The following is a 112,051-nucleotide window of genomic DNA, read 5'->3' as shown; positions in this document are numbered from 1 at the left end:
CCCGAAAATATCCCGTATGGATGGCCGCGCGTGCAGCACCGGCCAGGCAAACAGCATGGCCCAGATCGGCATGGTGTAGGCGAGCAGCCCCCTCGCTCACGGTCACATATTTCATCGCGACCGTGCCGAGACCCATCCAGGCAAAGACGTTGGTGAACGTCGCAAACAGCAGCCGCGGGACCGCCTCGCGCGGAACGGCGAACGACTCTTTTCGGGTCAGCACCAGGATGCCGAGAATGAGCGAAGCGCAGACCCCGGCAAGGCCCCGTGCGAACAGAGGCGGCCATTGCTGCAGCAACAGCTTCATCAGCGGCCAGTTCAACGCCCAGCCGAACGCCGTCACGCAGAGGCAGAGAGAGCCGATCGTCCTGTCGCGCCGCGCCGAATCCATGGATAGCGCTTAGCAGGCGGACGTTGGCCGCTCCACCTCGGCTGACGCATGCGGGGCCATCGCGCAGCACGGAACCGGACCGCCTGGCGCTCGTTCAAATGGGAGCACACGCGTCGACGCGTGGCGCAGCGCAACCGAGGGAGGCCATCATGCCCGCAGCCGAGCACGATCACGTCTACAAGATCCTGGACCTGGTCGGATCGTCCGAGACCTCGATCGAGGACGCGATCAAGAACGCCATCAGCCGCGCGTCGAAGACCGTTCGCGAGATGCGGTGGTTCGAGGTGGTGCAGACTCGTGGCCACATCGAGAACGGCGCGGTTCGCCATTATCAAGTAACATTGCGCGTAGGCTTCACGCTCGAAGAGTGACTGCGGTCCCACGTTGGACGCCATCCGCAAACCTCGCGAACGGCGCCCTCGGAGGACTGGGTCGAGGCGCGGCGCCGTTCCATGCAGGCCGATCGCGCGATGCTGGAGATTGCCGACAGCTTACGCAAAAGCGTCGACATTGCCGTCCTGACCAACAATACCACTCTGGTCGCGGACCACATCGACACACTGCTGCCGGACCTGCGTCCGCTGTTCGGCGCCCGAATCTACACCTCGGCCCAGTTCAAGACTGCAAAGCCTGACCCGCGCTGCTATCGCCTCTGCCTATCGGAGCTCAATGTGAGGCCGGAGACCGTCCTTTTCGTCGACGATCTCGCGGCCAACGTCGCCGGCGCGCGAAAGGCGGGCCTGTTCGCGCATCATCACACGTCGGTGGAGGCCTTCAGGCTGGCCCTCTCGGAGCGCGGCTTGCCTCACGGCTGAATTGCATCGCGCACGTCAGGCGAGGTGGCACGCCACGAAGTGACCGCCAGCCTCCTCCTTCAGCGCCGGCGCGCTCTCCGCGCAGCGCGGCTGGGCGATCGGGCAGCGGGTGTGGAAGTGACAGCCCGACGGCGGCTTCATTGGGCTCGGCACGTCGCCCTTCAGGCGGATGCGCTCGCGCTTGAGCTTTGGATCCGGCACCGGAACCGCCGACAGCAGCGCCCTGGTGTAGGGATGCTGCGGATTGCGGTAGAGATCGCTGGCTTTCGCGAGCTCGACGATGCGGCCGAGATACATCACCGCGACGCGGTCGGAGATGTGCTCGACGACCGAGAGGTCGTGGGCGACGAAGAGATAGGTGAGATTCAGCTCGGCCTGGAGATCTTCCAGGAGGTTGATGACCTGGGCCTGGATCGACACGTCGAGCGCCGACACCGGCTCGTCGCAGACGATCAGTTTCGGCTCGACCGCAAGCGCCCGCGCGATCACGATGCGCTGGCGCTGGCCGCCGGAGAATTCGTGCGGATAGCGCCGCATGTGCTCGGCCTTGAGGCCGACCTTGACCAGCAGGCCCGCGACGCGCTCCTCGCGCTCCTTGGCGGAGGCCGCGAGATTGTGGATGGTGAAGGCTTCGCCGAGGATGGCGCCGACCGTCATGCGCGGATTGAGCGAGGCGAACGGATCCTGGAACACCAGCTGCATGTTCCGCCGCATCGCGCGCAGATCGTTGCCGCCGAGCTTGCGTACGTCCTGGCCGTCGAAAGTGACCTCGCCGTCGGTCGGCTCGATCAGGCGCAGCACGCAGCGGCCCGTCGTCGACTTGCCGCAGCCGGATTCGCCGACGAGGCCGAGCGTCTCGCCGCGATTGACCGAGAACGACACGCCGTCGACCGCGTAGACGGTGCCGACCTGGCGCGACAGCAGGCCGCCGAGCACGGGGAAATGCTTCTTTAGGCCGCTGACGCGGAGCAAGGGTTCGCTCATGACGCGGCTCCCAGACTGGTGTCTCCCAAGTGACAAGCCATGCGATGGCCGGGCGAGACCTCGCGCAGCAGCGGCTCCTTCTCGGTGCAGACGCTCATGGCGAACTTGCAGCGCGGTGCGAAGCGGCAGCCGACCGGTGGATTGATCAGGATCGGCACCGAGCCGCCGATCGCCTCCAGCCGCGTCTTGTGCTCGCTGTCGAGGTCGATACGCGGGATCGAGCGGATCAGGCCTTGCGTATAGGGGTGACGAGGATCGCCGAAGAGGTCATCAACGGGTGCCTCCTCCACCACCTTGCCGGCGTACATCACGACGACGCGCTGCGCCGTCTCGGCGACCACGCCCATGGCATGGGTGATCAACATCACCGCCATGCCGAAGCGCTCCTTCATGTCCTGCAGGAGGTCGAGGATCTGCGCCTGGATGGTGACGTCGAGCGCGGTGGTCGGCTCGTCGGCGATGATCAGCTTCGGCTTGCAGGCGAGCGCCATCGCGATCATCACGCGCTGGCGCATGCCGCCGGAGAACTGGTGCGGATAATTGTGCACGCGGCCCTCGGCGTTGGGGATCTGCACCAGCTTCAGCATCTCGATGGTGCGCTCGAGCGCTTGCTTCTTGGTCACCGCTTCATGCCGGCGCAGGCTCTCGGCGATCTGCTCGCCGATCGTGAGCACTGGATTGAGCGAGGTCATCGGCTCCTGGAAGATGAAGCCGATCTCCTTGGCCCGGATTTCGTCGAGCTGATTGCTCGTCAGCGGCACGAGATCGCGGCCCTCGAAGATGATCTGGCCGGCCGCGATGCGGCCCGGCGGCATCGCGATCAGCTTCAGGATCGACATCGCGGTGACGGTCTTGCCGCAGCCGGACTCGCCGACCACGCAGAGCGTCTCGCCCCTGTTGATGGAGATGTCGACGCCGTCGACGGCCTGGAGGATGCCGTCGTCGGTGGAAAAGTGGGTTTTCAGGCCCTTGATCTCGAGCAGCGGCGCCATCAGATCACCCGTCGCGCATCGAGCGCGTCACGCAGGCCGTCGCCGATGAAGTTGATGGCGACCACCGCGATGAAGATCGCGCCGCCCGGAAACAGTGCCCAGTGCGGGCCGATGTCGAGAAAATCCTTGGCGTCATACAGTAGCCGGCCCCACGTCGGGGTGTCCGGCGGGAAGCCGAGGCCGAGGAAGGACAGCGTCGACTCTGCGATAATCGCGGCGGCGACGTCGATGGTGCCGGCGATGATCACCGGGCCGACCGCATTGGGCAGGATGTGCCGCACCACCTGCCGCACCGGGCTGGCACCGAGCGCGCGCGCGGCTTCGACGAACTCCTTTTCACGGATCGAAAGGAACTGGGCACGCACCAGGCGCGCCACCGGCATCCAACGCAGGCCTCCGATCACCAGCACGATCAGGATGAAGATGCCGCCCTCGGGGCCGAACACCTGCTTGAGCCCGTCGCGGAAGAGATAGATCAACAGCAATAGCAGCGGCAGCTGCGGCAGTGACAGGAACAGGTCGGTGAGCCACATCAATCCATGCCCGAGCGCACCGCGCGACATGCCGGCGAGCGCGCCGATCAGCGTGCCGATGAAGACCGAGACCAGCATCGCGGCGAGGCCGACCGCGAGCGAGATGCGGCCGCCATAGATCATGCGGGCGAGGATGTCCTGGCCGAGATCGTCGGTGCCGAAGGGATGCGCGAGTGATGGCCCTTGCAGGCCGGCGACGATGTCGATCTCGTTGATCTTGATGCGCCAGATGAACGGGCCGACTACGACGGCCAGCACCAGGATCAGGAGCAGGAAGGCGCTGATCACGGCGAGCCGGTGGCGGCTGTAACGCCGCCACGTCTCGCGCCAGGGCGAGTAGACACCCCGCTCAGCGGAGGGAGATGCGAGGGTCAAGCCAGCCATACAGGACGTCCGCGATGAGGTTGAACAGCACCACGAGGCACGCGAAGACGAAGGTGACGGCCATCACCACCGGCGTGTCGTTGGAAAGGATGGAGGAGATCAGCAGCGAGCCGATGCCGGGAATGCGGAAGATCTGCTCGGTGACGATGGCGCCGCCGAACACCGCGGGCATCTGCAACGCAATGAGCGTCACGACCGGGATCATGGCGTTGCGCATCACGTGCTTGACGATGACCTTGGCCTGGCCAAGGCCCTTGGCGCGCGCCGTGGTGACGTAGTCGAGCCTGATGACGTCGAGCATTGCCGAGCGCACGAAGCGCGTCATCGATGCCGCCTGGAACAGGCCGAGCACCGCCACCGGCATGATCGCCTGACGGATCATCTCCAGCACCCAATGGATGCCGGTTGCCTTGATGTCGGTGGTATAGACGAACGGCAGCCAATCCAGCGTGACCGAGAAGATCAGGATGAACAGGATGCCGGTGAAGAAAGTCGGCAGCGAGAAGCCGACAAAGGCGAGCGTGTTGGCGATCTGGTCGAACAGCGAATAGGGCTTGGTCGCGGCATAGACGCCAACCGGGATCGCAATCAGCAGCGCCAGGATCTGCGCCGAGCCGATCACGTAAAGCGTGGCCGGCAGGCGCTGCAGGATCAGCGTGTCGACGTTCATCCGGCTGACGAAGGAGAAGCCCCAGTCGCCGTGCAGCATGGCGTTGAGCCAGTGCAGGTAACGAAGGTAGATCGGATCATCGAGGCCGAACTTGGCCCGAAGCGCGGCCTGCACTTCGGGCGGTACGTTCGGGTTTGTCGCCAGTTCAGAGAACGGATCGCCGGGGGCGAGCGCAAGCACGACGAACAGCACGACCGAGATTCCGAGCAGACTCGGAATCGCGATCAGCAGGCGACGCAGGACGTATTGACTCATGAGGGAAGGCCCCGTCTAGAGCTGGGGGATCATTCCTCGCGGTACCAATCGTGCAGATTGTCGGTTTCGTTAGCCCAGCCGCTGATGATCGGGCGCAAATTGTTTGCCGCCGCTTCCACCTTGAGCCGATGCTGCACCGGGATGAACACGGTGTCCTGATACATGAGGTCGTTGGCCTTGATGTAGTGCGCGGCGCGCTTGAGCGGATCCATCTCGCTTTCGGCGGCTTCGATCGCCGCATCGTAGTCCTTGTTGACCCAACGCGGGAAGTTCGTGCCCTGCCACTTGTTCTCCTTGGTGGCGACGTTGGTCGACAGGAAGCGGCGCATGTGCTGCGACGGATCGGGTTGGCTCAGCGGGATCTGGAACATCTCGATGTCGGCATAGAATTTCGCGTAGGTGTCGGGATTGGCGACGTCCGACGAGAAGAACACCGAGGCCACGACCGACTTCAATTCGACGTCGATGCCGGCCTTCTGACAGGCCTGCTTGACGATCGCCTGCGTCTTCTGACGCGGGCCGTTGATCGAGGTCTGATACAAGAGCTTCAGCTTCTTGCCGTCCTTCTCGCGGATGCCATCCGCACCCGGCTTCCAGCCGGCATCGTCCAGGATCTTCGAAGCTTTCTCGATGCTGAATTCCCACGAGGTGTTCTTGGAGACGAACTTTTCCGGGCCGTTGAGGAAATTGGCCGTGGTGCGGCCGGCACGGCCGTAGATCGCCTTCTTCACCGACTCGCGATCGACCAGCAGCGACAGCGCCTTACGCACGGCAGGGTCGGAGAACAGGGGATGCTTGGTCTTGATCGACGACTTCTCGCCGTCGACCTCGGTGTTGGGATCGGTGAAGTTGAGCGCGATGAACTCGGTGTCGCCGCCGACGGCATAGATGGTCTTGCCCTTGCCGCCCTTCTCCAGGCGCAGGAGGACGTCATCCTCGACCTGGATGTTCCAGCCGAAATCGTACTCGCCGGTCTGGATCACGGCGCGCGCGGCCGACACGGCATCACCACCGCCCTTCATCTCGACCGTGTCGAAATAGGGCCGGTTCGGCATGTGGTAATCGGGATTGAGCTGGCCACGAACGAGATCACCGGGCTTGAATTCGACGAACTTGTACGGACCGGTTCCGACCGGCGATAGGTTGGCCGGCGCTTCCCGTGATTTGGATCCCTTGTAGTCGGCGAACAGATGCTTGGGGATGATGGTGTTGGGAGCGCCAACAAACGCGTCCGCCCAGAACGGCGTCGGCTTCTTGAAGGTGATGCGAACGGTCAGGTCGTCTACTTTCTCGACCGTGATGTCGCGGTAGGTTGCCACGGTAATGGCTGCCGTCGCGGGATCGATGATGTATTCCCAGGTAAAGACGACGTCGTCGGCGGTGAACGGCTTGCCGTCGTGCCATTTCACACCCGGCTTCAGCTTCCACGTCACCGACTTGCCGTCAGCGGCGAGCAGACCGTTCTGGATCGACGGGGTCTCCGCCGCCAGCACCAGCTTCATGTTGCCGTCTGGATCCCAGCAGGCGAGCGGTTCATAGAACAGGCGCGAGCCGTCCTGATCCTTGGTGCCGGTGGCGAAATGCGGGTTGAGCAAGGTCGGGCCCTGCCACCACAGCAGCTTCAGCGCACCGCCACCGCCGCGTTTGGTCGGCTTGTAGGTCGAGGCGCCCTCGGCCATGGCGACGCCGCCGAGCGCGAGGATCTGGTTGGCCAGCGGTGCAGTCAGACCAACGGCGGCCATGCGCTTGATGAAGGCGCGGCGATCCATCCGCCCGTCCTTCACCTGACCGATCATCGAACGCAGTTCTTTATCCAGCATGGTTGTCCCCCGTCTGGTTCCGATAGTGATGAAGGCGGGCCGTCAAGCGCGGCCGCCCATTTGGCTGGCAGTAGATGGCACACCGAATGGGGTGCACGTCAACTGGGACCGTGTGTATGCAAACGGTCTTCTGGCTGTCCGTTGGGCAAAATTGCGTTCCGCAGCCCATCCGTTCGGCAATCCAGCATCAAAACCTGCTGGATTTGCGCGCTGCACTGCGGAAAATTTGTTCGCGGGATCAGACGAAGTATCGAGGCGAAATTCTACGCCACGGACATGTCGAGCGGCGGCGCGACGTGATCCGGCAGCGGACAGACGTAAGGCGTCTTGGCCGTCCGCTTCTGAAGGTCCGCCTTGGCGGCCTTGATCAGCGCCGGTTCCATCAACGCCCTGATGCCGAGACCGGCCATCGCCTTGGCCGCCTGCACCATGGCCTTGTGGGCATGCGGGCTCTTGCCCTGCGCCACCACCTGCCAGGTGTGGAAGGGTGTGCCGATCGCAACCGTGGGTGCGTGCACCTGCACGGTCGGCACCACCCAGCTCACGTCGCCGACATCGGTCGAACCGACAAGCGGGTTGCGCTTGGCATCGAGCGGCACCAGGAAGTCGGCCAGCGGCCGATCGGTCGGCTCCATGCCGATCGCGTAATAGACCGACGCGATGTCCTTGTCGCTCAGGGTCGCACGGATCTGGCTGGCAAAGCTCTTGTCCGCATCGTCGAAATGCGGCGGCCCGAGTTCTTCCATCACCTGGTGAAGCGCCTGTTCCAACGGCGCGTTCGGTAGGATGTTGGAGACCGCGGAGATGATCTTCATCTCGACTTTGGTCTCGGTCATCAGCGCGGCGCCCTGCGCGATCTTGGAGACGCGCTCGACCAGCTCGTTCATGCCGGGAAGATCGCGGGCGCGGATCGAGTAGCGCACCCGCGCATGGGCCTGCACCACGTTGGGCGCGATGCCGCCGGTGTCGAGCAAGGCGTAGTGCACGCGCGCGTCGCTGGGCATGTGCTCGCGCATGTAGTTCACGCCGACATTCATCAACTCCACCGCGTCGAGCGCCGAGCGGCCGAGATGCGGCGAGGCTGCCGCATGCGAGGTGCGGCCGGTAAAGATGAAGTCGGCGCGCGTATTCGCGAGCGACGGCGTCACCGCGACTTCCCAGAAACTGTGCGGATGCCAGGTGATGGCGATGTCGGCGTCCTCGAACGCGCCGGAGCGCACCATGAAGGCCTTGGCCGCACCGCCCTCCTCAGCCGGGCAGCCATAATAGCGCACGCGGCCGGGCACCTTGTTCTCGGCCAGCCAGTCCTTCACCGCGGTCGCGGCGAGCAGCGCGGCGGAACCGAGCAGATTGTGACCGCAGCCATGGCCATGGCCGCCGGTCTCGATCGGGCGATGCTCGGCGACACCCGCCTGCTGGCTGAGGCCCGGCAGCGCGTCGTACTCACCCATGAAGGCGATGACCGGACCGCCGTCGCCCCACTCGCCCATCAGCGCAGTCGGGATGCCGGCGACGTTCTCGGTGATGCGGAAGCCCTGATGACGCAGCTCGGCGAGATGCTCGGCGGCCGACCGTGCCTCGGTGTAGCAGACCTCCGGCATGCCCCAGACCCTGTCGCTGAGGTCGATGAAACGTGCCTTGATGGTGTCGATGCCACGCCAGATGTCGCTGCGGTTGTCCATGTTGTCGTCCGTGATCCCAAGGTCAAACGAAGCGGCAATGGTTAGCAGCTTCGCTGTGCGGCGCCTAGCATCCCGCCGGACAGCAGCCATGCGGCCGGTACCGGATCGCACGGGCGTCCTCTGCACGAAGTGTTTCCGTCCCTTTCGAAGATTTCACGTGGCGTTCTCCGGAATAGTTGGGAACGAGGCTTTCAAGACGGCCTGCTCCGGCCTAAATTAAAACGTGCTTCGCGCGCCGTTCCGCCAGCCATGCCGGAGCGATGCTCTCAGCCAGGAGAACTCCATGAGCACTCTGACCGAATGGAGAGTGCCGCCGGCGAACCAGCCGCGGGCGAGCGACTACGGTTTCGATCTCGACCGCGCGCTCGGCTCCGTCGTCGGCCTGCACGCCCTCATCCCGCCGGATGCCTTCAGCGCCGAGACGTTGGGCACCGAACGAGCCGGCAACGGCGTCGTGATCGACGATGGGCTCGTACTGACGATAGGTTACCTCATCACCGAGGCAGAGACGCTCTGGCTGCACCGCGCCGACGGACGCGTGGTGGAGGGCCATGCGCTCGGCTTCGATTCCGAGACGGGGTTCGGGCTGGTGCAGGCGCTCGGGCGCCTCGACGTCCCGCCGCTGCCGCTGGGCTCGTCGGCGGCAACCCGGATCGGCGACCGAGTCGTGGTCGGCGGCGCCGGCGGGCGCACGCGCTCGGTTGCGAGTCAGATCGTGGCCAAGCAGGAATTCGCCGGCTACTGGGAGTATCTGCTGGACGAGGCCATATTCACCTGTCCCGCTCATCCGAACTGGGGCGGCACGGCGCTGCTCAACGAACGTGGCGAGTTGATCGGCATCGGCTCGCTCCAGCTCGAGCGTGAACGTGATGGCAAGGCCGAGCACGTCAATATGATCGTGCCGATCGACCTCTTGAAGCCGATCCTGGAGGACTTGCGCAAATTCGGCCGCGTCAACAAGCCGACACGGCCCTGGCTCGGGCTCTACTCGACCGAGATCGACAACCGCGTGGTGGTGATCGGGATCTCCGGCAACGGCCCGGCCGCCCGCGCCGAGCTCAAGACCGGCGACGTCATCCTCGCCGTGGACGGCGACAAGGTCGCGAGCCAGGTCGATTTCTACAAGAAGATGTGGGCGCTGGGCGCCGCCGGCGTCGACGTGCCGCTCACCGTGCATCATGAAGGCGTCACCTTCGACGTCACGGTGACGTCGACCGATCGCTTCAAGCTCCTCAAGGCGCCGAAGCTGCACTGATCCCAAGGCTTGAGGAAGCGGGCGATGACCGAGGCCGTGGTGGACGACATCGTGGCCGTGCTGCCGCCCCTGCTCAATGCACTGGAAGCGCTCGGCTTCTTCCAGCGGTATTTGCACCCGCCGGCATTCGCCTCCGTGATGAACGGAATCGGCACACCGGACGAGGCGCTGCAGGCCGCACACACCGCAATTGGAGCGTGGCCGGAGCAGTTCGCTGGCCTGCGCGAGCGGTTCGATCGCGCCTGCAACGAGACGCTTGCCGCCTTTGCCGGTATCCGTGAGGTCGAGCGGGGCAACGGCGATCTCGTCGCCGTCTTCCGGGCCCTGCGCCATGTCCCGCGCGCGCAGGAGGCGCTCTATGCGCTGGCGGTGCAGTTTCCCCCCGTGAGCAGCTTCTTTCTCAGCGCTGCCAATCGCCAGAATCACGATCTGCTGTCGCGACTGCAAGTCGGCGCGAGCGAGCACACCGGCATCTTCCACGATCACAATGAGCCCGGCAGCCGCGGCGGCTTCTCGGTCTATGTGCCCGAATACTACATGCCCGATCGGCCAATGCCGCTGGTGATGGCGCTGCATGGCGGCAGCGGCAATGGGCGCGGTTTTCTGTGGAGCTGGCTCCGCGACGCGCGCAGCCTTGGCGCGATCCTGGTAGCGCCGACCGCGACTGGACCGACCTGGGCGCTGATGGGCGATGACACCGACACGCCGAACCTCATGCGCATCCTCGAGACGGTGCGCAGCCGCTGGAGCATCGATGCCTCGCGCATGCTTCTGACCGGCATGAGCGACGGCGGCACCTTCTGCTACGTCACCGGGCTCGACCGCGCCTCGCCCTTCACCCACCTCGCACCGGTCTCCGCGACCTTCCATCCGCTGATGGCGGAAATGGCGGACGCAACGCGCCTGCGAGGCCTGCCGGTCTTCATGACTCACGGCAAGCTCGACTGGATGTTTCCGGTGCAGACCGCGCGGCAGACGCAGGCGGCGCTGTCCGCCGCCGGCGCTAAAGTCACCTATCGCGAGATCGACGACCTCAGCCACACCTATCCGCGCGAGATCAATGCCGAATTGCTGCAGTGGCTGAATGGAGCATGAACAACCTCTCCTTACACCCGCCGTAGTGCCGCGGAACCATCACTCCGGGCCGACGTTATCGCCCGTCACCGGAGGTTCGCCATGCAGACTTTTTTCGGAATGATCCTGGGCGCGCTGCTGCTCGCGGGCGGCGTCTATGTCTATGATTCCATGCAGACGTCGTCAGTCGCCAATGGCGAGGTCGCGATCACCAATCGCACCATCGTGAACTGGGACGTCGCCAAGGCCGATTGGGATGCGCTGCGCGATCGCGCGCACAAGGACTGGGTCCGGATCTCGTCGAAGTAACGACGCCTTATCATGAACGAGGCGCCGTCGCGAACTCCGCGGCGGCGCCTTTGTGCTGACCACAATCAACGATACGCGCGTCAGTTCATCTTGGCTTTGCGGGCGTCGGCGATGACCTGCTCGAACTCGGTCATGCTGAGCACGCCGGGTACACGATACTTGCCGACGATGAAAGATGGCGTGCCACGAAAACCGAAAGCTTCAGCCTGCTCGTTGTTGCGCTTGAGGATAGCGTCGATGTCCTTGGCGTGGCCGGTGAGATCGCGCTTCAACCGGTCCATGTCGACCCCGGCAGCCGCGAGCAGCTCGTTGATGCGCGGCTCGGTCAGGCGCGAGCTGACGCCCATCATGGCGTCATGGGCCTGGTGGTACTTGTCCTGGAATTTGGCCGCGAGCGCAGTCCGCGCCGCCGTGACCGAAATCGGCCCAAGGATCGGCCAGTCCTTCATCACCAGCCGCACCTTGCCGTCGTCCTGGACGACCTGGCGCAGCTCGGGCTCGAGCTTGCGGCAATAGGGGCAATTGTAGTCGGACCATTCGACGATGGTGATATTGCCGTCGGGATTGCCTGCGACGGGCGTGTCGGGATCGCGCAACACCTTGGCTTCGGTCAGCACCTCGTCATCGCCGGTCGCCGCGCGCGCCGAGGCGATCCCACCCATCGCGAGAGCACCCGCCCCGATCAGCGTCAGCGCCACGCGTCGCGTCGGCTCAAGGCCCTTATTCCTGAATCCAGCCATATCTCGTCCCATTTCGGTCCCATCTCCATCGATACGGATCGAGACCGGGCGTTGTTACTGCTCATATAGAGTGTCGCGGTTGCGATGTCACCGCGCCAGCAGTGTGATTGCCAGGGGGACCAGGAACGACGTCACCAAAGCGTTCAGGCTCATGGCGATGCCCGAGAAGACGCCGGCGATCTCGTCGACCTGGAACGCGCGGGCAGTGCCGATGCCATGTGCGGCGAGGCCGGCGGCAAAGCCGCGGGCCCGGTAATCGGTAATGCCAGTGCGGTTCATCAGCGGCGTCACGATGATGGCGCCCATGATGCCGGTGAGGATCACGGCTACCGCCGCCAGCGAAGGATCGGCGTGCAGGGATTCGGCGATGCCCATGGCGACGCCGGCGGTGACGGATTTCGGCGCCAGCGACAGCACGACATCGCGCGGCAGTCCCGCGAGCTCGGCCAGCAACACCACCGACACCACGGCCGTGACCGATCCCGCGAGCAGCGCCACCAGCATCGGCATGATCGAGGCGACCACGCGCTTGCGGTTCTCATAGAGCGGCACGGCGAGCGCGACGGTGGCGGGACCCAGAAGGAAGTGCACGAACTGGGCGCCGGCGAAATAGGTCGTATAGGAGGTGTCGGTCAGGAGCAGGAACGCGCCGATGATCCACATCGCGTGCAGCACGGGATTGGCCAGCGGATGGCGCCGCGTCGCCAGCGACACCGCGTCCGTGGTGGCATAGACCAGCAGCGTCACGGTCAGCCACAGCAGTGGCGATTGCGAAAGATAGACCCACAGCGAGAACGGATTGTCCTTCATCGCACGTCCTGTTGCTTCAACAGGCGGCTGACGAGGCGAAAGGTCAGCACGGTCGCGAGCAGCGTGACGACCACGGACAGCGCGAGCACGAGGATGATGGCGATACCGTGAGACGCGAGCAGATCGAGCTTCTGCACGACGCCGACGCCGGCCGGCACGAATAGCAGCGAGAGATGGGCCAGCAGGCCCTTGCTCGCCGTCTCGACACCGTCATTGCGCAGTGGCCCGCGCGCGAGCAGCACAAAGCGGTCGCGCATCATCAGCAGGATCAAGAGCAGCAGGAGGCCCAGCACTGGTCCCGGCAACGGCAGGCCGAGGCCGCGCACGACGGCTTCGCCGATCAATTGGCAGAGCAGGATGAGGCCGAGACTTGCAAGCATGACCATTGCATCAAGGGATGCGCTGGCATGCTTGTCAACCGCCGCTATGCGCGGGATGCGCGCGGTTCATGCGTCGTCGCAGGGCGAGGCAACATCGCCATCAAGGTCGCGGTCATCGTGGCGATCAGCGAGACCTTGCCGTCATGCTCGGCGTAGGCCTTTGCCTCGCAGAAGGTCAGTGTACGGCCGGGCTTGACCACCTCGGCCTTGAAGACGAAACGCTCGCCGCGGGCGGGCGCGAGCAGCGTCGTCTTGAACTCAACAGTGAGGATATCGGCCTCCGGCGGCATCAAGCTGAAGGCCGCGACGCCGCAGGCGTTGTCGAGCCCGGCCATGATGATGCCGGCATGGATGAAACCGTTCTGCTGTGTGAGGGCCGGCGCATGCAGCATCGCCAGTTCGACCTCGCCCGGTGCGAGACGGACGATCACGATGCCAAGCGTTCGCATTGCCGGCTGGCCATCGAACATGGCGATAGAAGCCGCGCGATAGCCGGGGTTTTTCGGCTCGAAAGCGGCCATGGTTCAGGCCTCGGCTGGTTCGGCGAGATGCCTCAAGGCAGCTTCGCGGATGGCGTCGGCGAACGGTGCGGACTTGCGGAGCTGACGGTCCATGTGCACGCCGGTGATCTCGCACGTCGCGGCGAGTTCGCCGGTCTCGGCGTTCGTCATGTCGTGCCGGAAGCGGATCGACTTGTCGCTGATCTCGAGCAGGTGGCTGCGGATCTCGACGATGTCCCCGGCCAGCAACTCGCGCCTGTAGGCAATGTTCTGCTGCACGGCGGCCATGCCGCGGCCTGAGCTGCGCAAGTAGCTCGGCGTCAGGCCGAGGCGGGCGAACAGATTCCAGTTGGCCTCGTCGAATTTGCCGACATACCACATGATGTTCATGTGCCCGACATGGTCGCATTGCCACGGATAGACCGTGCCGCGATAGGTCGCCTCCTGCTCCATCGCATTTCCTCCCGCATTTTTCGTCTTTGATCGTTGATACGGTAGCGTATCAAACCCGTGCCACGTTAGCAATACGGCACCGTATCAAGATCGGGTGAGGCTTCCTTCATGAGCGACGGCAAGGGCGATGTCTGGGTCGAGGCGGGATTCACCGAGCTCGCCCGCGCAGGGGTGGAGGGCGTGCGGGTCGAGGTGCTCGCCAAAAATCTCGGCGTCACCAAGGGCGGCTTCTACCGACGCTTCGCCGACCGCGCCGCGCTGCTCGATGCCATGCTGAAAGGCTGGCGCGAGGGACGCATCGCCGCGATCGCGCAGCAGACAAGTCTCGACGGACAAGAGCCCCGCGAGCGGCTGAGGGCGGTGATCCGGCTCTATTCCGAGCGACTCAATCCGGAAGGCATGGCGATCGAACTCGCGATCCGGCAATGGGCCCGCTCGGACGAGAACGCCGCGGCGGCGGTGGCGAGCGTCGATGCGGCGCGGCTCAAGCACGTCAGCGAACTCTATCGTGCAACCGGCCTTGCAGCCGAGGAGGCCGACGCGCAGGCTTTCCTGTTCTACTGCTTCATCTTCGGCCAGAGCCTGTTGTTCGTCGAGAGTGGTCCGCGCAAGCGGTCGCAGCTCGTGGCGAAATCGGCCGAGAAGCTGCTCGACTGAGCATGATCCGGACCCGAAGGGCCGCGTGAGCGCAAAGTGTGCAGCGGTTTTCCGGAAGATCATGCTCGAAAATTCAAGCGATGGCCGGAGCGTTGCTCCGGCCATCGTACCAATCCGAAGCTCAGGCGGCGCCCTTCAGCTTCTTGGTGCATTCGCTGTAGTAGCCGCCGCCCTTCTGGATCCACTTCAAGCCGCCATTGGCGTTGGTGGCCTTGTTGGCATTGTACTGGTCGACGCAGGTGTGCATCCGCGCCTTGCCGGGAGTCTCCTTGGCGTATTTCGGATCGATCGCGTTCGGATAGACCGCGGGTCCGGCCGGCAGGGCCGGCGCGGCGGCGGGGGCCGCCTCCTTCTTCGCCTGCTTCGGCTCGGCAGGAGCGGCGGGCGCAGCCGGCGCAGCCGCGGTGGGCGCAGCGGCGGGCGCTGCGTCGGCACCGCATTGGGCCTTGCGGAAATCATTCCACTTCATGGTCCCGAGCGAGCCGTCCTTCTTGGCGGCCTGATATTTCGCGCTGCACTCCTGCGCGGTCAGTGCCTGCGCCGGCGCGCTCGCCAGCAATGCCGCGACACCCGACGCTGCAATCGCACACAACAATTTTGTCTGAATGGTCATCCCTGGGTCTCCTTCTTGGTCTTCCTCGACGGAAGTGAAACGAGGATTGCTATCCTAGCGTGCCAGCCGCTTGCGACAAGGATGCGATGGGTTGCGCCGGCAAAATATAGTGATCCGGCCGCTCAACTCATTCATGTCGTGTTCAGCAACGCAGGCCGACGTTCCCAGGCCTTCACAATTCTCGCAAGCAGAGTGCACCACATGACCTTCACGTCCCGCCTCGCCGCCGTCGCCCTCGCCTCCCTGCTCGCCACCGGCACCGCCTTCGCGCAGACCGCCGCGCCGGCAGCCAAGACCGAGACGAAGACCGATGCCGCTGCCACCACCGACAAAAAGGCGCCGAAGGAGCGTTCGGCCGAGTCGCTCGAATGCTCCAAGCAGGCGGACGCCAAGGGATTGAAGGGCAAGGAGCGCAAGAAATTTCGCCGCGAGTGCATGAAGGAAGCGAAGGCCGGCACCGCCGCGCCCGCCGCAGACAAGAAATAAGTCCGTCACGATCCCCTGCGTGAGAGGCGGGCGCATTGCGGCATGACGAGCCTGCAATTGTGCGCCACCCGCCGATTTGCAATAAGGTGGCGTGAAGCAAATCACCGCCTCCCTGCCGTTCGAATGGCCGAGCCGTGCCAAAATCCTGAGCACGGTGGAGGCGCTTGTCATCGGCACCGCCGGCGGCCTCGTGTTTCTGCTCGCCGGCCTTCCCGGCGGGCTGATCTCGGGCTCGATGATCGCGGTCGGGATCGCCGCAATCGCCGGCCGCCAGCTGGCGCTGCCGCCGATCCTGACCCAGACCGTGCTGGTGCTGCTCGGCATTTCCCTGGGCTCGGTCGTCTCGCGCCATTTGCTCCAACAGGTCAGCGCCTATCCCCTCACCATCGGCCTGCTTGCGCTCGCCACCTTCTGCTCGACCTTCGGCTCCAGCTATTACCTCCAGCGCGTCCATGGCTGGGACCGCACCTCGGCTTTCCTGGCCGGCAGCCCCGGCGCGCTGTCGCAGATCACGATCCTGGCGGTCGAGCGCGGCGCCGACCTGCCGGGCATCGCGGTGGTGCAGACCATGCGCGTCATCATCCTGACCGCGGCGCTGCCGATGGTGCTGGCGCTGGCGGGCGTCGCGCCCTCAGCGGCGCCGTCGCTGACCACGACGATCGCCTCACCGCTCGACCTCCTCGAGCTGGCCGCGGCCTCGCTGGCCGCAGCGCTCGTTTTGCGGCTGATCAGGTTTCCGGCGAGCTGGATGTTCGGCGCGATGATCGCCTCCAGCGTGCTGCATGGTGCCGGATGGGTCGAGGGCGGCCTGCCGAACTGGGTGCGCGGCGTAGCGCTGGTCGGCATCGGTGCACTTATCGGCAGCCGTTTCGCGCGGATGCGAATCAAGACGCTCGCCGGCCACCTCGGCGCGGCGCTGGGCTCGTTTGCCGTGGCGATCGCCGTCTCAGCCATCTTCGTCGGCATCGTGGCGCTGACCACACAGGTGAAGTTTTCCGACGTGGTCGTCGCCTTCGCGCCGGGCGCGATGGACGCGATGCTGGCGCTGGCGCTGACCCTGCACATCGACCCGATCTTCGTCGGCGCCCATCACCTGTCACGCTTCGTCTTCGTGACGATCGCAACGCCGGGCATCGTGCATCTGTTCGGACGCACGCAGGACGATGTGGATGATTGACGGGGTGCAGCAGCGCTCGTCGCGAGCTCCGCTCTTGTAGGGTGGGCAAAGGCGCCCTTGCGCCGTGCCCACCATGCTTCAGCGATGTCACTAAAAATGGTGGGCACAGCGCACGAAGAGCGCGCCTTTGCCCACCCTACGGCAGCTTGCCTAGCGCTTCGCCGTCCGCACAAATCCCCATGCCGCGATCGCGGCCATCAGCAGCGAGATCAGCACGTTGTAGCCGGCAAGCGACAGGCCGAGGAAGCGCCACTGCACCTCGTCGCAACGCACCACCTTCACGGTGTCGAGCTTCGACAAGAGATCAGCGGCGCTGCCGAGATTGACGACGGGACCGGAGCAATCGGTCGGCCCTTTCCAGAACCCCCATTCGACGCCGGAATGGTAGGCACCGAGGCCGGCATTGGCGAGCGTCGCCAGCGCGAGGATCGCAAGGCCCGCCAGCAGCAGCGGCCGCGGCACGCCGCTTCGAGCCGCAATCGCCGTGAGCGCACCGAGCGGAATCACGAGATAATAGGCGTAGCGCTGCTCCAGGCACAACGGACAGGGCAGGATCTCCAGCACGAGCTGGAAGAACCAGGCGCCCGCGATCGTGGCTGCAGCAATCAGCGTGACGAGAGCCGAGGCGGCCAGCGCGGAGCCGCCGGCGGCCGGCTTGAACGCATGCATCGCATCACTCTGGGTGGTCACGGCAGCCTCTTTCGCATATCTGGCGCTCTAAGGCTCTAACCCCGGCCCATGCGGCTGTCGAGAACGGCCGGGATCACTTTGGCGCGGGTTGACCCCGCTTTGTCCATGGCTATAGTCCGCCCGCTTCGCGACGCCGCCTCAAGGCCGACCGAGGGCCCCTGTGGCGGAACTGGTAGACGCGCTCGACTCAAAATCGAGTTCCGCAAGGAGTGCTGGTTCGATTCCGGCCAGGGGCACCACGCTTCGCCTTTCGAGCTACGCGTGGCGCGGCCATGCGAGGCCCGGAGGGCGAAGCGTGTCCGGCGGAGCCACGCGAAACCCAAAGGCGAAGCGTGTCCGGCGAAGCCTCTTGGCGAAGACGGACTGGTTCAGCAACGCCCGCTCTCCTCCCTCCCCTAGCCATCTCCGCATCCTCCCTGTATAAACCGGTAGCTTCTTCCGTAACTCGAAGGAGCTCACATGAACGACCTGCACGCGTGGCTTTCGCAGCAACACCACGGCTTGCGGACCTTCCAGACCTTTCAGCAAAAGCTCGAGACGCTCGGCCGGGACGATCCCGCACAGCGCGGTCTTTGCCGCCTGCTCAGTGGTGTCGTCGGCAGCTATGTCAAGGCCTTTGACGAAGCTCCGCTGCCGGTCGAGGTCGCCGAAGGTGCCTATCGGCGTCTGCTGACCCTGCTCGCCAGCCTCGATCTGCACGGAAACGCCGAACGCCGCCTCGCCGATATCAACCGCGTGGCGACCTGCGACTTATGGCAGTGACCAGACGGGCACGCTGCAATCAAGCAGCAAGGCACGCCGGTACGGCCTCGCGACGCACGGCGCCCGAGTCTTGCGCTTCTCTTGACGCTCCTTCCTAAAGAAAGGGCGCAGGGAGGACCGCATAGGCGTTAAGGTAGCGCGAGCATCGATTGATACGGACGTTTTCGAGGAGGCTCGCGCAGGTGCCGCCCAAGCGCTCGCTTTCTGCGGCGGAAGCAACGGATGGTTGGTTGTGGAATGATCGCTTGTAGCAAGGATGCAACGAGTTGTTGCAAAACACGCCAAGCGCCAGGTGCCGTCAGGCGGCCTGCATCCAGCGGGGAGAGTCCTCGAAGTCGCGGGCAAGCGGCTCGAGCAGCAGGATGATCAAGAGGTGTGCCAGCAAGTAGGGCTTGGCGGAGCGCGGATCGGTTCCAGGTGGCGTCTTGAGACCAATCAGACTCTTCAGTCGCTTGAAGCCAAGTTCGATGCGCCATCGCAGTCGATAGAGCGCGAGTACATCCTTGGTGGAGAACTCGTCCCGTGCGAGCGACGTGACCAGAATGACCCAATCCGCGGCTTCCAGAGTTTCTTTGGAGATGACGCGGTTTTCGTCTTGTGCGTCGCGCCGGGCTTTACGACGCGAAGCCGCGACTGCACCGGCGGGCTTCTTGACTGCGACCAGACGCATAGCCAGAGGCGCACCGTCCTTGCGTTTGATCCAAATCCTCCGATCGATCAGTCCGTGCGCCTTCGCCGCACGCAATTGGGCCATCAGATCGAACGGAAGGCCTTTGGCATCAAGCCAACGTGCGTTCTTCCAGCCCGCTCGGATCAAAACGTCTGCCCCGGCGTCGCGGACAGCGGCGATGCGGTCAGGTTGCAGATAAGCGCGGTCAGCAATGCGGATCTCGTTCTTGACTACCGGTATCCGGTCAAACGTTTCGCCCTCTTGCTGATCTGTCAGCTCGAAGTGACCAAAGCGCTCATATGGCAGATCGAATGCACTATGAACGCGCCAAAGCTCACTGTTCCTGCGCGCAGCCGGTCCTGCCTGAGGCACTGTCGTCGCATCGATAATGCGGATCAGGCGGCCTCGGCTCGCCTTCGGGGCTGCCGCAGCGAGCAAGCCCTCCACCAGCACTGCAAACCAATCGCCACATTGACGCAGGCGATAGAACAACGCCACGCTGCTGAGGTCGGCAAGGCCAACAGCAGCGGCCCACGCGGCTGTCGATCTCAACCCTCTTTCACCCAGACAATAGGCCAGCATCAGCCGAAGTAACGCACCGCATCTGGAATTTGGCGCCGCCGCACGAAAGCCTTCGTCTGGCGCGCACTTATTTCAAGCTGCGCAGCCCCGCCGAGCTGCGCAACCACTCTCGTCCAGTCCTCGTTCAGAAGCGATTCGTCTGCCATCCCGCCTTGGAATCACGTGTGATTCCAACACTCAAGAATAAACTTAACGCCTATGGGGAAGACCGGGTGCCGGCTGGCACCCATCGACCGCCATGCCAAGAGCAGATTGCGTGCGCTTCAATGCATAGCGGGTAACAGGGCAACCGGAGACATCCCGGCCTTCCCTGCGCAGTGGTTTGACGGCTTATGGCGCGCTCTCCCCGGGGGACGATGCACTATTGCCCCCGTCGTCCTGCAGATGACTGATGTGCGCACCCGGTCGGGCCGCTTCACCACCGCAGGCCTTGACGCACAGACCCCGGGCGTCAGGACCACACGCTTTTGCCGTACGCGGAATCGCACCGGTCGTGTGCGCGCCGCTCAACCGCTCACGGGCCAAACCCGCCCTGCGATCGCATGCGCGCCGATGCACTCCACGTCCACCGCCACCCGGCCCACGTATCGTGACGATCGCGAAACGCCCCTTATCCTTGGGTCGGGATGGCAGTCGTACACGATATTTCCGAATTTCGGTCAATCGGAATTTTTAAAATCGAGTTCTTGCTCCCGGGTCGAGCAACAGCTGCCGCCTTCCTCCGTGCTCGGCGGCGCACCCCGACGGTGCGATTGAATGAGCCTCGGGCGGCCGCCGAGAGGCGTTCGACTTCCCCGCACCACTACCTATATCCTGTGGCAACCGATGTGATGCAGCGGACAGCTTCGATGGCCAGGAGACGCACGACCGACACGGATGCCGACGACCGTCCCCGCTATTTCGTCTGGGTCCGGGGCCTCGAAGGGCCCGAGCCGCAGAAATGGACGGCGATGGATTTCGGCGTCGGCGACTGGAAGCGGGCGCTCGTGCTGGCTTATCTGGAGCTGCCGGAAGACGAGCGGCATCTATCCTTGTCGGTGCTGGCCCGGCGCTATCCGCCTCCGCGGGATGATCTTTCGTGAACCGGGTGGGGATGTGTGGTCATAAACGTCGGCTCCGCAAGGCAAAGCGGAAGTCACCCGCTTAAGCGTGATCGGCGGCTTGTGACCCTGGCTGTGTGAAAACGCGAAGGATCGAAACGCGACTAGAATTTCATTCTTCAGTTTGTCGTCTAAGTTGAGAGCGCTTGCGAACTTGCGCGCTAGAGCGGTCTTGGATGAATAACTTCTTCCATCGTGTTCAAGCGTCTTGGCGTTTTCACACAACCAAGACCCGAAGCCGACCTTAGGCCGCCGCGCCGCGTCCAGAGCGGTTCTGCCTGCATCATCTGTACGGGTGGCTTAGGTTGAATATGCTAGGCTCCATTTGATGGTCCAGTAGTCGACGCGATGAAGTGGGATCGCTTCATTGGTGTCAACAACTTAGCTGAGGTCGTGCCATGCCGTTCGGTTTCAGGATAGTTGTCGCAGTCTTGCTCTTCGTGGGAGCTTCCGTATCGGGTGGCGAGTTGCAGGTAAATGGATTTCCCACCGATGCCAACTTCTTCCCGATTGGCGTTTGGTTGCAATCGCCGACTCGCGCTGCCTCTTACAAGGCAATCGGGATCAATACCTTTGTGGGATTGTACGAAGGACCCACTGAAGAGCAACTCGCCGCATTGGCGCGGCAGCACATGTTCGCCGTTGCCGGCCAAAACGACGTTGCGCTGAAATCGGTCAACCGGCACGTTATAAAAGCGTGGATGCAAGAAGACGAACCGGACAATGCCCAACCAATCGGGCCAGGACTGTACGGAACATGCATTCCTGCAATTGAAGTCGCTCGGCGTACGCAAGAGATGAAAGCCCGGGATCCAACGCGACCGATGATGATCAATTTCGGGCAGGGTGTGGCCAACGAATTCTGGCGCGGTCGTGGCCCCTGCAACGGTGATCAGGGATACTACGATATTGCGATCCAAGGTGCAGATATCTTGTCGTACGACATCTATCCGGTGGGATCCACTACGCCTCAAGTTAAAGGAAGGCTGGAATACGTTGCGCGTGGCGTCACCAATCTCGCGAAGAGGGCTACCGATGGGCAAAGCGTATGGATGGCGCTCGAGACGACGGCACTAGATCCAACTCGTCGACCGACTGCGGCGGAAGTTCGGGCGGAGATCTGGATGGCATTGATTCATGGCGCGACAGGAATTTTTTATTTCGTGCATGAGTTTAAACCAACCTTCCGGGAAGACGCCATCTTCCGTTACCCCGATATCGTGGAGGAGGTCACGAGAACGAACCGATTGATCTTGTCTCTCTCGCCAGCGTTGAAGAGCCCAAGCCTATCCGGGGCTATATCCGTAAGCTCGCAGGTCCCGATCGCAACCATGGTGAAGGTGTACAAAGACAACACGTATATCTTTGCCGTCGCGATGCAGAACTCTCCGTCCACAGCGCGGATCACGGTCAATAACGTTCACCAGACCAGTGCTCGGGTGATCGGCGAGGGGCGTAGCGTATCCCTCGCGCAAGGTTCTTTCGAAGACCAATTTGAAGGCTACGGGGTACATCTTTATCAAATACCCTAGCAGGCCATTCCGGAGCGAACGGGATTTCGCCGCCCAAGCTGCGACTTCCGAATCTGGCCCATCTGCGAAGTTGCGCCGGTCCGACGGAAGTCCGCTCATCCGGCAGAGCAGACCAGATTTGCTCAACCTGAGTTCTTCGCATTTTGACCCGAACCGGACCAATGTGACTCGCCACATCATCCCCGCGCGGGATAGAATGCATCCAATCCTCGGTGTGCGGGCTGCCAGACGCTGGTGTGTTCGGCACCCAACGCCTTCGCCCCGGAGTGCGTTTCAGCGTGATGCCTTGCGGCAGCAAAGCCACGTAGAGCGAGGACTTGATCATGTTAATTTGCCAGTGCAGCGCAATTCATCGACGCGATGTAGTCTGCGGCGGCGGTGCTGCCTTGTTCAGCGCGGTCGTGGCGACGCTAATCGGCAGCGGGAGGGCGGTACGCGCAGAAGCGGTCGCCGGTAAGGTTCCGGAGATCGATCGTGTGGCGGTGCGCGTTCTCGTCGACAGCTACCAATTCGCCGTCGCGCCGAGCCGGAAGCTTTCCGATTTCGAGATTGAACACTTCGGCTGGGGCATCGGCGGTGGCAAGCCACCCGGCAAAACGCTGATCAGTGAGTTTGGCCTGTCGATGCACATCGAGTCGCGGCGCGGCGCCGAAACAAGAAATATCCTGATGGATTTCGGCTTCACACCGGACGCGCTGGTCAACAACGCGAAGCTCGTAGGCATCGATCCAGCCGCGCTTGATGCCCTCGTATTGAGCCACGGTCACTACGATCATTTTGGCGGTCTTGCCGGATACCTGAAACAAAACAACGGCAAACTCAAAGCCAGGCTGCCGATTTACATCGGCGGTGAGGAGGCATTCTGCTCCCGCGAATGGACGGCTCCGCCGGTGCGCGGTGATTTCGGGGACTTGGATCGCAAAGCACTGGAAGATGCCAATGTTGCGGTGACCTATGTGGAAGAACCGGCACTGGTCGCCGATCACGGCTTCACCACAGGGCACATCGGGCAGACGAGCTTTGAGAAGCTGCTGTCCCCCAGCGCCATGAAGATCGGCGTGGACAGCGGCATTGGATGCTATGCCGAGAAGCTTCCGGAGGACGAACGGGCCAAGGCTGTCATCCCGGACCAGTTCCGGCACGAGATCGCCACCGCGTTCAATCTAAGAGGCCGCGGGTTGATCGTATTGACCTCCTGCAGTCATCGCGGGGTAATCAACGCAATCAAGCAGGCCCAAGCGGCTTCGGGCGTCAACAAGGTCCATGCCGTGATCGGCGGCTTCCACCTTGCGCCCTACAAGGAGGACTATGTGCGCAACACGATCGCAGCGCTCAAGAGCATCGACATCGACTACGTCATTCCTCTGCACTGCACCGGCGAGCCGTTCTACGAGATCGCCAGGGCCGAGATGCCGAATAAGCTCCTACGCTCCTACACGGGTACGCGCTTCATCTTCGCTGCCTAGAAGGACAGACGCCAGTTCGCGCTCACGGCCGCGAAACGGAGGTCATTGATGGCTGTAGCAGATGCTGAATGGTCTAAATTGCCTAACCATGCCGAACGAGTAGAGCGATGCCGACGGTGCCAATGGTGCTAACAAATGTCCGGATTTGGCCCATCAACGCGATGCCGCTGTGGGCCGCTTGTGACCCTAGGCTGCCTTTCGCTGCTGCAGGCGCTCGAAGGCGATAGCCCTCGTAAGAGGCAGTTAGCCTGACGTATTTTCTAGCGATGCTAGATTACCACTTTATCCCGGTTGCTTTGAAGCCGTCCTAGTAGTGCTTTTTGTACTGTGGAGGACATTTATGCGAAGCTCTCGCGCAATGCTTTATCTGCAACGACTTGGCGAGCTCGCGTCTCAGCTCTCAGAACTGGAAGACCTTCGAGGTCAGGTCGAAGATGCAGAGCGCGACGCCCGCGGTGCACCTGCATTGCGCCCTAGACGCCATGCTTCGCGCCGCCTCCCAGGTCGCGATCTCGGCGCCCTGTCTGTCCGCCTTCGCCGCTACACGCCAGCAAGCAGAAATGCAGGAGGTCTCAGGCCCCCTCAGAACGACAACCAAATCGATTGGACGTTGCTTGAGCCATTTCCCGACGGATGGTGGGCTTCCCCCTAAAGCTCTTCAACGGCTGCTAGTGAATCAAGTTTTCTCGTCTGCTTGTGGCCCACATCGACGAAAGCCAGCGCTTCTCTGCACGTCGGCAGTCAAGGTTAAATCGGAGATGGCCAAGACGCGACCAAATCGGCGCTGATGACCCCAACCGGAGATCTATTCGACGCCGTAAACCCGACGACCGTCCCATAACAACCTGCAAGGCGTCGTGAACTTAGTCAGCAATCTTGACCAACGCGAAGTTGCAAAAGCCTGCTAAGGTAGACGATCCGGGCGTTTGGCCCTGCGGGAGGCTATGGTGACGAACTCGGAAGTCTCCAACGACCAACCGGACAAACCGGCATCCGATAATGACCCACCGAACAAAACGGCAGCTGATAAGGAACCCCCAGACAAACCGGCGCCGAGACTCAACTTTAAGGCTCGCCTCCGCGCACGATTGCAGTTGCTCGGCGGTGCGATCGCGTCGATTGCCGCCGTCGGCGCGATCGCGGGTGGCCTCGTCGGCTACTGGACTGTATGGAAGACGGTCCGAACAGACGTCTTTCGGGACAAGCAAACGACGCAGAGGGAGGCTACGGCGCGGCCCGATATTGCTCCCCGCTTGTCATTCGTCGTCCTGCCGTTCGCAAATCTCAACAACGATCCGGAGCAGGACTATTTCGCCGATGGCATTACGACCGATCTGACAACCGACCTCGCGCAAATGCCCGGCGCGTTCGTCATCGGACGCGGAACGGCTTTTACATACAAGAACAAGCAGATCGACTTCAGGATGCTTGGCAAGGACCTTGGCATTCGCTGGGCCGTCCAGGGCGCGGTGCAGCGGGCCGGAAATCAGGTCCGTATGAATGTGTCGCTTGCCGACCTGTCAACTGGCCGCGACGTCTGGTCGGACCGTTTTGACGGTGATAGGACGAATCTTGCGGCCTTGCAGGAGCAGGTCACGGCGCGGCTCGCCCGCTCTCTCAATGTCCAACTCGTCCAGGCTGAAAGCCGGCGCAGCCAAATGGACCAGTCAAGGAATCCAGATGCTGTGGATTTCAGCATGCGCGGCTGGGCGAAGGTCTATGAGCCTGGGACCAAGGTAACGAACGCACAGGCAAAGGACTTGTTTGACAGCGCGCTGCGCCTCGATCCTGACAACACTGACGCAATGCTCGGGAAGGCGTGGTGCATAGCCAATGGCGTGAACAGCGGATGGTCGACGTCCGTGGTCGAGGACAAAAAGACGGCGACAAAACTAATTGATCAAGTTCTTGCAAAACACCCGGCGACTGCAAACGCGCACGTAGCCATGGGAAGCATTTTGAATTACGGAAATCCCGAGGGAGCCCTGTCTAAATTCGACGCAGCTTTGGAAATCGACCCTAATTCGCCGGTAGCGTACGCACCAAAAGGAATCGCACTTATCACCGCGGGACGTGCGCGCGAAGCGTTCTCCCCAGTTCAGATTGCTTTGCGCCTAAGCCCCAAAGATCCGGCCGCCGGCCTTTGGCACTTCTTTCTCTGTCATGCTCACGCGCATGTGCACCAATATAACGAAGCCATTGAGGCATGTAGGCGCTCGATCAATCTGAACAAATTAAACTGGTTGCCGTATGTGGATCTGATTTCAGCATATGGAGCCACGGGCCAATTGGAAATGGCCCAGCAAATGTTAGCCGAATTGAATGCAATCCGACCGGACTTTACCGTCCAGTGGTTCCATCAGATGGGCTACGCACGTTCGAGCAATCCGCAGTTTCTGCTTGAGTACGACGACATCGTCGACGGGCTAAGGAAGGCAGGCGTTCGGGAGCAATGAGGCGACAACCAGATAGCTGGACTTCATCGCTTGGTGACAAGGATAAAAAGAGACGAAGGTCTCCTTCTGGCCCGATGCTGCCTATCTCAAAGTGCGTCCAAGTGTCGGCTGTCGAGTGTAGACCGAAAGCGCCTTGCGGGGAGCTAGTCGGCCGATTTTGACCCTGAGCGGCACTCGTAACCGCCCCCACGTTGGGCGGCTGTCGGGCACCCATGTTCGGGCAGCGCGAGTTCCCGCCATTTCGTCTGCTGTGCCTATTGGGTGAGCGCGCCGCGCTGTTCCCATCGTCCCGGATTGAGAACCGCGCCATTGACCTTGCCACCAGCGTCGCGAGTAAAAGCAATCCGCGTGTGATCGCCCCCCTCGACGTAGAATTCATCTTTCGAAAGAGCCGCCACGGGCGTCGGTTGGCCCCTATCAAAATCAAGGATCGACCAGCCGCCCGTTGCTTCGACGATCAGCCTGCCATCTGCGACACGGATTTGAAGCTGGACGCTGTGCGAAGGGACTGCCTCACGAACAAACGTGAAAACGAGGGGATCGCTCTGCTTTGAGCGCACGATTTTAAGCTCGATTGCGGCGTTGGCCGGACCCGAAATCCGGTGAAGTGCCGCTTCGAGGGTGAGGCCCTTGATCGAAGCGCCCTTGACAGCGGTGATGAGGTCTCCGGCGAGGATGCCCGCCTTCGCGGCGGGGCCTGCGGCGGCCAATTTGATCACCCTAAGGCCACCTGTTTCGGCGACCACGGACTCAAGCCCGATCCAGCCGTTGCCGTCGGCGACCAAGATCTGTCTATCCAGGGAACTTGTAGAACCGCCGAAATCGTAGCGTCCGGCATATTCGGCGAGGTTTTCGGCATCTCCTCGGCGCGGCTCGACTGAAGCGGAGACTTCAGGAACCTTCAACGCGGTGTACGGTAGACGCCGGATAGCATTGAAATAGAAACCGTTCTCACTGTACTGGCTTCGCTGCATCATCATCACCAGAATCAGCTTCTGCACCGGATCAACCGAGAAAAATGTGCCCCAGCTTCCCTGCCAGTTGAAGCTGCCCACCGCACCGGGAATGAGGCTGAAATCCGGATCGGTGCGAACAGCGAAGCCGAGTCCCCATCCCGTTCCGAAAGCCGGGCCGACCTCGTGTCCTGCGATGTGCATGTCGGGCGGCAGCGAGTTCGTCGTCATCAGCCGGACGGTTTCAGGCTTCAGGATGCGAACGCCGTCAAGCTCGCCGCCGTTGAGCAGCATCTGGCAGAAGCGCAGAAAATCAGGAACCGTGGAGACGATGCCTCCGCCGCCCGAGAAGAACGTCTGCGGCTTGCCGACGCCGCCATCCGAAAGGGGCTGGGGCTGCGCGCCCGGCAAGGCGACGAGACGGGCAAGCTTGTTCTGCGGTACCGAGAAGCCGCTATCGACCATGCGCAACGGCGCAAAAAGGCGGCTTTGCAGGAACTGATCGAAGGCCTGGCCAGACACAACTTCAATGACGCGCCCCAGAACGTCATAACCTATCGAATATTCCCAGACTTCGCCCGGCTGGTGCAGAAGCGGGAGTGCGCTGAGGCTCGCCACGAATGAAGCAATCGGCTTGTCGCGCCGGAACGGTGCCCGCGCGCCGTAAAGCAGGTGTACCGCCGCATTGCCAAATCCGGGGTCGGCGTAATCCCCTACGCCATAAACCAGGCCGGAGGTATTGCGCAGAAGGTCACGGATGGTCATCGCGCGCTTTGCCGGTTCAAAAGCCTTTTGGACAAGATCCAGAAGGATCGGATCGCCGGTGGCCGGATCTTTCTTGACGACCTGCCTATCCTTTAGCTCTGGCAGATACTGCGCCACGGGAGCATCGAGGTCGAGCTTGCCTTCATCGACCAGGATCATGGTAGCGACGCTGGTGATCTGCTTGGACATCGATCCGATGCGAAAAATCGAATCCGGCCGCATCGGCATTTGCTTGTCGTGATCCTCGAAGCCGGTGGCCTGCAGATAGGCGAGCTTGCCGCCCCGGGCGATCCCCACGACAAAACCGGAGGGATCGCCTTTTTCGCTCTGTGCCTCGAACCAGGACGTCATGCGCGCCAGGCGCCGCGCCGAGAAGCCGAGACCCTCGGGATCGACGACGGTCTGCAAATCGTCGGCAAGCGCGGTACCCGCCAGACAGAGCGTGATTGCGGCCATGCACGATGCCTGGATAATTTTCATTGGGGAAACCCTTCAGACGATCCTAGACAGGATGATCGAAGCGAAGAGCTCGGATCCAGCTCACAACCAGAGGTATAGCCAAACGCTCATGTCACCGCAATGCCACTTCCGGATTTGGGCCCAACTCGGACATCTGGTGAGATGCGGTAACGGGCCGGTACCAGCGGCAGAGCGGACCTCATACGCGCCCTGAGTGCAGCGCGAGCGCGCTCTCGCCTAGGCGCCAACCCAAGAGCGCCTGTCCGCGCCTGGCGCGGGACCGTGTCATCCCGCCCCCATGATTATGGGTGTCACGGCCTCGGCGCTACGGCTAGACTTGTCTCGCGCCGCGGGGGACACGCGGGTCGCGGGACGATGATCATGACCGAACAGGGCGAGACGGGTGACGCCATCACCATCCTCCTCGTCGAGGACGATGCGCCGACCTGCTGGCGGCTGCAGGATGCGCTGGTCAAGGCCCGTTACGAGGTGCGCAGCGCCGCTACGCTGGCAGAGGCGCGGCAGGCCCTGAGCGTCGGCGCGCCGCGCGTGCTGCTGACCGACCTGCGGCTGCCCGACGGCCACGGGATCGAACTGATCCGCGAGATGAGGCAGCGCTTTCCGGACACCGAGATCATGGTGATCTCCGCGCTCGGCGACGAGGAGAGCGTGATCTCCGCGATCACGGTCGGCGCCACCGGCTATCTGCTCAAGGATGCCTTCCCCACCGACATCGCCACCACCGTGCGCGATCTCGTCGCCGGCCATTCGCCGATCTCGGCCTCGATCGCCCGTTTCATCGTGCGCAGAACACAAGGTGCCGCGCAGAATTCGGCGGAGCCGCCGCCCGGCCCCCCGCTCAACACCGCCAGGCTGACGCCGCGCGAGATCGACATCCTGTGGGGTATCGCAAAGGGCTTCAGCTATGCCGAGATCGCCAGCCATCTCGGACTGTCCAAGCAGACCGTGCCAGGGCATATCAAGAACATCTATCGCAAGCTCGAAGTGCACACGCGCAGCGAAGCGGTGTTCGAGGCGGTGCAGCAGGGCCTGATCAAGCTGTGAGCGAGTTCGCGGCGAAAGCACGGGCCAAACCCGCGCGGCGCCGGCTGCTGGCCTCGCGCCTGGTGCCCTATCTGCTGCTCCAGGCGCTGATCGTGATCGTCACCATCCTCGGGATTCGGCTGCTGCAGCCGAACGACCCTGATGACTTCGCGTTGAGCGATTTTTCGGCGCGGGAGGACGGCGTGGCGCGCCCCGTGACCCTGCCGCATTTCACGTCGTCGCGCTACTCGCTGGCCGACCCGCCGTTCTACACGGGCGCCTTCACATTCCGGAGCGCCGATGCGGCCTCGGGCTGGTCGGTGTACCTGCCGCGCTTCAGCAACGCGGTGGAGGTCGCCATCAACGGCATCGTCGTGCTCGACTCCCGACGCGATGCCAATGCCAACCGGCCCGACCGCAACACGCCTGAGATCGCAGCTATCCCCGCTTCGCTGCTGCGCGAAGGCGGCAACGAGATCACGGTGCGGCTGTTCGTATGGGGCCCGTTGAAGGGCTTTCTCGATACCGTCTCTGTCGGGCCGGATATCGCTTTGCGCCCTGCCTATGAGACACGCACGCTGCTGTTCGTCACGCTGCCGGTGGTGTTCTCGGCCTGGCAGGCGATCCTGGCCGTCATCCTCGCCACCATGTGGCTGATGCGGCGCCACGAACCGGTTTATGGCGTGCTGGCAACGGCGATGGTGCTCGGAGTGGTGCAGGCGTTCGCGCCGCCGCCGGTGCCGCCGGCCGCGGTATCCCGGCTCGCCGCGGTGCTGCTCGCGTCCGCACCGATCGAGAGCGCGCTGATCGTCGTGTTCGGCGTGCTGTTCTTCGGCTGGCGCTGGCCGCGCTACGGCACGCTGCTATTCGTGCCTGGCGTCCTCGTGTTCGTGGTCGGGCTGATCGGGGGCCCGCCGCTGCCGCGCATCCTGTTCCTGGTGCTCGGCATTCCCACTGTCGGGCTCTGCCTATTCCTGATGGCCTGCGTCACGGCAGCCGCGGTGGTGCGGCGGCAGGACGCGGCGAGCTTCACGATCGGCTGCGCGGTGACCATCGTGCTGGTCTGCTGGGTCCAGGACATGCTCACGGTGCTCGAGATCGTGAGCAACGACCGCATCTTCGTCTCGCGCCTGTCCTATTCGGCGATGCTGGTCGCCATCGGCGCCGGGCTGACCTGGCGCTTTGCCCGCGCGTTGAACCAGGTCGACAGCTTTGCCGGCCAGCTGGTGACGCGGGTACGCGAAGCCGAGGAACGGCTGAAGGCGAGCTTTGCCCGCGAGGAGGAGCGCGCCCGCGCCGCGGCGCTCGCCAACGAGCGCACGCGCCTGATGCGAGACCTGCATGACGGCCTCGGCGGCCAGCTCGTCAGCATCGTCGCGCTGTCCGAGCGCGGCCATGAGGGCGCGACCATTACCGATGCCGCCCGCGCGGCGCTGAAGGATCTGCGTCTCGTCATCGATTCCATGGACGACATCGGCGGCGACCTGATGCTCGCACTCGGCTCCTGGCGCGAGCGCGCCGCGGCCCAATTGCGGCCGCACGACATCGCGCTCGACTGGCGTGTGGCGACACCGCAGGGCCTGCCGCTGCATCCTGAACTCAGGCCATGGCACGTCATCCAGATCGTGCGCATCCTCGACGAGGCCGTGACCAATGCGGTCAAGCACGCGCAGGCCCGACGCATCGCAGTCACCATCGACACGTTCGACGCAGGCCAAGGGCCGTACGGCGTCATCAGCGTGACCGACGACGGCCACGGTTTTGCGCTGACCGGCCATTGCGAGGCCGCGGGCGCGAGCCAGACCGCGCGCGGCCTGCGCAACATGAAAAGCCGCGCCGCGCGCTGCGGCGCAGTGCTCAATCTGAGCTCGGATGCCTCAGGCACGCGCGTGCGGCTGCAATTGCCGCAGCGTTTTCCCGACAGCGACATGGCCGCGGGCTGAAAGGCCCCCTCCCCGAACGTGTGGGGCGCACGGAGAGAGGGGACGGGCCGGATCATTTGCCTGCGGAGGACGGGGGTGTTCGTCCGCAGGCTCCGTTGGCCCGAAGCGATGCAATCAATTCAATCGAATGGAATTATCAGCGCACGCCGACGCGATTGACCGGGCCGCCGCGATTCATCGGCGTGCCGGCCCGCACACCGACACCGGGCGCGCCGACGCCGGGCGTTGCGACCGCCGCCGCCGCGACCGGCGCTCCCGGCGCGACCACCACGGCGCCAATCGGCCGCACCACGCAGCCCTTGGGCACTCCGACGGTCTTGCAATAAACCACGGCCTGCGCCGGGCTCGTGCCCAGCGACACCATCGCCGCGCCGGCCAAGGCCATGATCGTCAGCCCGGCGCTCGGCGCTCCAGCTCTCTTCGACATCTTGCTCTCCTGCTTCCCGTCCGGCATCCCGGTGCAATCACCGGGTCTCGCAGCCGAGGTGCAGCCTGAATGGCAAAAGTCGGCGCGCGGATACATGCCATGAAGATGGGGGTGCGGCGGCCGAAAGGACTGGCCGGTGCCATGAACATGGGATGGACCCGCGCCGGGGCTGCGCGAGATGGTCGGCCCGCGTGATCCCGGTCGGGACCGACAATGATTCCAAAGAGGTGCTTTATGAAGATTTCGGTTGTTGCCGCGCTGCTGCTCGCCGCTACCGCCCTGCCCACTGCCGCACAGTCCGGCCCATCGCCGCAGGAGCAAATGGCCTGCCGCGGCGACGCCAGTAAATTCTGCGCCGAACATATCGGCAAGCCGCCGCAGATGAATGCCTGTCTGCGCGAGAACAAGTCGAAGCTCTCGGATTCCTGCCGCAAGGTTGTTGAATCGCGCGGAGGCTAGTCCTTCGTCGTGCTCCCTTGGGAGAAGGCAGAGGGCGACGCTCTGCCGCCGCCCTCGCAAGAAAGGCCGAAGCCGAGCTTCGGCCTTTTGGCTTTCAAATGAGGGCCGCTACTCCTGCATCATCTCGCCGCTGCCGCCGAACTCGGCCGGGAAATCCTTCAGCTTGGGCAAGCCGTCACGCATCGGCAGCACGGTCTCCGCATAGTTGACGTGGACACCGGGCGTGAACGCGAGTGTTGGGATGGTGGCGCTGAAAACGTCGATCAGACCGAGCGGGGGATGGTTGGTCATGAGATGGCCGCCGCATTTCCTGCAATATTTGCGCTGGCTGAGCGGCGTCTTGGCGAAGGTCTCGACATTCTGAGCGCCCTCGGTGATGCGCACGGCTTCCGGCTTCCACAGGGTGAAGGCGTTGACCGGACCGCCCGACCAGGAGCGGCAGGAGCGGCAATGGCAATAGCCCATCGCCTCCGGCGCGCCTGTGACCTCGACCGTGACCGCGCCACAGAAGCAGTTTCCGACATGTTTCATTTGGACGTCTCCGTTTTATGAAGGATCGTTATCGTGCGTCGGCGCCCCGCGCGTCCTCCTTTCGGGGAACGCGCGAGGCGAGGCCGAGACTACACTGGCCGGCGCCAGGGAATAAGCATCGACACCCGTTGTTTGTACTGCCGGTACTCGTCGCCGAAGAGACCGACGAGATCGCGTTCCTCCAGCGCGATACCGACGAAGATGTAGAGCGTGGTCACGGCTGCGAACAGCAGATGACCCGCAGTCATGGTCGGCGCCGCCCAGAACGCGACGATGAAACCAAGATAGATCGGATGACGGACGAACTTGTAGAGCAGCGGCGTCTTGAAACGCGGCGGCGCCGCTTCCCTGCCGACGAGATGATCGGTCACCTGCGACAATCCGAACAATTCGAAATGGTTGATGATGAAGGTCGAGGTGAACACCAGCACCCAGCCGGCGAAGGACAGCGTGACCACCGTCACGGCAAGATCCGGGTTCTCGACGTTCCATATGACCGCCGGCAGCGGACGCCACTGCCAGAACAGGAGGAGCAATGACAGGCTCGCGAACAGCACATACGTGCTTCGCTCGACCGGCTTGGGGACGAACTGCGTCCACCACGCCTTGAATTGCTGGCGCGCCATCACGCTGTGTTGAACCGCGAACAGCGACATCAGCAGCAGATTGATGATGACCGCTCGAACGACGGGCGCTTCGGCTCCGGTGTCGATGGTCTTGGGCACCATCACGCCCATGACGAAGCCGATCGCGTAGAGCACGGTGACAAAAAAGACGAGATATGCCGCAATTCCGTACAGAAAGGCGATGAACCTGAAAATGCGTGAGCCCGCAATATCCGGGCTGATGGAATGAACCTGGTGATCAAGTTGGGTCATAGAAAGCTCCGTTGTGCCGAGGCATCGACACGGTTTGGTCTTCGCACCATGCCGGATCGGACGTCCCGCGGCTTTCGCAGACGATTGATTTTCCCCTGAGACGACTTTGATTTTTGCTTGAGACGACGAAAACGTGCGATTTCGCTTTGAAAACAACGTGCTCGACAGCGATGTTCGGGAGCTCACGCGCGACGGGGCGGCCGTTCCGTTGCAGCCGCAAGTATTCGATCTCTTGCTTTATCTGGTCACGCAACGGGCGCGTGTGGTCAGCAAGAATGACCTGATCAGCCAGATCTGGAGCGACCGCGCCGTCTCGGATTCCGCCCTCAACAGCCGGATCAACGCCGCGCGCAAGGCGCTGGGCGACGACGGCGCAACACAACGGCTCATCAAGACCATTCCGCGCAAGGGCTTTCGTTTCGTCGGCGAGGTGCGGGAAGAAATGGCAGCACCCCCAGCGCCGACGGAAGCCAAGCCCACTCCCCCGCGCGTGGCCGACCGTCCTGCGATCGCGGTGCTCGCCTTCGAGAACATGAGCGGCGACCCCGCGCAGGACTACTTCGGCGACGGGATCAGCGAGGACATCCTCACCGCGCTATCGAAACAGCGCTGGTTCATGGTGATCGCGCGCAACTCCTCCTTCACCTACAGGGGGCGCGCTGTCGACATCAGGCAGATTGCCGACGAGCTCGGCGTCCGCTACATCGTCGAAGGCAGCGTGCGCAAGGCAGACAATAGGGTGCGCATCACCGCGCAGCTCAACGACGCCGCCTCAGGAAGACATATCTGGGCGGAGCGCTATGACCGCGAGCTCGTCGACGTCTTCGCCGTGCAGGATGAGATCACCAACGCGATCGCCGCGGCGATCGAGCCGCAGATCCACGCGGCGGAAAATTTTCGCAGCCATCGCAAGCCGCCTGCAAGCCTGGACGCCTGGGACCTCTCGATGCGCGCGCTGTCGCATTTTTGGCGCGTGACCCGGCAGGATCACGCGGCCGCGCGGGCACTGCTCGAGCGCGCGATTGCCATCGATCCGAATTACGGCCAGGCGCTGTCGGTGCTGGCCATGAACGACATGTTCGGCGTGCATCTCGGCTGGGCCGAGCTGGCCGCGGTTGCGCCGGCCGCGGAAGCCGCCGCGCTCGCCGCTTTGCGCTGCGACCATGAGGACGCCTGGGCGCATGCCGCGCTCGGCAGCGTCTGCTTCTCGACCCGCAGGCTTGCGGATGCGCTGTCCGAGTTCGAGCAGGCGCTCGCGCTCAATCCGAACTTCTCGCTGGTCCAGGGCTATTACGCGCTGGCGCTGTCCTATGCCGGACGACCGAAGGATTCCTTCGAGGCCGCGCAAAGGACGATCCGGCTGTCACCGCGCGATCCGTCACTGGCGATCTATCACGGCATCGCCGCCTATGCGCGTTTCACCGAGCGGCAGTATGACGAAGCCATCGCGCTGGCGCGCGAGGCCATCCGCCACCGCGGCGACCTCACCGGCGCCTACCGCGTGCTCGCCGTCTCCGCCGGTATGACGGGCGACGGCGCGCTCGCGGAGATGGCGCTTGGAGAGCTCCGCCGCACCCAACCGGGCATCTCGCTGCACTGGATCGCGACGCAACTGCCGTGGGCCAACGACGGCGATCGCGAACACTATCTGGAGGGATTTCGCCGGGCTGGGTTGCGGTGAGGCGTGACACTGCTCTTATCCTCAAGCAGGCCCGCCGCGACGCTGTGTCGCGACCCGATGTCGGCCAGCGACCGACATGGCGGATCCCCGCGATCAGAGGCCAATCCATCAAAACAGGACGCGCTGTACATTTTTTGTGCGAACACTGTCGCGACTTTCATCTTGCCGCGCCGAACGAGACTGTGTGAGCCTCGATATCGGATGGGGACTGGGATGGGCCGACCGTAGCTTTGCGCGCCATGACGTGCGAAGCGTCTACGGCTGGTCTCGCTTGAGAAAGATACGACATGCCAAAACGAGTGTTGCTTGGTCTCCTCCTGGCTTGCGGCCTCACGGCCTCGGCGCTGGCGCAAGAGCCGAAGACGGGGGGTGTGATCAATGCCGTGATCCAGCCCGAGCCACCCGGCCTGATGCTGGCGATGGTCCAGAACGGCCCGGTGCAGATGGTGTCAGGCAACATCTTCGAAGGACTGCTGCGCTACAGCCCAAAGCTCGACCCGCAGCCGGAGCTCGCCGAGAGCTGGAGCGTCAGCGAGGACGCCAAGACCTATACGTTCAAGCTCAGGAAGGGCGTGACCTGGCATGACGGCAAGCCCTTCACTGCCGCCGATGTGCTGTTCTCGATCGAGATGCTGAAGCAGACACACGCGCGTGCCCGCACCAATCTCGCCCAGGTCGAGAAGGTCGAGGCGCCGGACGATTACACGGTGGTGTTCACGCTGAAGCAGCCGTTCGGCCCGTTCCTCGGCATCTTCGAGGTCGGCTCGATGCCGATGGTGCCCAAACATCTCTATGAAGGCACCGACTGGAAGACCAATCCCTACAACAACGCGCCCGTCGGCACCGGCCCGTTCATGTTCAAGGAATGGCAGAAGGGCTCGTTCATCCGCCTGGTCAAGAACCCGAACTACTACGAGAAGGGCAAGCCCTATCTCGACGAGATCTACTGGCAGATCATCCCCGACGCCGCTGCGCGCTCGGTGGCGTATGAGACCGGCAAGGTCGACGTGCTGCCGGGCGGCTCGGTCGAGAATTTCGACGTGCCGCGGCTGTCCAAGCTGAAGGATACCTGCGTCACCGGCGCGGGCTGGGAGTTCTTCTCGCCGCTGGCCTGGCTGTGGCTGAACAACCGCCAGGGGCCGCTCGCGGACAAGCGGGTGCGGCAGGCGATCATGTATGCGATCGACCGTGACTTCGCCAAGGACGTGATCTGGAATGGGCTCGGCAAGGTCGCCACCGGCCCGTCGGCCTCGACCATCAAATACTACACCGACGACGTGAAGAAGTATCCCTACGATCCGGCCAAGGCCAAGGCGCTGTTGAAGGAAGCCGGCTACAAGGGCGAGAAGATCCGCCTGCTGCCGCTCGCCTATGGCGAGACCTGGCAGCGCTGGGGCGAGGCCGTGAAGCAGAACCTCCAGGACGTCGGCATGACCATCGAGACGATCGCCACCGACGTTGCCGGCGGCAACCAGAAGATCGGCGACTGGGATTACGACATCGCCTTCACCTATCTCTACCAGTATGGCGATCCCGCGCTCGGGGTGGGGCGCAACTACATCTCCAGCAACATCGCGAAGGGGCAGGTCTTCAACAACGTCGAGGGCTATTCCAACCCGGAGATCGACAAGCTGTTCGCCGACGGCGCCGTTGCCACGCCCGATTCGAAGCGCAAGGAAATCTACGAGCAGGCGCAGAAGATCCTGGTCGAGGACGTGCCGGTGGCCTGGATGCTCGAGCTGCAATTCCCCACCATCATGCGCTGCAAGGTCAAGAACCTGATCACCACGGGGATCGGGGTCAATGACGGCTTCAAGGACGCATGGCTCGACAAGTGAGGGCGCTCCGCCGCGGCCTAGCTTCACCTCCCCCGCTTGCGGGGGAGGTCGCTACGCGCAAAGCGCGTAGCGGGAGAGGGCTTTCTCCACTTGTCGTCCTCTCTGCGGATAAACCCTCTCCCCTACCCTCTCCCGTAAGCGGGAGAGGGAGCGCACCGCAATTGCCGCCCGCCTTCAACCTGATCTGATACAAGATGCTCTCCTTCGTCGCTCAGCGTGTCCTGAAGGGCGTGATCGTCCTGCTCGCGATCGTCGTTCTCAACTTCTTCCTGATCCGGCTGGCGCCCGGCGATCCCGCAGTCGTGATGGCGGGCGAGGCTGGGGCCAGCGATCAGGTCTTCGTCGAGCAGCTCCGGGAGAAGTTCGGCCTCGACAAGCCGCTGCCCGAGCAGCTCTTCATCTACGTCAAGGGCGTCGTCAGCCTCGACCTCGGCTTCTCCTTCCGCCAGCAGGCACCGGTCGCCAAGCTGATCGGCGAGCGGCTGCCGGCGACGCTGCTGTTGACGCTGACCGCCTTCGCGATCTCGCTCGCGCTCGGCATCCTGTTCGGCACATTCGCCGCGCGCTTTTCCGGAACCTTCCTCGACACCGGCATCACCGTGTTCGCGCTGATCTTCTATGCGATGCCGATCTTCTGGGTGGCGCTGATGGGCATCCTGCTGTTCTCGGTCACGTTCGACTGGCTGCCGAGCTTCGGCTACGAGACGGTCGGCGCCAACCTCACCGGCCTTGCCCACGCGGTCGACGTCGCAAAGCACCTGATCATGCCGGCGATGACGCTGGGCCTGTTCTTCATGGCGACCTATACCCGCATGACGCGCGCCTCGATGCTGGAGGTGAAACGCCTCGACTTCGTCAAGACGGCGCGTGCGAAAGGCCTCTCCGATGCCGTGATTCAGCGCCGCCACGTGCTGCGCAACGCGCTGCTGCCGGTGGTGACGCTCGCCGGCGTGCATTCCGGCACGCTGATCGGCGGCGCCGTCATCACCGAGACCGTGTTCGCTTGGCCCGGCATCGGGCGCCTGATGTACGACGCGCTGCTGCAGCGGGACTACAATCTGCTGCTCGGCGTCTTCGTGATCTGCTCGGCCATGGTGCTGATCTTCAACCTCATCACCGACCTCGTCTATCGCTTGGTCGATCCACGCATCGAATTCGCCTCATGAAACAGTTCTGGAAATCGATGCTGAAGAGCCCGAGCGGCGTCATCGGGCTCATCATCCTCCTGCTTGCGATCTCGATTGCATTGTTCGGGCCGATGCTGTTTCCGAACTCGCCCTGGCGCATGGTGCAGCGACCGTTCCTGCCGCCGTTCACGCTCTCGACCGTGCCGCTGGGCACCGATGCGCTCGGCCGCGACGTGTTCGCCGGCATGATTTTTGGCGCGCGCGTGTCGCTACTCGTCGGCCTTGTATCGACGCTGGTCGCGCTGCTGGTCGGCATTCCCATCGGCGCCATGGCCGGCTATTTCGGCGGCAAGGTCGATGACGCCTTGATGCGCTTCACCGAGTTCTTCCAGACCATTCCGAGCTTCGCGCTCGCGATCGTGCTGGTCGCGATCCTGCAGCCCTCGATCTATTCGATCGTCGCCTCGATCGCGGTGGTGAGCTGGCCGCCGGTCGCCCGGCTCGTCCGCGGCGAGGTGCTGTCGCTGCGCACGCGCGAATATGTCCAGGCCGCCGTGGTGACCGGCCAGAGCAACAGCTGGATCATCCTGCGCGAAATCCTGCCGAACGCGCTGTCGCCCGTGATCGTGCTGGCCTCGCTGATGGTGGCGACCGCGATCCTCTTGGAATCTTCGCTGTCATTCCTCGGCCTCGGCGACCCCAATCTGATCTCCTGGGGCTACATGGTCGGCGCCGGCCGCACCGTGATCCGGCAGGCCTGGTGGATCACGGTGTTTCCGGGCGTCGCCATCCTGATCTCCGTGCTCGGGCTGAACCTGATCGGCGAAGGCCTCAACGATGCGCTCAATCCGCGCCTGTCGCGGGAGGGCCGCTGACGATGACCGCGCCACCCGCCGTCTCCATCAAAAACTTGCGGATCGCGCTGCCCAAGGGCGCCGAACGTCCGTTCGCCGTCGATGGCGTCTCGCTCGATCTGCGGCCCGGCAAGATCGTTTGCGTGGTCGGCGAGTCCGGCTCCGGCAAATCGATGTGCGCGCATGCACTGATGGGCCTGTTGCCGGACACCGTGTCGGTCGCCTCCGGCGAGATCCAGTTCGAAGGCCGCGACCTGCTCAAACTCGATGACGACGGCTGGCGCGACCTGCGCGGCCGCAGGCTCGCGATGATCTTCCAGGAGCCGATGACCGCGCTCAATCCGTTGATGCGGATCGGCGACCAGATGGCGGAGATGTTCGAGGCGCACGGCCTGCTGACGCCGAAGGAACGGCGAGCCAAGGCGCTGTCGCTGGCACGAGAGGTCGGCCTGCCCGACCCCGAGCGCATCGTGCGCGCCTACCCGCACCAGCTCTCTGGCGGCCAGCGCCAGCGCGCCATGATCGCGATGGCGCTCGCACTCGAGCCTGCAGTGCTGGTCGCCGACGAGCCGACCACCGCGCTCGACGTCACCACGCAGGCGCAGATCCTAAAGCTGATCCGCAATCTTCAGCGCAATCGCAACATGGCGGTGATGTTCATCACCCATGATTTCGGCGTGGTCGCCGACATCGCCGACCAGGTCGTGGTGCTCCGCCACGGCAAGGTCGTCGAGGAAGGCCCCGCCGCGGCCGTCTTCAACGAACCGCAACACGACTACACCAAGGCATTGCTTGCCGCCGTGCCGTCGATGGATCCGCCGCCGCGAAAGCCTCTCGACGATCAGGCCAGGGCCGTCGAGGTGATCGGGCTGGACAAGACCTATGTCACATCAGGCGGCTGGTTCCGCGAGGATCGCCGTGTCGACGCGGCGCGCGCGGTCAACTTCAACATCCTCAAGGGCGAAACGCTCGGCCTGGTCGGCGAATCCGGCTCCGGCAAATCGTCGGTCGCGCGCCTGGTGATGCGGCTGATCGAAGCCGACCGCGGCACGGTGCGGATCGGCGAGACCGACCTGACCTCGCTGTCGGGCAAGGCGCTGCGCGCCGAGCGTCATCGCATCCAGATGATCTTCCAGGATCCGTTCGCCTCGCTCAATCCGCGGCGGAAGATCGGCAATATCATCGCCGATGGACCGATCGCGGCCGGCCTTGATCCCAAGGTCGCATTCGACCGCGCGCGCGACCTCCTCAAGATGGTGGGCCTCGACGCCGGCGCGCTCGAGCGCTATCCGCATGAATTCTCCGGCGGCCAGCGCCAGCGCATCGGCATTGCCCGTGCGCTCGCGCTCGAGCCGGAGATCATCGTCGCCGACGAAGCCGTCTCCGCGCTCGATGTCTCGGTGCAGGCGCAGGTGCTGAAGCTGCTGGAAGACCTCAAAGCGCGCCTCGGGCTGTCGATGCTGTTCATCACCCACGACCTGCGCGTCGCCGCGCAGATCTGCGACCGCATCGCGGTGATGCAACGCGGCGCCATCGTCGAGCTGAAGCCGACCGCGCAGCTGTTCGCCGCGCCCGAGCATGCCTATACGCGTGAGCTACTGGCAGCAGTGCCGGGACGCAAGGAGCAAGCGCCTGCGGCCTGAGGCGGCTTGTGGTCGTTCATCGATCTTCGTGATGGTTCCAAAAACTTGCTCGCTGCATGCAGCGAAACATATTCGATCCAGCAGCATTTGCTCTCGTGAGACTATCCTTGCTGATGGCGGCAAGGGGTAAGTTGACACCACCAATCGTTCGCTCACGGCGAGAGCCATACAACGAATGTGAGGTGGTGGACAGCTTCACAAGCCAGCGCGTGAGCCACACCGGGACGTCGGATCTCCTGGAGCACGGTCACGCGCTTTTTACCCGGTCGTGACCGGCCCGGCCGCTTCAAAGCCGAAGGCGGTGTCATAGATGACGATTGAATGATTGACGTCATCTGATGACGGACTCACACACTGATATTCGGAGCCAACATGGGCGAAGTTATTCGATTTGTCTCGAAATCCGAGCGCGAGCGAGCCCGCCTCATCGAGGAGGCACGCGCGATCTACGACAGCATCTTCCCGCCGGCCGATGCGGCAAACGGGGGGCAGGACAAGCCGGCGATCGGCCACGCATTCATCGGCCGCGACGGAGGTAACCTGTCGTGATCAAAATCATCGCCGTGCTCTGCAGCCTCGCCTCTCCCTCCAATTGCCACGAGCAGCTCGTCACCAGCTCGGATTTTGCGCAGGTCTCGGTGCAGTCCTGCCTGATGGGCGCGCCGCAGCTCGCCGAATGGATGAACCAGCATCCGGCCGAGCGCCTGGCGGCATGGCGCTGCGTGATCGGTCAACAGACCGGCCGTGGAATTTAGCAGCGGACGCCCAGTCTCGGTGGGATGCTTCGCGCCTGGCACTGAACACCTCGACTGAAAAGAACCATTTGAGCCGGGGGCGGCTCGAGCAAAGCAGTGACGACGCTCCGTCGCCGGGGTAACCTCTTGCTGCGGCTATGGCAGCAAGGGGGGAAGCCGGATGGAGGTCGCCAGCCTCGTTCTTCCCGTATTCGCGATCATCGTCACCGGCTGGCTCGCGGGCGAGGTTGGCTATCTCTCCCGCTCGCTTGCCGATGCCCTGGTCCACTTTGCCTACAACGTGGCGATGCCGGCGCTGCTGATCGTCACGATCGCCCAGGAGCCGGCGCACAATCTGTTGGAATGGCGCTTTCTGCTCGCATTCGGCGGCGGCTCACTCATCTGCTTTGCGCTGGTATTCCTGCCGGTCCGCGCGGGTGGCCAACACGATCTCGCCAGCAGCACCATCCATGGGATGGCAGCGGCAATGACCAACACCGGGTTCGTCGCGCTGCCGATCCTGCATGCGATCTACGGCCAACCAGCCGTCCTGCCCGCAGCTGTGGCGACGGTGTTCGTGGCCGCGGTGATGTTTCCGATCACGGTGATAATGCTGGAAAGCGACGCCAGCGGTCCCTCGCATTCGGCCGGACTCGTCAAGCAGATCCTGCTCAATCCCATGGTGCTGTCGACGCTCATTGGGATCGTATGGGCGATGACGGACTTGCCGATTCCGGCGCCGGTCGCAACCTATCTGAACATGATCGCCGCCGCGCTCACGCCCTGCGCGCTGTTTGCCATCGGGCTCGGTCTGTCCGTCGAGGGCCTGCGATCCAATCTGAAGGTATCGTTTGCGCTTGCGGCGGTGAAACTGGTGGTCATGCCGCTGATCGTTTACGGACTTTCTGTGATCTTGGGCCTCACCCCCCTCTACACGGTTGCCGCCGTCATCTGCGCGGCCGTGCCGACGGCGAAGACCGTCTATGTCCTCGCGCACGAGCACAAGGTCGAGGAGAAGCTGGTCGCAGCGACGGTCTCGATCACGACGATGCTGTCGGTCGCGACATTGCTGGTCGCGCTTTATCTGCTCTCCGGGTCGGAGAGCGGCATGCGTTGATCCGGAGAGCGGCGTCCACCTCGCCGAAGCGCTCTCTATCTCGTGGTGTTGCTCCAGGTGGGGACCGCGTTAGTCACGCCAACCGAAGGCCAATTGTACGAGCCGATCGACGGCGCGGTGACGGTGCCGACCGTCTGTCCGGATGACCCGTAGGGCCCCCTTGGCTGCGTGGGCGGCACGCCGACACCGCCATAGGTCGGCGTGACCACACCGGTGCTGTAATGCCGGCTCGACCGGACCTTCTTTGCTTCAGCCGCGAAAGGCGTAGCAAGCAGTCCGGTCGTGACGAGCGCGGCGATCGCGAGTTTGATGGTTTTCATGGCTGATCCTTTCGCCCAGTGCGCGCCCCGACACGCCAAGTGTTCACTCATCGGGAAACTTCCATAGGTCTCCATTCATAACTCCGTGCGCGGGCGAAGGTGCCGGAGCGCGGGCACGCAACCGCCGCCTTCGGATGGACCCGAATCAGCGCTAGTGCGTTGCGTTCCGTGATTTCCCTGGACGCAAGCAGCATGACCGGCGCCGAACTGAAGCAGCTTCGCAACGACCTCTCCGATGCCCTCGAGCGCAAGCTCACTGCAGCCGACATGGCCAGGCTGTGCGGATTACCGGAGAGAGGCGGTGCCGACACCATCCGGCGCTGGGAGGTCAGCGGCCCCTCGCCGGAGGCGACCAAGATACTGCGCGTGCTCGCGATGGCGAGCGAGCGCTATCCGATCCTGGAGAAGTTCGACATCTTCGATCGTCATGACGTGCGCGAGGAAGACCGGCCCGCGAAGCGCGCGGCCTTTCGCGCGCAGATGCGCGATGAGGCGCGGCGGCGTCTCGGTTAACAAGAGGCGCGCGCAAGTTACCTGTGACGCGCGAAGTTAAGCCTTCCTTCAGCACTTCTTAAGCCGGCATTAAGCACGAAAATCGTTTGCGGCCCAATAAGTTGGGTTGGCTCTCGCTGTGCCACGGATGTGACAGCATTTTCGTCAAAAGCGAGCTATCTGCAAAACCAACGACGGCGCGGACAGCGCGCCTGCCGGGGACGTAAAGTGTTGGAGTTCAAGACCATGAAGAAGTTTCTGTTTGCGACGGTTGCGCTGCTCGCGCTGGGTGCGGCTGCGCCGGCCGTCGGCGCCGATCTCGGCGCGCGCAATTATTACAAGTCGCCGGCCCCGGCCTATGTGGCACCGATCTACAACTGGACCGGCTTCTATCTCGGCGCCCATGTCGGCGGCGCGTTCTCCAGCGACAACAATTTCAACGGCCTCTCCACCGGCAACAACGGCAATGGCCGCTTCCTCGGCGGCGTGCAGGTCGGTGCTGACTGGCAGCTCAACCCGAACTTCGTTGTCGGCGTCGAAGGCCAGTATTCCTGGCTCTCCGGTAGCGTCGGCGCCGTGTTTCCGGGCGGCATCGCCTACACCAACGATCAGCGCGGTCTCGGCTCGATCACCGGCCGCGTCGGCTACACCTGGGGCCCCGGCCTGCTCTATGTGAAGGGCGGCTACGCCTATTCGGACAACAATGAGAAGGTGACCGTCGGCGGCGTGCCGACGGCCTTCGTCATCACGGGCGATCACCGCAACGGCTACACCGTCGGCGCCGGCCTCGAATACATGTTCGCCCCGAACTGGTCGGCCAAGGCCGAGTACCAGTACTACAATTTCGGCGACGCGAGCTTCACCGGCGGTCCGCTCGCGGGCACCGGCAGCTTCACCACCGACGACCATACCTTCAAGGCGGGCGTCAACTACCGCTTCAACTGGGCAAGCCCGGCTGTCGCGCGCTACTGATCGGTTATCAAAACCTTATCACGCTGAAGGGCCGGCCTCGTTGCCGGCCCTTCTTTTTCGTTTTTCGTTCTGCGGAACATGCGCAACTGATTGCACCAATTGCGATTTCTTAACCGGTGCTGCCGATACTGCCGCCCACAACAAAAGAACATTGGGGGAATTTCGATGGCGATCCGTCTGGGCCTTGGCGGCATCCTTGGCCGTTTCCGTCCTCGTTTCAAAATGCCGAAATGGGGCGTGCGCGGCAGCCTGTTCGCGGCCTTCGCGGTGATCGCAGGCATGGGCCTCGTGATCGCGGCCGGCGCCGGCCTCGCGCTGCAGAATCTCGGCGGACGCATGACCGAACTCAGCGGGCGGGACATTCCGCGCCTTTCCGCCAGCCTGCAATTGTCGGCACTGAGCGCGAGTCTTGCGGCGCAGGGACCAGCCCTGCTTGCGGCGCAAAGCGAGGACGCCCTGAATGAACGCACCAAGAAGCTCAGGGAATTGCAGGAGCAGACGCAGCAGAAGCTCAACGAGATCATCGAGCTCGGCGCCGACAAGAGGGTCGTCTCCGGGCTCAGCGACACCATGAAGAGCATCAACGAGGCGGCTCAGAGCCTGGCGAAGGCCGCCCGCGAACGGCTCGACATCGCGGCGCTCCATGACAAGCAATATGACGCGCTGCGCAGCGCCCAGAGTGCCTTCGTCGGCGCGGCGAGCCCGGCGATGCTGGACGCGCAGACCCGGGTCAATGCGATCCTCGGTTCAGCCGACCTGTCCGCCGCAGATGCAACCGACGCCGCGCAGACCGTCGGTCAGCTCGGCAACGTCGTCGCCAGCGGCAATCTCGCCGCCGCCAACATGAGCGCGGCGCTGTCGGCGAACACGAGCGACAAGCTCGACGACATCCAGAAGGAATTCAAGACGGCCCAGGGACGCCTGCGGTCCAACCTCGATCTGTTGCCGGACACTCAGGGCAACAAGATGCTGCGCGAGACGGCGGAAAAGCTGCTTGCGCTCGGCACCGGCAAGACCGGCGTATTCAATCTGCGCGAGAAAGAGCTCGACGCCATCGATTATGGTCAGACCATCCTGGACGAGACCCGCAAGCTCAATGTCGGCCTCGGCATGAGCGTGCAGCAGCTCGTCGATGGCGTGCAGAAGGAGACCAACGCCTCCACCTTCCAGGCGCGGCAGGAGATTTCGCTCGCGACGTCGGTGATGCTGGCGCTGGGCGCGTTGATGCTGGTCGGCTCGGCGCTGTTCGTCTGGCTCTATGTCGGCCGCAACATCCTGCGCCGGATCGGCGCCTTGCATCGGTCGATGCAGCTGCTCGCGAACGGCGACCTCGAAACCGAGATCTACCGCTCGAAGAACCACAATGATGAAATCTCGGTGATGGCGAACACGCTGCAAGTGTTCCGGGAAAGCATGATCGAGGCCCGCGCGCTGACGAACGAGCAGGACAAGGACCGCATCGCCAAGGCCGAGCGGGCCGCGCGCATGGAAGCGAAGATCGCCGAATTCGAAAGCACGGTGCGCTCCGCGCTCGACAATCTGGCGCAGTCGGCCAATTCGATGCAATCGACCGCGCAGAGCATGTCGAACACTGCCGACCAGTCCAACGCGCTGGTGAACGCGGTCGCCTCCGCCGCGGAGGAAACCTCGGTCAACGTGCAGACTGTGTCGGCCGGCACCGAGCAGCTGTCCTCCTCGATCCAGGAGATCAGCCGCCAGGTCGTGACCTCCGCCGAGATCGCCAAGAAGGCCGTCGATGAAGCGGGATCGACCGATGCCACTGTGCAGAGCCTCGCCGACAGCGCGAGCCGCATCAGCGTCGTCGTCGACCTGATCCAGACCATCGCCTCGCAGACCAATCTGCTCGCGCTCAACGCCACTATCGAGGCGGCGCGCGCAGGCGAGGCCGGCCGCGGCTTCGCGGTGGTCGCCTCCGAGGTGAAGAGCCTGGCCAGCCAGACCGCCAAGGCGACGGAAGAGATCCGCACCCAGATTGCCAGCATGCAGGAGATCACGACCTCCGCGGTCGGCGCCATCCAGGGTATCGGCCGGATCATCGGCGAGATCAACCACGTCACCACGACGATCGCAGCCGCAGTCGAGGAGCAGGGCGCCGCCACGCGCGAAATCGCCCGCAACATCCAGCATGCCGCCGGCGGCACCAGCGAAGTCTCCAGCAACATCGTCGGCGTCTCCACTGCGTCAGCCGAAGCCGGCGTTGCGGCCAGCGAGGTGCTGAGCGCCTCGGACGCGCTGCGGCGCGAGGCCGATATGCTGCGCGGGGAGATCGACGCCTTCCTCAACGACATGCGGGCGGCGTAAGGACGTCGAACCAGTAGCCCGGATGGAGCGAAGCGTAATCCGGGACTTCTTTGATTTGTGGCTGTAACCCCGGATTGCGCTTCGCTCCATCCGGGCTACGGAAAACGGCCCCGGTATGACCGCCATGCGGGCGCCGCCGAGCATCCTTTTTCGGCTGGCGCCCCGCGCGCGCTGGGTTTAAGCCGGTAGCATGAGCTCAAAAACCGACACCGCACAGTCCTCGGCTGAGGCCCTGCGCTACCCCTGGGAACAGCACCCCGGCCCCGAACAGGTCGTGGAGGTGCGGCCCGGCGTGTTATGGGCGCGGCTGAAGCTGCCGTTCCGCCTCAACCACGTGAACATCTACCTGCTCGCCGATGGCGACGGCTATGCGATGATCGATGCCGGCTTCGGCAACGAGGAGACGATCGAGGCCTGGATCAAGCTGTTCGATGGACCGCTGAAGGGCGTCAACATCACGCGCTTGATCGTCACTCACTCGCACCCTGATCATGTCGGTCTGGCGGGGTGGATCGTCGAGCGTTTCAATTGCCCGCTGGTGATGTCGCAGGTCGAATATCTGCAATCGGTCTATCACCAGAACCGTGGCACCGAGGAGCGGCGCGAGGCGCAGCGGCTGTTCTTCCGCCGCCACGGCATGGACGAGTCGCTCACTGAAAAGCTGCTCGGCCGCGGCCAGGACTATCTCAAGCGCGTTTCGGTGCTGCCGCCGTCCTACCGCCGCATCTCGCATGGCGACGACGTCGTGATCGGCACACGCCGCTTCAAGGTGATCACCGGCGGCGGCCACGCGCTCGACCAGGTGATGCTGTATTGCGCCGACGACAAGCTGTTCCTCTCCGCCGACCAGGTGCTGAGCAAGATCTCGCCGAATGTCAGCGTCTGGGCGGTCGAGCCCGACCAGAACTCGCTCGGCGAATATCTGGCCTCGCTCGCCAGCCTCACCACGACGCTTCCCTACGACGTGCTGGTGCTGCCCGGCCACGGCGTGCCGTTCTACGGATTGAAGACCCGCATCAAGCAGCTCGCCGACCATCATGAGGAGCGCTGCCGCCTGATCGCGGAAGCCTGTAGCGAGGTGCCGCAAACCTCGCGCGCATTGGTGCCTGTCGTGTTCAACAAGCACGTGCTGGACGAGCACCAGATGGGTTTTGCCGCCGGCGAGCTGGTCGCCCACGTCAACTACATGATCGTCGAGGGCCGGCTGACAGCCGAGATGCAGGACGGCGTGCTGCAGTTTCGGACGACGTGAGTGCTGAGTCACCTCGCCCCAGTTGCGGGGAGAGGCCGGAATTTGCGGCAACAAATTGCGGGTGAGGGGGACTCTCCGCGAGTCCCACTGTCACCGTCACGGTGGAAGCAGCCCCTCACCCCTCTCCCCGTAAGAACGGGGCGAGGGAGTGGACCGTCAGCGTGGCCACTCACTTCATATTCGCGATCGCGTGCAGTGCCGCTATGTAGCCGAATGGTCCCAGCCCGCAGATCACACCGGTTGCCACGAACGAGATTTTGGAGTGGCGGTGATATTCGTCGCGGGCGTGAATGTTGGAGATGTGAACCTCCAGCACCGGGCCCTCGAATGTCTTGATCGCGTCCATGATCGCGACGGAGGTGAAGGAGAAGCCGGCCGGGTTGATGACGATGGCATCTGCGTCCTGCCGCGCCGACTGGATCAGATCGACGAGCACGCCCTCATGGTTGGACTGGTGGAAGGCAAGCTTGAGGCCGAGCTTGGCGGCGGCATCCTCGCAGCTCGCGTTGACCTCTGCCAGCGTCGTCGTGCCGTAGATGTGCGGCTCGCGGATGCCGAGCATGTTGAGGTTGGGGCCGTTGAGGATCATCACACGTTTCATCGGGGCTTCCTTTCAAATGGGTCCGCGTCGGCGCGACCGGCTCGGCAATCATGGACGGGAGCCGCGCCATGGACAAAATGTCCACGGCAGCCCCTGCTCCCCGGGCAACTCCGGTCCGGCCGGTAGGCCCGCGTTAGGCGCTTGATCCACATCAACAATCGCCGCCGGACCGGCGTTATCAATTGGCACGCTCGCCTTGCCTCGAATGTGCGCAGGCGCATGGACAGCGGAGCTGGAAAAGCTCTAAAAATGAATGGCCGCCTTGGGCCAGGTTCCGCAGCAGGTTTTGCCGATGGATTATAGCCAGTTCTTCGATACCGCCCTCGACCGTCTCCACACCGAGCGGCGCTATCGCGTGTTCGCCGACCTCGAACGCACAGCCGGCCGGTTCCCGCACGCGGTCTGGCACTCGCCCAAGGGCAAGCGCGACGTCGTGATCTGGTGCTCCAATGACTATCTCGGCATGGGCCAGCACCCGAAGGTGGTCGGCGCCATGGTCGAGACCGCCACGCGCGTCGGCACCGGCGCCGGCGGCACCCGTAACATTGCCGGCACGCACCATCCGCTGGTCCAGCTCGAAGCCGAGCTCGCCGATCTCCACGGCAAGGAAGCCGCGCTGCTGTTCACCTCGGGCTATGTCTCGAACCAGACCGGCATCCCGACCATCGCAAAACTCATTCCCAACTGCCTGATCCTGTCGGACGAGCTCAACCACAATTCGATGATCGAGGGCATCCGCCAGTCCGGCTGCGAGCGCGTCGTGTTCCGTCACAACGACGTCGCGCATCTCGAAGAGCTGTTGAAAGCGGCCGGTCCCAATCGGCCGAAGCTGATCGTCTGCGAGAGCCTCTATTCCATGGACGGCGATGTCGCGCCGCTCGCCAAGATCTGCGATCTCGCCGAGACGTATGGCGCAATGACCTATGTCGATGAAGTCCACGCCGTCGGCATGTACGGCCCGCGCGGCGGCGGCATCGCCGAGCGTGACGGCGTGATGCATCGCATCGACATTCTCGAGGGCACGCTGGCAAAGGCGTTCGGCTGTCTCGGCGGCTACATCGCGGCCAACGGCCAGATCATCGACGCCGTGCGCTCCTATGCGCCGGGCTTCATCTTCACCACCGCGCTGCCGCCGGCGGTCTGCTCGGCCGCGACCGCCGCGATCAAGCACCTGAAGACGTCGAGCTGGGAGCGCGAGCGCCACCAGGACCGCGCCGCCCGCGTCAAGGCGATCCTCAATGCCGCAGGCCTGCCGGTGATGTCGAGCGACACCCACATCGTGCCGCTGTTCGTCGGCGATCCCGAGAAGTGCAAGCAGGCCTCCGACCTCCTGCTGGAAGAGCACGGGATCTACATCCAGCCGATCAACTATCCGACCGTCGCCAAGGGCACCGAGCGCCTTCGCATCACGCCCTCGCCCTATCACGACGACGGCCTGATCGATCAGCTCGCCGAGGCCCTGCTGCAAGTGTGGGACCGCCTCGGCCTGCCGCTACGTCAGAAGTCGCTGGCGGCGGAGTAGGTCTTCCTACCCTCCCCCTCCAGGGACCCTCCGGGGAAGCGTAAGTGTCCGCTCGCACCTTAACGATCCCCCCAGTTCCCGCCTCCGCCGGGCATTTCGCTGTCGCCTCCACCCATCCAACGCGCTAGATTTACAAGGAAAATGAGATCTGGCGCGGTCCCCGCGCCCAGGGAGACACACGCTTGCCATGCTGCACGACTGGGGCGTGATCGCCGCCGCCTTCGGCTACATCGGCTTCCTGTTCCTGGTGGCGAGCCATGGCGATCGCCGCTCGCCGGCCGGGCGCGGCCGCGCCTCCGGGCTGATCTACCCGCTGTCCCTGGCGATCTACTGCACCTCGTGGACCTTCTTCGGCTCGGTCGGCTTCGCCACCCGCACCTCGACCGACTTCCTGGCGATCTATGTCGGCCCGATCCTGATGATCGGGCTTGGCGCCGGCGTGCTCCGGCGCGTGATCCAGCTCGCCAAAACCCACAACATCACCTCGATCGCCGACTTCATCGGGGCCCGCTACGGCAAGAGCCAGGCGGTGGCGGCGACGGTCGCGCTGATCGCGATCATCGGCTCGGTGCCCTATATCGCGCTCCAGCTCAAGGCGGTGGCCTCCTCGCTCGGCACGATCCTGAGCGAAGACCAGGCCTTCTCCCACATCCCGATCCTCGGCGACATGGCACTGATGGTGACGCTGACGATGGCGGCCTTTGCGGTGCTGTTCGGCACGCGGCAGACCGATGCCACCGAGCACCAGCACGGGCTGATGCTGGCGGTCGCGACCGAATCCATCGTCAAGCTCGTTGCCTTCCTCACCGCCGGGATCTTCGTCACCTTCTGGATGTTCTCGCCGCATGAGTTGATCGAGCGCGCGATGAAGACACCGGAAGCGGTGCGCGCCATCGAATACTCGCCGTCGATCGGCAACTTCCTGACCATGACGCTGCTGTCGCTGTGCGCGATCATGCTGCTGCCGCGCCAATTCCACGTCAGCGTGGTGGAAAATTCGTCGGACGCCGAGGTCAGCCGGGCGCGCTGGCTGTTCCCGCTCTATCTCGTCGCCATCAATGTGTTCGTGATCCCGATTGCGCTTGCCGGGCTCGTGACCTTCCCGTTCGGCGCGGTCGATCCCGACATGTACGTGCTGGCGCTGCCGATGGATGGCGGCGCGGGACTTCTCAGCGTCGCCGTGTTCGTCGGCGGACTGTCGGCGGCGACCGCGATGGTGATCGTCGAATGCGTCGCGCTCTCCATCATGGTCTCGAACGACCTCGTGATGCCCCTGGTGCTGCAACGGCGGCCCGAAGGCCGCACTGGGGCCACCGATTTCGGCGACTTCCTGCTGCGCTCGCGGCGGCTTGCCATCTTCGCCATCATGGTGATGGCCTATTTCTACTATCGCGCGCTCGGCAACGCCCAGCTCGCGGCGATCGGCCTGCTCTCCTTTGCCGCCATCGCCCAGCTCGCCCCCAGTTTCTTCGGCGGCCTGTTGTGGCGGCGCGCCACCGCGCGCGGCGCCATCGGCGGCATGCTGGTCGGCTTCGCGGTGTGGTTCTACACGCTGTTCATCCCGAGCTTCATGGATACCTCCACCGCGGGCATCCTGCTGCTCCAGCATGGCCCGTTCGGGATCGAGGCGCTGCGGCCGCAGGCGCTGTTCGGCGCTGACCTGTCGCCCCTGATGCATGGCGTGGTCTGGTCGCTCTCGCTCAACATTCTCACTTATGTGCTGCTGTCGCTGGCGCGACGGCCGTCCTCGATCGAACTGGTGCAGGCCGACCTGTTCGTGCCCAACACGCTGGCGCCGATCACGCCGAGCTTTCGTCGCTGGCGCACCACCGTCACGGTCCAGGACATCCAGACCACGGTGGCGCAGTATCTCGGCCCCGATCGCGCGCGGCAATCGTTCGAGGCCTTCTCGGCCCACCGCAATGTGCGCCTGGAAGCCGGAGCACCCGCCGATTTCGAGCTGCTCCAGCATGCGGAACACCTGATCGCCTCGTCGATCGGCGCCGCGTCCTCGCGCCTCGTGATGTCGCTGCTCTTGCGCAAGCGGACGGTGTCCGCCAAGGCCGCGCTGAAACTGCTCGACGATTCCCATGCGGCGCTGCATTTCAACCGCGAGATCCTCCAGACCGCACTCAACCATGTGCGCCAGGGCATCGCGGTATTCGACGCCGATCTGCAACTGATCTGCTCCAACCGGCAGTTCGGCGATCTCCTCAACGTGCCCCCGCATTTCATCCAGTTCGGCACCCCGCTGCGCGAGATCCTGGAATTCATGGGTGTGAGCGATCCGGCCGATGAGAGTGGTCGCGAGGCGATGATCGAGCAGCGGCTCGTGGCCTACACCACCGACAGCGAGCCTTATCTCGAACGCCTGCCGGAACGCCACATGGTGATCGAAGTGCTCACCAACCGGATGCCCGGCGGCGGCTTCGTCATCACCTTCACCGATGTCACGCCCACCTTCGAAGCCGCGGAAGCGCTGGAGCGCGCCAATGCGACGCTGGAAAAACGCGTGCGCGACCGCACCGAGGAGCTGACGCGGCTGAACTCCGAGCTGGCCCTGGCCAAGAGCGCGGCGGAAGACGCCAGCATCTCCAAGACGCGCTTCCTCGCCGCTGCCAGCCACGACATCCTCCAGCCGCTGAACGCGGCGCGGCTCTATGTCACGAGCCTGGTCGAGCGCCAGCACAATGGCGAAGAGACGCGGCTGGTCGAGAACATCGACGAATCGCTGCAAGCCATCGAGGAAATCCTCGGTGCGCTGCTCGACATCTCCAGGCTCGATGCCGGCGCGATGACGACCTCGATCTCGAGCTTCAAGATGGCCGATCTGATGCGCTCGCTGGAGATCGAGTTCGCGCCGATCGCGCGCGCCAAGGGCCTGGAGCTCGCCTTCGTGCCCTGCTCGCTCCCGGTCAAGTCGGACCGCCTCCTGCTGCGGCGGCTGCTCCAGAACCTGATCTCGAACGCGATCAAGTACACCCCGCGCGGGCGCGTGCTGGTCGGCTGCCGCCGCCGCGGCGCCTCGCTCAAGATCTGCGTCTACGATACCGGCGTCGGCATTCCCGCGGTCAAGCGCGGCGAGATCTTCAAGGAATTCCACCGGCTCGAGCAGGGGGCGCGGATCGCGCGCGGGCTCGGTCTCGGTCTTTCGATCGTCGAGCGGCTGGCGCGCGTGCTCAAGCACGGCATCGCCATCGACGGCAATAAAAGCGGCGGCTCGGTGTTCTCGGTGACCGTGCCGACGGCGAAGGCGATCACCCACACCGCCGCCGTGACCAGCGCGACCCCGCTGGCGCGCACGCCGATCTCGGGCGCCCTGATCGTCTGCATCGAGAACGATGCGGCGATCCTCGACGGCATGCGCACGCTGCTGAAGGCCTGGGACGCCGAGGTGATCGCGGTCGCCGATCCGGAAGGGGCGATCGCCGCGATCGAAGCGGCCGGGAGGCGTGTCACTGGGCTCTTGGTCGATTATCACCTCGATCGCGGCAACGGCATCGCCGCCATCCGCGATATCCGCCGCCGCTTCGGCGACACCATCCCCGCGATCCTGATCACCGCCGATCGCAGCCCCGCCGTGCAGGTCGCCGCGCGGGACGAGAAGATCGCGGTGCTCAACAAGCCGGTGAAGCCGGCGTCGCTCCGCGCCCTGCTGGGCCAGTGGCGCACGCAGCAGATGGTGGCGGCGGAATAGGTGCGTGTGGCCCGAAGGGCACGCATGCCAATAATCAGCGGCTCCCCGACTCGAGTTCCCGCGCCGGAACTATCCAAATAGCACCTTTTGCCTTATCCGTTTTGGGCGAGTTCCAATCGGGCGGGGGCCGTACGGCCGCATGGCAAGGAAAACGATCATCGATCACTGGATGTCCGGCGCAGCCGTTTTGCCGGTCGTTCTTGCCAGTCCCGCATTGGCGGCCTCTCCGACCCCCCTCTACAACTGGACCGGGTCTTACGTCGGAGCGAACATGGGTGGCGCGTGGGGCCAGTTCGGCTCCAGCACGGTGTCCGATTGCAGCGGTCCGGCACCCGGGGCTCTCTTTACTTACTTCTGCAGCCCGTTTTTCCCGGGCGACGCGGCAGCCGTGAATGCGGCCGGAAGCGGCTCCTTCAACGCAGCCGGCTTCACCGGCGGAATTCAGGCCGGCTACAATTGGCAGGTCTCGGACGTCGTGCTCGGGCTCGAGAGCGATTTCGGCGCATTTCGTTTGCAGGGATCAAGGCGGGGATCCGGTACACTTGACCAAAGCTGGGGCGTCCCCTTCACGGTCATCACGTGGGCGAACACCGATTGGCTCTTCACGTTTCGGGGCCGGATCGGCGCCACCATACGGCCGGACCTGCTCGTCTATGTCACCGGTGGGTTGGCCGTAACGCGCCTCTACACGGGCACCAGCTACGCCGACAACAATGGCATCTCCTTTCCGCCAGGCGTCACCGGCAGTTGGGGCGGGTCCGCCATCAAGACCGGCTACGCCATCGGTGCCGGCACGGAATACGCCCTGTCCAACGTCTGGTCGGTCAAAGTCGAGTATCTTTATCTCAACTTCGGCGGCAGCCTGCTCAACAGCGGCATCATCGCGGACTCGAGTGGCGCTTATGGCCAGGCCCTCAGCACCAGGGTCGATCTGACCGCCCAGCTGGCCCGCATCGGCATCAATCGCAAGTTCTAGGCTTGCGGCAGTCAGGCCAAGGCCTGACACGACCAGGGCGCCCAAGCGATGCACGATTGGTTCGACCACATCCTCTACGCGACACGCGCGCAGCCGGAAGCCTCCGCCATGCTGATGGAGGACCGGGTCATCACCTATGGAATGCTCGGGGAGGCGATCACGTCCTGCGCGCACCGGATCGCTGCACTCGATCTCGCCCCGGATTCGCTGGTTGCGGTCTGCATCGAAAATCCCATCCGCCACATGACCGTCAGTCTTGCGCTATTCCGTGTCGGTGTCCGTGCGATCTCGATCGACCGCGGGCACAGCAGAGCAGGTTTGCAGCCTGCCGTCGTACTGGGCGACGAACTCGCGGCCTCCGCATTCGCCTCCGGCGCTGGGTTCATCGAGGTGACGGAGGGCTGGTTCGCGCTGGATCCGTCAGCGTCCCTCGATCCGCTGCCACCTCAATTCTCTGGCGAGGCCCGGATCAGCCGTCATAGCCTCACCTCGGGTTCGACCGGCATTCCGAAAATGCTCCATCACAGCGTTGGTGCGCTCGGCCGCTCGATCTGCTCGACAGTCGGGTTCTCGAATTGCGGTCTGGTGCTGTGCATGCCGGGCCTGAGTTCGGTATTCGGCTTCAGGATTGCCTGCGGCGCGCTTGCGAGCCGCAAGACGCTCTGCTTCGCCACCTCGCCCTATCAGGCGATCCGCATGATCGAACTGTTCGGCATCGACATGCTCTACACCGCGACCGAGCAACTGGTCGCATTGGCTCGCGTGGCTCGGAAGACGGGCGCGCATCTGCGAAGCCTGCGTACAACCGTGGTCGCCGGCGGAATCCCGACGCGCGCCCTGCTGGAAGCCGCGGCGATCCACCTCTGCAAGAACATCGTCTGCCGCTACGGCACCTCGGAACTCGGCGTGCTCGCCGAGGCCTCTGCCAGCAACGTGCTGCACAAGCCCGGACTCATCGGCTTCGTCTTGCCGGGATTCGAGATGGCCGCGTTCCGCGAGGATGGGCAGCCCTGTGCGCCCGGCGAGATGGGAATCGTCAAGGCACGCGTGAAGCCGAGTCCGGACCGGGGCGAGGATGACTGGACCGATCACGGCGACGTCGGCTGGATCAGCGCCGAGGGCGAGGTCTTCGTGGTCGGGCGCACCTCGGACATCAGCCCGGCCGATTTTGTGACGGCAGCGGCGCGAGAGGTCTCGCCCGTCTACGAGATCGAGCACCTGCTGCGATTGGAGTGGGATGCCGACGATGCGGCTGCGGTCCTCATCGAGCCCGAAAGTACAAACGCGGATCCGGACATCTTAATAGCAACGGTCGGCTGCGCAGACGCCAATGCCGATGCACTTCAAGATATTCTTCGCCGGCGTGGCATCGCCGGAAGGGTCCGGTTGCAGCCTGTACCGGCCATCCCCAGAGGCGCGGCTGGAAAGGTCCAGCGTGCGCAGCTGAAATCGATGTTGCGAGACTCCGGCGGACAGGGCTCGGAACAACGCGCCTCCTGATCGAAACGATTTCCCCCGGCGACGACCACGCTCCCCTCCGTGCCCTGATTCACAATCAGCCGGCGATCAAGGCGCCAGCCGGGTGAAGACGTAATCGTGCCCCTTGGCGCGGGTGTCGTGGCAGGCAAAACACGTGCGATGCTGGGCCTCATCGACCGGCTTGCCGTTGATGAAGCGGCCGAAGCCCCAGCCGCCGGTCGCTGCATATTTCCTGGAATCCTTGACCATCACCTGGACCGTGGTGGCGGCGCCGGGGATCGTCGCGGACGCAAACTCCGGCGACTGTTTCCGCTTCCAGGCGCGCTTGACCAGAATGGTCCCGTTGGGGAACGGGAGCTTGCCGGCTCGATACGCGTCGATTGCGGTCTGGTTTCCGACGACAGCGCGAAGCTCGTCGAGCGGCGCGGCCTCTTCGGCCGGTGCGATCAGTTCCCACTGCTTATAGCCGGGCGGAATCGTGACGCCGAAGATCGGCGAGGCGTCCGCCGCGTTTTGCGCAAGCCCCTCAGCAAGAGCGATCGAGATCAGATATGGCACGCAAGTCAGGAGAACGACCAGAAGGAGCACGGCCAAGGTAATAGCCGTGGCATAGGAGTGCTTTTTCGTTTTGGATTCGATGGGCGTCATGATGTTTCATCAAGCTGGGATCAACGGGTGATCCTCGGTCCAGCAAGGCTGGACCGAGGTGTTGACAAAGGCTCAGGCGCTGTCGGCGTCGATGACGGCCTTGGCAAAGGCTTGTGGCGCTTCCTGCGGCAAGTTGTGGCCGATGCCGCCGGTAATCAGGCGAAACTCGTATCGGCCTGAGAACTTCTTGGCATAGGCGCTCGGCTCGGGATGCGGCGCGCCGTTGGCGTCGCCTTCCATCGTGATCGTCGGCACCGCGATCTGCGGAGCTGCGGCCAGCTTCTTTTCGAGCTGCTCGTATTTCGCCTCGTCCTGGGCGAGCCCGAGCCGCCAGCGGTAATTGTGGATCGTGATCGCGACATGATCCCTGTTGTCGAGCGCCGCCGCACTCCGGTTGAAGGTGGCGTCGTCGAACTTCCACTGCGGGGAAGCGAGCTTCCAGATCAGCTTGGCGAAATCGTGCGTGTACTTCTCGTATCCGGCGCGGCCGCGCTCGGTCGCGAAGTAGAACTGGTACCACCATTGCAGCTCCGCCTGCGGCGGCAACGGCGCGTTGCCCGCAGCCTGGCTGGAGATCAGATAGCCGCTGACCGATACCAACGCGCGGCAACGGTCCGGCCACAGCGCGGCGATGATATCGGCAGTGCGCGCACCCCAGTCGAAGCCGGCGACGACGGCCTTCTTGATATCGAGCTTGTCCATCAGCGCGATGATATCGGCGGCCATCGCCGCAGGCTCGCCGTTGCGCGGCGTCTCGCTGGAGAGGAAGTGCGTCGTGCCGTAGCCGCGCAGGTAAGGAATGATCACGTGATAGCCGGCCTGCGCCAGGATCGGCGCGACATCGACGAAGGCGTGGATGTCATAGGGCCAGCCGTGCAGCAGGATCGCCACGGGACCGTCCGACGGGCCGGCCTCCGCATAGCCGACATTGAGGACACCGGCCTCGATCTGCTTGATCGCGCCGAAGGACGCATTCGCTGCTGACGGTCGCTGCGCCGCTGTTTCGGCGCGCGCGAGGTCGATCGCGCCGAGGCCGACGGCGGCGGTCCCGGCTGCGATGCCGAGGAAGCGGCGGCGATGCTGGTCGATAATCTGTTTCATCTTTTGGGTGCCTTGTTGATGAGCGTCCGAGTTGTCAGATCGATCGACACTGGCGTGGCTCGATTGGGCTCTTCTTGTCGTCGCGCAACTGCCTATCAGCGCCTACCGTGAAAGGCTCGTTTGGACTTGTGAGAAGTTGTGAGGCCGGCATAGAACCCGTTTGCAAGGATCTGAAAGCATGGCCTGCTTAGGTCTTTGGGAAACCACGTCAACGCACGCCGCTGTGAGATTGCTGGGCCGCGGCTGCCAGGAACTCGTCATTGCGAGCGCAGCGAAAGCAATCCAGAATCCCGACGCGGAAAGACTCTGGATTGCTTCGCTGCGCTCGCAATGACGAGCAAGGGTAGACATTTCGATCCTCCCATGGACATTGCGACTTGCAGACATGCCTTCGCCCTCTCGCGACGTGCTCCGCCCGAGGCTTGCTTTCGCGTCACGCCCCCGTAAAGAAAAGGGCGCAGGGAAGGCCGCATAGGCGTTAAGGTAGCGCGAGCATCGATTGATACGGACGTTTTCGAGGAGGCTCGCGCAGGTGCCGCCCAAGCGCTCGCTTTCTGCGGCGGAAGCAACGGATGGTTGGTTGTGGAATGATCGCTTGTAGCAAGGATGCAACGAGTTGTTGCAAAACACGCCAAGCGCCGGGTGCCGTCAGGCGGCCTGCATCCAGCGGGGAGAGTCCTCGAAGTCGCGGGCAAGCGGCTCGAGCAGCAGGATGATCAAGAGGTGTGCCAGCAAGTAGGGCTTGGCGGAGCGCGGATCGGTTCCAGGTGGCGTCTTGAGACCAATCAGACTCTTCAGTCGCTTGAAGCCAAGTTCGATGCGCCATCGCAGTCGATAGAGCGCGAGTACATCCTTGGTGGAGAACTCGTCCCGTGCGAGCGACGTGACCAGAATGACCCAATCCGCGGCTTCCAGAGTTTCTTTGGAGATGACGCGGTTTTCGTCTTGTGCGTCGCGCCGGGCTTTACGACGCGAAGCCGCGACTGCACCGGCGGGCTTCTTGACTGCGACCAGACGCATAGCCAGAGGCGCACCGTCCTTGCGTTTGATCCAAATCCTCCGATCGATCAGTCCGTGCGCCTTCGCCGCACGCAATTGGGCCATCAGATCGAACGGAAGGCCTTTGCCATCAAGCCAACGTGCGTTCTTCCAGCCCGCTCGGATCAAAACGTCTGCCCCGGCGTCGCGGACAGCGGCGATGCGGTCAGGTTGCAGATAAGCGCGGTCAGCAATGCGGATCTCGTTCTTGACCACCGGTATCCGGTCAAACGTTTCGCCCTCTTGCTGATCTGTCAGCTCGAAGTGACCAAAGCGCTCATATGGCAGATCGAATGCACTATGAACGCGCCAAAGCTCACTGTTCCTGCGCGCAGCCGGTCCTGCCTGAGGCACTGTCGTCGCATCGATAATGCGGATCAGGCGGCCTCGGCTCGCCTTCGGGGCTGCCGCAGCCAGCAAGCCCTCCACCAGCACTGCAAACCAATCGCCACATTGACGCAGGCGATAGAACAACGCCACGCTGCTGAGGTCGGCAAGGCCAACAGAAGCGGCCCATGCGGCTGTCGATCTCAACCCTCTTTCACCCAGACAATAGGCCAGCATCAGCCGAAGTAACGACACCGCATCTGGAATTTGGCGCCGCCGCACGAAAGCCTTCGTCTGGCGCGCACTTATTTCAAGCTGCGCAGCCCCGCCGAGCTGCGCAACCACTCTCGTCCAGTCCTCGTTCAGAAGCGATTCGTCTGCCATCCCGCCTTGGAATCACGTGTGATTCCAACACTCAAGAATAAACTTAACGCCTATGGGGAAGGCCGGGTGCTGACCTAGCACCCACGGTCCGCTGCGCGAAATGCACACGCCGGAAGAACCGCACAGCAGCATACAGGTGAAGCCGAACACACGGCCTTCCCTGCGCAGTGGTTGGACGGCTTATGCCGCGCTCTTGTGTCTGCAAATTGTGCCAAAAAACGCCAACGGGCGGTTCTGACCAACCGCCCGTCGCTGGATCTGAGCCCGACCGTGCTCAAAGGCCTTGAGAGCCTGTCCGGGAGCGTGGGACAGATCCGGTGTCTTCCTCAACCCGAACAGTTGCATGGGCTTCGAGCCCGAACCGAGCAAGGAAGGGAGTGGATGATGGCACAAAACGGTGGCGTTGTCGTCGGGATCGATGTGGCCAAGGACAAGGTGGATGCATGCATCCGCGCGGTGTCGCAACGGCAGACGTTTCCTAGCACTGCAGAAGGACGGCGCGATCTGATCCGCTGGCTGCGCAAATACAAGGTTGCCAAGGCGGTCATGGAGGCATCCGGCGGTTACGAGCGAGAGTGGGCTAAGGCGCTGCGTCAGGCCGACATCGAAGCCCGGATCGTCGACCCCAAGCGCGTGCGTGATTTCGCTCGATCAGCCGGACAACTCGCCAAGAACGATGCAATCGATGCGGAGATGATCGCCTGGTTTGCCGAGACCTTCACCGATGCTCCAGATCAGGCCCATGACACGGCCCGCGAGAATCTGGTGCAGGTCGTAAAAGCGCGCCAGAGCCTGCTCGATCTGCAGACGAGCCTGAAAAATAGGGGCGAGCATGCCGCCCCCAAAATCGTCCAGCAGATGCAGGCTCGGTTGTTAAAGCAGATCGCAGACGAAGTTGCCAAGCTCGAGGTTGCGATCGCCGCAATGATCAAGGCCGCGCCACATTTGGCCGAACTTGCCGAGATCATCGAGAGCGTGCCAGGGCTCGGCAAGATCACATCCGCCGGTCTGGTCGCCGCGATGCCGGAACTTGGCCAGGTGAGCAACAGGATCGCCGCTGCGCTGTTGGGAGCAGCTCCTTACGATGACGACAGCGGGAAGCGACGCGGTGATCGCCATGTAAAAGGTGGACGCCGAAAGGTTCGCAATCTCTTCTACATGGCTTGCCTCGGCGCTGCGACGCGGCACAACCCTGTGATCATGGCCTTCTATGATCGTCTGATCGCTAAAGGGAAGGAGCCGAAGGTTGCGCTGACCGCCTGCATGCGCAAGCTCATCGGCATTCTCAACACCATGATCGCCCGGCGCCAGAAATGGGATGCTCGCCGCTACGAACTGAGCGAACCCGCTCGGCCTCAGCCGAGCGCATGCACCGCCTGAAGACCGGTGAGCGGGCGGGGTCAAGGCCGTCAGCCGCCGAAGGCGGGGGCGCACAGCGCCAGCCTTGAGCCCGCTCGATCACCGGTCTACTTCAACACAGTTGCTCCCGGGAGCCGAGTTCCTTCTGGCCTCCCTCGTCCCACGGAATTCGCCGACACTGCGCCGGTTGACGCCAGTGCCGCCTCCGCAAGACTTGGCCGTAGCAACGACGGCCAGGACCACACGGTTTTGCCGTACGCAGCAGCGCCGTTCGTACAACGCGGCTTGCGAAACGCTCACGGGGTTCGGCTCAATCCATCACCCCGCCCTGCGTCTCACATCCGCGACGGCGCCATGCGTCCACCGCAGCCCGATCCGCGCTTCGTGACGACGTACGACCGCCCCTTTTCGCTGGATCGGGATCGGGGGCATATACGACAAATCCGAATTTCGGTAAAGCGGAATATTTTGCTGCAGACTGATTGACCCAGCCGTTGCTGTTTTGCCCGGCGGGCACCCCAAGGATTTGGGGTGTCCAGGGCGCATCTCAAAAGATCGACTCTTGAACAACGCGCGCGATGTCCGCTTGCCTGCCAACAGCGGCGCAAAAGCGGCTATCGTCGGACTTCCACTTGGCTGATGGGCCAATTGCGGCCGCTCCAAACGTGCATTCGCACCAGCCACCGAGACAAATTCCGGCTCAGCAAGAACGGGACGTTTGCGAGCTAGTTTTGCGAACGCGTAAAGGGGACAAAGCGCACGAGGGCGACGGCGCGCGTCGTCGTCTTGTCGGGGGCGATTTTTTCGACGACCGTGAGCTGCTGAGTGGTGTAACCGGGTCCCACCGGCATAACGAGCCGGCCACCTACTTTAAGCTGTTCAATCAGGGGCGGCGGTGGCTGCCCGAGCGCGGCAGTCACGACGATGGCGTCAAAAGGACCGCATTCGGGCCAGCCATCGTATCCGTCGCCAAGCTTGACGCTCACGTTGTCATACGCGAGGTCTCTTAATGTTTTCGCGGCGGTCTCGGCCAATTGCGGGATGATCTCGATGGTGCAGACCTTTCGCGCCAGGTGCGCAAGGACGGCGGCCTGATATCCCGAACCCGTCCCCACTTCCAGCACAACGTGATCGGGCGCGACCTCGACCAATTGGGTCATCAAGGCCACGATGTACGGCTGCGATATGGTCTGCCCGAGACCGATCGGCATCGGTCTGTCCGCGTATGCGATGGAGCAAGGTTGCCCGGGGATGAAAAGATGGCGTTTCGTTTGCTCCATGGCCTCAAGAACACTCTCCGACAGGCCTTGTTGTCCCAACGCACTGGCGGCGGATCGGGCGTATGCCCGGATGGTTTCGACCATGGCGACGCGCTCGCGGACGCATTGCGCGTCCTTTGGTGCGTCCTGAGCGATCGCTTCCTGGGCCACGACAACCATGGCAAACACGAGCAGCAGCAAGGCCTTCATCGTGCGCTCTCCGAAAAACAATGGGTTCACGTCGACGGCTCGAGCGCAATGAGCCGATTCGACGCACACCTCAGCGAAACACGGCGTCCGACGAACGACGCAGTGCGTCATGGGTCCTCCAGCGGTCACGATCCATCACTGCATCTGGCAGGGCACGCATTGCCGACCAAAATGCTCTCAAGCGGGATTCCTCACCTAACGTGGCGCACAGGCAACTTGCGGGCCGTGCAACTGCTTCTGGGGCACACCATCGAGAGCACTGTTCGATATCTGGGAATTGAGGTAGACGACGCGGTCGCAAAAGCAGAACAAGTCGACGTCTGAACCTGGTGGGCAGAGCAGACATGCCCTGCCCATCCATTTTGGGCGGCTTGGGCCATGAGCCGACATCGCTCCAATCAAGCGGCGATACTTGTCATTCCTTAGCGGCCGTAGGGGAAGCAGCGGTTGCGATCGAGTGTGAGACCGAAATGCGCTCCCAGTGCAGCGATGGCCGCGTCCTGCTGAGGATAAGGATCGGCATTGGATGCGGCAACGATGATGATCCGGAACCCGGCGCGGTCCTTGCCGCCCGGTGGCAGCATCGCTGTAGTCAGTGCATTGCCCTCCCTGTCGCGCAGCGTGAGGAAAAGCGGCATCTCTCGCTGTACATGGGCCTCGAGGCCGATGTCGCGCTCGATCGCGTTGGGCCGCTCCGGACGCCAGGACTGGACTGCCTTCTCCCGCTCGCGGCGGAAATATTTCTCAACTGTGTGGCCCATCAGGCGCGACTCATGCACCGCTTCACCTTCCGTCTCGATACGGAACCACGTTTTGCCCTTCGGCGCGTCGCAAACATACTGCATTTCGCCCGTCCTGCGATCGCCGCAATTCTAGGGCGGCGGGCCTGCAAAGCCAATATGAGACTCGCTCCCGTGTATAGGCGGACACCAAGTTGGGGTGTACCAAGCCGTACCAATCTTGGTTTGGGCACCTAATCATCGGTTGGTTCAGGTTTAGCCTGCGCAGGATACGGCCTTTGAGAAGGAACCAAAATTGTTCTTGTAAGAGGGCTAAGGGTTCTTGATTGGACGTTGAACTTCCAGTGAGCCCAAGCAAAACTAGGTCTACCGGAATAATCCTCTTGAAGGAGCGTCCCGATGCCTGACGTAAGGGAAAAGCAACGCGAAGCCCGCCGGAAGATCATTCGCCAATGGGCGAAGCTTCCGAAGGATAAACGGCAGTCTATGGAGGGGATTTCTGAATTCGCCAGGACCGCCGCTCAGCAGAACGAGAACGCATTCGTCCGCAGTCGTCGCGATCCGTATCAGAAGATCATGGGATGGCTATTGCCGCGTGCTCATCTCTGAACGACTGAGTCCTCTGCACATCCTTCGAAGGCGACACCGGGTTCTTCAGCTTGACCCCATGTGGCGAACGGCCCGCGTGATTTAGGGAGCAAACCACGCACCTTGTTTCCGTTTAGGGTCTTGGTTGTGTGCAAACAAATAGGTCGGCACGCGGCCGTGGTCGCCAATCAAGCAGGCGGCCGATGTTCTCGCGTCGGATCGTCCAATGACCGGCCAAAGTAGGTATCGCGACGCGGTATTGCGCTTTTGGACGCACTTTCGAGCTTCAGGCGGCGCGGATGGCTGCAATCAGGCTTGGTTTGCCGACGATGTTCATCACCCGTGTGAGGTTATAGGCGAGAACATGCAGCGCCATCTCAGCGGCGACATTCCGTAGGCGCTTCATCAGGAAGTGGGTCGCACCCATACGGGCTTTGATCGTGCCGAAGGGATGCTCGACCGTCTCACGTCGCGTCCGCATGGCGTCGGGATTGGAATCGAGCCGTCTCTGGACCTCCTCGACAACATGCTCATGCTGCCAGCGCGTGATCCGGCGCTCCTTGGACGGCGTACATTGGCTCTTGATCGCACAGCCTTGGCATGTCGCCGTCGACCAGTAACGGCGCAGCGCCATTCCATGCTCAATGTTGGTGAAGTGATACGGCAGCAGCTGGCCGGATGGGCAGCGGTAGACATCCTCATCAGGCAGGTAGGCGAAGTCCTGTTTGCCGAACCGGCCCTCCGCCTTGGCGTTCGACGTCATGGGCTTGGGCAAGGTGACGGCAACACCAGCCTCTTCGCAGGCCAATATCTCCTCTCCGTCGAAGTAACCACGGTCGGCGACCGCCTCGAGTTTGTCCATTTCGAGCACTTCTTTGGCTTGCTTCGACATCCGAGCAAGCTGCCCACGGTCGTTGCCGACGTTTATGACCTCGTGCGTAACAATCAGATGATGTTCAGTGTCGACCGCGACCTGGACATTGTAGCCGACGACACCCGATCCGCGTCCGCTGGTGGCCATCGAACGAGCATCCGGATCGGTGAGCGATATCTGTTGATCCGGCGTGTTGCGCATCTGCGCATCAAGCACTTCCAGCCGGCTCATCTCCTGTTTCAACCGAGCAATCTTTTCCTTGATCCTCGTCGCTTGATGCTGATTGCTTCCGATGGCTCCTGCCGATCGGCACTATCGAGTTGACGCAGATATCGGCCGACGCTTTCCTCGATCTGCGCCATCCGCCTCGCCATCTTGGCATGCGTGAAGTTGCGGTCGCGGTTGTTCACCGCCTTGAACTTGCTGCCGTCGATTGCGACGCTTGGGGTCTGCAACAGGCCCATTTGCCGGCATAGTGTAATGAACTTCGCACAAACCTTGCGAATCGCCGCACCGTTATCCTTCCGGAAATCGGCGATCGTCTTGTGATCGGGAGCCAGGCGCCCGATCAGCCACATCACCTCGATATTGCGGCACGCCTCACGTTCCAGGCGGCGACTGGACTGCACCCGATTGAGATAACCGTAAATGTAAAGCTTCAGAAGGACTGCCGGATGATAGGAGGGCCGGCCCGTCTCCTTGGCGATCGCACGCTCAAACCCCAGTCCATGCAGGTCGAGTGCCTCGACGAACACGTCGATCACATGGACCGCGTTGTCCTCGCTTACCCAATCCTCCAGGCATTCCGGCAAGAGCGTCAGCTGGGATCTGTCCGCGCCTTCAACGAAGCGTCCCATCCGTATCCCCCATCAGGAAACGGGGGAATCGTAGCTGACTCGTGGCTTTTCACACAGCCAGGGTCACAACCCGGCGAAGCCTGAACGAGCCGAATGATTCCGCTTCGCCCTCAAGACCGGACATCCGCGATTTAGCGAGCAAACGCCTCACCCCGTCGGCGTGCCCTGCCTCCACTGGCCGCCGGCGATCTTGGCGGCGGCAATCACCGCCTGCGTCCGGCTCTCGACGCCGAGCTTCTGCAGGATCGCCGAGACATGGGCCTTGATGGTGGCCTCGGAGACGCCGAGCTCGTAGGCGATCTGCTTGTTGAGCAGGCCTTCCGACAGCATCATCAGGACGCGGACCTGCTGCGGCGTCAGCGTCACCAGGCGGTCGCGCAGGCGCGTCATGTCGGGGTCCGCCGCGGCCGACAGATCGGTGTCGGCGGGAACCCAGACGTCGCCTTCCATCACCTTGAGGATGGCGTCGCGCAAGGTCTCGACCCCGAACCGCTTGGGGATGAAGCCGGACGCGCCGAAATCGAGCGAGCGGCGGATGGTGGCGCTGTCGTCGGAGGCGGAGACGATCACGACCGGAATCGCCGGATATTGCGCGCGCAGATAGATCAGGCCGGAGAAGCCGGAGATCCCAGGCATCGAGAGGTCGAGCAGAATCAGGTCGACCTCGGAGGTCTGTTCCAGGAGCTTGGTCAGGTCCTCGAAGGATCCGGCCTCGTCGATCCTGGCCGCCGGCAGAACGCCCGCCACCGCCTGTCGCAGCGCATCGCGGAACAAGGGATGGTCATCGGCGATGACGAGATGGGTCGAGGGAGCGTTCATCGTTCTCTTGCTGTCGTTCGCGCCGGGCCCGCGAACAGATCCCGGGATACGTCAATTCTTCCCCCGACCGGCTGTGGCATGCAAGTGCACATTATCCCTTTGCAGCAAAGGGGTTAATCCGGAAATCCCCGTGGCGGCGCGGCAGCGTCCGATATCACACCGTCAGCTGCGCGTCAGTGCGCAAGGCCGAAAGTCGTATTGGGGCGGGTTTCACGCCGATGTTACTTTGTGGTCAAGACCTGGGTTGATCCGGCACGTCCGGAGATCTGGGGGCGCGAGGAAACGCATTTCGGGGAGCGACTCAACATGTCGACAGTGGCTGTGTCTCAAGCAGGCGCGGGAGGGATGACGAAGGACGAACGGTTCGTCATTCTCGCCTCCTCGCTCGGTACCGTCTTCGAGTGGTACGATTTCTACCTCTACGGTTCGCTCGCCTCGATCATCGGCGTGCAGTTCTTCTCGGATTATCCGCCGGCCACCCGCGACATCTTTGCGCTGCTGGCGTTTGCCGCAGGCTTCCTGGTGCGGCCGTTCGGCGCGATCGTATTCGGCCGCGTCGGCGACATCGTCGGCCGCAAATACACCTTCCTCGTTACCATCCTCATCATGGGTCTTTCGACCTTTATCGTCGGCCTGCTCCCCAATGCGGCAACGATCGGCATCGCAGCCCCGATCATCCTGATCGCGCTACGCCTCGCCCAGGGCCTGGCGCTCGGCGGGGAGTATGGTGGTGCTGCGACCTATGTCGCGGAGCACGCGCCGAACGGCAGGCGCGGTTACTACACCTCGTTCATCCAGACCACGGCGACGCTCGGCCTGTTCCTGTCGCTGCTGGTGATCCTGTTCACCCGCACCGCGACCGGCGAGGCCGAGTTCGCGAAGTGGGGCTGGCGCATCCCGTTCCTGGTCTCGGTGCTGCTGCTCGGCATCTCGGTCTGGATCCGGCTTCGCCTCAATGAATCGCCGATCTTCCAGAAGATGAAGGAAGAGGGGAAGGGCTCGAAGGCGCCGCTGACGGAGGCCTTCGGCAATTGGCAGAACGGCAAGCTCGTGCTGCTCGCCCTGCTCGGCGGCGTGATGGGCCAGGGTGTGGTCTGGTACACCGGCCAGTTCTACGCGCTGTTCTTCCTGCAATCGATCCTGAAGGTCGACGGATATACCGCCAACCTGCTGATCGCCTGGTCGCTGCTGCTCGGCACCGGCTTCTTCATCGTGTTCGGCATGCTGTCTGACAAGATCGGCCGCAAGCCGATCATCCTCGGCGGCTGCCTGATCGCGGCGCTGAGCTTCTTCCCGATCTTCAAGATGATCACCACCAACGCCAACCCAGCGCTGGAAAAGGCCATCGAGCAGACCAAGGTCGAGGTGGTGGCGGATCCCAAAGGATGTGGCGACCTGTTCAACCCGGTCGGCACCCGCGTCTTCACCGCACCCTGCGATACCGCGCGCGCTTTCCTGTCGCAGTCGTCGGTCAAGTACTCGACGAGTTACGGCGCGGCCGGGTCGGGCGTGAAGGTCGTGGTCAACGGCAAGGAGGTGCCCTACACGAACGCCAAGGACAGCAACCCGGCGGTTCTCGCCGCGGTACAGGCGGCTGGCTATCCCAAGGCGGGCGACGCCGGCATCGTGAAGATGGCGCATCCGTTCGACATCTTCCGTCCGCAGGTGGCAGCGATCATCGGCCTGCTGTTCATCCTGGTGCTGTTCGTCACCATGGTGTACGGCCCGATCGCGGCGATGCTGGTCGAATTGTTCCCGACCCGCATCCGCTACACCTCGATGTCGCTGCCCTACCACATCGGCAACGGCTGGTTCGGCGGCCTCCTGCCCGCCACCGCCTTCGCCATCGTGGCCTCGACCGGCGACATCTATGCCGGCCTCTGGTATCCGATCATCTTCGCGTCCATCACCGTCGTGATCGGCTTCCTGTTCCTGCCGGAGACCAAGGACGTCGACATCAAGGCGACCTGATCGAAACAGCGATCGACGACATGAACCGGCCGCGGTCTCCGCGGCCGGTTTTGTTTCGAACGGCTACTGATTGCTGCCGATGAATTGCAGCACGATCTCGCGGCGGTGCGTACGGCTGCGATGCTCGATCAGATAGATCGCCTGCCAGGTGCCGAGCGCAAGCTTGCCGTTCAGGACCGGGACCTGGAGCGAGGCCCCTGTCAGCATCGTCTTGATATGCGCGGGCATGTCGTCGGGGCCCTCGGTCTCATGGGTCCATCCGGCGTTCTCCGGCGCAAGCCGGGACAGCGCGGTGGTGAGGTCGACGAGCACGGACGGATCGGCGTTCTCCTGAATCGTCAGCGAGGCCGAGGTGTGGCGGATGAACAGCGTCAGCGCGCCGTCGCGCGCGTTTGCCTCGGCGATGAATTTTGCGGCTTCGCTGGTGAGGTCGGTAAAGCCGCGACCCGATGTCTGCACGGTCAGCAGCGACGACGAGATGGCGGTGGCTTGCACCGTCGAGGGGGCCGACCGTGTGACGGATTTGCCTGATGTCATCAAAAATCCCTCAACTCCGGAGGCCGGCAGCTCGTCACGCGTCATATCTTCCCCGACACGTCCTTCTGCACGCGGATGGCCATGTCGATCAGCCGCCGCCAAGCCTTCTCCAGGAACGACATCACGCGATCGACGTCCTGGTCGCTCGGCAGCGGGATCTCGAGCTTGCGCTCGCCCTCGGCGATCTTGGGCTCGGCTTTCTTCAGCGAGTCGGATTTGGGCAGCGCCTCGTCGATCTTGCCCGACACCGTCGGCCCCGCCGCGAGCTGTCCCTTCAGCCTCTCGACCTCCGCCTGGAGCCTGCCGATCTCGGTATCGAGTGCGGTCCGCTCGTCAGGCATCGCGTAACAGGCCCAGCCGGCGCCGTTCTTGCTGCAGGTCGATACCGTGCCGGTGCGCGTGTCGAGCCGCAGCACGCCCTCGGGGATGGGCGTCATGCTGTAGCGACCATTTTCGCCGTCGGGCGCCGATTGCGCAGCCACGAGGCCGCCGCCGACGACCATCACCGCGGCGGCCGCCGCTAGCCATGATGTTGTGGATGACGTCGCTGCTCTCATCACTGTCTCCGCCACGGCGCTGCTGCGGCTTCTGTGCAATTCTACACCCCCATCGGACGGTTCGCCGCCAAAAACCCACCCCTGAAATCAACGAACGCGACGGCTTCTTTGATCCCGGTCGCGCGGCGAAAGGACAGCTGCATCCGCCGATCGTGAGCAGACCTGCTGCGGTGCGGCGTCACGCTGTGTGCAGCGCTGCCGCGCGCGCCAATATCACAAGATAAATCAAATACATAACTGAAAGCGACGCAATCGTGACTTGGCTTGACTTGATTATGGGCCATCAGTATGGTCCGCGCGGCTTTTGAGGGTGGCGGGCGTAATTTCCATTCAACCGCGGCGTTTCGGGTCTTCGTTGCATGACACAGGGCACGGAGCACGGCGAGAATGGAGATCGCGATAGATCGCCCGAGGAAGCTGCGCTTTCCGAACGGCTCGGAAGTCTTGATCAGCGGTTGTCCGAAATTCGCGACCGCCGGACCAGGACCGAGCAACCCGCAGGTGACGAGGGAGACAGAGCGGCCAGAGCCTCGGCGATGGCGCTTGGTTTCCGGTTATCCTCCGAGTTGATCGCCGGCGTCATTGTCGGAGCGGGGATTGGCTGGGGGTTCGACCGTTTGCTGTCGACATCGCCTTTCGGGTTCATCGTGTTCACGCTGCTGGGCTTCGTCGCCGGCGTGGTGAATGTGGTGAGGTCGGCGGGTGCGGGTCAAAACAGGCGCGGTGGTTCGTAAGCTGGTCCCACCAGGAGAGGAATGATCGTGCCGGCCTCGCCGGTACGGGCCGGCCCGGCCGGCAGACCGAGACCCGCCGGCATTGCCCGGCAGACCAAGAGATGCCGCGCTGATGAAAATCGACCCGATCCACCAGTTCAACATCGAGCCTCTCTTCACCCTGGGCCATATCGGCAATCACACGATCGCCTTCACCAATTCGTCGCTCTACATGCTGGTGGCGGTGGCGATCATCTCGATCCTGATGCTTGCCAGCGGCACGCAGCTGGTTCCCGGGCGCCTGCAGTCGGTCGCTGAAATCTCCTACGAATTCGTCGCCTCGACCATCCGTTCGACGGCCGGCGCGGAAGGCATGAAGTTCTTCCCGCTGATCTTCTCGCTGTTCATGTTCATCTGCGTCTCGAACCTGGTGGGCATCATCCCCTACACCTTCACGGTGTCGAGCCATCTGATCGTGACCGCGGCGCTCGCGCTCCTCGTCTTCTTCACCGTCCTGATCTACGGCGTCGCCAAGAACGGCCTGAAATTCTTCAAGATTTTCGTTCCCCACGGCGTCCCCGTCTACATCCTGCCGCTGGTCATGTTCATCGAGGTCCTGTCGTTCTTCCTGCGGCCGGTCTCCCACAGCGTCCGTCTCTTCGCGAACATGCTGGCCGGCCACATCGCGCTAAAGGTGTTCGCAGGCTTCGTCGCCATGCTCGGCTTCTCGCTCGGCGCCGTCGGCTGGATCGGCGGCGTGCTGCCGCTGGCGCTCACCGTCGCGCTGACGTCGCTCGAGATCCTGGTCGCGTTCCTTCAGGCCTACGTGTTCGCGATCCTGACCTGCATCTACCTCAACGACGCCATTCATCCGGGACACTGAGCGGTCCGGGGAATTTCCACCCACAACCCAATCTTTCTTCCAAGGAGTCTAAAATGGATCCGGCAGCAGCAAAACTTATCGGCGCGGGCATCGCGTGCATCGGCATGGGCGGTGCGGGCGTCGGCGTGGGCGTGATCTTCGGCAACTACCTTGCCGCAGCCGTCCGCAACCCGTCGGCCGCTCAGGGCCAGTTCGGCAACCTGATCTTCGGCTTCGCCGTGACCGAAGCGCTCGGCATCTTCTCGCTGCTGATCGCGCTGCTGCTGCTGTTCGTTCCGCTCTGAGGACGACGTTTTTCGCGCCGTTCCATGTCCATGGGACGGCGCGCGTGACAGCAACAGGAGAACTCCATGGCTGAGAGTCATGGCGGCGCAAAAGATCCGGCGGCGGGCGCTCACACCGAGGCTGATGGTGGTCACCACGGTGGCGGGTTTCCGCCGTTCGAGAGCAGCACCTTCGCTTCGCAGCTGGTGTCGCTCGCGATCTTCTTCGTCCTGCTTTACGTGATCGTGTCCAAGCTCGCTCTGCCGAAGGTCGGCGGTGCGATCGAGGCGCGTCAGAACAAGATCGAGGGTGACCTCGCCGAAGCGCAGAAGCTGAAGGATCAGTCCGAGGCGGCGCTGAAGGCCTATGAAGGCGAGCTCGCTTCGGCGCGTTCGCGAGCGCAGGCGATCGGCAACGAATCCCGCGACAAGGCGAATGCGCAGGCTGACGCCGAGCGCAAGGCGCTGGAAGAACAACTGGCGGCCAAGCTCGCCGGGGCGGAGAAGACCATCGCCTCGACCCGCGCCGCCGCCATGAGCAACGTCCGCGGCATCGCGGCCGATGCGGCAGGTCAGATCGTGCAGCAGCTCACCGGCGTCGTTCCCGACGCTGCGTCAGTCAATGCCGCGGTTGACGCGTCCTTGAAGGGTTAGTCGAGATGTTCTTCGAACCTGAATTTTGGGTCGCCGTCGCCTTCGTGATCCTGATGGTCGTGTTCGGCTATCTCGGGGTCTTCAAGACGGCGATGACCGCGCTCGATCATCGCGCCGCTCGCATCAAGGCGGAGCTGGACGATGCGGCACGCCTCAAGCAGGAAGCGGCCAAGGTGCTCGCCGACTACAAGGCGCGCAGTGCCACGGCCGAGCGTGAAGCTGCCGATATCATCGCCAATGCGAAGGCCGAAGCCGAGCGCATCGCTGCCGACGCGAAGGCGAAGATGGAAGACTTCGTCGCCCGTCGGACCAAGACCGCGGAGAGCAAGATCGCGCTCGCCGAAGCCCAGGCGCTGGCCGATGTCCGTGCCGCGGCCGCCGAAGCCGCCGTCCAGGCCGCCTCGACGATCCTGTCGCAGTCGGTCAGGGGCCAGGTCGCCGACGACCTGCTCGCCAAGGGCATCAACGAGGTTCGGCAAAAGCTGAACTGAGGGCGAACGCCTCACCAATCAAAAAAGCCGGCGCGATGAGCGCCGGCTTTTTTGCTGCTTGCGCGTGTCCCGGACGCGGCGCGGCATGAAATGACGCGACGCAGAGCCGGGACCCAGCATCGGCAGCTCTGGGCCCCGGCTCTGCCGCGCAGCGCTAAAGGAGCGCTGCGCCGCGTCCGGGGCACGAGACATCGCCTACTTCTTCTTCCGCCCCTTCGGCTCGGGCGAAAGCGCCTGCGGGTCGAAGCCGACGTAGAAGATGTAGGAATCGGCGACCGCGGCTGAAGGCACGGGATAGGCCAGATCCTCTGCAACGAAAGTGAAGGGCACACTGCCGCCCTCCGACATCGCGACGGTCGTCCGGTAGGCCTTCGAGGCGATGACCTTTTCGCCGACGCCGCCCTGCACCACAGCAACACGCAAGGGGACCTCGACGGTCGCGGGCGCGCCGGCGGGACCTGCGATGACGCGGCCCTGGATGCCGATCCGGGCGGTGATATCACCGCCGCTTCGGGCGCATTCGCGCGCCATCTTGGTGATCGTTGCCTGGAAGCGGATGTCGTTACCGACGGCCTGCTTGCCGCTCGCACCGACCGCATAGGTGGAGGCGCCGGAGCGCACGGTGACCTGCGGGCAATCGATGTCGTCTTCGGCCGGCTGGCCGGGCGCGGGCGCTGGACTGGGCTGGGCCGGCTCGTCCGGCTTGCCGCCGAACAGGCTCTTGAAGCGGTCGCTCAAGGACTGGGCCGCCGCCGGCGAGACGGACGTGAGCGCAACTGACAACGCCAACGCGACCGCCGTCCCCCGCCGCGACGTCGTCCGCGATGACCGAAGCTCCTTCACCATCGACACCCATACTCCCATCACAACATTCGGGCCGATCTACCGGCCGGCCCGCGCCGTTATATCGCCAAAATCGGCGAACCCAAGGCGAACAAACAAGGCAAGCCAACCAAACAAGGCAAGCGAATAGAACAGCAAACAGGGCAGGACCATCGAGACTTTGGCCGCAGGAAGTGGCCGGTCAGCCGCGGAAATCCTCGTGCAGCAGGCCGAACAGCAGGTGATCCTGCCAAATTCCGTTGATGCAGAGATAGCGGCGCGCCAGGCCCTCGCGGGAGAAGCCGCACTTCTCCAGCACCCGGATCGACGGCGCATTGGTGGGGATGCAGGCGGCCTCGACCCGGTGCAGATTGAGCTCGCCGAACAGCGTCGGCAGCAGCACCCGCAGCGCGGCCGTCATGTAGCCGCGATGGGCATAGGGCTGGCCGACCCAATAGCCGATGGTGCCGGCCTGGACGATGCCACGCCGGACATTGGCCAGCGTGATGCCGCCGACCAGGGCGCCGTCGAGCTCCCGGAAGATCAGAAAGGGATAAGAGCGGTCGGCGGCAATGTCCTCGGAATAGCGGCGCAGACGGCGGCGGAAGCCGGACCGGGTGAGATCGTCAGACGGCCAGATCGGCTCCCAAGGCGTGAGATAGTCGCGGCTGGTTTCGCGCAAATGAGCCCATTGCAGGAAGTCCGACATTTGCGGCGCGCGCAGCAACAGCCCGTTGCCGCGCGGCGCGAGGGCGGCGGGTCCACTGGATGGCAGGCGAAACAGGGCCATGGTGATGCTTTCCAGGGCGGTCTCGCCGTAGCGCGGCTCCTAATGCAGCCGCGCCTTGGCGCGCGCCCAGGTCAATCCTTCCGCAAAAGATACCGCCGTGTCCAGACCCCTGCCACTGCCCAATGCGACAACGGCGGGCCGGCTCCGCGACAGCAGTGCACGCGCCGCGTCCCGCGTCGAGTCGATGCTGACGGCATCGATCCGTGCCACCAATTCCTGAACCGTCTGCGGCCGCCCATAGGCGAGCACATGCCGGGCAAGCTGCTCGGCACGGGAGGAGCAGCTCTCCATTGCCATCAGGAGACCCGCCTTCATCTGCGCCTTGGCCCGGGCGATCTCGGCCTCGGTCAGCGTCTCCACCGAGTCATTCATGATGTCGACCACGACCTCCATCATCTCCGGCGCGTCAGCCGGATCGGTGCCGGTGTAGAGGCCGAAGAATCCCGTATCGGTGTAGGGCGCGTGGAAGGTGTAGATGGAGTAGCAGAGACCGCGCTTCTCACGCACCTCCTGGAACAGCCGCGACGACATTCCGCCGCCGAGAATGTTGGTGAAGACCTGGAGCGAGAACAGCGACGAATCCGTCTGCGGCACGCCTTCCAGCGCCAGCGTCAGATGCGCCTGCTCGAGCTCGCGATGCACCACCTTGGTGCCGCCCTTGCCGAACTGAGCGGTCTGCGGCTTCGGCCCCGGCGTCCCCTCGAAACTCGCAAAGCGTCTCTCGACCTCGGCGACGACCTGCTTGTGATCAACCGCGCCGGCCGCCGCCACCACCATGTCGGGCCCGCGATAATGCGTCGAGAGATAGCCACGCAGCATGTCGCGGTTGAAGGCGCGCAGCGTCTTGGCCGTGCCGAGCAGAGAACGGCCCATCGGCTGGTCGGGATAGCAGAGCTCGTTGAGATGCTCGAACACGACGTCGTCGGGCGTGTCCTGCGCCGCGCCGATCTCCTGCACGATGACGTTCTTCTCGCGCTCCAGCTCGTCGGGTTCGAAGGCGGGATTGGCGAGGATGTCGGCGAGCACATCGAGAGCGAGCGGCACGTCGGCCTTGAGCACCCGCGCGTAATAGGACGTGGTCTCGGTCGAGGTGCCGGCATTGAGGTCGCCGCCGACCGCCTCGATCTCCTCGACGATCTCGCGCGAAGAGCGCTTCGTCGTGCCCTTGAACGCCATGTGCTCGAGCAGATGCGAGATGCCGTGCTCGTTGGGCTTTTCGTCGCGTCCGCCGACGCCGGCCCAGACGCCGAGCGCCGCGGTTTCGAGGTGAGGCATCTCGTCGGTGACGACGGTCAGGCCGGAGGCAAGCTTGGAGATTTCGACGCTCATCCGGCAACTCCCTGCTTTGCGGCGCGGCTGACCGACAGCACGAACCGCTCGACCTCGGCCTGATCGTTCTTCATCACCCTCATGTGTTCGGATTTGGTCATCAAGCCGTCGAGCCAAGCCGGCAGTTGCGGCCGCTGGCCGCAGGCCGCCTCGACAGCGTCGGGGAATTTGGCCGGATGGGCGGTGGAGAGCACGATGCTCGGTACCCTCGTGTCGGTCGTGTCGCGGTCCGCGACGGCGAGCGCCACGGCCGTATGAGGATCGACCAGTTCGCCGGCTTCACGCCAGGCGGCGCGGATCGCAGCCGACGTCTCGGTCTCGTCGGCGCGCCCGGCATCGAATTCCTCGCGGATCGCGGCGAGCGTCGCATCGGGCAGCACGAAACGGCCGGACTGCTTCAGCGAGTCCATTAGACGGCGCACGCCGGCTGCATCGCGCCGGCTGGCCTCGAACAGCAGTCGCTCGAAATTCGACGAGATCTGGATGTCCATCGACGGCGACGCCGTCGCGTGCACCTCGCGCACCTCGTAAATTCCAGTCTTCAGCGTCCGCGCCAGGATGTCGTTGACGTTGGCGGCGATGCGCAGGGTGCGCACCGGCAACCCCATGCGCTTGGCGACATAGCCGGCGAAGATGTCGCCGAAATTGCCCGTCGGCACGACGAAATCGACCGCGCGCGCCGGCGCACCGACGGCAACGGCGGAGGTGAAATAGTAGACCACCTGAGCGACGATGCGGGCCCAGTTGATGGAATTGACGCCGGACAGCGAGGTCGCATCGCGGAAGCGATGATTGTTGAACATCCCCTTCACGAGCGCCTGGCAATCGTCGAACGTGCCTTCGATGGCGAGCGCGTGCACATTGGCCGCGCCCGTCGTCGTCATCATCCGCTGCTGCACCTCGGAGATGCGGCCGTGCGGAAACAGCACGATGAGGTCGACATTCTCCAGTCCTGCAAAAGCTTCGACCGCGGCGCCGCCGGTATCGCCTGACGTCGCGACCACGATGGTGGTGCGCTGGCCGCGCTTGGCGAGCACATGGTCCATCAGCCGCGAGATCAGCTGCATCGCCACGTCCTTGAAGGCGAGCGTCGGACCGTGGAACAGCTCGAGCACGAACTGATGCGGCGACATCTGGCGCAGCGGCACCACCGCGGGATGGCGGAAGGTGGCATAGGCCTCGTTCGCCATGCGGCCGAGCTCGGCGTCCAAGATCTCGCCGCCGGCGAAGGGCCGAATCACATCGACCGCGACCTCCCAATAGGGACGGCCGAAAAAGCCGGCGATCGTCTCAGCCGGGAGTTGTGGCCACGTCGCCGGCACATATAGGCCGCCGTCGCGGGCAAGCCCGGTCAGCATCACGTCACAGAAGCCGAGTTCGGGGGCCTCGCCCCGGGTCGAGATATAACGAGTCAAACTGCCCTCCAAAGGCCGGCCGAGCCGAAGCTCGATCCTTAAGCCTTTGATTTTACGAAACTACTTGCTAACAGCCAGAAGCTTTGGGCCACCATAAAGTGTTTTGCGGCATCGGGAAACCGCTTCCGGCCCACTCGCGCCCAATGAAAAAGGGCTGCGGCATTGCCGCAGCCCTTCTCTTGGAAGGTCTGTCGTTGTGTGCAGACCAGTTTGCCTCGTCGGGGTCGCTGACCCGTCAAAATTCTTCTGGCAGCTTTCGTCGCCTGTCACGAAATCGTCAAGGGACAAAACCGCGCGCGCCGAAAAATGTTCCTGTTCTTCCCGATCCGCTCCGGGCCTCGCTCCTATCCGCACGGCAAGGTCGTGCCGCCAAATGCCGCTTTTTCCCGAAATGTTGGCCGCTGCAGGAACGAATGCAGCCTCGGCCCATTGTGTCCGCGGATCGGTGTGAGCCCGTTGTCCATGCATTGCCCGGCCAGCGGCGGCGTCGATCCGTCGACCGAACCGCTGCATCCTGGAGCAGCCGGTTCGGTCGCTGGCGGAAGGTCAGTTCATCCCGATCTCCACTGCGATCCGGATCAGGTCGGAGTGGTTCTTGGCGCCCAGCTTCTGCTTGAGCAGGGATGTGGTGTTGGCGACCGTCTTGTAGGAGATGCCGAGCGCCTCGGCGACCTCGACGATCTTGTCGCCGCGTCCAAGCAGGCGGAGAATTTCGAGCTCCCGCGGCGTCATCTGCGAGGCCGGATTGGCCTTGATCGCCGCGCCGGAAAACGTCACAGCTTCTGCAAGCTGCGGCGAGATGAAATTGTCGCCCGCGACCACTTTGCGCACCGCTTTCAGCAGGATCCGGGGATCGTCGCCCTTGGAGACATAGCCCTGTGCCCCAAGCTCCACTGCCCGCACCACGAAGGCCGGATCGTCGTTCATGCTGAACATGATGATCTTGGCGTCGGGATCGTCCTTGCGGATGCGTCGCATCAGCTCGAAGCCGGAGACATCGGGCAGGCTGATGTCGATCACGGTGACATCGGGCCGCTTGCTGACATAGGCGCGATGTCCGGATTTGGCATCGGTCGCTTCGTCAATGCGAATTGAATGGTCGGACGCGAACAGGGTGCGGCAACCCGACAGTACCACGGGATGGTCGTCGACGATCAGGACCCTGGTCGCCAGCTTGGCGGCATCTTCCATCGCGCACCCTCTTGTTTTTCGAGTCATAAACCCGCGGGAACAAATGGAAAGAGAGAATCCCGCCAAAACACGTTAGAATTGACCTAATGTGGCAACGACTCTCCTTCAGAACCCAACTCTTTCTGCCGCTGGGCGTAATGTTCGTCGCGGCGCTGATCATGGGCGGCGTGCTGCTGCACATCTTCACCACCGGCCAGCTCGCCGAAGAGAACGAGCCGGCGCAGCGATCGACCCGGGCGGTGGCCGAAGCCCTGAACAGCGCCCTGCGTTCATCCGAAAACCCGCGCAGGACCCTCGACGCCTTCGTTCGCATGTTGGACGAATCGTCAGATATTCAATTCCGCTCAGCCGAAGCTGCTTCTCCGCCCCTTGCGCCAAGGCCTCTGCAGGGCTCGCATGTCCCGCCGAAATGGTTCGTCAACCTCCTCACCATCCCGGATCTCCATATCGCTTTCCCAGTCACAATCAGCGGGCAGCGTGTCGGCGACATCGTATTCACACCCGATCTGTCGGCTGCGCTGTTTGAGACGTGGGTTGGCTTTTTAGCACTCGCCAGCTTCTTAGTTGCGTTCATTGGGCTGACTGCAGTCGTTGCCTATTTTCTCGCTGGCTCCGCGCTGAGGCCCCTGCATGATCTTGGCGAAGGTCTCACGCAAATGCGCCGAGGCGACTACGCGACGCCGATACCGGTCACAGGGCCACCGGAGATCCGGCAAAGCTGCGAAGAGGCAAATGCGCTGGCAGCAACGCTGGCGCAATTGAGCCAAGATAATCGCGACCTACTGCACCGGCTTGTATCGCTCCAGGATGACGAGCGACGCGATCTTGCCCGCGAACTGCACGACGAACTCGGCCCGCTTCTGTTCGCCATCCGCGCCGGTACTATCGCGCTGCTTGAAACCGCCCCCAAGGCGGGAAATCTCGGCAATTCGGCGCAGGACGTGCTGCAATCGGTCGAGGCGCTCCAGCAAACCAACCGCCGTATCCTCGACCGGCTACGGCCGCTCTATATCGAGGAACTGGGCCTTTCGAGCAGTGTGCAGACGCTGCTCCGGAATTTTCGCAAGCAGGCTCCGCATATCGTCCTGACGGACGCGATTGATTCCGCTCTCAACGGGATCGACGGGCCGTTGGCTCAGACCGTGTATCGGGTGATCCAGGAGGCACTGACCAACGTGCTCCGCCATGCCAAGGCCAGCAGCGCCCATGTGCAGGCGGCCGTCTCCGGCGAGACGCTCGTCGTCGAGATCTCCGACGACGGCGGCGGTTTTCCTGCGGACAACATCTTCGGCCGGGGCCTGACCGGCATGCATGAGCGCGTGCGTGCGCTCAGCGGATCGCTGTCCCTGTTGCGCATGGATGAGCGAACTTACGTGCGCTGCCGCCTTCCGGCACAGGCAACGCGGGACGCGCCATCATCAGGCTAACACGCGCAGCCATCATGCGCGTTCTGTCGCGCCGGCTCGCACAGCGTGCTGCGAATCTTGCCATCCGGGCTGAAGCGGAACGAGGCCTGAATGCGCAGCGCGCCAGCGACGGAATATTCGAGGTCGATGCCGTGGGGCGCGGGATGGATCTCCTCCAGACCGAAACCTGCCGACGAGAAGGCGCTGAGCTGCGGCTGCCAATAGGCCTCGATCTCGCTCCGGCCGCGGTAGCGCCGCATGCCGTTACACGAGCATTCGAGCTGCGCATCGTCCGCATAGAGGTCGAGCAGCGTCGCGAGGTCGCCCTTCCGGCAGGCGTCCACCCAATCGATGATAATTCCCATCTGGTCGAAATCGCTCACGCCGCAATCCTGTCTGCCGCGGAAAATCCCGGCTGCTTAGGACCACACTCGTGAATATGCGCTGAATAATAAACCCCGGGCGATACCGGGTTCCCTCGAAGTATCTGCGGATGAGCTCAGCTCTGCCGCCGCCCTCTTGCCCACACGGCGAAGGCAATCAGCACGGCACCTGCAAGCGTGAACCAGGTAGCGGCATATTGCAGGTGGTCGTCTTTCAGATTCACCTCGAGCGGGCCCGGACGCGGAATCCCGTTCGCGGGCGCGGGCTGCTCGAGGTCGATATAGAACGGCGCAACCGCGCCCCAGCCGAGCGCCCTTGCGATTCCCAGATGATCGCGCACGAACCAGAGCCGCTTGTCGCGATTTTCCGCCGGCGTCAGCCAGCCTGGCCCCTCGGGAAAGCGCAGATAGCCGGTGAGCTCAACCGGTTGGCCCGTGACGAGCTTCTTCACCGCGCGATCCTCGACACCGCGGTCCTGCATCGTGTTCTCGACGAAGCCCGCATCGATCACGACCGTCTCGCCGCTGGGAAGCCGTGCCGGCAGAAACGCCCAGGTGCCCGGGCCGGAGGCATCCTTGCGCACCGCAGAGCCGGAAGAATAAACCATCGCATCGGGCAGGGCTGCATAGGTCGCGGTGAAGCTGACGCGGCGGAATTCATCGCGGGCAGGATTCAGCGCGGGCCATTGCGCGGACGGCGGCAGCGCCGTCGGCGACGCCGCAAGCCGTTCGGTGAGTGCCGCAATGAGCTCGTGCTTGGCTGTCCGGCGCTGCAACTGCCAGACACCGAGCGCGACGAACACGGCGGTCAGGAGCAGCGTGAACAGCGCGAAGCCGGCCACGCGGGCCTTGCGCGCAGGCTCGTTCATTTCGCGCGATCGACCAACCGGCCCGGCGCCGCTTTGTGGTGAAACTGCAGCGCGATCAGCAGCGATTTCATCGCACGCAGCGGCAACAGCGTGGTGGCGAGGATCAGCGGCAGCCAGAGCACCGCATGCAGCCAGAACGGCGGTTGGTACTTGACCTCGACGACGAGCGCACAGCCGACGACGATGGCACCAGCGAGCATGATGATGAAGATCGCCGGACCATCGCCGGTATCGATGAAGGCGTAATCGAGGCCGCAACGGTCGCAAGCGGGCGCGAGCGTCAGGAAGCCCGCATAGAGCTTGCCCTGGCCGCAGCGCGGGCATTTACAGGCAAGCCCGCGCATCGCGCTTTGCAGGACGGTGGTTTCGGACTGGGGCGTGCCGGCGCTGTCGTTCATGATCGCGGACTCTATCACAGTTTCCGCCGAAACGGCCGGCGGCCGGAAAGCGAAAGGGCGGCCCTGCGGCCGCCCTTTCTGATCGGTTCGATACGGCTCAGTGCGCGCCGTGGGCCATGGTCTCGGCGCCGTGTCCCCAGACGTAGATGCAGAGGAACAGGAACAGCCAGACCACGTCGACGAAGTGCCAGTACCAGGCCGCGAACTCGAAACCGAGATGCTGCTTCGGCGTGAAGTGGCCGGCATAGGCGCGGAGCAGACAGACCAGCAGGAAGACAGTGCCGACCAGCACGTGGAAGCCGTGAAAGCCGGTCGCCATGAAGAAGGTCGCGCCGTAGACATTGCCGGCGAAGGAAAACGCCGCGTGGCTGTATTCATAGGCCTGCACACAGGTAAAGGCAGCGCCCAGGACGACGGTGAGGATCAGGCCGTATTTCAGGCCCTGGCGGTCGTTCTCGAGCAGCGCATGGTGTGCCCAGGTCACGGTGGTGCCCGACGTGAGCAGGATCAGCGTGTTCAGGAGCGGCAGATGCCAGGGATCGAAGGTCTCGATGCCCTTCGGCGGCCAGGTGCCGGGGACCGAGCAGGCACCGGGCTGGGTGCCGAGACCGCAGCCGAACACCGCATCGCGGGTGGCGTGGACGGCGTCGGCCGGAAACAGCGCCGCGTTGAAATAGGCCCAGAACCAGGCGACGAAGAACATCACCTCGGAGGCGATGAACAGGATCATGCCGTAGCGGTGGTGCAGCTGCACGACGCGGGTGTGGTCGCCCTTGTACTGGGCTTCCTTGATCACGTCGGCCCACCAGCTCGCCATGGTGTAGAGCACACCCACGGTGCCGACGCCGAACACGATGGGCGCCGCGGAGAACATGTGGTGCATCCAGGCAATCGCACCGACCGCCATGATGAAAGCCGAGAGCGAGCCGACGGCCGGCCAGGGAGAGGGATCGACCAGGTGATAGTCGTGATGCTTGGTATGCGCCGTGGCCATTTCCGTCTCTCTCCTCAATCCCGTGCCTATCAGGCACTTATCCCCTTGTTTCCAACCGCCTGAGCGTGAGCCCGGCGGTCAAAGATTTCCCTTGCGCTTGTCGTCCTCGCTGGCGGCGAGCGGCTTCACCACCGGATCCTTCACCGGATAGAACGTGTAGGACAGCGTGATCGTATTCAGCCCGTCATTCTCGTGGTCCTCGGCGATCGAGGGATCGACGTAGAACACGACCGGCATCTCGCGCTTCTCGCCGGGCGCCATTGTCTGCTCGGTGAAGCAGAAGCAGTTGATCTTCTGGAAGTAGGAGCCGACCGTCAGCGGCGCGACGTTGTAGGCGGCCTGGCCCGCAGTGGTGCGCGCGGCCTGATTGGTCACGGTGTAGAACACAGTCACGACCTGGCCGATATTGACCTCGATCTCGCTCTGCTCCGGCTCGAACTTCCAGGGCAGGCCGGGCGCGACGTTGGAGTCGAAACGCACCGAGATCTTCCGCGCGATCGGCCCATTGGCTGGCGCCGAGGTCGCAACCTGCGTCGTGCCGTTGAAGCCGGTGGCGCGGCAGAACCAGTTGTAGAACGGCACCGCGGCGTAGGAAGCACCAACCATCAGCGCGACCACACCGCCGCAGATCGAGGCGACCACCGCGTCGCGGCCAAGGCCACTGAACCGGCCACCGCGACGGCCCCTGGCGGCTGTCCGGCTCTGATCCCGCGATATCGTCGGCTCGTGACCCATCTTTCCTACATCGGCCGCACTAGGACTGCCGGCCCCTTGACCATGGTGACGGCGAAGAACAGCACCACGAGCACGCCGAGCGCGAGCGCGATTGCGATCGAACGTTGACGACGGCTCTTCTGCTGCGCCTCGGTGAGGACGATTCCATTTGGCTCGGGTTTGTCAGCCATTCCTGCCTCATGCGCCCCCAACCATCGGAGCAAGCGCCCGATACACGACCTCGGCCAGCAGGGTCGCGAACAGCGCGAACAGATACAGGATCGAGAAGGCAAACAGCTTGCGGGTCGCGCGCAGCGACTGGCTGCGTTCGCGGCGCATATAGACGTTGATCGCGAGCACCAGCATGCCGGCGCCGAGGATCAGCGAGACAATGCCGTAGACGGCATCGAAATAGCCGAGCGCCCAGGGCGCCGCGGCGACCGCGATCAGCACGATGGTGTAGAGCAGGATCTGGAGGCGGGTCGCGTCGGGACCGGCGACGTTGGGCAGCATCGGAATGCCGGCGCGCGCGTAATCGTCGGAGCGGAACAGCGCCAGCGCCCAGAAATGCGGCGGCGTCCAGAAGAAGATGATGGCGAACAGCAGCAGCGGCTCGACATCGACCGTGCCCGTCACCGAGGCCCAGGCCACTACCGGCGGCAGCGCGCCGGCCGCGCCGCCGATCACGATGTTCTGCGCGGTCCAGCGCTTCAGCCACATCGTGTAGATCACGACATAGAAGAAGATGGTGAAGGCGAGCAGCGCGCCCGCGATCCAGTTGACGAGGATGCCGAGCGTCATCACCGAGAAGAAGGCGAGCGTCATGCCGAACGCCATGGCCTCGGGACGGGTGATGCGGCCGCGCGGAATCGGCCGGTTCGCCGTGCGCGACATCTTGGCGTCGATATCACCTTCGAGCGCCATGTTGAGTGCCCCGGAGGCGCCGGCACCGACCGCGATGCAGAGCAGCGAGGTGATCGCCAGCACGGGGTGGAAATGCCCGGGCGCCATCGCCATCCCGACCAGCGCGGTGAAGATCACCAGCGACATCACCCGCGGCTTGAGCAGCGCGAGATAGTCGCCAACCCACGCCTCGGAGATGCGGGGATTGATGTCGATGGCATTGTGGTCGAGGACGGACACTTAGATCTACTCGTTTCGTTATAGCGTCGCGGCGCCCGTCATGGGCGCCGCGGAGGATTGCTTACTGCACGCGGGGCAGCACTTCGAACTGGTGGAAGGGCGGCGGCGAGGACAGCGTCCACTCCAGCGTGGTCGCGCCGGCACCCCAGGGGTTGTCGCCCGCCGGCACCTTGCGGGCGAAGGCGTCGATCACGCAGTACAGGAAGATCAGCACGCCGAAGCCGGAGATGTAGGAGCCGACCGACGAGACCAGATTCCAGCCCGCGAAGGCATCGGGATAGTCGACGTAACGGCGCGGCATGCCGGACAGGCCGAGGAAGTGCTGCGGGAAGAACACCAGGTTGACGCCGATGAAGGTGACCCAGAAGTGCAGCTTGGCGAGCCACTCATTGTACATGTAGCCCGACATCTTCGGGAACCAGTAGTACCAGCCGGCGAAGATCGCGAACACCGCGCCGAGCGACAGCACGTAGTGGAAGTGCGCGACGACGTAATAGGTCTCCTGCAGCACGCGGTCGACGCCGGCATTCGCCAGCACGACGCCGGTGACGCCGCCGACTGTAAACAGGAAGATGAAGCCCACCGCCCAGATCATCGGGGCGCGGAATTCGATCGAACCGCCCCACATCGTCGCGATCCACGAGAAGATCTTCACGCCGGTCGGAACCGCGATCACCATGGTCGCCGCGACGAAGTAGGCCTGCGTCGCCGAGGACATGCCGACCGTGTACATGTGGTGCGCCCACACCACGAAGCCGATGCCGCCGATCGCGACCATGGCGTAGGCCATGCCGAGATAGCCGAACACGGGCTTGCGCGAGAAGGTGGAGACGATCTGACTGATCATGCCGAAGCCGGGCAGGATCAGGATGTACACCTCGGGGTGACCGAAGAACCAGAACAGATGCTGGAACAGCACGGGGTCGCCGCCGCCATCAGGCGCGAAGAACGTCGTGCCGAAATTGCGGTCGGTGAGCAGCATGGTGATCGCACCGGCGAGCACCGGCAGCGACAGCAGCAGCAGGAACACCGTCACCAGGATCGACCACACGAACAGCGGCATCTTGTGCAGGGTCATGCCCGGCGCGCGCATGTTGAAGATGGTGGTGATGAAGTTGATGGCGCCGAGGATCGACGAGGCGCCTGCCAGATGCAGCGACAGGATCGCGAAGTCGACGGCCGGGCCCGGATGGCCGGAGCTCGACAGCGGCACATACATGGTCCAGCCGGCGCCGACGCCGTTGGCGCCCGGCTCGCCCTCGACGAATGTCGACATCAGCAGCAGCGCGAAGGAGGCCGGCAGCAGCCAGAACGAGATGTTGTTCATGCGCGGGAACGCCATGTCGGGCGCCCCGATCATCAGCGGCACGAACCAGTTGCCGAAGCCGCCGATCATCGCAGGCATGACCATGAAGAAGATCATGATCAGGCCGTGAGAGGTCACGAACACATTGTAGGTGTGCGTCTCATGGAAGACCTGCACGCCCGGATACATCAGCTCGGCCCGGATCGCGATCGACATCGCGGCACCGATGATGCCGGCGATGACCGCGAAGATCAGGTACATCGTGCCGATGTCCTTGTGGTTGGTCGAATAGACATAGCGCCGCCATCCGGTCGGATGGGCGTGCTCGTCATGTCCGTGGGCTTGCGCGTGATCGCCGTGTGCCGCTGCGCTCGTTGCCATTTTCAAATCCTGCCTTGCGTCCCATTCGGACCTTTGGAGGTCCCGCCCTTTTGTCGCTTTCAGTCCCTCAAGCCGTGATCCGACGCTTACTGCGTCGGGCCGGCCGCGGAGGCGTAGGTGCTGGTGCCGCCGCTCGCAAACTTCTTCTTCGCCGTCTCCACCCAGGAGGCGAACTCCTGGTCGCTCACCACGCGCACAGCGATCGGCATGAAAGCGTGATCCTTGCCGCACAGTTCCGAGCACTGACCGTAGTACATGCCGGTCTTGGTGGCCTTGAACCAGGTCTCGTTCAGACGGCCCGGAATGGCGTCGATCTTGATGCCGAAAGCCGGCACCGCGAAGGCATGGATGACGTCGGCGCCGGTGGTCTGGACGCGAATCACCTTGTTGACCGGCACCACCATCTCGTTGTCGACGCCGAGCAGGCGGGGCTGCTTGTCCTGCGCCATCAGCGAGTCGAACTCGAACTTGCCGTTATCGGGATAGGCATAGGACCAGTACCACTGCTTGCCGGTCGCCTTGATGGTCAGGTCGGCCTTCGGCACGTCGAGCTCCAGGAACAGAAGCCGGAACGACGGCACCGAGATCCCGACCAGGATCAGCACCGGAACGAGCGTCCAGGCCACCTCGATCAGCGTGTTATGGGTGGTCCGCGACGGCACCGGATTGGCCTTCGCGTTGAACTTCACGACCACGATCACGAGCAGCGCCAGGACGAACAGCGTAATCAGGGTGATCAGCACGAACAGGAAATTGTGGAACCAGACGATGTTGTCCATCACCGGGGAACCGGACTGCTGGAGCGTCCACTCCCATGGCGCCGGCTGCCCGAGCTCGGCGAATGCCGCACCACCCGTCGCCAGCGTGACGCCAGCCGCCACCAAGGCGATGGTGGCCAATCCCAGCAATTGCCGGCCCACCCGACCCATCGACATCCTCATGCCGTTCGCGCTCCCCTTACGAAATCACCCCAAGTGCGTTCCCCTGTTTCCGGGAAACGCTTATTCGATCCGCCAGTCCGACAAACCGCCACGCAAGAATACCTCTAAGAGGAACTGGGGCCAGATCGCTAGAACGCGAAATCAAGCCTCTCAAACCATAATTCTTGATCTATCGCAATGCAGTCTTGAGCCTGGTCTGCCAGCCCTCACCGGCAAGATATTTCCCAGTAACATCAGACAAAAATACCGCTTCCCGGGATGCTGCGGCTTGACAGCGGAATTGCCCGCGTTAGGCACTGCCAGGCAGCCGCGCCGGAGCCTGATTCGTGCGGGCGATGGCGGTGTGGGCGGCGCGGAATTTGCTTGGGAATCGCCTTCAAGACGCCGTCATTCCCGTATCAGTCCGCCAGGGTGCGAGTGACCCAGGCGAGCAGAGGGACCGACCCGATGGGGCTTTCGAGATCGATGGCACGGCCGGTGAGCGGCCTCCCGGCGCTGGCCGCCCTCGTGGCTGCGATCGTCCTGCTGGCGCTTCCGGGCCTTGCCCATGCGCAGGGCGCGGTACGCTCCGTCCACGGCGACTGGCAGATCCGCTGCGACACCCCGCCGGGCGCCCAGACCGAGCAATGCGCCCTGATCCAGAGCGTGGTGGCGGAAGACCGCTCCAATGCCGGCCTGACCGTGATCGTGCTCAAGACCGCCGACCAGAAGAGCCGGCTGATGCGCGTGGTCGCCCCGCTCGGGGTCCTGTTGCCCTCCGGCCTCGGACTCAAGCTCGACAACCAGGACGTCGGCCGCGCCGGCTTCGTCCGCTGCCTCCCCAACGGCTGCGTCGCCGAGGTCGTCCTCGAAGACAAGCTGCTCGGCCAGCTCCGCAGCGCCAAGACCGCAACCTTCATCATCTTCGAGACGCCGGAAGAGGGCATCGGCTTTCCACTCAGCCTGAACGGGCTCGGCGAGGGGTATGACAAGCTGCCGTAGGGCGAGGCGGACCTAGTAAATCTCTAGGCATGCCGTGCTGTCATCGCCCTCAAACGACTGAATTGTCGGTGCGTGTCGGCGAAGTAGGTTAGCTATCGTTGCGGTCGTTTGATTGCCAGCACGGAGCCAGATCACCTTCGGCGGAGAACCCAGCAGACCCGCCAGATCGGCTAAATCGACGTCCTGAGTCACGATCGCAAAGCCATTTGCCTTCGCGAACTCCCGCGCGGTCAGCCACTTCGGATAGTCCATGAGACCGGACGTGACTGGAATCCGGAAAAAGATCGCCGATCATCTGGCAAAGCTTGAAGCTGAGGTTCTGATCGAACAGCAACCTCATATCGGCGCGGTCACCAATCGCCTCTCGCGGTCGGCGGCATAGGCGAGGCAAGCGCGGATATCGTCCTCGGTCAACTCCGGAAAGTCATCAAGGATTTGAGCATGAGTCTGACCGGCAGCAAGCCAGCCGAGCACATCCGCCACGGTAATCCGCATGTGGCGGATGCAGGGCCGTCCTCCACGTTTTCTTGGCTCGATGGAGATGATGTCTCGGTAATTCATGGGGGAATCATTGATCCATATCCGATGCAGCAACGGGATCAGGGCAATTGGTCCCAGCCAATCCTATCGTTTCCGTAATGTAACGCCCCGCCCCCTCGCGGAACCGGTCCGAAACCATTATCTTGCCCCACATCTTCCGATAATGGACGGACGCATGACCAACCCTGCCACAACCTCCCTGCTCGACCGTGCCAATCTCGACCGCGACCAGGTTCGCAACGAGATCGCGCGCGGGCTTTCGGGCGCTGACGACGGCGAACTGTTCCTGGAATACAGCCAGACCGAAGCGCTGATGTTCGACAATGGGCGGCTGAAGCAGGCGACCTACGACACTTCGCAGGGGTTCGGCCTGCGCGCCGTCAAGGACGACGCGGTCGGTTACGCGCATTCCTCCGACGTGTCGCTGCCGGCGCTGATTCGCGCCGCCGACGCGGTCGCTGCCGTGCGCGGCGGCTACTCGGGCAGCTTTGCCGCCCCGCCGGCGCACACCAATGTGCGGCTCTATGGCGATGACAATCCGCTCGATGCGCCCGGCTTCGAGACCAAGGTCAAGCTGCTCGCCGAGATCGACGCTTACCTGCGCGACAAGGATCCGCGGGTGCGGCAGGTCAGCGTGAGTCTCGGCGCGACCTGGCAGGTCGTCGAGATCCTGCGGCCCGACGGCGAGAGCTATCGCGACATCCGTCCGCTGGTGCGCGTCAACATCTCCGTCGTCGCCGGCCAGGGCGACCGTCAGGAGAGCGGCAGCAAGGGCTATGGCGGCCGCGCCGGCTATGCCGAGTTCATCGAGACCAAGTCCTGGCGCGAGGCCGCCGACGGCGCGTTGCGCGAAGCGCTCGTCAATCTGGAATCGATTCCGGCGCCGGCCGGCGAGATGGACGTCGTGTTGGGAGCCGGCTGGCCCGGCGTGATGCTGCATGAAGCGGTCGGCCATGGTCTCGAAGGCGATTTCAACCGCAAGAAGACGTCGGCGTTTGCGGGCTTGATGGGCCAGCAGGTCGCGGCCAAGGGCGTCACCGTGGTCGACGACGGCACCATTGCCTCGCGGCGCGGCTCGCTGTCGATCGATGATGAGGGCACGCCGACCAATCGCACCGTGCTGATCGAGGACGGCATCCTCGTCGGCTACATGCAGGATCGTCAGAACGCGCGGCTGATGAACATGAAGCCGACCGGCAACGGCCGCCGCCAGGGCTATGCCCATGTGCCGATGCCGCGGATGACCAACACCTACATGCTCGCGGGCGACCGCGATCCGGCCGAGATCCTCGCTTCGGTCAAGAACGGCGTGTTCGCTGCGAATTTCGGCGGCGGCCAGGTCGACATCACCTCGGGCAAATACGTGTTCCAGTGCACCGAGGCCTACAAGATCGAGAACGGCAAGCTGGGCGCGCCGCTGAAGGGCGCCATGTTGATCGGCAACGGGCCGACCGACCTGCATCGCATCCGCATGATCGGCAACGACCTCGCGCTCGATACCGGCATCGGAACCTGCGGCAAGAACGGTCAGGGCGTGCCGGTCGGCGTCGGCCAGCCGTCGCTGCTGATGGAGCGTATCACGGTGGGTGGAACGGGCGCATGAGCGTTGAGAAAGCAACTGTCACCCCGAAGCGGAAAAGCAGCGGCTGGGGTGGGCAACTCGTACAGCTCGCCGGCATCGTCGCCGCGGTCTTCATCGCCAAGGGCGCGCTTGCCGAGCCGTTCTACGTGCCGTCGGGCTCGATGGAGCCAACGCTCTTGATCGGCGATGCGCTGCTCGCCTCGAAATTCCCCTATGGCTACGGCACGTCGTCGTTGCCGATCCAGATCAGCCTGCCCGAGAGCGGCCGCGTCTTCGCGGAGACGCCGAAGCTCGGCGACGTCGTGGTCTTCCGCTGGCCTGGCGATCGCTCGCAGGCCTGGGTCAAGCGCGTCGTGGGTCTGCCCGGCGACCGCATCCAGATGCGGCAAGGCCAGCTCTTCATCAACGACCGCCCCGCCGAGCTGAAGCCCGATGGCGTCGGCACAGCCGAGGACGACCATGGCGGCACCGAGCCCGCCTATCGCTATGTCGAGACGCTGCCGAACGGCGTCTCGCATCTGATCTTCAAGATGCGCGACAGCGGTCCGCTCGACAACACGCCGGAAGTGACCGTGCCGGCCGGTCATCTCTTCGTGCTCGGCGACAACCGCGACAATTCCGCCGACAGCCGCGTGCCGCTGCGCTCCGGCGGTGTCGGCCTGTTGCCGATCGACAATCTGATCGGCCGTGCGGATGCGGTGCTCGGGTCCTGGGATCTCGGCATGCGCAGCCAGCCGGTGTGGACCTGGCTGTCCGGCTTCAGGCTGGCGCGGTTCTTCACCGCCGTGCATTGACCGGTAGTTGGGTGAGAAGAGACGAATTCCTCGCTCTCGCCTTACGCAATCCGGTCAACGCCGCGATCCTCGACGAGCTGCATCGCCTGGCGCTGCCGGATGCTTGGCTGGTCGCAGGTTGCCTGGTGCAGACGGTGTGGAACGTGCTCACGGGCCGCGCGGTCGATCACGGCATCGCCGACTACGGCGTGTTCTATTTCGATCCCGATACCTCATGGGAGGCGGAGGATGAGGTAATCCGCACCCTGCACGCGCGGCTCGCTCATCTCGGCGCCAAGGTCGAGATTCGCAATCAGGCGCGGGTGCATCTGTGGTACCCCGCCAAGCACGGCCTGCCCTATCCGCCGCTGACGCGCTCGACTGACGGTATCGACCGCTTCCTCACGGAGAATACGCAACTGGGTGTCCGACCCGCTGCTGGAGGGAATTTCGACGTCTATGCGCCCCACGGATTCGATGACGTCGCAGGGCTGATCGTGCGGCCCAACCGAGCGCCAAATTTTTCCATCGCCAATTACGAGGCGAAGGCCGCGCGATGGAAGACCCTGTGGCCGGAGCTCACGGTGATTGCGGCGGACGCATAGCCCCACGTGTCCCGGACCAGATGCATCGCGAAGCGATGCGGCGAAGAGCCGGGACCCAGGCGCGACCGAATGCGATGTGGCGTGGGCCCCGGCTCTGTAGCGCTGGGCTTAAGGAGCGCCGCGCTGCGTCCGGGGCACGAGAACGAACATCACCGCACCACGCCCGACGTGAATCCCGCCTTGCGGCGCGGCGGCTTGATCTCCTTCTTCAGGAAACAGCGCGCCTCACGCCCGGTATAGCCGGGGCGGGCATAAGTGAAGGCGCGGCATTTATTGTCGGCGGTGCAGGCGGCCTTGCAGGCCTCGACGCTTTCGCCGTCCTTCAGCTCGAAATTGCGCAAATCGCCGCCAGGGCGGTCGATCGACGTCTCGACGCCCTCGACCCGCGGCTCGATCACGCCGGCGCCGCGCACGCCAGAGATACAGCAATTTCCCGGCACGCGCGCCGGCACGGTGTTCTTCAGCCAGCATACCGCCGAGCCGCCTTCGACGTCGGGATAGTTGAAGCTCCAGGAGCGGCAACGGCGATCACGCTCGCACAATAGCGCGCAATCCTCGGGATCGCCCGACGTGACCGGCGTGTTGAAATAGTCGCCGCCGGGCCGATCGAATGCCGTTTGGGCACGCGCCGACACGCTCGCAACTGCGAGCGAAAGCAGCGTGGCACATGCCACGACGCTGGCCTTGACGGCCCGGGACAGGCGGCCCTTTCCCATCGGAACAGCTTTCGAGTTATTGACGACGCTCAGGTTTTTCAGCCGGTCATTTGATCGCCGCAAACCTGTATAGGCGATGAACGCTCAATTCCTGGTCGTTAGCCCATTGCTTTAGAACGCGTATTCCGCGTATGCCGGTTCCACCGAACCCTTCCAGGGGCCGTTGAACTTCTCCAGCATCTCCTCGGCCGGCGTCCGGCCGGAATCGATGATGCGATTGAGCGGTTCCAGGTGCCGCGTCTCGTCGCGGCCAAGCTGGTCGATCCGGCCGCGCCGGCGCAGGCCGGCATGTGCCAGAACGAGGCACTCCTTGGCGATCTCGAACAGATAGCGGTCCTTGATCCGCGCCTTGAAGCCGAACCGCGGCACGTCGTCGCGCAAAGCCTGACGGTCATGTGCGTTCCAGTGCTTCACCATGTCCCAGGCGGCATCGAGCGAAGCGTCGTCGTAGAGCAGCCCGACCCAGAATGCCGGCAACGCCGGCAGACGGCCCCACGGGCCGCCGTCGGAGCCGCGCATCTCGAGATAGCGCTTGAGCCGCACTTCCGGGAAGATCGTCGAGAGATGGTTGGCCCAGTCCGACAGGGTCGGACGCTCGCCGGGAAGATTGTTGTTGCGGCCATCGAAGAACGCGCGGAACGAGGAGCCCGACACGTCGATGTACTCCTCGCCGCGCTTGACGAAATACATGGGCACGTCGAGCGCGTAATCGACATAGCGCTCGAACCCCATGCCGTCCTCGAACGCCCACGGCATCATGCCCGAGCGCGCATTGTCGGTGTCGCGCCAGATCTCGGATCGGAAAGAGAGGAAACCATTCGGCCTGCCCTCGGTGAACGGCGAATTGGCGAACAGCGCAGTCGCGACCGGCTGGAGCGCGAGCGAGACGCGCAGCTTCTTGACCATGTCGGCTTCGGAGGAGAAGTCGAGATTGGTCTGTACCGTGCAGGTCCGGTACATCATGTCGAGGCCGTACTGACCGACCTTCGGCATGTAATTGGTCATGATCTTGTAGCGGCCCTTCGGCATGACGGGGATATCGGCGCGCGACCAGGACGGCGTCATTCCGAGCCCGAGGAAGCCGATGCCGAGCGGCGCTGCGATCTCGCGCACCTGTGCAAGATGCGCCATCAACTCGCTCTGGGTCTGGTGCACGTTCTCGACCGGTGCGCCGGAGAGCTCGAACTGTCCGCCGGGCTCGAGCGAGATGGCACCGCCGCCGGTGACGTCATAGAGGCCGATGATGTTGCCTCTCTCCATAATCGGCTCCCAGCCGAGGAGGAGCTTCATGCCTTCGAGCAGCGCACCGATGCCGCGTGCACCCTCATAAGGCACCGGACGATGGCCCTCGAGCGTGAACGGCGTCTTCTCGTGCTCGGTGCCCATGCGGAATTCGGACGGGTCCTTGCAGCCGGCCTCGAACCAAGCGACGAGCTCGTCGCGTGATTGCAGTGGCGTCATGTCGATCTGGTCTCGCGCCATATCAAACTCTAATCAAAAGGCGCTTCGACCGAACGCGCGCGGGTGACAGGGATGGTCCGCGAACCCACCGGTTGCGCGGATGAGCGGGTCTGCCGCGCGATCATCGCGACGGCATGGTTTCGTTGACGCCCGCGGGCGGCAGTTTCATCTCGCCGCACGAGCAGCCCAGGCGGTCGAGCAGACTGCTGAGCTTGACGGCGTCGGCATCCGACAGTTTCGAACCGACATATTTCTCGATCGCAGCCGAATAGGCACCCCACATCCGCTTTTGCAACTCGCGCCCGGCTTCCGTGATCTCGACGAACTGACCGCGCTTGTCGATCTTGCATTCGCGCCGCGAGGCGAGGCCCTCGTCGACCAGGCGGTCGATCAGCCGCGAGGTAGAATATTGCGGGATCAGCATCTGCCGCTCGAGTTCGACCGGCCGCAGCTCGCCCGAGGGCGCCCGCGACAATTCGAGCAGCGCGTCATACCAGGCCAGCGGTGGGAAGCCGGCCTTCTTCAAATCCTGCTCGACGCAATCGAGCACGCGGCTCTGCACCCGCATCAGGCGGATCCAGGCGGCTGTTGCCTCGGTCGATGGTTTGCGTTTCATGGTCCCGCTCAAGCTCGTCGCCCGTCTCTTACTCCATTCGATGCACCTGCATCAATCTTGACTATTTCAAGCAGGTGCATGTAGTCGTTCTTTCGGCCGAACCAAGCATCAGGCAGAGGAAATTCCGTGAAACCGTACGCTTCGCCCGGTGCCTGCCCGCCGTCCCCAGATCGCGCTCCTGGAAGCCCGCCTGCCCGATGAGAGCGGGTCGAGGTCGAATCGGCGCCAAGAAGCTCGAAAATGGTGAGGATTACCTGAAGCTGACCCCCTTCGGGGGAAGGTCCCTACGCTGGGCCTCGACTGCGATGAGATCGTGACCGAAGGCCCCGTGATTGTCCAGATGACCGCCGATCCGGCTTCAGCCGAGCCGCTGACCCCCGCCCGCGACAGTTCCAAGAGGATTGGCCCGCCGTTCGCGGAGCACGACAGGCGGGACGCCGGAGAGCCGGACCGATGACCCGGCTCTTTGCTTGCGCCGTTCGCGGAATCCGAAGATTCGAGACGCACTAAACGTCAATTTTACGAGCATTGTCGGGGTTAACAATAACCCTGCGCGCCGTCGTCGCCATCCTTGTGAGAGCAATCCACTTGGCTCAGCTTCAGCGCGGGACACGACGCAGACCGCTGGACCGGAAAGCTATTGTGGCGACTGTTCTCCTCCTCCTGCTCGCGAGCGCAATCACTGGCCTGGCGACGGGGCTATTCTTCCGAGTCTGGACTCTGTTGCTGGTCTCGCCGGTGACCGCGATTTTTGCCGCAACGGTCCTTCAGACCTCGGGCTTTGGTTTTTGGACGGGCGTCCCAATCGTCGTCGGCTGCCTGATTGCCGGCCAGGTCGCCTATCTGGCGGCGACGTTCTACGTGCACAGAGGGGAGCTTTCAGTGCAGAACGAGATCGACGGCGAACCAGGCAAGCACGGCCAGCGCCATATCAAAGGCGAGGACGAGTAGGGCGAGGCCGACCCACGACGGAATCTTTCTGCGCAGCCGGAGCAGCCTGCGGCGCGGCCACGGCCGACCCGGCAGCAATAGGGGAGCGTATCTTACCGCAACGCCGGCTGCGCTGCCTTGAGACACCGTGGGGATCATTGCGGGACACCTTCAACGCCAATGGGCCATCCGGTGGATCATCAGCAAGAGCGGTGCCAGGGCGAAGCGAGCGTGGCTGGGGCAACGAAGTCAGCTGGAAGGCCAGTCTCGGCGACGCATTCTCGCCGTTCTGAGATGGAAAACAAAAAGGCCGGATCAATGATCCGGCCTTTTTGTTTCTGCGTGGCCCGGATGGAGCGAAGCACAATCCGGGTAACTGCATCCGAGGAGATGCTGTCCCGGATTTCGCTTTCGCTACATCCGGGTGACATGCGCCATCAGGCCGCTGCCTTCTTCGGCGCGAAGCGTCCGTAGAACGTCTCGCCCTTCGCTGCCATCTCTTCCAAGAGTTTCGGCGGCGTGAAGCGCGAGCCGTATTTCGCCTCCAGCTTGTGGCAGAGCTCGACAAACTTCTTCGTGCCCATGAAGTCGATATAGGACAACGTGCCGCCGGTGAACGGCGCGAAGCCGAAGCCGAGAATCGAGCCGACATCCGCCTCGCGCGGATCGGTGATGACGTGGTCCTCCACCGTGCGCGCGGCTTCCACCGCCTGCACCACCAGGAAGCGCTGCTTCAATTCCTCGATATCGAGCGTATCGGGGTCAAGCTGCTTCGGCTGCAGCGCAGAGAGGCCCGGCCACAGGCTCTTCTGGCCCTTGCCCTTCTCGGGATAGTCGTAGAAGCCCTTGCTGTTCTTGCGCCCCAAGCGGCCCTGCTTCTCGACCATCTCCACCATCAGCTTCTTCTGTTCGGGGTTGATGGCGTTGGGGCCGAGATCGGCTTCGGTCGCCTTCATGATCTTGAGGCCGAGGTCGAGCGCGACTTCGTCCGACAGCGAGAGCGGGCCGACCGGCATGCCGGCCATCTTGGCGCAGTTCTCGATCATCGCCGGCGGCACGCCTTCCAGGAACATCTCATTGCCTTCGGCGACGTAGCGGCCAACGCAGCGATTGGCGAAGAAGCCGCGGCTGTCGTTGACCACGATCGGCGTCTTGCCGATCTGCCGGACGTAATCCAGCGCGGTCGCGAGCGCGACATCGCCCGTGTTCTTGCCGAGGATGATCTCGACCAGCATCATCTTCTCGACCGGCGAGAAGAAATGGATGCCGATGAACTTGCCCTGATCCTTGAAGCTCTCGGCCAGCGAGGTGATCGGCAGCGTCGAGGTGTTGGAGGCGAAGATCACGTCGGGCTTGAGATATTGCTGCGCCTTGGCAAAGGTCTCGGCCTTGACCTTGCGATCCTCGAACACCGCCTCAATGACGAGGTCGACGTCCTTCAGCGCGGCGTAATCCGCCGTCGGCGTGATGCGCGCGAGCAGAGCTTCCGCATCGCCAGGCTTGGCGCGGCCCTTCTTGATCTGCTCCTCGATCACCTTCTGGGCATGGGCCTTGCCCTTGTCGGCGCTCTCCTGGTCGCGGTCGATCAGCACGACGTCGAGGCCGGCGCGGGCCGAGACGTAGCCGACGCTCGCGCCCATGAAGCCGGCGCCGATCACGGCGATCTTCTTCACCTTGGTCGGCGGCACGTCCTTCGGGCGGCGCGCGCCCTTGTTGAGCTCCTGCATCGACAGGAACAGGCTGCGGATCATCGCGGCCGCTTCCTTCGATCGCAGCACCGAGGTGAAGTAGCGCGACTCGACGCGCAAGGCCGCGTCGATCGGCAACTGCAGCCCTTCATAGACGCAGCTCATGATCGCGCGCGCGGCCGGATAGTTGTCGTAGGTCTCGCGGCGGTAGATCGCGTTGCCGGCCGGGAACATCATCATGCCGGCCTTGGAGAACACCGGACCGCCCGGGAGCTTGAAACCCTTTTCGTCCCAGGGCGCGACCGCCTTGCCGCCGCCCTTGATCCAGTCCTTCGCCGCCTTGATGAGATCGGCGGCGGGAACGACAGCGTGAATCAAATTCAGCGCCTTGGCCTTGTCGACCGTAACAGGATCGCCCTTGAGCAGGATGGTCATCGCATCCTGCGGCGGCACCAGGCGCGGCACGCGCTGCGTGCCGCCGGCGCCCGGGAACAGACCGACCTTGACCTCGGGCAGGCCGAGGCGGGTCTTGGGATTCTCTGCGGCGACGCGATAGTGGCAGCACAGAGTGATCTCGAAACCACCGCCGAGCGCAAGGCCGTTGATCGCGGCCGCCCACGGCTTGCCTGACGTTTCGATCGAGCGCAGCACCTGCGAGAAGCGGCGGCTCTGGTCGAACAGCATCTGGTTCGCGGCCGTCTCGCCCTGCTCCTTGAACACCTTGGCGTAGGCCTGGTTCATGCCCTCGAGCATGGACAGGTCGGCGCCGGCGCAGAACGCTTCCTTGGCAGAGGTGATGACGACGCCCTTCACGGCCGCATCGGCGGTGGTCGCCTTGACGATCGCATCGAGCTCATTGGTCGAGGTCTCGTCGAGCACGTTCATCGAACGGCCCGGGATGTCCCAGGTGACGAGCGCGATGCCGTCGGAATCGGTCTCAACCTTGAAATTCTTGTACGACATGGTGGTTGCTCCCTACCCTTAGACCCGCTCGATGATGGTCGCGGTGCCCATGCCGCCACCGATGCACAGCGTGACCAGGGCCGTGGACTTGTTGGTGCGCTCGAGCTCGTCGAGCACGGTGCCCAAAATCATGGCGCCGGTAGCGCCTAGCGGATGGCCGAGCGCGATGGCGCCGCCATTGACGTTGATCTTGGCGTTGTCGATGTCGAAGGCCTGGATGTAGCGCAGCACGACGGAGGCGAAGGCCTCGTTCAGCTCGAACAGGTCGATGTCCGACTTCTTCATGCCGGAGCGCGCAAAGAGCTTTTCGGTCACGTCGACCGGACCGGTCAGCATCATCGCGGGCTCCGAGCCGATGTTCGCGAACGCACGGATTTTTGCACGCGGCTTCATGCCGTATTTCGCGCCCGCCTCCTTGCTGCCCAGCAGCACCGCGCCAGCGCCGTCGACGATGCCAGATGAGTTACCGGCATGGTGCACGTAGTTGACGCGCTCGATCTCCGGGTGCGACTGGATCGCGACGCCGTCGAAGCCGCCCATCTGCGCCATCATCGTGAACGACGGCTGCAGTTGCGCCAGCGACTGCATCGTCGTGTTCGGCCGCATATGCTCGTCCTTGGCGAGGATGGTGAGGCCGTTGATGTCCTTCACCGGCATCACGGACTTGTCGAAGCGCCCCTCGTCCCAGGCCTTGCCCGCGCGCTGCTGGCTCTGCACCGCGTAGGCATCGACGTCGTCGCGCGAGAAGCCGTATTTGGTCGCGATCAGATCAGCCGACACGCCCTGCGGCATGAAATAGGCCGGCACCGCCATCGAGGGGTCCATCGGCCAGGCGCCGCCGGAGGCGCCGATGCCGACACGGCTCATCGATTCGGCGCCGCCGCCGATCACGAGCTCATGCTGACCGCTCATGATCTGCGCGGCGGCGAAGTTCACGGCGTCAAGACCCGAGGCGCAGAAGCGGCTGATCTGCACGCCAGGCACGGCTTCGCCGAGACCTGCCTTCAGCGCAGCGAAGCGGGCGATGTCGGAGCCGGCTTCGCCGACCGGATCGACCACGCCGAGGACAACGTCATCGACGGAGTCTTCGGGCAGGTTGTTGCGGTCCTTCAGCGCCTTCAGCGGCACCGTGGCGAGTGCGAGCGCCGTGACTTCGTGCAGCGCGCCGTCCGGCTTGCCGCGGCCGCGCGGGGTGCGGACGTGATCGTAGATGAATGCCTCAGGCATGACGCCCTCCTGATGTGATGTTCGAAAGCTATTGGGAAACGGCGGCGGAAGCAGGCCTCAGAACGCTTCCGCCGGCAGTTCCATGATGGTGGCGCAGCCGGACTGGATGCGCGCGAGATTGGCCGCGGTCTCCGGCAGCATCCGCTCCATGAAGAAACGGCCGGTGACGAGTTTCGTGGAGAGATAGGGTGTGGCGCCCTGCTCGGCAATCTTCGCCTGCGTCACCTTGGCCATCTTCGCCCACATGTAGCCGAGCGCGACGAAGCCGAAGAGATGCAGGTAGTCGGTTGCGGCGGCTCCCGCATTGTCCGGCTTCATCATCGCGTTCTGCATCAGCCAGGTGGTGGCCTGCTGGAGATGTCCGAGCGAGGTCGAGAGCGGGGTGATGAAGGGCTTCAGCGCCTCATCGCCGCCGTTCTCCTTGGCGAAGGCCATCACCTCGCCGAAGAACGCCATGATGGCACGGCCGCCGTCGCGCGGCAGCTTGCGGCCGACGAGGTCGAGCGCCTGGATGCCGTTGGCGCCTTCATAGATCATCGCAATACGGGCATCGCGCACGAACTGCTCCACGCCTTGCTCGGCGATGTAGCCGTGGCCGCCATACATCTGCTGCGCCTGCACCGCGTTGGCGAAGCCGTAGTCGGTCAGGAAGCCCTTCAGCACCGGCGTCATCAGGCCCATGTGGTCGTCGGCGGCCTGGCGATCCCTAGGGTCCTCCGAGCGATGGGCGACGTCGCTCTTCAACGCAGTCCACATCACGAAGGCGCGCGCGGCCTCGTTGAAGGCGCGGATCGACAGCAGGGTGCGGCGCACGTCGGGATGCACGATGATAGGGTCGGCCGGCTTGTCCGGCGCTTTCGCGCCTGTGAGCGAACGGCCCTGGATGCGCTCGCGAGCATAGGCGACCGCGTTCTGATAGGCGACCTCGGACTGCGCGAGACCCTGAACGGCGACACCGAGACGGGCCTCGTTCATCATCACGAACATGCCCTGCATGCCCTTGTTCTCTTCGCCGATCAGCCAGCCCGTGGCGTTGTCGTAGTTCATCACGCAGGTGGAATTGCCGTGGATGCCCATCTTGTGCTCGATCGAGCCGCAGACGACGCCGTTGCGTGCGCCCACCGAACCATCGGCATTCACGAGGAATTTCGGCACCACGAACAGCGACACGCCCTTGATGCCGGCGGGCGCACCCTCGATGCGGGCGAGCACGAGATGGATGATGTTCTCAGCGAGGTCGTGCTCACCGGCCGAGATGAAGATCTTGGTGCCCGTGATCTTGAAGCTGCCGTCGGCCTGCCGCACCGCTTTGGTGCGGAGCATGCCGAGATCGGTGCCGCAATGCGGCTCGGTCAGGTTCATGGTGCCGGTCCATTCACCCGCGATCATCTTCGGCACGTAAGTCTTCTTCTGCTCCGGCGAGCCGTGCACCAGCAGCGCCGCGGTCGCGCCCATGGTGAGGCCGCCATACATCGAGAACGCCATGTTGGCGGAGATCTGGAATTCGTTCACCGCCTGACTCAGCGTCACCGGCAGGCCCTGGCCGCCATATTCAGCCGGCGCCGACAGACCGAGCCAGCCGCCTTCTGCCACCTGCTTGAACGCCTCCTTGAACCCCTTCGGCGTGGTGACGCTGCCGTCGTCAGCGCGCTTGCAGCCTTCGAGATCGCCCACACGATTGAGCGGCTGCAGCACCTCTTCGGCGAGCTTGGCGGCTTCGCCCAGGATCGCCTCGCGCACATCGCTCGACGCATCGGAGAAGCCCGGCAGATTGTCGTAGCGATCGATCTGGAAGACGTCGTTGAGCAGGAAGTTCACGTCTTCGACGGGGGCTTTATAGATCGGCATGGTGGTCTCCCGGCATGGGCCCTGAAGGGATGATGTTGGGCTTATGATTGGGCTGCGGCAAGCTGCTCCGCCATCAGGCGGCGCAGCATGTTGATCGCCTTGAGCGGACGCACCATCACCTTGAAATGCGTGATGCGTCCCTCGGCATCGAAGCTGATGATATCGACGCCGTTGATCTCGATGCCGTCGATCACGTTCTTGAATTCGAGCACGGCGCCGCGCTCGTTCTTCCACTCACCGACATAGGTGAAGCCGGGACCGCCGAGCACCTTCTCGGCGCTGGAGAGGTATTTGAAGGTGATGTCGCGGCCGCACTGCGGCGTGTGCACGACCGGGCTTTCGAAGATGGCGTCGGGATGCAGGAGGTCCCAGAGCGCGGCGCGGTCGTGGGACCTCACGTAGGCGTACCAGGAATCGAGGCCGGTCATTCTCAGGTGCCTCCCTAGGCCAAGGGCAAAAAGTGCGAAAACAACCCCATGCACAGTAGCGCGAAGGTTGATTCCGCTGGATTTTTCAGTCGGGACTTTGACCCGCCTGCATGTTGCCTCATATGCACATTGACGCATATGCGCCGATGCGCATAAAGTCAAGCGAGTTGGTCAAACCTAAGAAGGGAGGCCGGTAATGGCGCTGGGCGACGCAATCCTCGCATGCCTGACGGAACGTCCGATGACGGGCTATGAGCTCGCCAAGACGTTCGATTCCTCGATCGGCTTCTTCTGGAAGGCCGACCACCAGCAGATCTACCGCGAGCTCTCCAAGCTGCGCGACCGCGGCCACATCCAGGGCCGCGAGGTCGTGCAATCCGGTAAACCCAATAAGCTGATCTATACGCTCACGCCCGAAGGCCGAATAGCGCTGCGGCACTGGGCCGCGCGGCCAAGCACGCCGCCCTCGATCAAGGACGACCTGCTGGTTCGCCTCCATGCGCTCGACAGCATCGATATCGAGCCGATGCGCACCGATTTGATGGACCGACTGGAGCATCACCGCGACCGTCACGCCAATTACGAGCGCATCCTGAAGAAGCGCTTTCCGGACGGCACGGCGGAGGGACGCCTCGACCTCGGCAACCTGCTCCTGCTCCGATTAGGGGCGCGGCACGAGCAGATGGTGGCCGATTTTTGCGAAGAGGCCCTCGAGGCGCTGTCGGCGATGAGCGGCAAGTCTACTGTGGTGCCGCTGGAGGATGGGAAGCGCGAGGGGAAGGGATAGATCGGCGTCGGCGGTGTTCGTCACCTCTTCCGCTTGCGGGAGAGGTCGCGCCGAAGGCACGGGTGAGGGCTTTCTTCTCTTGGGGATTGTCCCAGTGCGGAAGCACCCTCTCCCCAGCCCTCCCCCGCAAGCGGGGGAGGGAGCGCATCTGCTGCGTTGGTCGGTTCCCCCCCGCCCAACTTTAAGACACCCGCGCCCCATTCCTTAACTCGTTATTTACCGTAACAGGAAAAAGTCGGTTTTCGAGGCAGACGACCCGCGCCGAATTCGATTGTCTTTGCAACCGGCACGCGTGGGAGGCTGGAGGCGCCGGGTGGGGCGCCGGAGTCGGAACCGGACAGAGTCATGAATTCGCGCGTATCGTGGAGTGTTGACGGCATCGATCCCTCCGTCAGGGAGCGGGCCGAAGCTGCTGCGCGCAGAGCCGGCATGTCACTCAACGACTGGCTGAACTCCACGCTCGGCGAGACGACCCCGCCGAACTTTCGCGGACCCTACGACCAGCGTCCGCAACACATGCCGAGCCAGGGACACAGCCAGGAGAGCCGCGAAGTCGCCGACATCCACCAGCGGCTCGACGCGATCACCCAGCAGATCGAACGGATTTCAAAGCCCGCCCCGCGTCAGGACCTCTCGCGCGAGCAGGGCGTCGCGCGCCAGCTCAACGATGCGATCTCGCGGCTCGATGCGCGCCTGTCGCAAATCTCCCGCCCGCAGCGACAATCTCAGCAGCCGCAGCCCCCCCGCCCCGCCCCGGCCGACACGCGCCAGCGCCAGGCCGATGCGGTCGAGCGCGCGGCCGCGCAGGTCTATCGCAGCTCACCACCCCTGAGCCCGGCTTCGTTCGACGTCGCGGTCGCCGAGATCACCGCGCGCCAGAGCGAGCTCGACGGCTTTACGCCCAGGCAGATGCCGCCGCGTGCCGCGCCGTCGCTTGCGCCCGCGGCTCCTTATGCGCCGCCGATGGCGCCGCCCGCGCCTGCCTACGCGCCGCCGCCCCCGCAGCCGGGGCCGGATTTTTCCTCGCTCGAGCGCCATCTGCTCAAGATCACGAGCCAGATCGAGTCGCTGCAGCGCCCCGACAATACCGAGCAGGCGATCGCCGCCTTCCGCAGCGAGCTTGCCGAGATCCGTGCCGCCATCACCGAGGCGATGCCGCGGCGGGCGATCGAATCGATCGAGAACGAGATCCGCTCGCTGCACCGTCGCATCGACGAGACCCGCTCCAACGGCACCGACGGCCAAGTCCTCGCAGGCATCGAGCGCGCGCTGTCCGACATCAAGCAGGTGTTGCGCACGTTGACGCCGGCCGAGCAGCTCACCGGCTATGACGAGGCAATCCGCAATCTCGGCGCCAAGCTCGATCTGATCCTGCGCGCCAATGACGATCCCTCGACCGTGCAGCAGCTCGAAGGCGCGATCTCCGCGCTGCGCGCCATCGTCTCCAACGTCGCGTCCAACGAGGCACTCGCGCGTCTGTCCGAAGACGTCCAGCTGCTGTCATCCAAGGTCGACCAGATCACCCGCGCGTCCGGCCACGGCGACAGCTTCGCGGTGCTGGAGCAGCGCATCGCGGCGCTCACCGCCGCGCTCGAAACCCGCGAGCGGGCTCAGCCATCCGAGAGCACCGAGCATCTCGAAGCCGCGATCCGCGCGCTGTCGGACCGCTTCGACCGCATGCAGGTCGGCAACGACTCGGCCTCGACCTTCGCCCATCTCGAACAGCGCGTCTCCTATCTGCTGGAACGGATCGAAGCCGCCTCCGATCCGCGCAACGGAAACCTGAGCCGCGTCGAAGACGGTCTCCACGACATCCTCAGGCATCTGGAACGGCAACAGGCGACCTACGCCGCGCTGGCCGAGAGTCGCAACTCTGCGCCGCCGCCCGATTCCGGCATGGTCGATCTCGTCAAGCGCGAGCTCTCCGACATCCGCTTCAGCCAGGCCGAGACCAACCGGCACACCCAGGACTCGCTCGAGGCCGTCCACAGCGCGCTCGGCCACGTCGTTGATCGCCTCTCGATGATCGAGGGCGATCTGCGCGCGGTGCGCACCGCGCCGCCGGCCCCTGCCCCGCAGTCGATGCCGATGGCAGCGCCGATGGAGCCGGCGCCGATGGCGCGCGAGCCGCGGCCGCAGCCGCCGAAATACGATGCGAAGCCTGAGCTGCCCAATCCCGCTGCCGCGCAAGCTGGACCGGCCGCCTTCGTCGCCGCGCCACGCGAATTCCACGCGGCCACGCCGGCCGCCCCACCGCCGGTGCCAGCAGCACCGCCTGTTCCGCCGCGTGCGATCAGCGACATCCTGGAGCCGCATACGGCGCCGGCGCGCGCCGCGATCGCGCCGGAATTGCCGCCGGATCATCCGCTCGAGCCGGGCACACGGCCGGGCGGACGCGTCGCCACGCCGTCCGAGCGCATCGCCGCCTCCGAGAGTGCGATCAGCGAAATTCCCGCGGCTCCGAAGGAGCCGGTGTCGTCGTCGAGCTTCATCGCGGCCGCACGCCGCGCCGCGCAAGCCGCCGCCGCGCAGCCACCCGAGAAAGCCGGCCGCGCCGCCAAGGCGGCGGCGAGCCGCGGCAAGGATAAGGGCCAGGAAGGTGGCTCGACCATCACCTCGAAGATTCGCTCGCTGCTGGTCGGCGCGAGCGTGGTCGTGATCGTGCTCGGCACCTTCAAGATGGCGATGAACCTGCTCGATGGCGGCAACGCACCGCCGGCGCCGCAGGCGATGCAAAATATTCCGAGCGAGCCGGCACCGCAGGCCGCGCCGTCTCCGGTCGAGACCAAGCCGGCCGCGCCCGAGCAGATCACGCCGTCGATGACCTCGCCGACTCCGATCGGACGGCAATCGCAGAACAATGCCGCGCCGGCGCCCACACCGAATTCCGGCAGCTCGGCCTCGGTTGAAATTCCGCAGGCGCCTGCCGCAGCCGTGCCGCCGCCTGCTTCTAGCAGCGACGTCACCGGCGCGCTGTCGGGCACGAGCCGCGCCAAGCTCGGCCTCGTCCAGGTGCCGCCGAGCGAGAAGCTCCCTGATGGCATCGGCGGTCCGGCCTTGCGCACCGCCGCGATGAAGGGCGATGCGACCGCGGCCTACGAGATCGGCGTGCGCTTCGCGGAAGGAAAGGGCGTCGCCACGAATTACGATGAAGCGGCGAAGTGGTACGACCGCGCGGCGCAGGCCGGCGTGGTCCCCGCGACCTTCCGGCTCGGCACGCTCTATGAGAAGGGCCTTGGCGTGAAGAAGGACGCCGACATCGCCCGCCGCTATTACACGCAGGCCGCCGAGCGCGGCAACGCCAAGGCGATGCACAATCTCGCGGTGCTCGATGCCGACGGCGGCGGACGCGGCGCCAACTACAAGAGCGCGGCGCAGTGGTTCCGGAAAGCTGCCGATCGCGGCGTCGCCGACAGTCAGTTCAACCTCGGCATCCTCTATGCCCGCGGCATCGGCGTCGAGCAGAACCTCGCCGAATCCTACAAATGGTTCAGCCTGGCGGCTGCGCAGGGCGATGCCGACGCGGCCAGCAAGCGCGACGATGTGGCGAAGCGCCTCGACCCGCAATCGCTCGCCGCCGCCAAGCTCGCGATCCAGACCTTTAGCGCCGAGCCGCAGCCCGACGATGCCATCAACGTTGCGACCCCGAACGGCGGCTGGGACAGCGCGCCGCAGGCAAGCGCAAAGCCCGCGCCGAAGCAAGTCGCGACGAAGCGGTCGGCGTCAGCGGCGCATTGAAGTGATGAGGAAGGTCGGGCCGCGTTGCCCAGTGCCCACCTCTTCCCGACGGGGAGAGGTCGGATTGCTATGGCGCGCAATTGCGCGCCTGAGCAATCCGGGTGAGGGGCCGCGGCGCGGCGTGCGACCGTAACCCCTCACCCGGATCGCATCAATCGATGCGATCCGACCTCTCCCTTCGGGAGAGGTGAACCGAGTCCTTGGCTCGCAGCGGTTCAAACAAGCTCATCGCGACCATTCACCACGCGCAAAAATCCCCGTCCCTCCCCGCTTCGAATTCCGCTATTGAGGGGCTCGGCAATCGTTCCGACCGTCCGGCGAGCAACCCGGGATGATCGAACCGTCTCGCCGGAGCGTGGTCCCTCAATGCAGCTTTACCTCCCGATCGCCGATCTTCCGGTCAACGTCTTCCTGGTGCTGGCCATGGGCGCCGCGGTCGGCTTCGTCTCGGGCATGTTCGGAATCGGCGGCGGCTTTCTGATGACGCCGCTGCTGATCTTCATCGGTATCACGCCGGCGGTGGCGGTCGCTTCTGTGGCGAGCCACATCGCGGCCTCCTCCTTCTCCGGAGCGCTCTCTTATTGGCGGCGGCGCGCGATCGATCCGGCGCTGGCGAGCGTATTGTTATGCGGCGGCGTGACCGGGACGGCGCTCGGCGTCTGGACCTTCACGCAGCTGCGCGCGCTCGGCCAGCTCGATCTGATGATCGCGCTCTCCTACGTCGTGCTGCTCAGCACCGTCGGCAGCCTGATGTTTTCCGAGGGCCTGCGCGCATTGATGCGGACCCGGCGCGGCGCGCTGCCGCGGCGGCGCGCGCACAACTGGATCCACGGCCTGCCGCTGAAGATGCGATTCAAGCGTTCGAAGATCTATCTGTCCGTGATTCCAGTCGTGGTCGTCGGCATCGTGATCGGCTTCATCGGCGCCATCATGGGCATCGGCGGCGGCTTCATCCTGGTGCCGATCATGATCTATCTGCTGAGGGTACCGACCTCGACGGTGATCGGGACCTCGATGGTGTTGACGCTGGTCACGATGCTGTTCGCGACCATGCTGCACGCCGTGACCAATCACCTCGTCGACGCCGTGCTGGCGCTGATCCTGATGGTCGGCGGCGTCACGGGGGCGCAGTTCGGCGCACGCGCCGGCCAGAAAATCCGGGGCGAGCAGCTGCGCTTGCTGCTCGGCCTCTTGATCCTCTCGGTCGGCGTCCGGTTCGCGATCGAGCTGGTGATCCAGCCCTCGGATCTCTTCACCATCCGCGAGCTCGGAGTGAGCGGATGATGCGCACGCTTGTCGCCATCGTTCTCGTCCTGCTGCTCGGCGGCGCCGCGCGGGCCGAGCGGCTGATCGTGTCGGTCTCCAACCATCGCGTCACGGTGACGCCGAACTATTCCGGCGAGGAGCTGGTGCTGTTCGGCTCGGTCGAGAGAGATGCGACGACGCCGGCGGACCACACGGCTTACGATCTCGTCGTCACCGTGATGGGCCCGCGCGCCGACATGGTGACGCGCCGCAAGGAGCGCACCTTCGGCATCTGGATCAACACCGACTACCGGCAGTTCCTGCAGGTGCCGAGCTATCTCGCGCTGTTCGCCAACCGCCCCTTCGATGCGATCACCTCACCCGAGATCGCGCGGCGGCAGCAGATCGGGCTCAACAACGTGCTGCTGACGCAGCGGGTCGGCGGCGATTATGCCGACGTGGTGCCGAACGATGCGTTCCGCTCGGCCTTCATCCGCCTGCGCACTCAGGGCGGGCTCTACCGCGAAGATGCCAGCGCGGTGACGTTCCTAACACCCACGCTGTTCCGGACCGGCATTCCACTGCCGGCGGAGGTGCCGATCGGCACCTATGAGATCGAGATCAAGCTGTTCGCGAATGGTGCCTTCATCGGCAAGACCGAGACCGCGTTCGAGATCGTCAAGGTCGGCTTCGAGCAGTTCGTCGCAACGACGGCGCGGCAGAACGGCCTGATCTACGGCCTCGCCACCGCGGCCATGGCGCTGATGACGGGATGGATGGCGTCGATTGTGTTCAGGAAGGATTAGCCGCACACTCCGTCATTGCGAGCGAAGCGAAGCAATCCAGACGGCCGTCGCGGAAAGATTCTGGATTGCTTCGTCGCAAGGGCTCCTCGCAATGACGAGGTGACGCGATCACGGCGCCTCGACCACGGTCGGCACGCCCGGCTCCAGCAGGCGCAGCCGCGGGCCGAAGCCGAGCACGTCGAAGGTCTTGCGCAGGTCCTCGCTGTTCTGGCGGAAATGTGCCCAGCCTTCGGTATGCAGCGGCACGATCATCGCATCGGGAAAGGCGCGTGCGGTCTCGATGGTATCGTTGGTGTCCATGGTGAGATGGAACGGCCCGCGCGTTTGCGCCGCGCCCGCGAAGGGCAGCACCACGCCGCATTTGAAGCGGCGCGCGACCTCGGCGACGCCGTCGAACCAGGTGGTATCGCCGCTGATATAGACCGGACGCGTGTCCTTCCGGCTCGAGGACACCACGAAGCCGATGACGTCGCCCGACAGCGGCTCGATGCCGGCGGGGCCGTGACGCGCGGGCGTGGCGGTGATCGTCAGCATGTTGCCGTCGTTATCCTCCAGACGTGCGGTCGCCCAGGGCGCAAGGCCCTCGACATGGCCGCCGAGGCGCTTTGCGCCCGCCTCGGTCGTCAGCACGCGCTTGACCTTGAAGAGATAGTCGCGGCCGGAATTGTCGAGATTGTCGGAGTGCTGGTCGTGGCTGAGCAGCACCGCATCGACCGGCCCGATCGCGTCAGGCCTCACGGCGGGCCCGATCGTCTTCTCCAGCTTCACATGCGGCAGCTGGTACGCGCCGGGCGCGTCGAAGGTGGGGTCGGTGAGCAGGCGGAAGCCGTCGATCTCGATCAGCGCGGTGGGACCGCCGATCAGGGTGATGGAAACGGGCATGATGTACTCCTGTCATGAGGCGGGCTTTGCCGGCCGCGTCACCAGATAAATGCCGAGCGCGACCGGAATGATCCCGAGCAGATCGCGGGCCTCGACATGTTCGCCGAGCACCAGGAACGCGAACAGCATGCCGAGCGGCGGCATCAGGAAATGATAGGCGCTGGCGGCAGTGGCGCCACATACTTTCAGGAGATGAAACCACAGCCAATAGGCAAGGATCGAGCCGCCGAGCACGAGGAAGGCGAAGGCGCCGATCAGGCTCGGCGTATAGTCGATCGCGCTTCTATCGGCGAAGGTGAGCGCGATCGGCGTCAGCGCTATGCCGGCAGCCAGGTTCTGCACGCCGTTGCCGATCCACAACGACCCCTTCGGCGCCAGCAGCTTGAGCAGGATGGTGCCGGCAACGATCGAGGCCAGCGAGGCCAGCGTGAAGACGATGCCATGCAAGGAATCGGTGCCAACCGACAGGCGGTGCCAGACGATCGCCGTCACGCCGATGACGCCGAGCAGGAGGCCGCTCGCCTTGCGCCAGGTCATGCCTTCGCCGAGCAGAAGCGCGGCGAGCGCCGCCGTGAACACCGGATTGGCCGACACGATCAGCCCGCCGAGGCCGGCGGAGACCGATTGCAGCCCGGTGTAGCCGAGCCCGAGATAGAGCGCGTTGTTGGCGATGCCAAGCACCGCGAAGACGACGGCATCGCGCCATGACAGCGACCAGGCCTCGCCACGGATCATCGTGGCGCCCAGGATCAAAATGCCCGCGAGCGAGAAACGCGCGGCGAGCAGGATCAGCGGTGGGCAATGGGTGACGCCGATCTTGCCGGCGACGAAGGCATAACTCCAGAGCAGGCAGAACAGGCCGATGGCAAGCGGCAGCGTATTGAAGCGGCTGCGGGGCGCGGGAAGCGAGGTGGCGAGGGACATGAGGGCATTCTCCTGAGCCCTCGATCTAGGGAGGCCGCTTGTCATTTGGAAATTAAATGATTAACTCCGCCCCAGTGGATTTTCGAATGGAGGCGGCGATGCTGGATCTAGAGCTCCTACGCAGCTTCGTCTCGGTGGTCGAGGCCGGCGGCTTCACCCGTGCCGGCGCGCGCGTTCACCGCACGCAGTCGACCGTGAGCCAGCAGATCAAGCGGCTGGAGGAGGATGTCGGTCAGGTGCTGCTGCACCGCGACGGCAAGGACGTGCGCCCGACCGAGGCCGGCGAGCGGCTGCTCTCCTATGCGCGGCGGCTGCTCTCGCTCGCCGAGGAGGCGCGCGACGTGCTGCGCGAGCCCAATGGCGAAGGCGCGATCCGGCTCGGCATTCCCGAGGATTTCGCGGCCTATCGGCTGGCCAAATTGCTGGGCGCGTTCTCGCGCTCGCATCCGGGGCTGCGGCTCGACGTGCGCGCCGACCAGAGCAAGCACCTCGCCCGCGATCTCGAGCGCGGCGAGCTCGATCTTGCGCTCTACAAGCGCGAGGCCGGCGCGAAGGACGCGATCGCGGTGTGGCCCGAGCGGGTGCACTGGGTCACCAGCAAGAGCCACCCGGTCGACGTCAACGTGTCGTCGGTGCCGCTGATCGGCTTTCCGCTCGGCTGCATCTATCGCGCCGGCGCCATCCACGCACTGGAAAGTGCGGGCCGCGCCTGGCACACAGCCTACACGTCATCGAGTCTCGCCGGCATCCAGGCCGCCGTCGCCGCCGGCATGGGGCTCAGCATCCTATCGGAGATGGCGATCCAGTCCGACCACCGCGTGCTGACGGCAAAGGACGGCTTTGCGCCAATCAACAAGACCGAGGTCGCGCTGATGGCTTCGCCGGATGCGAGCCCGGCAACGTTGCGGCTTGCGGATCGTCTCGCGGAGTTTTGCGATGCGGTGCAGAGCAAGGCGGCTTGAATTCGCTGGACGTCAGGACGCTCACCTGGCCGCGGACATCAGTTTGTCGCCGCACGCATTTGCGTAGAACTTGCCGCCGCATTGGCGCTTGATCGCGGCGCAGTGGGCTGCGGGCGACGCATTCTGTGGGACCGTAAAGCCGCAACTGAGGCCGTCGGCGCTGCGACCGGATTTGCCGGCGGCAAACGCCGCGGTGGTGACGCCGATGCAGACGACGAGCAGGGCCGCGGTGGCGAGTTCGATCAGCAGTCGCGTCAGCGGTCTCATGGGGCGCCTCCACACTGATGGCTGAATCTTCCCTAATGTAGCACCGAATCCCGGGTTTCTCCGTGCTCGTCCGGGTTCCCAACTCGGCCCGTTCCTTGCATAAATTCACGGCAGCGCAGTGCACGACCGCACGGGCGACAGTTCCGGTGCAAGGGCAGGACGCGTAGATTGGTAAGAGTTTTTTCGACCTAGGAAGTGACGGCTTTGCAAGATCAATCGTTCCAGCCCAGTTTTCCGGCCCCCGGGCAGCCCATCGACGAACTCGCGCTGGCTGAGATCAAGAGCGCGATCCTGGCAAAGCTGCGCCTTGCCATCGGCAAGGACGCGGGCATGGCGACCAGGCACGACTGGTATCAGGCCGCGGCGCTCGCGCTGCGCGACCGTATCGTGCATCGCTGGCTCACGGCCGAGAAGCACAGCTACGATGCGGGGCGCAAGCGCGTCTATTATCTCTCGCTCGAATTCCTGATCGGCCGCCTCTTCACCGACGCGCTCAACAACATGGGCCTGCTCAAGATCTTCGAGGTCGCGCTCGGCGATCTCGGCGTGTCGCTGCCGGAGCTGCGCAAATGCGAGCCGGACGCGGCGCTCGGCAATGGCGGCCTCGGCCGGCTCGCCGCCTGCTTCATGGAGAGCATGGCGACGCTGTCGATCCCCGCGATCGGCTACGGCATCCGCTACGATTACGGCCTGTTCCGCCAGATCATCAATCAGGGCTGGCAGCAGGAATATCCGGACGAATGGCTGAGCTTCGGCAACCCCTGGGAATTGCAGCGGCCCGAGGTGATCTATCACGTCCATTTCGGCGGCGGCGTCGAGCACATCGACGAAAAGGGTCGCGACCGCGCGATCTGGCACCCGGCCGAGACGGTGCAGGCGATCGCCTATGACACGCCGATCGTCGGCTGGCGCGGCCAGCACGTCAACGCGCTGCGGCTGTGGTCGGCGCGCTCGCCCGATCCGCTCAAGCTCGACGTGTTCAACTCCGGCGACTATGTCAGCGCGAGCTCCGAGCAGGCACGCGCCGAGGCGATCTGCAAATTTCTCTATCCCAATGACGAAAGCCCCGCCGGCCGCGAGTTGCGACTGCGCCAGGAATATTTCTTCGTCTCGGCATCGCTCCAGGATCTCGTCAATCGCCACCTCACCTCCGACGGCCAGCTTCGCAGCCTCGCGATGAAGGTCGCGGTGCAGCTCAACGACACCCATCCGAGCCTCGCCGTCACCGAGCTGATGCGGATCCTCGTCGATCTCCACAATTTCCGCTGGGACGAGGCCTGGAAAATCACGGTCGCCACGCTCTCCTACACCAATCACACGCTGCTGCCGGAGGCACTGGAGACCTGGCCGGTCGAGCTGTTCGAGCGGCTGCTGCCGCGGCATCTGGAGATCATCTACCGCAT

Annotated in this window: 108 protein-coding genes, 1 tRNA gene and 3 pseudogenes (2 of these 112 only partly in view); 54 read left to right on the top strand and 58 right to left on the bottom strand. The window is 63.9% G+C overall.

Annotated features, from left to right (window positions below; all coding sequences use genetic code 11):
• A pseudogene (locus tag P6U29_RS04775) lies at positions 1-307 on the bottom strand (DMT family transporter) (it extends 489 nt beyond the left edge of the window).
• Here P6U29_RS04775 and P6U29_RS04770 point away from each other — a divergent pair.
• From P6U29_RS04770 to P6U29_RS04760, 3 genes and pseudogenes are all read left to right on the top strand, one after another.
• On the top strand, positions 237-404 hold the full coding sequence (locus P6U29_RS04770; RefSeq protein WP_407119622.1) for a hypothetical protein: 168 nt from the start codon (positions 237-239) through the stop codon (positions 402-404). The pseudogene P6U29_RS04775 and the gene P6U29_RS04770 sit on opposite strands and share 71 nt — an antisense overlap.
• 136 nt (positions 405-540) lie before the next feature.
• Complete coding sequence (locus P6U29_RS04765; protein WP_407116546.1) at positions 541-762, top strand: dodecin; 222 nt, start codon at positions 541-543, stop codon at positions 760-762.
• A 51-nt stretch (positions 763-813) separates the two neighbouring features.
• Positions 814-1,206: pseudogene (locus P6U29_RS04760) on the top strand (HAD-IA family hydrolase); the annotation flags it as partial.
• Between the two features lie 15 nt (positions 1,207-1,221).
• Here the strand turns inward: P6U29_RS04760 and P6U29_RS04755 are convergent.
• The 6 genes from P6U29_RS04755 to P6U29_RS04730 form a co-directional block, all read right to left on the bottom strand.
• Positions 1,222-2,190: an ABC transporter ATP-binding protein gene (locus P6U29_RS04755; protein ID WP_407116545.1), complete on the bottom strand. Its 969-nt coding sequence runs from the start codon at positions 2,188-2,190 to the stop codon at positions 1,222-1,224.
• Positions 2,187-3,182, bottom strand: coding sequence for an ABC transporter ATP-binding protein (locus P6U29_RS04750; protein ID WP_407116544.1), 996 nt, complete (start codon positions 3,180-3,182; stop codon positions 2,187-2,189). Before P6U29_RS04750 ends, P6U29_RS04755 begins: the two co-directional genes overlap by 4 nt.
• Positions 3,182-4,099: an ABC transporter permease gene (locus P6U29_RS04745; protein WP_122400763.1), complete on the bottom strand. Its 918-nt coding sequence runs from the start codon at positions 4,097-4,099 to the stop codon at positions 3,182-3,184. Before P6U29_RS04745 ends, P6U29_RS04750 begins: the two co-directional genes overlap by 1 nt.
• Complete coding sequence (locus P6U29_RS04740) at positions 4,065-5,024, bottom strand: ABC transporter permease (protein ID WP_407116543.1); 960 nt, start codon at positions 5,022-5,024, stop codon at positions 4,065-4,067. Before P6U29_RS04740 ends, P6U29_RS04745 begins: the two co-directional genes overlap by 35 nt.
• Positions 5,025-5,053: 29 nt before the next feature.
• Complete coding sequence (locus P6U29_RS04735) at positions 5,054-6,844, bottom strand: peptide ABC transporter substrate-binding protein (protein ID WP_407116542.1); 1,791 nt, start codon at positions 6,842-6,844, stop codon at positions 5,054-5,056.
• A 263-nt stretch (positions 6,845-7,107) separates the two neighbouring features.
• Positions 7,108-8,526, bottom strand: a complete 1,419-nt coding sequence (locus tag P6U29_RS04730) for a M20 family metallopeptidase (RefSeq protein WP_407116541.1) — start codon at positions 8,524-8,526, stop codon at positions 7,108-7,110.
• Between the two features lie 283 nt (positions 8,527-8,809).
• Between P6U29_RS04730 and P6U29_RS04725 the strand changes: the two genes are divergently transcribed.
• From P6U29_RS04725 to P6U29_RS04715, 3 genes are all read left to right on the top strand, one after another.
• Positions 8,810-9,781: a S1C family serine protease gene (locus tag P6U29_RS04725; protein WP_407116540.1), complete on the top strand. Its 972-nt coding sequence runs from the start codon at positions 8,810-8,812 to the stop codon at positions 9,779-9,781.
• A 24-nt stretch (positions 9,782-9,805) separates the two neighbouring features.
• Positions 9,806-10,876, top strand: a complete 1,071-nt coding sequence (locus tag P6U29_RS04720; RefSeq protein ID WP_407116539.1) for a phospholipase — start codon at positions 9,806-9,808, stop codon at positions 10,874-10,876.
• Between the two features lie 81 nt (positions 10,877-10,957).
• Entirely contained in the window at positions 10,958-11,164 is a 207-nt protein-coding gene (locus tag P6U29_RS04715) for a hypothetical protein (protein WP_027573305.1), read from the top strand.
• An 80-nt stretch (positions 11,165-11,244) separates the two neighbouring features.
• Here the strand turns inward: P6U29_RS04715 and P6U29_RS04710 are convergent, their stop codons facing one another.
• The 5 genes from P6U29_RS04710 to P6U29_RS04690 form a co-directional block, all read right to left on the bottom strand.
• Entirely contained in the window at positions 11,245-11,904 is a 660-nt protein-coding gene (locus tag P6U29_RS04710) for a DsbA family protein (RefSeq protein ID WP_407116538.1), read from the bottom strand.
• A gap of 87 nt (positions 11,905-11,991) precedes the next feature.
• Positions 11,992-12,714: an LrgB family protein gene (locus P6U29_RS04705; protein ID WP_407116537.1), complete on the bottom strand. Its 723-nt coding sequence runs from the start codon at positions 12,712-12,714 to the stop codon at positions 11,992-11,994.
• A complete protein-coding gene (locus tag P6U29_RS04700) occupies positions 12,711-13,094 on the bottom strand; it encodes a CidA/LrgA family protein (RefSeq protein WP_407116536.1) in 384 nt (127 codons plus the stop codon). The genes P6U29_RS04705 and P6U29_RS04700 overlap by 4 nt, the downstream gene beginning before the upstream one ends.
• A gap of 44 nt (positions 13,095-13,138) precedes the next feature.
• Positions 13,139-13,615: a PaaI family thioesterase gene (locus P6U29_RS04695; RefSeq protein ID WP_407116535.1), complete on the bottom strand. Its 477-nt coding sequence runs from the start codon at positions 13,613-13,615 to the stop codon at positions 13,139-13,141.
• 3 nt (positions 13,616-13,618) lie between these two features.
• Entirely contained in the window at positions 13,619-14,047 is a 429-nt protein-coding gene (locus tag P6U29_RS04690) for an acyl-CoA thioesterase (protein WP_407116534.1), read from the bottom strand.
• Positions 14,048-14,155: 108 nt separating this feature from the next.
• Here P6U29_RS04690 and P6U29_RS04685 point away from each other — a divergent pair, with 108 nt between their 5' ends.
• Positions 14,156-14,704, top strand: a complete 549-nt coding sequence (locus P6U29_RS04685; RefSeq protein WP_407116533.1) for a TetR/AcrR family transcriptional regulator — start codon at positions 14,156-14,158, stop codon at positions 14,702-14,704.
• 121 nt (positions 14,705-14,825) lie between these two features.
• On the opposite strand, the gene P6U29_RS04680 is transcribed toward P6U29_RS04685, so the two are convergent.
• Positions 14,826-15,317: a hypothetical protein gene (locus tag P6U29_RS04680; protein ID WP_407116532.1), complete on the bottom strand. Its 492-nt coding sequence runs from the start codon at positions 15,315-15,317 to the stop codon at positions 14,826-14,828.
• 201 nt (positions 15,318-15,518) lie between these two features.
• Between P6U29_RS04680 and P6U29_RS04675 the strand changes: the two genes are divergently transcribed.
• Positions 15,519-15,803 carry a PsiF family protein gene (locus P6U29_RS04675; RefSeq protein ID WP_407116531.1) on the top strand — a complete coding sequence of 95 codons (285 nt, stop codon included), beginning with the start codon at positions 15,519-15,521 and terminating at the stop codon, positions 15,801-15,803.
• Between the two features lie 91 nt (positions 15,804-15,894).
• Complete coding sequence (locus P6U29_RS04670) at positions 15,895-16,980, top strand: AbrB family transcriptional regulator (RefSeq protein ID WP_407116530.1); 1,086 nt, start codon at positions 15,895-15,897, stop codon at positions 16,978-16,980.
• Positions 16,981-17,130: 150 nt separating this feature from the next.
• Here the strand turns inward: P6U29_RS04670 and P6U29_RS04665 are convergent, their stop codons facing one another.
• Positions 17,131-17,670, bottom strand: coding sequence for a disulfide bond formation protein B (locus tag P6U29_RS04665; protein WP_407116529.1), 540 nt, complete (start codon positions 17,668-17,670; stop codon positions 17,131-17,133).
• Between the two features lie 154 nt (positions 17,671-17,824).
• Between P6U29_RS04665 and P6U29_RS04660 the strand changes: the two genes are divergently transcribed.
• A tRNA-Leu gene (locus P6U29_RS04660) sits at positions 17,825-17,909 on the top strand.
• A gap of 220 nt (positions 17,910-18,129) precedes the next feature.
• Entirely contained in the window at positions 18,130-18,432 is a 303-nt protein-coding gene (locus tag P6U29_RS04655) for a hypothetical protein (protein WP_407116528.1), read from the top strand.
• 298 nt (positions 18,433-18,730) lie between these two features.
• On the opposite strand, the gene P6U29_RS04650 is transcribed toward P6U29_RS04655, so the two are convergent.
• Together P6U29_RS04650 and P6U29_RS04645 are read right to left on the bottom strand one after the other, a co-directional pair.
• On the bottom strand, positions 18,731-19,654 hold the full coding sequence (locus tag P6U29_RS04650; RefSeq protein WP_407116527.1) for a transposase: 924 nt from the start codon (positions 19,652-19,654) through the stop codon (positions 18,731-18,733).
• 29 nt (positions 19,655-19,683) lie between these two features.
• Positions 19,684-19,830, bottom strand: coding sequence for a hypothetical protein (locus P6U29_RS04645; protein ID WP_407116526.1), 147 nt, complete (start codon positions 19,828-19,830; stop codon positions 19,684-19,686).
• A 702-nt stretch (positions 19,831-20,532) separates the two neighbouring features.
• Between P6U29_RS04645 and P6U29_RS04640 the strand changes: the two genes are divergently transcribed.
• The 4 genes from P6U29_RS04640 (at position 20,533) to P6U29_RS04625 (ending at position 26,238) form a co-directional block, all read left to right on the top strand.
• Positions 20,533-20,766: a hypothetical protein gene (locus P6U29_RS04640; RefSeq protein WP_407116525.1), complete on the top strand. Its 234-nt coding sequence runs from the start codon at positions 20,533-20,535 to the stop codon at positions 20,764-20,766.
• Positions 20,767-21,182: 416 nt separating this feature from the next.
• Positions 21,183-22,316, top strand: a complete 1,134-nt coding sequence (locus P6U29_RS04635) for a hypothetical protein (RefSeq protein WP_407116524.1) — start codon at positions 21,183-21,185, stop codon at positions 22,314-22,316.
• Between the two features lie 323 nt (positions 22,317-22,639).
• Positions 22,640-23,782, top strand: coding sequence for an MBL fold metallo-hydrolase (locus P6U29_RS04630; protein ID WP_407119600.1), 1,143 nt, complete (start codon positions 22,640-22,642; stop codon positions 23,780-23,782).
• Positions 23,783-24,729: 947 nt separating this feature from the next.
• Positions 24,730-26,238 carry a tetratricopeptide repeat protein gene (locus tag P6U29_RS04625; RefSeq protein ID WP_407116523.1) on the top strand — a complete coding sequence of 503 codons (1,509 nt, stop codon included), beginning with the start codon at positions 24,730-24,732 and terminating at the stop codon, positions 26,236-26,238.
• Positions 26,239-26,492: 254 nt separating this feature from the next.
• Here the strand turns inward: P6U29_RS04625 and P6U29_RS04620 are convergent, their stop codons facing one another.
• Positions 26,493-28,436, bottom strand: a complete 1,944-nt coding sequence (locus P6U29_RS04620; RefSeq protein WP_407116522.1) for a serine hydrolase — start codon at positions 28,434-28,436, stop codon at positions 26,493-26,495.
• A gap of 360 nt (positions 28,437-28,796) precedes the next feature.
• Here P6U29_RS04620 and P6U29_RS04615 point away from each other — a divergent pair, with 360 nt between their 5' ends.
• Positions 28,797-29,480 carry a response regulator gene (locus tag P6U29_RS04615; RefSeq protein WP_407116521.1) on the top strand — a complete coding sequence of 228 codons (684 nt, stop codon included), beginning with the start codon at positions 28,797-28,799 and terminating at the stop codon, positions 29,478-29,480.
• Positions 29,477-31,402, top strand: a complete 1,926-nt coding sequence (locus P6U29_RS04610; protein WP_407116520.1) for a sensor histidine kinase — start codon at positions 29,477-29,479, stop codon at positions 31,400-31,402. Before P6U29_RS04615 ends, P6U29_RS04610 begins: the two co-directional genes overlap by 4 nt.
• A gap of 136 nt (positions 31,403-31,538) precedes the next feature.
• Here the strand turns inward: P6U29_RS04610 and P6U29_RS04605 are convergent, their stop codons facing one another.
• Positions 31,539-31,829 carry a hypothetical protein gene (locus tag P6U29_RS04605; protein WP_407116519.1) on the bottom strand — a complete coding sequence of 97 codons (291 nt, stop codon included), beginning with the start codon at positions 31,827-31,829 and terminating at the stop codon, positions 31,539-31,541.
• 234 nt (positions 31,830-32,063) lie between these two features.
• On the opposite strand from P6U29_RS04605, the gene P6U29_RS04600 reads away from it, so the two are divergent.
• Positions 32,064-32,288 (top strand): cysteine rich repeat-containing protein, encoded by a 225-nt coding sequence (locus P6U29_RS04600; RefSeq protein ID WP_407116518.1) that lies wholly within the window; start codon positions 32,064-32,066, stop codon positions 32,286-32,288.
• A 108-nt stretch (positions 32,289-32,396) separates the two neighbouring features.
• Here P6U29_RS04600 and P6U29_RS04595 read toward each other — a convergent pair whose 3' ends face one another.
• Together P6U29_RS04595 and mddA are read right to left on the bottom strand one after the other, a co-directional pair.
• Entirely contained in the window at positions 32,397-32,819 is a 423-nt protein-coding gene (locus P6U29_RS04595; RefSeq protein WP_407116517.1) for a GFA family protein, read from the bottom strand.
• Positions 32,820-32,908: 89 nt separating this feature from the next.
• A complete protein-coding gene (gene mddA, locus P6U29_RS04590; RefSeq protein WP_407116516.1) occupies positions 32,909-33,697 on the bottom strand; it encodes a methanethiol S-methyltransferase in 789 nt (262 codons plus the stop codon).
• Positions 33,698-33,830: 133 nt separating this feature from the next.
• Here mddA and P6U29_RS04585 point away from each other — a divergent pair, with 133 nt between their 5' ends.
• The 8 genes from P6U29_RS04585 (at position 33,831) to P6U29_RS04550 (ending at position 42,691) form a co-directional block, all read left to right on the top strand.
• Complete coding sequence (locus tag P6U29_RS04585; protein ID WP_407116515.1) at positions 33,831-35,378, top strand: winged helix-turn-helix domain-containing tetratricopeptide repeat protein; 1,548 nt, start codon at positions 33,831-33,833, stop codon at positions 35,376-35,378.
• A gap of 287 nt (positions 35,379-35,665) precedes the next feature.
• Entirely contained in the window at positions 35,666-37,216 is a 1,551-nt protein-coding gene (locus P6U29_RS04580) for an ABC transporter substrate-binding protein (RefSeq protein WP_407116514.1), read from the top strand.
• 194 nt (positions 37,217-37,410) lie between these two features.
• Entirely contained in the window at positions 37,411-38,382 is a 972-nt protein-coding gene (locus tag P6U29_RS04575; RefSeq protein WP_407116513.1) for an ABC transporter permease, read from the top strand.
• The gene (locus tag P6U29_RS04570) at positions 38,379-39,218 is read left to right on the top strand and encodes an ABC transporter permease (RefSeq protein ID WP_407116512.1); all 840 of its coding nucleotides are present in this window, start codon (positions 38,379-38,381) and stop codon (positions 39,216-39,218) included. Before P6U29_RS04575 ends, P6U29_RS04570 begins: the two co-directional genes overlap by 4 nt.
• A gap of 2 nt (positions 39,219-39,220) precedes the next feature.
• On the top strand, positions 39,221-40,840 hold the full coding sequence (locus P6U29_RS04565; protein WP_407116511.1) for an ABC transporter ATP-binding protein: 1,620 nt from the start codon (positions 39,221-39,223) through the stop codon (positions 40,838-40,840).
• A 372-nt stretch (positions 40,841-41,212) separates the two neighbouring features.
• A complete protein-coding gene (locus P6U29_RS04560) occupies positions 41,213-41,389 on the top strand; it encodes a hypothetical protein (protein ID WP_407116510.1) in 177 nt (58 codons plus the stop codon).
• The gene (locus P6U29_RS04555; RefSeq protein ID WP_027573332.1) at positions 41,386-41,595 is read left to right on the top strand and encodes a hypothetical protein; all 210 of its coding nucleotides are present in this window, start codon (positions 41,386-41,388) and stop codon (positions 41,593-41,595) included. The genes P6U29_RS04560 and P6U29_RS04555 overlap by 4 nt, the downstream gene beginning before the upstream one ends.
• A gap of 160 nt (positions 41,596-41,755) precedes the next feature.
• On the top strand, positions 41,756-42,691 hold the full coding sequence (locus P6U29_RS04550; RefSeq protein ID WP_407116509.1) for an AEC family transporter: 936 nt from the start codon (positions 41,756-41,758) through the stop codon (positions 42,689-42,691).
• Positions 42,692-42,726: 35 nt separating this feature from the next.
• Here the strand turns inward: P6U29_RS04550 and P6U29_RS04545 are convergent, their stop codons facing one another.
• Complete coding sequence (locus tag P6U29_RS04545; protein WP_407116508.1) at positions 42,727-43,011, bottom strand: hypothetical protein; 285 nt, start codon at positions 43,009-43,011, stop codon at positions 42,727-42,729.
• Between the two features lie 192 nt (positions 43,012-43,203).
• On the opposite strand from P6U29_RS04545, the gene P6U29_RS04540 reads away from it, so the two are divergent.
• The 4 genes from P6U29_RS04540 (at position 43,204) to P6U29_RS04525 (ending at position 48,049) form a co-directional block, all read left to right on the top strand.
• Complete coding sequence (locus P6U29_RS04540) at positions 43,204-43,524, top strand: hypothetical protein (RefSeq protein WP_407116507.1); 321 nt, start codon at positions 43,204-43,206, stop codon at positions 43,522-43,524.
• Between the two features lie 225 nt (positions 43,525-43,749).
• Positions 43,750-44,475, top strand: coding sequence for an outer membrane protein (locus P6U29_RS04535; RefSeq protein WP_407116506.1), 726 nt, complete (start codon positions 43,750-43,752; stop codon positions 44,473-44,475).
• 165 nt (positions 44,476-44,640) lie between these two features.
• Positions 44,641-46,797, top strand: a complete 2,157-nt coding sequence (locus tag P6U29_RS04530) for a methyl-accepting chemotaxis protein (RefSeq protein WP_407116505.1) — start codon at positions 44,641-44,643, stop codon at positions 46,795-46,797.
• Positions 46,798-46,987: 190 nt separating this feature from the next.
• The gene (locus P6U29_RS04525) at positions 46,988-48,049 is read left to right on the top strand and encodes an MBL fold metallo-hydrolase (RefSeq protein ID WP_407116504.1); all 1,062 of its coding nucleotides are present in this window, start codon (positions 46,988-46,990) and stop codon (positions 48,047-48,049) included.
• Between the two features lie 169 nt (positions 48,050-48,218).
• Here P6U29_RS04525 and aroQ read toward each other — a convergent pair whose 3' ends face one another.
• Positions 48,219-48,650 carry a type II 3-dehydroquinate dehydratase gene (gene aroQ / locus P6U29_RS04520; protein ID WP_407116503.1) on the bottom strand — a complete coding sequence of 144 codons (432 nt, stop codon included), beginning with the start codon at positions 48,648-48,650 and terminating at the stop codon, positions 48,219-48,221.
• A gap of 292 nt (positions 48,651-48,942) precedes the next feature.
• Between aroQ and hemA the strand changes: the two genes are divergently transcribed.
• From hemA to P6U29_RS04500, 4 genes are all read left to right on the top strand, one after another.
• Entirely contained in the window at positions 48,943-50,172 is a 1,230-nt protein-coding gene (gene hemA, locus P6U29_RS04515) for a 5-aminolevulinate synthase (protein ID WP_407119599.1), read from the top strand.
• A gap of 187 nt (positions 50,173-50,359) precedes the next feature.
• The gene (locus P6U29_RS04510) at positions 50,360-53,869 is read left to right on the top strand and encodes a NahK/ErcS family hybrid sensor histidine kinase/response regulator (protein WP_407116502.1); all 3,510 of its coding nucleotides are present in this window, start codon (positions 50,360-50,362) and stop codon (positions 53,867-53,869) included.
• 139 nt (positions 53,870-54,008) lie between these two features.
• A complete protein-coding gene (locus P6U29_RS04505; protein ID WP_407116501.1) occupies positions 54,009-54,845 on the top strand; it encodes an outer membrane protein in 837 nt (278 codons plus the stop codon).
• Positions 54,846-54,893: 48 nt separating this feature from the next.
• Positions 54,894-56,345 (top strand): AMP-binding protein, encoded by a 1,452-nt coding sequence (locus P6U29_RS04500; protein ID WP_407116500.1) that lies wholly within the window; start codon positions 54,894-54,896, stop codon positions 56,343-56,345.
• Positions 56,346-56,411: 66 nt separating this feature from the next.
• On the opposite strand, the gene P6U29_RS04495 is transcribed toward P6U29_RS04500, so the two are convergent.
• From P6U29_RS04495 to P6U29_RS04485, 3 genes are all read right to left on the bottom strand, one after another.
• A complete protein-coding gene (locus P6U29_RS04495; protein WP_407116499.1) occupies positions 56,412-56,972 on the bottom strand; it encodes a cytochrome P460 family protein in 561 nt (186 codons plus the stop codon).
• Positions 56,973-57,044: 72 nt separating this feature from the next.
• Positions 57,045-58,073 carry an alpha/beta fold hydrolase gene (locus tag P6U29_RS04490; protein ID WP_407116498.1) on the bottom strand — a complete coding sequence of 343 codons (1,029 nt, stop codon included), beginning with the start codon at positions 58,071-58,073 and terminating at the stop codon, positions 57,045-57,047.
• Between the two features lie 648 nt (positions 58,074-58,721).
• Positions 58,722-59,822 carry an IS4 family transposase gene (locus P6U29_RS04485; RefSeq protein WP_407116497.1) on the bottom strand — a complete coding sequence of 367 codons (1,101 nt, stop codon included), beginning with the start codon at positions 59,820-59,822 and terminating at the stop codon, positions 58,722-58,724.
• Positions 59,823-60,203: 381 nt separating this feature from the next.
• Here P6U29_RS04485 and P6U29_RS04480 point away from each other — a divergent pair, with 381 nt between their 5' ends.
• Entirely contained in the window at positions 60,204-61,202 is a 999-nt protein-coding gene (locus tag P6U29_RS04480; protein ID WP_407116496.1) for an IS110 family transposase, read from the top strand.
• A 704-nt stretch (positions 61,203-61,906) separates the two neighbouring features.
• On the opposite strand, the gene P6U29_RS04475 is transcribed toward P6U29_RS04480, so the two are convergent.
• Positions 61,907-62,650, bottom strand: a complete 744-nt coding sequence (locus tag P6U29_RS04475) for a protein-L-isoaspartate(D-aspartate) O-methyltransferase (RefSeq protein WP_036017532.1) — start codon at positions 62,648-62,650, stop codon at positions 61,907-61,909.
• A gap of 422 nt (positions 62,651-63,072) precedes the next feature.
• Positions 63,073-63,495: a hypothetical protein gene (locus P6U29_RS04470; RefSeq protein ID WP_407113140.1), complete on the bottom strand. Its 423-nt coding sequence runs from the start codon at positions 63,493-63,495 to the stop codon at positions 63,073-63,075.
• A 294-nt stretch (positions 63,496-63,789) separates the two neighbouring features.
• On the opposite strand from P6U29_RS04470, the gene P6U29_RS04465 reads away from it, so the two are divergent.
• The gene (locus tag P6U29_RS04465) at positions 63,790-63,999 is read left to right on the top strand and encodes a hypothetical protein (RefSeq protein WP_063707793.1); all 210 of its coding nucleotides are present in this window, start codon (positions 63,790-63,792) and stop codon (positions 63,997-63,999) included.
• Between the two features lie 265 nt (positions 64,000-64,264).
• On the opposite strand, the pseudogene P6U29_RS04460 reads toward P6U29_RS04465, so the two are convergent.
• Both P6U29_RS04460 and P6U29_RS04455 read right to left on the bottom strand, forming a co-directional pair.
• Positions 64,265-65,709, bottom strand: a pseudogene (locus tag P6U29_RS04460) (IS1182 family transposase).
• 147 nt (positions 65,710-65,856) lie between these two features.
• Positions 65,857-66,528: a response regulator gene (locus P6U29_RS04455; protein ID WP_407116495.1), complete on the bottom strand. Its 672-nt coding sequence runs from the start codon at positions 66,526-66,528 to the stop codon at positions 65,857-65,859.
• 345 nt (positions 66,529-66,873) lie between these two features.
• On the opposite strand from P6U29_RS04455, the gene P6U29_RS04450 reads away from it, so the two are divergent.
• On the top strand, positions 66,874-68,499 hold the full coding sequence (locus P6U29_RS04450; protein ID WP_407116494.1) for an MFS transporter: 1,626 nt from the start codon (positions 66,874-66,876) through the stop codon (positions 68,497-68,499).
• 63 nt (positions 68,500-68,562) lie between these two features.
• Here P6U29_RS04450 and P6U29_RS04445 read toward each other — a convergent pair whose 3' ends face one another.
• Genes P6U29_RS04445 through P6U29_RS04435 form a run of 3 tightly spaced genes read right to left on the bottom strand, consistent with a single transcriptional unit; the run spans position 68,563 to position 69,877 of the window.
• Positions 68,563-69,036 carry a secondary thiamine-phosphate synthase enzyme YjbQ gene (locus P6U29_RS04445; RefSeq protein ID WP_407119598.1) on the bottom strand — a complete coding sequence of 158 codons (474 nt, stop codon included), beginning with the start codon at positions 69,034-69,036 and terminating at the stop codon, positions 68,563-68,565.
• A gap of 41 nt (positions 69,037-69,077) precedes the next feature.
• Entirely contained in the window at positions 69,078-69,593 is a 516-nt protein-coding gene (locus P6U29_RS04440) for a hypothetical protein (protein WP_407116493.1), read from the bottom strand.
• A gap of 41 nt (positions 69,594-69,634) precedes the next feature.
• A complete protein-coding gene (locus P6U29_RS04435) occupies positions 69,635-69,877 on the bottom strand; it encodes a hypothetical protein (protein WP_407116492.1) in 243 nt (80 codons plus the stop codon).
• Between the two features lie 75 nt (positions 69,878-69,952).
• Between P6U29_RS04435 and P6U29_RS04430 the strand changes: the two genes are divergently transcribed.
• From P6U29_RS04430 to P6U29_RS04410, 5 genes are all read left to right on the top strand, one after another.
• Positions 69,953-70,327, top strand: coding sequence for an AtpZ/AtpI family protein (locus P6U29_RS04430; protein ID WP_027574325.1), 375 nt, complete (start codon positions 69,953-69,955; stop codon positions 70,325-70,327).
• A gap of 112 nt (positions 70,328-70,439) precedes the next feature.
• Positions 70,440-71,189 (top strand): F0F1 ATP synthase subunit A, encoded by a 750-nt coding sequence (locus P6U29_RS04425; RefSeq protein WP_407116491.1) that lies wholly within the window; start codon positions 70,440-70,442, stop codon positions 71,187-71,189.
• A 53-nt stretch (positions 71,190-71,242) separates the two neighbouring features.
• A complete protein-coding gene (locus tag P6U29_RS04420) occupies positions 71,243-71,473 on the top strand; it encodes a F0F1 ATP synthase subunit C (RefSeq protein ID WP_007599451.1) in 231 nt (76 codons plus the stop codon).
• 66 nt (positions 71,474-71,539) lie between these two features.
• Positions 71,540-72,106, top strand: a complete 567-nt coding sequence (locus P6U29_RS04415) for a F0F1 ATP synthase subunit B' (protein WP_407116490.1) — start codon at positions 71,540-71,542, stop codon at positions 72,104-72,106.
• 5 nt (positions 72,107-72,111) lie between these two features.
• The gene (locus P6U29_RS04410) at positions 72,112-72,597 is read left to right on the top strand and encodes an ATP F0F1 synthase subunit B (RefSeq protein ID WP_407116489.1); all 486 of its coding nucleotides are present in this window, start codon (positions 72,112-72,114) and stop codon (positions 72,595-72,597) included.
• A 195-nt stretch (positions 72,598-72,792) separates the two neighbouring features.
• Here the strand turns inward: P6U29_RS04410 and P6U29_RS04405 are convergent, their stop codons facing one another.
• The 5 genes from P6U29_RS04405 to P6U29_RS04385 all read right to left on the bottom strand — a co-directional run bounded on the left by P6U29_RS04405 (position 72,793) and on the right by P6U29_RS04385 (position 78,144).
• Positions 72,793-73,443 (bottom strand): hypothetical protein, encoded by a 651-nt coding sequence (locus tag P6U29_RS04405; protein ID WP_407116488.1) that lies wholly within the window; start codon positions 73,441-73,443, stop codon positions 72,793-72,795.
• Positions 73,444-73,621: 178 nt separating this feature from the next.
• Positions 73,622-74,209: a GNAT family N-acetyltransferase gene (locus P6U29_RS04400; protein WP_407116487.1), complete on the bottom strand. Its 588-nt coding sequence runs from the start codon at positions 74,207-74,209 to the stop codon at positions 73,622-73,624.
• Positions 74,210-74,248: 39 nt separating this feature from the next.
• Complete coding sequence (locus P6U29_RS04395; RefSeq protein WP_407116486.1) at positions 74,249-75,538, bottom strand: M16 family metallopeptidase; 1,290 nt, start codon at positions 75,536-75,538, stop codon at positions 74,249-74,251.
• Complete coding sequence (gene thrC / locus P6U29_RS04390) at positions 75,535-76,953, bottom strand: threonine synthase (protein ID WP_407116485.1); 1,419 nt, start codon at positions 76,951-76,953, stop codon at positions 75,535-75,537. Before thrC ends, P6U29_RS04395 begins: the two co-directional genes overlap by 4 nt.
• 546 nt (positions 76,954-77,499) lie before the next feature.
• Positions 77,500-78,144, bottom strand: coding sequence for a response regulator (locus P6U29_RS04385; protein ID WP_407116484.1), 645 nt, complete (start codon positions 78,142-78,144; stop codon positions 77,500-77,502).
• A gap of 86 nt (positions 78,145-78,230) precedes the next feature.
• Between P6U29_RS04385 and P6U29_RS04380 the strand changes: the two genes are divergently transcribed.
• The gene (locus P6U29_RS04380; RefSeq protein ID WP_407116483.1) at positions 78,231-79,571 is read left to right on the top strand and encodes a histidine kinase; all 1,341 of its coding nucleotides are present in this window, start codon (positions 78,231-78,233) and stop codon (positions 79,569-79,571) included.
• Here P6U29_RS04380 and P6U29_RS04375 read toward each other — a convergent pair.
• The 9 genes from P6U29_RS04375 to coxB all read right to left on the bottom strand — a co-directional run bounded on the left by P6U29_RS04375 (position 79,568) and on the right by coxB (position 86,679).
• Positions 79,568-79,933: a nuclear transport factor 2 family protein gene (locus P6U29_RS04375; RefSeq protein WP_407116482.1), complete on the bottom strand. Its 366-nt coding sequence runs from the start codon at positions 79,931-79,933 to the stop codon at positions 79,568-79,570. The two genes, P6U29_RS04380 and P6U29_RS04375, sit on opposite strands and share 4 nt — an antisense overlap.
• A gap of 116 nt (positions 79,934-80,049) precedes the next feature.
• Positions 80,050-80,802 (bottom strand): SURF1 family protein, encoded by a 753-nt coding sequence (locus P6U29_RS04370; RefSeq protein ID WP_407116481.1) that lies wholly within the window; start codon positions 80,800-80,802, stop codon positions 80,050-80,052.
• Positions 80,799-81,200, bottom strand: a complete 402-nt coding sequence (locus P6U29_RS04365; RefSeq protein ID WP_407116480.1) for a DUF983 domain-containing protein — start codon at positions 81,198-81,200, stop codon at positions 80,799-80,801. The genes P6U29_RS04370 and P6U29_RS04365 overlap by 4 nt, the downstream gene beginning before the upstream one ends.
• A gap of 97 nt (positions 81,201-81,297) precedes the next feature.
• Complete coding sequence (locus tag P6U29_RS04360) at positions 81,298-82,194, bottom strand: cytochrome c oxidase subunit 3 (RefSeq protein ID WP_407116479.1); 897 nt, start codon at positions 82,192-82,194, stop codon at positions 81,298-81,300.
• 78 nt (positions 82,195-82,272) lie between these two features.
• The gene (locus P6U29_RS04355) at positions 82,273-82,929 is read right to left on the bottom strand and encodes a cytochrome c oxidase assembly protein (protein WP_407116478.1); all 657 of its coding nucleotides are present in this window, start codon (positions 82,927-82,929) and stop codon (positions 82,273-82,275) included.
• 5 nt (positions 82,930-82,934) lie between these two features.
• Positions 82,935-83,099 (bottom strand): CoxF protein, encoded by a 165-nt coding sequence (locus tag P6U29_RS04350; RefSeq protein ID WP_122400700.1) that lies wholly within the window; start codon positions 83,097-83,099, stop codon positions 82,935-82,937.
• 7 nt (positions 83,100-83,106) lie between these two features.
• Positions 83,107-84,051, bottom strand: a complete 945-nt coding sequence (locus tag P6U29_RS04345; protein ID WP_407116477.1) for a heme o synthase — start codon at positions 84,049-84,051, stop codon at positions 83,107-83,109.
• Between the two features lie 61 nt (positions 84,052-84,112).
• Positions 84,113-85,738, bottom strand: a complete 1,626-nt coding sequence (gene ctaD, locus P6U29_RS04340; RefSeq protein ID WP_407116476.1) for a cytochrome c oxidase subunit I — start codon at positions 85,736-85,738, stop codon at positions 84,113-84,115.
• An 86-nt stretch (positions 85,739-85,824) separates the two neighbouring features.
• Positions 85,825-86,679: a cytochrome c oxidase subunit II gene (coxB, locus tag P6U29_RS04335; RefSeq protein ID WP_407116475.1), complete on the bottom strand. Its 855-nt coding sequence runs from the start codon at positions 86,677-86,679 to the stop codon at positions 85,825-85,827.
• A gap of 447 nt (positions 86,680-87,126) precedes the next feature.
• On the opposite strand from coxB, the gene P6U29_RS04330 reads away from it, so the two are divergent.
• Positions 87,127-87,660 (top strand): invasion associated locus B family protein, encoded by a 534-nt coding sequence (locus P6U29_RS04330; protein ID WP_407116474.1) that lies wholly within the window; start codon positions 87,127-87,129, stop codon positions 87,658-87,660.
• 12 nt (positions 87,661-87,672) lie between these two features.
• Here the strand turns inward: P6U29_RS04330 and P6U29_RS04325 are convergent, their stop codons facing one another.
• Together P6U29_RS04325 and P6U29_RS04320 are read right to left on the bottom strand one after the other, a co-directional pair.
• Positions 87,673-87,912 (bottom strand): DUF5615 family PIN-like protein, encoded by a 240-nt coding sequence (locus P6U29_RS04325; protein WP_407116473.1) that lies wholly within the window; start codon positions 87,910-87,912, stop codon positions 87,673-87,675.
• A gap of 84 nt (positions 87,913-87,996) precedes the next feature.
• The gene (locus tag P6U29_RS04320; protein ID WP_407116472.1) at positions 87,997-88,221 is read right to left on the bottom strand and encodes a DUF433 domain-containing protein; all 225 of its coding nucleotides are present in this window, start codon (positions 88,219-88,221) and stop codon (positions 87,997-87,999) included.
• Between the two features lie 154 nt (positions 88,222-88,375).
• Here P6U29_RS04320 and tldD point away from each other — a divergent pair, with 154 nt between their 5' ends.
• The 3 genes from tldD to P6U29_RS04305 are packed head-to-tail and all read left to right on the top strand — an operon-like array spanning position 88,376 to position 91,160.
• The gene (gene tldD / locus P6U29_RS04315) at positions 88,376-89,803 is read left to right on the top strand and encodes a metalloprotease TldD (RefSeq protein ID WP_407116471.1); all 1,428 of its coding nucleotides are present in this window, start codon (positions 88,376-88,378) and stop codon (positions 89,801-89,803) included.
• The gene (gene lepB, locus P6U29_RS04310) at positions 89,800-90,576 is read left to right on the top strand and encodes a signal peptidase I (RefSeq protein WP_407116470.1); all 777 of its coding nucleotides are present in this window, start codon (positions 89,800-89,802) and stop codon (positions 90,574-90,576) included. Before tldD ends, lepB begins: the two co-directional genes overlap by 4 nt.
• An 11-nt stretch (positions 90,577-90,587) precedes the next feature.
• On the top strand, positions 90,588-91,160 hold the full coding sequence (locus tag P6U29_RS04305; protein WP_407116469.1) for a nucleotidyltransferase family protein: 573 nt from the start codon (positions 90,588-90,590) through the stop codon (positions 91,158-91,160).
• A 149-nt stretch (positions 91,161-91,309) separates the two neighbouring features.
• On the opposite strand, the gene P6U29_RS04300 is transcribed toward P6U29_RS04305, so the two are convergent.
• From P6U29_RS04300 to P6U29_RS04290, 3 genes are all read right to left on the bottom strand, one after another.
• Positions 91,310-91,876 carry a PAN domain-containing protein gene (locus P6U29_RS04300; RefSeq protein ID WP_407116468.1) on the bottom strand — a complete coding sequence of 189 codons (567 nt, stop codon included), beginning with the start codon at positions 91,874-91,876 and terminating at the stop codon, positions 91,310-91,312.
• Between the two features lie 111 nt (positions 91,877-91,987).
• Positions 91,988-93,358: a glutamate--cysteine ligase gene (locus tag P6U29_RS04295; RefSeq protein WP_407116467.1), complete on the bottom strand. Its 1,371-nt coding sequence runs from the start codon at positions 93,356-93,358 to the stop codon at positions 91,988-91,990.
• A gap of 100 nt (positions 93,359-93,458) precedes the next feature.
• Positions 93,459-93,953 (bottom strand): MarR family winged helix-turn-helix transcriptional regulator, encoded by a 495-nt coding sequence (locus P6U29_RS04290; RefSeq protein ID WP_407116466.1) that lies wholly within the window; start codon positions 93,951-93,953, stop codon positions 93,459-93,461.
• Positions 93,954-94,595: 642 nt separating this feature from the next.
• Here P6U29_RS04290 and P6U29_RS04285 point away from each other — a divergent pair.
• On the top strand, positions 94,596-94,904 hold the full coding sequence (locus P6U29_RS04285) for a hypothetical protein (RefSeq protein ID WP_407116465.1): 309 nt from the start codon (positions 94,596-94,598) through the stop codon (positions 94,902-94,904).
• Between the two features lie 416 nt (positions 94,905-95,320).
• Here the strand turns inward: P6U29_RS04285 and P6U29_RS04280 are convergent, their stop codons facing one another.
• The 4 genes from P6U29_RS04280 to P6U29_RS04265 are packed head-to-tail and all read right to left on the bottom strand — an operon-like array spanning position 95,321 to position 101,037.
• Positions 95,321-97,534, bottom strand: a complete 2,214-nt coding sequence (locus P6U29_RS04280) for an FAD-dependent oxidoreductase (RefSeq protein WP_407116464.1) — start codon at positions 97,532-97,534, stop codon at positions 95,321-95,323.
• Between the two features lie 18 nt (positions 97,535-97,552).
• Positions 97,553-98,761 carry an acetyl-CoA C-acetyltransferase gene (locus P6U29_RS04275; RefSeq protein ID WP_407116463.1) on the bottom strand — a complete coding sequence of 403 codons (1,209 nt, stop codon included), beginning with the start codon at positions 98,759-98,761 and terminating at the stop codon, positions 97,553-97,555.
• 57 nt (positions 98,762-98,818) lie between these two features.
• Entirely contained in the window at positions 98,819-100,609 is a 1,791-nt protein-coding gene (locus P6U29_RS04270) for an acyl-CoA dehydrogenase C-terminal domain-containing protein (RefSeq protein WP_407116462.1), read from the bottom strand.
• A gap of 41 nt (positions 100,610-100,650) precedes the next feature.
• On the bottom strand, positions 100,651-101,037 hold the full coding sequence (locus tag P6U29_RS04265; protein WP_407116461.1) for a nuclear transport factor 2 family protein: 387 nt from the start codon (positions 101,035-101,037) through the stop codon (positions 100,651-100,653).
• A 196-nt stretch (positions 101,038-101,233) separates the two neighbouring features.
• Between P6U29_RS04265 and P6U29_RS04260 the strand changes: the two genes are divergently transcribed.
• From P6U29_RS04260 to P6U29_RS04245, 4 genes are all read left to right on the top strand, one after another.
• The gene (locus tag P6U29_RS04260) at positions 101,234-101,824 is read left to right on the top strand and encodes a PadR family transcriptional regulator (RefSeq protein WP_407116460.1); all 591 of its coding nucleotides are present in this window, start codon (positions 101,234-101,236) and stop codon (positions 101,822-101,824) included.
• A gap of 345 nt (positions 101,825-102,169) precedes the next feature.
• Positions 102,170-105,562 carry a hypothetical protein gene (locus P6U29_RS04255; protein ID WP_407116459.1) on the top strand — a complete coding sequence of 1,131 codons (3,393 nt, stop codon included), beginning with the start codon at positions 102,170-102,172 and terminating at the stop codon, positions 105,560-105,562.
• Between the two features lie 366 nt (positions 105,563-105,928).
• A complete protein-coding gene (locus P6U29_RS04250; RefSeq protein WP_407116458.1) occupies positions 105,929-106,846 on the top strand; it encodes a sulfite exporter TauE/SafE family protein in 918 nt (305 codons plus the stop codon).
• Positions 106,843-107,613 carry a TIGR02186 family protein gene (locus P6U29_RS04245; protein ID WP_407116457.1) on the top strand — a complete coding sequence of 257 codons (771 nt, stop codon included), beginning with the start codon at positions 106,843-106,845 and terminating at the stop codon, positions 107,611-107,613. Before P6U29_RS04250 ends, P6U29_RS04245 begins: the two co-directional genes overlap by 4 nt.
• Before the next feature lie 108 nt (positions 107,614-107,721).
• On the opposite strand, the gene P6U29_RS04240 is transcribed toward P6U29_RS04245, so the two are convergent.
• Together P6U29_RS04240 and P6U29_RS04235 are read right to left on the bottom strand one after the other, a co-directional pair.
• Entirely contained in the window at positions 107,722-108,495 is a 774-nt protein-coding gene (locus P6U29_RS04240; protein WP_407116456.1) for an MBL fold metallo-hydrolase, read from the bottom strand.
• A gap of 12 nt (positions 108,496-108,507) precedes the next feature.
• Positions 108,508-109,419, bottom strand: a complete 912-nt coding sequence (locus tag P6U29_RS04235) for a DMT family transporter (RefSeq protein WP_407116455.1) — start codon at positions 109,417-109,419, stop codon at positions 108,508-108,510.
• A 98-nt stretch (positions 109,420-109,517) separates the two neighbouring features.
• On the opposite strand from P6U29_RS04235, the gene P6U29_RS04230 reads away from it, so the two are divergent.
• Positions 109,518-110,381, top strand: coding sequence for a LysR family transcriptional regulator (locus P6U29_RS04230; protein WP_407116454.1), 864 nt, complete (start codon positions 109,518-109,520; stop codon positions 110,379-110,381).
• Between the two features lie 21 nt (positions 110,382-110,402).
• Here P6U29_RS04230 and P6U29_RS04225 read toward each other — a convergent pair whose 3' ends face one another.
• Positions 110,403-110,648 (bottom strand): hypothetical protein, encoded by a 246-nt coding sequence (locus tag P6U29_RS04225; protein ID WP_407116453.1) that lies wholly within the window; start codon positions 110,646-110,648, stop codon positions 110,403-110,405.
• A 204-nt stretch (positions 110,649-110,852) separates the two neighbouring features.
• Here P6U29_RS04225 and P6U29_RS04220 point away from each other — a divergent pair, with 204 nt between their 5' ends.
• Positions 110,853-112,051 carry the 5' portion of a glycogen/starch/alpha-glucan phosphorylase gene (locus tag P6U29_RS04220; protein WP_407116452.1) on the top strand. 1,318 nt of this gene lie beyond the right edge of the window, so 1,199 of the gene's 2,517 nt are visible here — the first part of the coding sequence; its start codon is at positions 110,853-110,855; its stop codon lies beyond the right edge, outside the window.

It is taken from the genome of Bradyrhizobium sp. LMG 9283 (assembly GCF_045571415.1).
GTDB lineage: Bacteria > Pseudomonadota > Alphaproteobacteria > Rhizobiales > Xanthobacteraceae > Bradyrhizobium.
Note: the sequence above shows the minus strand (reverse complement) of the source record. Positions and strands in the feature narration are given on the sequence as shown.

What these genes read in the sequence shown, in the direction of transcription:
- P6U29_RS04365 (WP_407116480.1), bottom strand. Translation starts at nt 81,200, where the DNA reads ATGAACGACAGCGCCGGCACGCCCCAGTCCGAAACCACCGTCCTGCAA.
- P6U29_RS04380 (WP_407116483.1), top strand. Translation starts at nt 78,231, where the DNA reads ATGTGGCAACGACTCTCCTTCAGAACCCAACTCTTTCTGCCGCTGGGC.
- P6U29_RS04615 (WP_407116521.1), top strand. Translation starts at nt 28,797, where the DNA reads ATGACCGAACAGGGCGAGACGGGTGACGCCATCACCATCCTCCTCGTC.
- hemA (WP_407119599.1), top strand. Translation starts at nt 48,943, where the DNA reads ATGGATTATAGCCAGTTCTTCGATACCGCCCTCGACCGTCTCCACACC.
- P6U29_RS04260 (WP_407116460.1), top strand. Translation starts at nt 101,234, where the DNA reads ATGGCGCTGGGCGACGCAATCCTCGCATGCCTGACGGAACGTCCGATG.
- P6U29_RS04685 (WP_407116533.1), top strand. Translation starts at nt 14,156, where the DNA reads ATGAGCGACGGCAAGGGCGATGTCTGGGTCGAGGCGGGATTCACCGAG.
- P6U29_RS04430 (WP_027574325.1), top strand. Translation starts at nt 69,953, where the DNA reads ATGACACAGGGCACGGAGCACGGCGAGAATGGAGATCGCGATAGATCG.
- P6U29_RS04565 (WP_407116511.1), top strand. Translation starts at nt 39,221, where the DNA reads ATGACCGCGCCACCCGCCGTCTCCATCAAAAACTTGCGGATCGCGCTG.
- P6U29_RS04570 (WP_407116512.1), top strand. Translation starts at nt 38,379, where the DNA reads ATGAAACAGTTCTGGAAATCGATGCTGAAGAGCCCGAGCGGCGTCATC.
- P6U29_RS04745 (WP_122400763.1), bottom strand. Translation starts at nt 4,099, where the DNA reads ATGGCTGGCTTGACCCTCGCATCTCCCTCCGCTGAGCGGGGTGTCTAC.
- P6U29_RS04655 (WP_407116528.1), top strand. Translation starts at nt 18,130, where the DNA reads ATGAACGACCTGCACGCGTGGCTTTCGCAGCAACACCACGGCTTGCGG.
- P6U29_RS04540 (WP_407116507.1), top strand. Translation starts at nt 43,204, where the DNA reads ATGACCGGCGCCGAACTGAAGCAGCTTCGCAACGACCTCTCCGATGCC.
- tldD (WP_407116471.1), top strand. Translation starts at nt 88,376, where the DNA reads ATGACCAACCCTGCCACAACCTCCCTGCTCGACCGTGCCAATCTCGAC.
- P6U29_RS04700 (WP_407116536.1), bottom strand. Translation starts at nt 13,094, where the DNA reads ATGCTTGCAAGTCTCGGCCTCATCCTGCTCTGCCAATTGATCGGCGAA.
- P6U29_RS04715 (WP_027573305.1), top strand. Translation starts at nt 10,958, where the DNA reads ATGCAGACTTTTTTCGGAATGATCCTGGGCGCGCTGCTGCTCGCGGGC.
- P6U29_RS04355 (WP_407116478.1), bottom strand. Translation starts at nt 82,929, where the DNA reads ATGGGTCACGAGCCGACGATATCGCGGGATCAGAGCCGGACAGCCGCC.
- coxB (WP_407116475.1), bottom strand. Translation starts at nt 86,679, where the DNA reads ATGAGGATGTCGATGGGTCGGGTGGGCCGGCAATTGCTGGGATTGGCC.
- ctaD (WP_407116476.1), bottom strand. Translation starts at nt 85,738, where the DNA reads ATGGCAACGAGCGCAGCGGCACACGGCGATCACGCGCAAGCCCACGGA.
- P6U29_RS04245 (WP_407116457.1), top strand. Translation starts at nt 106,843, where the DNA reads ATGATGCGCACGCTTGTCGCCATCGTTCTCGTCCTGCTGCTCGGCGGC.
- P6U29_RS04445 (WP_407119598.1), bottom strand. Translation starts at nt 69,036, where the DNA reads ATGACATCAGGCAAATCCGTCACACGGTCGGCCCCCTCGACGGTGCAA.
- P6U29_RS04275 (WP_407116463.1), bottom strand. Translation starts at nt 98,761, where the DNA reads ATGCCTGAGGCATTCATCTACGATCACGTCCGCACCCCGCGCGGCCGC.
- P6U29_RS04505 (WP_407116501.1), top strand. Translation starts at nt 54,009, where the DNA reads ATGGCAAGGAAAACGATCATCGATCACTGGATGTCCGGCGCAGCCGTT.
- P6U29_RS04465 (WP_063707793.1), top strand. Translation starts at nt 63,790, where the DNA reads ATGCCTGACGTAAGGGAAAAGCAACGCGAAGCCCGCCGGAAGATCATT.
- P6U29_RS04730 (WP_407116541.1), bottom strand. Translation starts at nt 8,526, where the DNA reads ATGGACAACCGCAGCGACATCTGGCGTGGCATCGACACCATCAAGGCA.
- P6U29_RS04405 (WP_407116488.1), bottom strand. Translation starts at nt 73,443, where the DNA reads ATGGTGAAGGAGCTTCGGTCATCGCGGACGACGTCGCGGCGGGGGACG.
- P6U29_RS04545 (WP_407116508.1), bottom strand. Translation starts at nt 43,011, where the DNA reads ATGAAAACCATCAAACTCGCGATCGCCGCGCTCGTCACGACCGGACTG.
- P6U29_RS04400 (WP_407116487.1), bottom strand. Translation starts at nt 74,209, where the DNA reads ATGGCCCTGTTTCGCCTGCCATCCAGTGGACCCGCCGCCCTCGCGCCG.
- P6U29_RS04525 (WP_407116504.1), top strand. Translation starts at nt 46,988, where the DNA reads ATGAGCTCAAAAACCGACACCGCACAGTCCTCGGCTGAGGCCCTGCGC.
- P6U29_RS04595 (WP_407116517.1), bottom strand. Translation starts at nt 32,819, where the DNA reads ATGAAACATGTCGGAAACTGCTTCTGTGGCGCGGTCACGGTCGAGGTC.
- P6U29_RS04425 (WP_407116491.1), top strand. Translation starts at nt 70,440, where the DNA reads ATGAAAATCGACCCGATCCACCAGTTCAACATCGAGCCTCTCTTCACC.
- P6U29_RS04295 (WP_407116467.1), bottom strand. Translation starts at nt 93,358, where the DNA reads ATGGCGCGAGACCAGATCGACATGACGCCACTGCAATCACGCGACGAG.
- P6U29_RS04410 (WP_407116489.1), top strand. Translation starts at nt 72,112, where the DNA reads ATGTTCTTCGAACCTGAATTTTGGGTCGCCGTCGCCTTCGTGATCCTG.
- P6U29_RS04300 (WP_407116468.1), bottom strand. Translation starts at nt 91,876, where the DNA reads ATGGGAAAGGGCCGCCTGTCCCGGGCCGTCAAGGCCAGCGTCGTGGCA.
- P6U29_RS04530 (WP_407116505.1), top strand. Translation starts at nt 44,641, where the DNA reads ATGGCGATCCGTCTGGGCCTTGGCGGCATCCTTGGCCGTTTCCGTCCT.
- P6U29_RS04675 (WP_407116531.1), top strand. Translation starts at nt 15,519, where the DNA reads ATGACCTTCACGTCCCGCCTCGCCGCCGTCGCCCTCGCCTCCCTGCTC.
- P6U29_RS04350 (WP_122400700.1), bottom strand. Translation starts at nt 83,099, where the DNA reads ATGGCTGACAAACCCGAGCCAAATGGAATCGTCCTCACCGAGGCGCAG.
- P6U29_RS04645 (WP_407116526.1), bottom strand. Translation starts at nt 19,830, where the DNA reads ATGGCAGACGAATCGCTTCTGAACGAGGACTGGACGAGAGTGGTTGCG.
- P6U29_RS04255 (WP_407116459.1), top strand. Translation starts at nt 102,170, where the DNA reads ATGAATTCGCGCGTATCGTGGAGTGTTGACGGCATCGATCCCTCCGTC.
- P6U29_RS04740 (WP_407116543.1), bottom strand. Translation starts at nt 5,024, where the DNA reads ATGAGTCAATACGTCCTGCGTCGCCTGCTGATCGCGATTCCGAGTCTG.
- P6U29_RS04600 (WP_407116518.1), top strand. Translation starts at nt 32,064, where the DNA reads ATGAAGATTTCGGTTGTTGCCGCGCTGCTGCTCGCCGCTACCGCCCTG.
- P6U29_RS04320 (WP_407116472.1), bottom strand. Translation starts at nt 88,221, where the DNA reads ATGAATTACCGAGACATCATCTCCATCGAGCCAAGAAAACGTGGAGGA.
- P6U29_RS04560 (WP_407116510.1), top strand. Translation starts at nt 41,213, where the DNA reads ATGGGCGAAGTTATTCGATTTGTCTCGAAATCCGAGCGCGAGCGAGCC.
- P6U29_RS04435 (WP_407116492.1), bottom strand. Translation starts at nt 69,877, where the DNA reads ATGGCCCATAATCAAGTCAAGCCAAGTCACGATTGCGTCGCTTTCAGT.
- P6U29_RS04325 (WP_407116473.1), bottom strand. Translation starts at nt 87,912, where the DNA reads ATGGACTATCCGAAGTGGCTGACCGCGCGGGAGTTCGCGAAGGCAAAT.
- P6U29_RS04455 (WP_407116495.1), bottom strand. Translation starts at nt 66,528, where the DNA reads ATGAACGCTCCCTCGACCCATCTCGTCATCGCCGATGACCATCCCTTG.
- P6U29_RS04330 (WP_407116474.1), top strand. Translation starts at nt 87,127, where the DNA reads ATGGGGCTTTCGAGATCGATGGCACGGCCGGTGAGCGGCCTCCCGGCG.
- P6U29_RS04735 (WP_407116542.1), bottom strand. Translation starts at nt 6,844, where the DNA reads ATGCTGGATAAAGAACTGCGTTCGATGATCGGTCAGGTGAAGGACGGG.
- P6U29_RS04415 (WP_407116490.1), top strand. Translation starts at nt 71,540, where the DNA reads ATGGCTGAGAGTCATGGCGGCGCAAAAGATCCGGCGGCGGGCGCTCAC.
- P6U29_RS04535 (WP_407116506.1), top strand. Translation starts at nt 43,750, where the DNA reads ATGAAGAAGTTTCTGTTTGCGACGGTTGCGCTGCTCGCGCTGGGTGCG.
- P6U29_RS04550 (WP_407116509.1), top strand. Translation starts at nt 41,756, where the DNA reads ATGGAGGTCGCCAGCCTCGTTCTTCCCGTATTCGCGATCATCGTCACC.
- P6U29_RS04440 (WP_407116493.1), bottom strand. Translation starts at nt 69,593, where the DNA reads ATGAGAGCAGCGACGTCATCCACAACATCATGGCTAGCGGCGGCCGCC.
- P6U29_RS04635 (WP_407116524.1), top strand. Translation starts at nt 21,183, where the DNA reads ATGCCGTTCGGTTTCAGGATAGTTGTCGCAGTCTTGCTCTTCGTGGGA.
- P6U29_RS04495 (WP_407116499.1), bottom strand. Translation starts at nt 56,972, where the DNA reads ATGACGCCCATCGAATCCAAAACGAAAAAGCACTCCTATGCCACGGCT.
- P6U29_RS04500 (WP_407116500.1), top strand. Translation starts at nt 54,894, where the DNA reads ATGCACGATTGGTTCGACCACATCCTCTACGCGACACGCGCGCAGCCG.
- P6U29_RS04270 (WP_407116462.1), bottom strand. Translation starts at nt 100,609, where the DNA reads ATGCCGATCTATAAAGCCCCCGTCGAAGACGTGAACTTCCTGCTCAAC.
- P6U29_RS04225 (WP_407116453.1), bottom strand. Translation starts at nt 110,648, where the DNA reads ATGAGACCGCTGACGCGACTGCTGATCGAACTCGCCACCGCGGCCCTG.
- P6U29_RS04575 (WP_407116513.1), top strand. Translation starts at nt 37,411, where the DNA reads ATGCTCTCCTTCGTCGCTCAGCGTGTCCTGAAGGGCGTGATCGTCCTG.
- P6U29_RS04420 (WP_007599451.1), top strand. Translation starts at nt 71,243, where the DNA reads ATGGATCCGGCAGCAGCAAAACTTATCGGCGCGGGCATCGCGTGCATC.
- P6U29_RS04705 (WP_407116537.1), bottom strand. Translation starts at nt 12,714, where the DNA reads ATGAAGGACAATCCGTTCTCGCTGTGGGTCTATCTTTCGCAATCGCCA.
- P6U29_RS04485 (WP_407116497.1), bottom strand. Translation starts at nt 59,822, where the DNA reads ATGGCAGACGAATCGCTTCTGAACGAGGACTGGACGAGAGTGGTTGCG.
- P6U29_RS04360 (WP_407116479.1), bottom strand. Translation starts at nt 82,194, where the DNA reads ATGGCCACGGCGCATACCAAGCATCACGACTATCACCTGGTCGATCCC.
- P6U29_RS04765 (WP_407116546.1), top strand. Translation starts at nt 541, where the DNA reads ATGCCCGCAGCCGAGCACGATCACGTCTACAAGATCCTGGACCTGGTC.
- mddA (WP_407116516.1), bottom strand. Translation starts at nt 33,697, where the DNA reads ATGACCCAACTTGATCACCAGGTTCATTCCATCAGCCCGGATATTGCG.
- lepB (WP_407116470.1), top strand. Translation starts at nt 89,800, where the DNA reads ATGAGCGTTGAGAAAGCAACTGTCACCCCGAAGCGGAAAAGCAGCGGC.
- P6U29_RS04725 (WP_407116540.1), top strand. Translation starts at nt 8,810, where the DNA reads ATGAGCACTCTGACCGAATGGAGAGTGCCGCCGGCGAACCAGCCGCGG.
- P6U29_RS04250 (WP_407116458.1), top strand. Translation starts at nt 105,929, where the DNA reads ATGCAGCTTTACCTCCCGATCGCCGATCTTCCGGTCAACGTCTTCCTG.
- P6U29_RS04710 (WP_407116538.1), bottom strand. Translation starts at nt 11,904, where the DNA reads ATGGCTGGATTCAGGAATAAGGGCCTTGAGCCGACGCGACGCGTGGCG.
- P6U29_RS04640 (WP_407116525.1), top strand. Translation starts at nt 20,533, where the DNA reads ATGGCCAGGAGACGCACGACCGACACGGATGCCGACGACCGTCCCCGC.
- P6U29_RS04280 (WP_407116464.1), bottom strand. Translation starts at nt 97,534, where the DNA reads ATGTCGTACAAGAATTTCAAGGTTGAGACCGATTCCGACGGCATCGCG.
- P6U29_RS04480 (WP_407116496.1), top strand. Translation starts at nt 60,204, where the DNA reads ATGATGGCACAAAACGGTGGCGTTGTCGTCGGGATCGATGTGGCCAAG.
- P6U29_RS04580 (WP_407116514.1), top strand. Translation starts at nt 35,666, where the DNA reads ATGCCAAAACGAGTGTTGCTTGGTCTCCTCCTGGCTTGCGGCCTCACG.
- P6U29_RS04605 (WP_407116519.1), bottom strand. Translation starts at nt 31,829, where the DNA reads ATGTCGAAGAGAGCTGGAGCGCCGAGCGCCGGGCTGACGATCATGGCC.
- P6U29_RS04235 (WP_407116455.1), bottom strand. Translation starts at nt 109,419, where the DNA reads ATGTCCCTCGCCACCTCGCTTCCCGCGCCCCGCAGCCGCTTCAATACG.
- P6U29_RS04750 (WP_407116544.1), bottom strand. Translation starts at nt 3,182, where the DNA reads ATGGCGCCGCTGCTCGAGATCAAGGGCCTGAAAACCCACTTTTCCACC.
- P6U29_RS04695 (WP_407116535.1), bottom strand. Translation starts at nt 13,615, where the DNA reads ATGGCCGCTTTCGAGCCGAAAAACCCCGGCTATCGCGCGGCTTCTATC.
- P6U29_RS04290 (WP_407116466.1), bottom strand. Translation starts at nt 93,953, where the DNA reads ATGAAACGCAAACCATCGACCGAGGCAACAGCCGCCTGGATCCGCCTG.
- P6U29_RS04755 (WP_407116545.1), bottom strand. Translation starts at nt 2,190, where the DNA reads ATGAGCGAACCCTTGCTCCGCGTCAGCGGCCTAAAGAAGCATTTCCCC.
- aroQ (WP_407116503.1), bottom strand. Translation starts at nt 48,650, where the DNA reads ATGAAACGTGTGATGATCCTCAACGGCCCCAACCTCAACATGCTCGGC.
- P6U29_RS04265 (WP_407116461.1), bottom strand. Translation starts at nt 101,037, where the DNA reads ATGACCGGCCTCGATTCCTGGTACGCCTACGTGAGGTCCCACGACCGC.
- P6U29_RS04630 (WP_407119600.1), top strand. Translation starts at nt 22,640, where the DNA reads ATGTTAATTTGCCAGTGCAGCGCAATTCATCGACGCGATGTAGTCTGC.
- P6U29_RS04680 (WP_407116532.1), bottom strand. Translation starts at nt 15,317, where the DNA reads ATGACCATTCAGACAAAATTGTTGTGTGCGATTGCAGCGTCGGGTGTC.
- P6U29_RS04475 (WP_036017532.1), bottom strand. Translation starts at nt 62,650, where the DNA reads ATGAAGGCCTTGCTGCTGCTCGTGTTTGCCATGGTTGTCGTGGCCCAG.
- P6U29_RS04490 (WP_407116498.1), bottom strand. Translation starts at nt 58,073, where the DNA reads ATGAAACAGATTATCGACCAGCATCGCCGCCGCTTCCTCGGCATCGCA.
- P6U29_RS04230 (WP_407116454.1), top strand. Translation starts at nt 109,518, where the DNA reads ATGCTGGATCTAGAGCTCCTACGCAGCTTCGTCTCGGTGGTCGAGGCC.
- P6U29_RS04385 (WP_407116484.1), bottom strand. Translation starts at nt 78,144, where the DNA reads ATGGAAGATGCCGCCAAGCTGGCGACCAGGGTCCTGATCGTCGACGAC.
- P6U29_RS04720 (WP_407116539.1), top strand. Translation starts at nt 9,806, where the DNA reads ATGACCGAGGCCGTGGTGGACGACATCGTGGCCGTGCTGCCGCCCCTG.
- P6U29_RS04510 (WP_407116502.1), top strand. Translation starts at nt 50,360, where the DNA reads ATGCTGCACGACTGGGGCGTGATCGCCGCCGCCTTCGGCTACATCGGC.
- P6U29_RS04240 (WP_407116456.1), bottom strand. Translation starts at nt 108,495, where the DNA reads ATGCCCGTTTCCATCACCCTGATCGGCGGTCCCACCGCGCTGATCGAG.
- P6U29_RS04470 (WP_407113140.1), bottom strand. Translation starts at nt 63,495, where the DNA reads ATGCAGTATGTTTGCGACGCGCCGAAGGGCAAAACGTGGTTCCGTATC.
- P6U29_RS04690 (WP_407116534.1), bottom strand. Translation starts at nt 14,047, where the DNA reads ATGGAGCAGGAGGCGACCTATCGCGGCACGGTCTATCCGTGGCAATGC.
- P6U29_RS04770 (WP_407119622.1), top strand. Translation starts at nt 237, where the DNA reads ATGAGCGAAGCGCAGACCCCGGCAAGGCCCCGTGCGAACAGAGGCGGC.
- P6U29_RS04395 (WP_407116486.1), bottom strand. Translation starts at nt 75,538, where the DNA reads ATGAGCGTCGAAATCTCCAAGCTTGCCTCCGGCCTGACCGTCGTCACC.
- P6U29_RS04450 (WP_407116494.1), top strand. Translation starts at nt 66,874, where the DNA reads ATGACGAAGGACGAACGGTTCGTCATTCTCGCCTCCTCGCTCGGTACC.
- P6U29_RS04620 (WP_407116522.1), bottom strand. Translation starts at nt 28,436, where the DNA reads ATGAAAATTATCCAGGCATCGTGCATGGCCGCAATCACGCTCTGTCTG.
- P6U29_RS04370 (WP_407116481.1), bottom strand. Translation starts at nt 80,802, where the DNA reads ATGAACGAGCCTGCGCGCAAGGCCCGCGTGGCCGGCTTCGCGCTGTTC.